General features: G+C 70.5%; 101 protein-coding genes and 1 pseudogene (1 of these 102 running past the window's edge). 51 read left to right on the forward strand and 51 right to left on the reverse strand.

Annotated elements, in window-relative coordinates; genetic code table 11:
* Positions 1-135: 135 nt before the first annotated feature.
* Positions 136-360, forward strand: a complete 225-nt coding sequence (locus MKK52_RS19145) for a hypothetical protein (protein WP_243956482.1) — start codon at positions 136-138, stop codon at positions 358-360.
* A gap of 648 nt (positions 361-1,008) precedes the next feature.
* Here the strand turns inward: MKK52_RS19145 and MKK52_RS19150 are convergent.
* Positions 1,009-1,698: an MBL fold metallo-hydrolase gene (locus MKK52_RS19150; protein ID WP_243956484.1), complete on the reverse strand. Its 690-nt coding sequence runs from the start codon at positions 1,696-1,698 to the stop codon at positions 1,009-1,011.
* A 112-nt stretch (positions 1,699-1,810) separates the two neighbouring features.
* On the opposite strand from MKK52_RS19150, the gene MKK52_RS19155 reads away from it, so the two are divergent.
* The 11 genes from MKK52_RS19155 to MKK52_RS19205 all read left to right on the forward strand — a co-directional run bounded on the left by MKK52_RS19155 (position 1,811) and on the right by MKK52_RS19205 (position 17,925).
* On the forward strand, positions 1,811-2,458 hold the full coding sequence (locus tag MKK52_RS19155; RefSeq protein ID WP_243956486.1) for a TetR/AcrR family transcriptional regulator: 648 nt from the start codon (positions 1,811-1,813) through the stop codon (positions 2,456-2,458).
* Positions 2,459-3,061: 603 nt separating this feature from the next.
* On the forward strand, positions 3,062-3,424 hold the full coding sequence (locus MKK52_RS19160; protein ID WP_243956488.1) for a hypothetical protein: 363 nt from the start codon (positions 3,062-3,064) through the stop codon (positions 3,422-3,424).
* 50 nt (positions 3,425-3,474) lie between these two features.
* Positions 3,475-4,641, forward strand: coding sequence for a serine protease (locus MKK52_RS19165; RefSeq protein ID WP_243956490.1), 1,167 nt, complete (start codon positions 3,475-3,477; stop codon positions 4,639-4,641).
* A gap of 226 nt (positions 4,642-4,867) precedes the next feature.
* The gene (locus MKK52_RS19170; protein WP_243956492.1) at positions 4,868-5,527 is read left to right on the forward strand and encodes a tetratricopeptide repeat protein; all 660 of its coding nucleotides are present in this window, start codon (positions 4,868-4,870) and stop codon (positions 5,525-5,527) included.
* A 33-nt stretch (positions 5,528-5,560) separates the two neighbouring features.
* Complete coding sequence (locus tag MKK52_RS19175) at positions 5,561-7,276, forward strand: trypsin-like peptidase domain-containing protein (RefSeq protein ID WP_243956494.1); 1,716 nt, start codon at positions 5,561-5,563, stop codon at positions 7,274-7,276.
* Between the two features lie 11 nt (positions 7,277-7,287).
* Positions 7,288-8,649 carry a hypothetical protein gene (locus MKK52_RS19180; RefSeq protein WP_243956496.1) on the forward strand — a complete coding sequence of 454 codons (1,362 nt, stop codon included), beginning with the start codon at positions 7,288-7,290 and terminating at the stop codon, positions 8,647-8,649.
* Positions 8,650-8,705: 56 nt separating this feature from the next.
* A complete protein-coding gene (locus MKK52_RS19185) occupies positions 8,706-11,825 on the forward strand; it encodes a virulence factor SrfB (RefSeq protein WP_243956499.1) in 3,120 nt (1,039 codons plus the stop codon).
* 8 nt (positions 11,826-11,833) lie between these two features.
* Entirely contained in the window at positions 11,834-14,440 is a 2,607-nt protein-coding gene (locus MKK52_RS19190; RefSeq protein WP_243956501.1) for a virulence factor SrfC family protein, read from the forward strand.
* 29 nt (positions 14,441-14,469) lie between these two features.
* Positions 14,470-15,471, forward strand: a complete 1,002-nt coding sequence (locus MKK52_RS19195) for a hypothetical protein (RefSeq protein ID WP_243956503.1) — start codon at positions 14,470-14,472, stop codon at positions 15,469-15,471.
* Positions 15,468-17,297: a hypothetical protein gene (locus MKK52_RS19200; protein WP_243956505.1), complete on the forward strand. Its 1,830-nt coding sequence runs from the start codon at positions 15,468-15,470 to the stop codon at positions 17,295-17,297. The genes MKK52_RS19195 and MKK52_RS19200 overlap by 4 nt, the downstream gene beginning before the upstream one ends.
* A gap of 43 nt (positions 17,298-17,340) precedes the next feature.
* Positions 17,341-17,925 (forward strand): tetratricopeptide repeat protein, encoded by a 585-nt coding sequence (locus MKK52_RS19205; protein WP_243956507.1) that lies wholly within the window; start codon positions 17,341-17,343, stop codon positions 17,923-17,925.
* Between the two features lie 58 nt (positions 17,926-17,983).
* On the opposite strand, the gene MKK52_RS19210 is transcribed toward MKK52_RS19205, so the two are convergent.
* Positions 17,984-18,598 carry an NIPSNAP family protein gene (locus MKK52_RS19210; RefSeq protein WP_243956509.1) on the reverse strand — a complete coding sequence of 205 codons (615 nt, stop codon included), beginning with the start codon at positions 18,596-18,598 and terminating at the stop codon, positions 17,984-17,986.
* A 148-nt stretch (positions 18,599-18,746) separates the two neighbouring features.
* Between MKK52_RS19210 and MKK52_RS19215 the strand changes: the two genes are divergently transcribed.
* Positions 18,747-19,634, forward strand: coding sequence for an alpha/beta fold hydrolase (locus MKK52_RS19215; protein WP_243956711.1), 888 nt, complete (start codon positions 18,747-18,749; stop codon positions 19,632-19,634).
* A 53-nt stretch (positions 19,635-19,687) separates the two neighbouring features.
* On the opposite strand, the gene MKK52_RS19220 is transcribed toward MKK52_RS19215, so the two are convergent.
* Positions 19,688-20,434: a dienelactone hydrolase family protein gene (locus MKK52_RS19220; protein ID WP_243956511.1), complete on the reverse strand. Its 747-nt coding sequence runs from the start codon at positions 20,432-20,434 to the stop codon at positions 19,688-19,690.
* 213 nt (positions 20,435-20,647) lie between these two features.
* On the opposite strand from MKK52_RS19220, the gene MKK52_RS19225 reads away from it, so the two are divergent.
* Positions 20,648-20,830 (forward strand): DUF3606 domain-containing protein, encoded by a 183-nt coding sequence (locus tag MKK52_RS19225; protein ID WP_003600567.1) that lies wholly within the window; start codon positions 20,648-20,650, stop codon positions 20,828-20,830.
* A gap of 131 nt (positions 20,831-20,961) precedes the next feature.
* Here MKK52_RS19225 and MKK52_RS19230 read toward each other — a convergent pair whose 3' ends face one another.
* From MKK52_RS19230 to MKK52_RS19270, 9 genes are read right to left on the reverse strand one after another with little or no spacing between them, the layout of a single operon-like run.
* Positions 20,962-22,581 (reverse strand): gamma-glutamyltransferase family protein, encoded by a 1,620-nt coding sequence (locus MKK52_RS19230; protein ID WP_243956513.1) that lies wholly within the window; start codon positions 22,579-22,581, stop codon positions 20,962-20,964.
* On the reverse strand, positions 22,578-24,095 hold the full coding sequence (locus MKK52_RS19235) for a class I adenylate-forming enzyme family protein (protein WP_243956514.1): 1,518 nt from the start codon (positions 24,093-24,095) through the stop codon (positions 22,578-22,580). Before MKK52_RS19235 ends, MKK52_RS19230 begins: the two co-directional genes overlap by 4 nt.
* Entirely contained in the window at positions 24,092-24,892 is an 801-nt protein-coding gene (locus tag MKK52_RS19240; protein ID WP_243956515.1) for a VOC family protein, read from the reverse strand. The genes MKK52_RS19235 and MKK52_RS19240 overlap by 4 nt, the downstream gene beginning before the upstream one ends.
* Complete coding sequence (locus MKK52_RS19245) at positions 24,889-25,308, reverse strand: PaaI family thioesterase (protein ID WP_243956516.1); 420 nt, start codon at positions 25,306-25,308, stop codon at positions 24,889-24,891. The genes MKK52_RS19240 and MKK52_RS19245 overlap by 4 nt, the downstream gene beginning before the upstream one ends.
* A 33-nt stretch (positions 25,309-25,341) precedes the next feature.
* Positions 25,342-26,358 carry an SDR family NAD(P)-dependent oxidoreductase gene (locus tag MKK52_RS19250; RefSeq protein ID WP_243956517.1) on the reverse strand — a complete coding sequence of 339 codons (1,017 nt, stop codon included), beginning with the start codon at positions 26,356-26,358 and terminating at the stop codon, positions 25,342-25,344.
* Positions 26,359-26,389: 31 nt separating this feature from the next.
* The gene (locus MKK52_RS19255) at positions 26,390-27,370 is read right to left on the reverse strand and encodes an ABC transporter substrate-binding protein (RefSeq protein ID WP_243956518.1); all 981 of its coding nucleotides are present in this window, start codon (positions 27,368-27,370) and stop codon (positions 26,390-26,392) included.
* A 55-nt stretch (positions 27,371-27,425) separates the two neighbouring features.
* Positions 27,426-28,241: an ABC transporter permease gene (locus MKK52_RS19260; protein ID WP_243956520.1), complete on the reverse strand. Its 816-nt coding sequence runs from the start codon at positions 28,239-28,241 to the stop codon at positions 27,426-27,428.
* Positions 28,235-29,002 carry an ABC transporter ATP-binding protein gene (locus MKK52_RS19265; protein WP_243956522.1) on the reverse strand — a complete coding sequence of 256 codons (768 nt, stop codon included), beginning with the start codon at positions 29,000-29,002 and terminating at the stop codon, positions 28,235-28,237. The genes MKK52_RS19260 and MKK52_RS19265 overlap by 7 nt, the downstream gene beginning before the upstream one ends.
* Entirely contained in the window at positions 28,999-29,760 is a 762-nt protein-coding gene (locus tag MKK52_RS19270) for a GntR family transcriptional regulator (protein ID WP_243956524.1), read from the reverse strand. Before MKK52_RS19270 ends, MKK52_RS19265 begins: the two co-directional genes overlap by 4 nt.
* Positions 29,761-30,114: 354 nt before the next feature.
* Between MKK52_RS19270 and MKK52_RS19275 the strand changes: the two genes are divergently transcribed.
* Positions 30,115-30,576 (forward strand): Lrp/AsnC family transcriptional regulator, encoded by a 462-nt coding sequence (locus tag MKK52_RS19275; protein WP_243956526.1) that lies wholly within the window; start codon positions 30,115-30,117, stop codon positions 30,574-30,576.
* Between the two features lie 8 nt (positions 30,577-30,584).
* Here MKK52_RS19275 and MKK52_RS19280 read toward each other — a convergent pair whose 3' ends face one another.
* Both MKK52_RS19280 and MKK52_RS19285 read right to left on the reverse strand, forming a co-directional pair.
* Complete coding sequence (locus tag MKK52_RS19280) at positions 30,585-31,103, reverse strand: cysteine dioxygenase (RefSeq protein WP_243956528.1); 519 nt, start codon at positions 31,101-31,103, stop codon at positions 30,585-30,587.
* Between the two features lie 182 nt (positions 31,104-31,285).
* Positions 31,286-31,564, reverse strand: coding sequence for a hypothetical protein (locus MKK52_RS19285; RefSeq protein WP_243956530.1), 279 nt, complete (start codon positions 31,562-31,564; stop codon positions 31,286-31,288).
* 247 nt (positions 31,565-31,811) lie between these two features.
* On the opposite strand from MKK52_RS19285, the gene MKK52_RS19290 reads away from it, so the two are divergent.
* The gene (locus tag MKK52_RS19290; RefSeq protein WP_243956531.1) at positions 31,812-33,113 is read left to right on the forward strand and encodes an APC family permease; all 1,302 of its coding nucleotides are present in this window, start codon (positions 31,812-31,814) and stop codon (positions 33,111-33,113) included.
* 4 nt (positions 33,114-33,117) lie between these two features.
* Here MKK52_RS19290 and MKK52_RS19295 read toward each other — a convergent pair whose 3' ends face one another.
* The 5 genes from MKK52_RS19295 to MKK52_RS19315 form a co-directional block, all read right to left on the reverse strand.
* On the reverse strand, positions 33,118-33,816 hold the full coding sequence (locus MKK52_RS19295) for a class I SAM-dependent DNA methyltransferase (RefSeq protein ID WP_243956533.1): 699 nt from the start codon (positions 33,814-33,816) through the stop codon (positions 33,118-33,120).
* A 92-nt stretch (positions 33,817-33,908) separates the two neighbouring features.
* A complete protein-coding gene (msrA, locus tag MKK52_RS19300; protein ID WP_243956713.1) occupies positions 33,909-34,427 on the reverse strand; it encodes a peptide-methionine (S)-S-oxide reductase MsrA in 519 nt (172 codons plus the stop codon).
* A gap of 50 nt (positions 34,428-34,477) precedes the next feature.
* Positions 34,478-36,217: a hybrid sensor histidine kinase/response regulator gene (locus tag MKK52_RS19305; RefSeq protein ID WP_243956715.1), complete on the reverse strand. Its 1,740-nt coding sequence runs from the start codon at positions 36,215-36,217 to the stop codon at positions 34,478-34,480.
* Positions 36,199-36,660 carry a response regulator gene (locus MKK52_RS19310; protein WP_243956535.1) on the reverse strand — a complete coding sequence of 154 codons (462 nt, stop codon included), beginning with the start codon at positions 36,658-36,660 and terminating at the stop codon, positions 36,199-36,201. Before MKK52_RS19310 ends, MKK52_RS19305 begins: the two co-directional genes overlap by 19 nt.
* 1 nt (position 36,661) lies before the next feature.
* Entirely contained in the window at positions 36,662-38,917 is a 2,256-nt protein-coding gene (locus MKK52_RS19315; RefSeq protein ID WP_243956537.1) for an ATP-binding protein, read from the reverse strand.
* A gap of 230 nt (positions 38,918-39,147) precedes the next feature.
* On the opposite strand from MKK52_RS19315, the gene MKK52_RS19320 reads away from it, so the two are divergent.
* Positions 39,148-40,407, forward strand: coding sequence for a flavin monoamine oxidase family protein (locus MKK52_RS19320; protein WP_243956717.1), 1,260 nt, complete (start codon positions 39,148-39,150; stop codon positions 40,405-40,407).
* Here MKK52_RS19320 and MKK52_RS19325 read toward each other — a convergent pair.
* Both MKK52_RS19325 and MKK52_RS19330 read right to left on the reverse strand, forming a co-directional pair.
* Positions 40,391-43,111 carry a PAS domain-containing sensor histidine kinase gene (locus MKK52_RS19325; protein WP_243956539.1) on the reverse strand — a complete coding sequence of 907 codons (2,721 nt, stop codon included), beginning with the start codon at positions 43,109-43,111 and terminating at the stop codon, positions 40,391-40,393. The genes MKK52_RS19320 and MKK52_RS19325 overlap by 17 nt on opposite strands.
* Positions 43,112-43,242: 131 nt before the next feature.
* Positions 43,243-45,684, reverse strand: a complete 2,442-nt coding sequence (locus MKK52_RS19330; RefSeq protein WP_279597933.1) for a PAS domain S-box protein — start codon at positions 45,682-45,684, stop codon at positions 43,243-43,245.
* Between the two features lie 179 nt (positions 45,685-45,863).
* Between MKK52_RS19330 and MKK52_RS19340 the strand changes: the two genes are divergently transcribed.
* Positions 45,864-46,130 (forward strand): hypothetical protein, encoded by a 267-nt coding sequence (locus tag MKK52_RS19340; RefSeq protein ID WP_243956541.1) that lies wholly within the window; start codon positions 45,864-45,866, stop codon positions 46,128-46,130.
* A gap of 364 nt (positions 46,131-46,494) precedes the next feature.
* On the forward strand, positions 46,495-46,722 hold the full coding sequence (locus MKK52_RS19345) for a hypothetical protein (RefSeq protein ID WP_243956543.1): 228 nt from the start codon (positions 46,495-46,497) through the stop codon (positions 46,720-46,722).
* 18 nt (positions 46,723-46,740) lie between these two features.
* Here MKK52_RS19345 and MKK52_RS19350 read toward each other — a convergent pair whose 3' ends face one another.
* Positions 46,741-47,211 (reverse strand): PAS domain-containing protein, encoded by a 471-nt coding sequence (locus MKK52_RS19350; RefSeq protein WP_243956545.1) that lies wholly within the window; start codon positions 47,209-47,211, stop codon positions 46,741-46,743.
* Between the two features lie 223 nt (positions 47,212-47,434).
* On the opposite strand from MKK52_RS19350, the gene MKK52_RS19355 reads away from it, so the two are divergent.
* Positions 47,435-48,916: a PAS domain-containing methyl-accepting chemotaxis protein gene (locus tag MKK52_RS19355; protein WP_243956546.1), complete on the forward strand. Its 1,482-nt coding sequence runs from the start codon at positions 47,435-47,437 to the stop codon at positions 48,914-48,916.
* Between the two features lie 11 nt (positions 48,917-48,927).
* Positions 48,928-49,251, forward strand: coding sequence for a hypothetical protein (locus MKK52_RS19360; protein ID WP_243956547.1), 324 nt, complete (start codon positions 48,928-48,930; stop codon positions 49,249-49,251).
* 27 nt (positions 49,252-49,278) lie between these two features.
* Here MKK52_RS19360 and MKK52_RS19365 read toward each other — a convergent pair whose 3' ends face one another.
* Positions 49,279-49,722: a PACE efflux transporter gene (locus MKK52_RS19365; protein WP_243956548.1), complete on the reverse strand. Its 444-nt coding sequence runs from the start codon at positions 49,720-49,722 to the stop codon at positions 49,279-49,281.
* Positions 49,723-49,811: 89 nt separating this feature from the next.
* Here MKK52_RS19365 and MKK52_RS19370 point away from each other — a divergent pair, with 89 nt between their 5' ends.
* From MKK52_RS19370 to MKK52_RS19390, 5 genes are all read left to right on the forward strand, one after another.
* The gene (locus tag MKK52_RS19370) at positions 49,812-50,720 is read left to right on the forward strand and encodes a LysR family transcriptional regulator (protein ID WP_243956549.1); all 909 of its coding nucleotides are present in this window, start codon (positions 49,812-49,814) and stop codon (positions 50,718-50,720) included.
* Positions 50,721-50,814: 94 nt separating this feature from the next.
* Complete coding sequence (locus MKK52_RS19375) at positions 50,815-51,819, forward strand: 2-keto-3-deoxygluconate permease (protein ID WP_279597934.1); 1,005 nt, start codon at positions 50,815-50,817, stop codon at positions 51,817-51,819.
* A gap of 1 nt (position 51,820) precedes the next feature.
* A complete protein-coding gene (locus MKK52_RS19380) occupies positions 51,821-53,065 on the forward strand; it encodes a four-carbon acid sugar kinase family protein (RefSeq protein WP_243956551.1) in 1,245 nt (414 codons plus the stop codon).
* Positions 53,062-54,063 (forward strand): 4-hydroxythreonine-4-phosphate dehydrogenase PdxA, encoded by a 1,002-nt coding sequence (gene pdxA, locus MKK52_RS19385; RefSeq protein WP_243956553.1) that lies wholly within the window; start codon positions 53,062-53,064, stop codon positions 54,061-54,063. The genes MKK52_RS19380 and pdxA overlap by 4 nt, the downstream gene beginning before the upstream one ends.
* 60 nt (positions 54,064-54,123) lie before the next feature.
* A complete protein-coding gene (locus MKK52_RS19390) occupies positions 54,124-54,882 on the forward strand; it encodes a DeoR/GlpR family DNA-binding transcription regulator (protein WP_243956555.1) in 759 nt (252 codons plus the stop codon).
* 7 nt (positions 54,883-54,889) lie between these two features.
* Here MKK52_RS19390 and aqpZ read toward each other — a convergent pair whose 3' ends face one another.
* Positions 54,890-55,627: an aquaporin Z gene (aqpZ, locus tag MKK52_RS19395; protein ID WP_243956558.1), complete on the reverse strand. Its 738-nt coding sequence runs from the start codon at positions 55,625-55,627 to the stop codon at positions 54,890-54,892.
* A gap of 261 nt (positions 55,628-55,888) precedes the next feature.
* Between aqpZ and MKK52_RS19400 the strand changes: the two genes are divergently transcribed.
* Positions 55,889-57,220, forward strand: a complete 1,332-nt coding sequence (locus MKK52_RS19400; RefSeq protein WP_243956560.1) for a glycosyltransferase — start codon at positions 55,889-55,891, stop codon at positions 57,218-57,220.
* Between the two features lie 69 nt (positions 57,221-57,289).
* A complete protein-coding gene (locus tag MKK52_RS19405; RefSeq protein ID WP_243956562.1) occupies positions 57,290-58,486 on the forward strand; it encodes an FAD-dependent monooxygenase in 1,197 nt (398 codons plus the stop codon).
* 40 nt (positions 58,487-58,526) lie between these two features.
* Here the strand turns inward: MKK52_RS19405 and MKK52_RS19410 are convergent, their stop codons facing one another.
* The 3 genes from MKK52_RS19410 to MKK52_RS19420 are packed head-to-tail and all read right to left on the reverse strand — an operon-like array spanning position 58,527 to position 62,725.
* Entirely contained in the window at positions 58,527-59,501 is a 975-nt protein-coding gene (locus MKK52_RS19410) for an NAD(P)H-binding protein (RefSeq protein WP_243956564.1), read from the reverse strand.
* A gap of 7 nt (positions 59,502-59,508) precedes the next feature.
* Positions 59,509-60,636: a metallophosphoesterase gene (locus MKK52_RS19415; protein WP_243956566.1), complete on the reverse strand. Its 1,128-nt coding sequence runs from the start codon at positions 60,634-60,636 to the stop codon at positions 59,509-59,511.
* Between the two features lie 52 nt (positions 60,637-60,688).
* On the reverse strand, positions 60,689-62,725 hold the full coding sequence (locus MKK52_RS19420; RefSeq protein ID WP_243956568.1) for a YgiQ family radical SAM protein: 2,037 nt from the start codon (positions 62,723-62,725) through the stop codon (positions 60,689-60,691).
* A gap of 344 nt (positions 62,726-63,069) precedes the next feature.
* On the opposite strand from MKK52_RS19420, the gene MKK52_RS19425 reads away from it, so the two are divergent.
* A complete protein-coding gene (locus MKK52_RS19425; protein ID WP_243956570.1) occupies positions 63,070-64,125 on the forward strand; it encodes a sensor domain-containing diguanylate cyclase in 1,056 nt (351 codons plus the stop codon).
* A 14-nt stretch (positions 64,126-64,139) separates the two neighbouring features.
* Here the strand turns inward: MKK52_RS19425 and MKK52_RS19430 are convergent, their stop codons facing one another.
* Positions 64,140-64,751, reverse strand: a complete 612-nt coding sequence (locus MKK52_RS19430) for a phosphatase PAP2 family protein (protein WP_243956572.1) — start codon at positions 64,749-64,751, stop codon at positions 64,140-64,142.
* 102 nt (positions 64,752-64,853) lie between these two features.
* Here MKK52_RS19430 and MKK52_RS19435 point away from each other — a divergent pair, with 102 nt between their 5' ends.
* From MKK52_RS19435 to MKK52_RS19455, 5 genes are all read left to right on the forward strand, one after another.
* Entirely contained in the window at positions 64,854-65,618 is a 765-nt protein-coding gene (locus tag MKK52_RS19435) for a histidine phosphatase family protein (RefSeq protein WP_243956574.1), read from the forward strand.
* Entirely contained in the window at positions 65,615-66,499 is an 885-nt protein-coding gene (locus MKK52_RS19440; RefSeq protein WP_243956576.1) for an NAD(P)H-hydrate dehydratase, read from the forward strand. Before MKK52_RS19435 ends, MKK52_RS19440 begins: the two co-directional genes overlap by 4 nt.
* Positions 66,500-66,629: 130 nt before the next feature.
* Entirely contained in the window at positions 66,630-67,502 is an 873-nt protein-coding gene (locus MKK52_RS19445; RefSeq protein WP_243956578.1) for a type 1 glutamine amidotransferase, read from the forward strand.
* Positions 67,503-67,553: 51 nt separating this feature from the next.
* Positions 67,554-67,763 carry a hypothetical protein gene (locus tag MKK52_RS19450; protein WP_243956580.1) on the forward strand — a complete coding sequence of 70 codons (210 nt, stop codon included), beginning with the start codon at positions 67,554-67,556 and terminating at the stop codon, positions 67,761-67,763.
* A gap of 40 nt (positions 67,764-67,803) precedes the next feature.
* Entirely contained in the window at positions 67,804-69,660 is a 1,857-nt protein-coding gene (locus tag MKK52_RS19455) for an ABC transporter ATP-binding protein (RefSeq protein ID WP_409564702.1), read from the forward strand.
* Positions 69,661-69,740: 80 nt separating this feature from the next.
* Here MKK52_RS19455 and soxA read toward each other — a convergent pair whose 3' ends face one another.
* Genes soxA through MKK52_RS19495 form a run of 8 tightly spaced genes read right to left on the reverse strand, consistent with a single transcriptional unit; the run spans position 69,741 to position 76,013 of the window.
* On the reverse strand, positions 69,741-70,532 hold the full coding sequence (gene soxA, locus MKK52_RS19460; protein WP_243956584.1) for a sulfur oxidation c-type cytochrome SoxA: 792 nt from the start codon (positions 70,530-70,532) through the stop codon (positions 69,741-69,743).
* Between the two features lie 8 nt (positions 70,533-70,540).
* Positions 70,541-70,861 carry a thiosulfate oxidation carrier complex protein SoxZ gene (locus MKK52_RS19465; RefSeq protein WP_243956586.1) on the reverse strand — a complete coding sequence of 107 codons (321 nt, stop codon included), beginning with the start codon at positions 70,859-70,861 and terminating at the stop codon, positions 70,541-70,543.
* A 6-nt stretch (positions 70,862-70,867) separates the two neighbouring features.
* Positions 70,868-71,347 carry a SoxY-related AACIE arm protein gene (locus MKK52_RS19470; protein WP_409564700.1) on the reverse strand — a complete coding sequence of 160 codons (480 nt, stop codon included), beginning with the start codon at positions 71,345-71,347 and terminating at the stop codon, positions 70,868-70,870.
* Positions 71,344-71,811, reverse strand: a complete 468-nt coding sequence (gene soxX, locus MKK52_RS19475; protein WP_409564701.1) for a sulfur oxidation c-type cytochrome SoxX — start codon at positions 71,809-71,811, stop codon at positions 71,344-71,346. The genes MKK52_RS19470 and soxX overlap by 4 nt, the downstream gene beginning before the upstream one ends.
* On the reverse strand, positions 71,808-73,076 hold the full coding sequence (locus MKK52_RS19480; protein WP_243956588.1) for an NAD(P)/FAD-dependent oxidoreductase: 1,269 nt from the start codon (positions 73,074-73,076) through the stop codon (positions 71,808-71,810). Before MKK52_RS19480 ends, soxX begins: the two co-directional genes overlap by 4 nt.
* Positions 73,073-73,360 (reverse strand): c-type cytochrome, encoded by a 288-nt coding sequence (locus MKK52_RS19485; protein WP_243956590.1) that lies wholly within the window; start codon positions 73,358-73,360, stop codon positions 73,073-73,075. The genes MKK52_RS19480 and MKK52_RS19485 overlap by 4 nt, the downstream gene beginning before the upstream one ends.
* Entirely contained in the window at positions 73,357-75,540 is a 2,184-nt protein-coding gene (locus tag MKK52_RS19490) for a xanthine dehydrogenase family protein molybdopterin-binding subunit (protein WP_243956592.1), read from the reverse strand. Before MKK52_RS19490 ends, MKK52_RS19485 begins: the two co-directional genes overlap by 4 nt.
* A gap of 11 nt (positions 75,541-75,551) precedes the next feature.
* Positions 75,552-76,013, reverse strand: coding sequence for a (2Fe-2S)-binding protein (locus MKK52_RS19495; protein WP_243956595.1), 462 nt, complete (start codon positions 76,011-76,013; stop codon positions 75,552-75,554).
* Between the two features lie 509 nt (positions 76,014-76,522).
* Here MKK52_RS19495 and MKK52_RS19500 point away from each other — a divergent pair.
* The 5 genes from MKK52_RS19500 (at position 76,523) to MKK52_RS19520 (ending at position 81,644) form a co-directional block, all read left to right on the forward strand.
* Complete coding sequence (locus tag MKK52_RS19500) at positions 76,523-77,323, forward strand: MetQ/NlpA family ABC transporter substrate-binding protein (RefSeq protein WP_243956597.1); 801 nt, start codon at positions 76,523-76,525, stop codon at positions 77,321-77,323.
* 2 nt (positions 77,324-77,325) lie between these two features.
* The gene (locus MKK52_RS19505) at positions 77,326-78,459 is read left to right on the forward strand and encodes a methionine ABC transporter ATP-binding protein (protein ID WP_243956600.1); all 1,134 of its coding nucleotides are present in this window, start codon (positions 77,326-77,328) and stop codon (positions 78,457-78,459) included.
* A complete protein-coding gene (locus MKK52_RS19510; RefSeq protein ID WP_243956602.1) occupies positions 78,440-79,093 on the forward strand; it encodes a methionine ABC transporter permease in 654 nt (217 codons plus the stop codon). Before MKK52_RS19505 ends, MKK52_RS19510 begins: the two co-directional genes overlap by 20 nt.
* The gene (locus MKK52_RS19515; RefSeq protein WP_243956604.1) at positions 79,090-80,430 is read left to right on the forward strand and encodes an LLM class flavin-dependent oxidoreductase; all 1,341 of its coding nucleotides are present in this window, start codon (positions 79,090-79,092) and stop codon (positions 80,428-80,430) included. Before MKK52_RS19510 ends, MKK52_RS19515 begins: the two co-directional genes overlap by 4 nt.
* 143 nt (positions 80,431-80,573) lie before the next feature.
* On the forward strand, positions 80,574-81,644 hold the full coding sequence (locus tag MKK52_RS19520) for a hypothetical protein (protein WP_243956607.1): 1,071 nt from the start codon (positions 80,574-80,576) through the stop codon (positions 81,642-81,644).
* Positions 81,645-81,661: 17 nt separating this feature from the next.
* On the opposite strand, the pseudogene MKK52_RS19525 reads toward MKK52_RS19520, so the two are convergent.
* A pseudogene (locus tag MKK52_RS19525) lies at positions 81,662-82,648 on the reverse strand (L,D-transpeptidase family protein); the annotation flags it as partial.
* 126 nt (positions 82,649-82,774) lie between these two features.
* Between MKK52_RS19525 and MKK52_RS19530 the strand changes: the two are divergent.
* The 9 genes from MKK52_RS19530 to MKK52_RS19570 all read left to right on the forward strand — a co-directional run bounded on the left by MKK52_RS19530 (position 82,775) and on the right by MKK52_RS19570 (position 91,760).
* Positions 82,775-85,081: a Tex family protein gene (locus MKK52_RS19530; protein WP_243956610.1), complete on the forward strand. Its 2,307-nt coding sequence runs from the start codon at positions 82,775-82,777 to the stop codon at positions 85,079-85,081.
* A gap of 95 nt (positions 85,082-85,176) precedes the next feature.
* The gene (locus MKK52_RS19535) at positions 85,177-86,295 is read left to right on the forward strand and encodes a fumarylacetoacetate hydrolase family protein (RefSeq protein WP_243956615.1); all 1,119 of its coding nucleotides are present in this window, start codon (positions 85,177-85,179) and stop codon (positions 86,293-86,295) included.
* Between the two features lie 65 nt (positions 86,296-86,360).
* Positions 86,361-86,810: a MarR family winged helix-turn-helix transcriptional regulator gene (locus MKK52_RS19540; protein ID WP_243956616.1), complete on the forward strand. Its 450-nt coding sequence runs from the start codon at positions 86,361-86,363 to the stop codon at positions 86,808-86,810.
* Entirely contained in the window at positions 86,807-88,840 is a 2,034-nt protein-coding gene (locus MKK52_RS19545; protein ID WP_243956617.1) for an FUSC family protein, read from the forward strand. Before MKK52_RS19540 ends, MKK52_RS19545 begins: the two co-directional genes overlap by 4 nt.
* The gene (locus tag MKK52_RS19550) at positions 88,837-89,046 is read left to right on the forward strand and encodes a DUF1656 domain-containing protein (protein WP_243956618.1); all 210 of its coding nucleotides are present in this window, start codon (positions 88,837-88,839) and stop codon (positions 89,044-89,046) included. The genes MKK52_RS19545 and MKK52_RS19550 overlap by 4 nt, the downstream gene beginning before the upstream one ends.
* Before the next feature lie 15 nt (positions 89,047-89,061).
* Positions 89,062-89,991 carry an HlyD family secretion protein gene (locus MKK52_RS19555; protein WP_243956619.1) on the forward strand — a complete coding sequence of 310 codons (930 nt, stop codon included), beginning with the start codon at positions 89,062-89,064 and terminating at the stop codon, positions 89,989-89,991.
* 68 nt (positions 89,992-90,059) lie between these two features.
* Complete coding sequence (locus MKK52_RS19560) at positions 90,060-90,752, forward strand: HWE histidine kinase domain-containing protein (RefSeq protein WP_243956620.1); 693 nt, start codon at positions 90,060-90,062, stop codon at positions 90,750-90,752.
* A 67-nt stretch (positions 90,753-90,819) separates the two neighbouring features.
* On the forward strand, positions 90,820-91,302 hold the full coding sequence (locus tag MKK52_RS19565) for a hypothetical protein (RefSeq protein WP_243956622.1): 483 nt from the start codon (positions 90,820-90,822) through the stop codon (positions 91,300-91,302).
* A gap of 65 nt (positions 91,303-91,367) precedes the next feature.
* The gene (locus MKK52_RS19570; RefSeq protein WP_243956623.1) at positions 91,368-91,760 is read left to right on the forward strand and encodes a hypothetical protein; all 393 of its coding nucleotides are present in this window, start codon (positions 91,368-91,370) and stop codon (positions 91,758-91,760) included.
* A 3-nt stretch (positions 91,761-91,763) separates the two neighbouring features.
* Here the strand turns inward: MKK52_RS19570 and MKK52_RS19575 are convergent, their stop codons facing one another.
* From MKK52_RS19575 to MKK52_RS19615, 9 genes are all read right to left on the reverse strand, one after another.
* Positions 91,764-93,011 (reverse strand): ABC transporter substrate-binding protein, encoded by a 1,248-nt coding sequence (locus MKK52_RS19575; protein ID WP_243956624.1) that lies wholly within the window; start codon positions 93,009-93,011, stop codon positions 91,764-91,766.
* A 227-nt stretch (positions 93,012-93,238) separates the two neighbouring features.
* The gene (locus tag MKK52_RS19580) at positions 93,239-95,020 is read right to left on the reverse strand and encodes a class I adenylate-forming enzyme family protein (protein ID WP_243956626.1); all 1,782 of its coding nucleotides are present in this window, start codon (positions 95,018-95,020) and stop codon (positions 93,239-93,241) included.
* Positions 95,017-95,787 carry an SDR family NAD(P)-dependent oxidoreductase gene (locus tag MKK52_RS19585; protein ID WP_243956628.1) on the reverse strand — a complete coding sequence of 257 codons (771 nt, stop codon included), beginning with the start codon at positions 95,785-95,787 and terminating at the stop codon, positions 95,017-95,019. The genes MKK52_RS19580 and MKK52_RS19585 overlap by 4 nt, the downstream gene beginning before the upstream one ends.
* 10 nt (positions 95,788-95,797) lie before the next feature.
* A complete protein-coding gene (locus tag MKK52_RS19590; protein ID WP_243956630.1) occupies positions 95,798-96,856 on the reverse strand; it encodes a phosphotransferase family protein in 1,059 nt (352 codons plus the stop codon).
* On the reverse strand, positions 96,853-98,082 hold the full coding sequence (locus tag MKK52_RS19595) for an acyl-CoA dehydrogenase family protein (RefSeq protein ID WP_243956632.1): 1,230 nt from the start codon (positions 98,080-98,082) through the stop codon (positions 96,853-96,855). The genes MKK52_RS19590 and MKK52_RS19595 overlap by 4 nt, the downstream gene beginning before the upstream one ends.
* Positions 98,083-98,120: 38 nt before the next feature.
* Entirely contained in the window at positions 98,121-99,623 is a 1,503-nt protein-coding gene (locus MKK52_RS19600; protein WP_243956635.1) for an ATP-binding cassette domain-containing protein, read from the reverse strand.
* Entirely contained in the window at positions 99,620-100,540 is a 921-nt protein-coding gene (locus MKK52_RS19605) for a branched-chain amino acid ABC transporter permease (protein WP_243956637.1), read from the reverse strand. Before MKK52_RS19605 ends, MKK52_RS19600 begins: the two co-directional genes overlap by 4 nt.
* Entirely contained in the window at positions 100,540-101,415 is an 876-nt protein-coding gene (locus MKK52_RS19610) for a branched-chain amino acid ABC transporter permease (RefSeq protein WP_243956639.1), read from the reverse strand. The genes MKK52_RS19605 and MKK52_RS19610 overlap by 1 nt, the downstream gene beginning before the upstream one ends.
* A gap of 13 nt (positions 101,416-101,428) precedes the next feature.
* Complete coding sequence (locus MKK52_RS19615; protein ID WP_243956641.1) at positions 101,429-102,661, reverse strand: ABC transporter substrate-binding protein; 1,233 nt, start codon at positions 102,659-102,661, stop codon at positions 101,429-101,431.
* Between the two features lie 235 nt (positions 102,662-102,896).
* Between MKK52_RS19615 and MKK52_RS19620 the strand changes: the two genes are divergently transcribed.
* The 3 genes from MKK52_RS19620 (at position 102,897) to MKK52_RS19630 (ending at position 106,389) form a co-directional block, all read left to right on the forward strand.
* The gene (locus tag MKK52_RS19620) at positions 102,897-104,570 is read left to right on the forward strand and encodes a thiamine pyrophosphate-binding protein (protein ID WP_243956643.1); all 1,674 of its coding nucleotides are present in this window, start codon (positions 102,897-102,899) and stop codon (positions 104,568-104,570) included.
* An 83-nt stretch (positions 104,571-104,653) separates the two neighbouring features.
* Positions 104,654-104,842 (forward strand): hypothetical protein, encoded by a 189-nt coding sequence (locus MKK52_RS19625; protein WP_243956644.1) that lies wholly within the window; start codon positions 104,654-104,656, stop codon positions 104,840-104,842.
* Positions 104,843-104,901: 59 nt separating this feature from the next.
* The gene (locus tag MKK52_RS19630; RefSeq protein WP_243956646.1) at positions 104,902-106,389 is read left to right on the forward strand and encodes a carbohydrate porin; all 1,488 of its coding nucleotides are present in this window, start codon (positions 104,902-104,904) and stop codon (positions 106,387-106,389) included.
* Between the two features lie 10 nt (positions 106,390-106,399).
* Here the strand turns inward: MKK52_RS19630 and MKK52_RS19635 are convergent, their stop codons facing one another.
* The 5 genes from MKK52_RS19635 to MKK52_RS19655 form a co-directional block, all read right to left on the reverse strand.
* Positions 106,400-106,984, reverse strand: coding sequence for a PilZ domain-containing protein (locus MKK52_RS19635; RefSeq protein ID WP_243956648.1), 585 nt, complete (start codon positions 106,982-106,984; stop codon positions 106,400-106,402).
* A gap of 15 nt (positions 106,985-106,999) precedes the next feature.
* A complete protein-coding gene (locus MKK52_RS19640) occupies positions 107,000-109,684 on the reverse strand; it encodes an EAL domain-containing protein (protein WP_243956650.1) in 2,685 nt (894 codons plus the stop codon).
* Positions 109,681-110,295, reverse strand: a complete 615-nt coding sequence (locus tag MKK52_RS19645; RefSeq protein ID WP_243956652.1) for a PilZ domain-containing protein — start codon at positions 110,293-110,295, stop codon at positions 109,681-109,683. Before MKK52_RS19645 ends, MKK52_RS19640 begins: the two co-directional genes overlap by 4 nt.
* Positions 110,296-110,568: 273 nt before the next feature.
* Entirely contained in the window at positions 110,569-111,315 is a 747-nt protein-coding gene (locus MKK52_RS19650; RefSeq protein WP_243956653.1) for an SDR family NAD(P)-dependent oxidoreductase, read from the reverse strand.
* Between the two features lie 3 nt (positions 111,316-111,318).
* Positions 111,319-112,022, reverse strand: partial view of a fumarylacetoacetate hydrolase family protein gene (locus MKK52_RS19655; RefSeq protein WP_243956654.1) — the 3' portion only. It continues 157 nt past the right edge of the window; 704 of the gene's 861 nt are visible here — the last part of the coding sequence; its start codon lies beyond the right edge, outside the window — the gene reads right to left on this strand; it ends in the stop codon at positions 111,319-111,321.

A 112,022-nucleotide genomic window follows, 5' to 3' on the forward strand; every position in this document is an offset into this window, starting at 1 on the left:
GGTGGCGAAAAGGGGCTAGCATTTATGGGTACACAGGTAGGGCGGGCTTGCAGGTTAGGGGAAGGGCAGGCTGTGGCGTTGAATAGCCTCACGTTCGCAGCGTAGCGATCAATGAACGCGAACGTTCCCGAGCCCGTGGACGTCTTCACCGGCCTGCACTCGAAAATGTCGGCATTGGAGATCGTGCTGGGCTTCCTGATCGGCCGCTTGTCTGAGGAGATCCCTGAAATGCGGGAGGACGTGAAGCGCGACGTCGCCGTGATCCTCGGCGACCTCCCTATCGATGGTCCGAGCGAAGAACTGATTGCCGCCGAGGTAAAGCGAGCCGCGGACGTGCTGACCAGCGTCTCAATCGGGTGAATACCGCTCAAGATCTATCGGTGAATGGGCAAGCACAAACCTATGAGCACGAGACCAAAAATCACCAAGCATCCTGCGGCGGTCTCGATAGCAGCCCGTCGCTTATTCTCCCCCGTCACAAGGCTCGCGAGGGTGACGCCCAGCAGAAGACAGGCCGCGCTCAGAATGACCATCGCGGGCGCTCTAGCTTCGGATAAGGCCCCTTGTAGGCAAGGCGGTCTTCGAAGCACCCACGCCCGCTCTGATGATGTCGGGGAATTCATAGAGCGAGCGTGAGGGTCGGAAGAAGAGTCCGACGCAAGCAAGCTATTGCTCTGAGGCGACTCAATCTTCGCTTTATGTTGATAATTTTAGGAAAACCGCATGAGTATTTTGCCAAGTCGGACACAAGAAAGTGATCACAACTTTCATTCGGTAGGCCCCTGACATTCACACCCATTCCCATGAAGCCACTGTGCGATCATGGGTTAAAACGTGGGTAGCACTGTGAGCTGTGGAGCTAAGTATGCAATCAGAAAAGATAATTTCTGAAGGATTGGCGGACCCCCTCTCCGCCAGATACCCGTTCCGCCGATCATCGGAGCGGCCGGAAAGCGGGCATAGGCCCGCTCCCCATCCCCATGGCCTACGGTGATCTGTGCACGCCTGTCAGCGTCGCGCGACGAAGCGACGAAGCTTGCCGGGGCCATCCTTCGTGATGGCCTTGCCGTGCCCGAACGCGACGGCCTGGAAGTCGAGCGCCGCGAGCTTGCGTTGGCTGGCCCGCCCTTCCGCCTCGTTCTCGAACGCGATCGGGTCGCTCACACCCAGGATGTTGATGAACGTATCGCCGCCGAGCAGAAGCCGGCCGTCTTGCCACATCAGCGCGACCTGTCCGGCGCAATGACCGGGAACGTGTGTCACGTGCAAGCCACCCAAGATCGGCAGCGTCTCACCGTCAGCGATGTGCTGGTCGATCGGGAACGGCTGCATGCGCTCGTTCTGGTCCCAAACAAGCTTGTACATCAGGGCGTGCACGAGGCCGGGCGCAGGGGCCATCGGTCGGAACGGGCCGCCGCTTTCCGCCAGGGGAGCGTCGGCAGCGTGCATGTAGGTTCGTGCCCCCGTCGCGCGGACGATGGCGGCCGCGCTCCCGATGTGGTCGGGATGCCCATGCGTGAAGACGAGGTGCTTCAGGTCCGAGGGACGCCGACCGAGCTTGCCGATCGCGTCGAAGACGATCTGCTCCTTGCCGGGGAAGCCCGCGTCGATCAGGGCCAGTTCCTCGCCCTGACGGAGCAGGATGGCGTTGCCGTTGCCCAGCGCCAACAGCCAGGCATCCTCGACGATCTGCTGCATATCATCACCTCTGGGTCGTCGTGGCGGGCGGGATGCGCTTCCGCCCGGACCGTGTTACCATTGGCAACATACGCCGAATGTTACCACCGTCAACACTCCACACGAGGTTCTCGTGAACACAGTCGCGTCAGCAGCCCCGTACCACCACGGCGATCTGCGCCGTGCCCTTCTCGACAGCGCCACGGCGATCCTGGCGGAGACGGGGCGGTGGGACTTCTCGCTGCGCGAGGTCGCCCGCCGCGCCGGGGTGAGCCACGCGGCGTCCTACCGGCATTTCACGGATAAGGAGGCGCTGATCGCCGCGGTGGCCCTCACGGGTTGCGAGACGCTGCATACCTGCATGACCGCGGCGATCGATGGGGCCAAGGGGGCGGTCGGGACGCTGCGTGCCATCGGGCAAGCCTACATCGGGTTTGGCGTGGCGAACCCGGCCCTCTACCGGCTGATGTTCGGTCAAGCGCTGCCCAGCATCGAAGGCCTTCCGCCGGCGGTCTTGGCTGTCCTGACCGAGGCACGTGCGGTGTTGCGGGGCGTGATCCTGGCCGGCGCGCGCGCGGGCGCATTCGCGATCGACCCGGAGGATGAGCAGGAGGTCTCGGTGGCGGTCGTCACCGCATGGTCGCTCGTTCACGGGTTCACGCTCCTGACGATCGACCGCGTGGTGGACCGCGAGGTTCGCCCACAGGTGATCGACGCCTTGGCGGCCCGCGTGGCCGACCGCCTGATCATCGGCCTGCTGCCGATACAAGGTCGTCGATAGGATCAAGGCCGGTTCGCCTCTCGGCGGCGACCATCGCTTCGTCGAAGGTTGGGTTTATGGCCTCGCCGATGTCTGGCCCGACCCGATCAAGGGTCGGCGCCGCATCGCCAACTCTGGCTGCTTTCCCGCCGCGACGCTGATCTGGAGCCGGTCGCGGTGGCGACAGCAAGTTCGGTTGCGCCGAGAGCAACGCGAACCTCGTGCCCTCCGGTCTACATCGGCACGTCCACAGGCCCGAGATGGCAAGGCAATCGAACGGCTAAGCGGCGCTAACGCCGCCGGAGCTCTATCGAGACTTGGTGGTCGCTACAACGATTTCTCCTCAATGAAGTGGATTTGATTATCGATACTTCGTTTGTGGTCTGCTCGAACGGTTATATCTAATTCTATAATAAATATCTTACTTGTTAATAATCGTAAACATCTGAGCCAAGATACTCTCGGACAAGTCCGGTGAAGCTATCAACCATATCGGACGACAATCGCTCACATCATTTGAAATATGTAATAATCGGCATTCTTGCCCCTTCCCTGGTTAGTTGACGCAGCTTAGCATTAGTTCGGTGTCGGGGCCGTTTGCTTCCGGCCAGGAGGGGTCCAGTGATGTTCGGCCGGTTCACAACGTCCGCCTGCGCCGTGGGGGCAATCGCACTTGTCACCCTGATGCCTTCGCCGTCCCGTGCACAAAGCGCCGGCGCGATGCTCGGCGGACTCGCCGGGGGCGTTTTGGGCGGCATGATCGCCGGCTCCATGGCGGCCCAAGCGGCTCGGCACCGTCCCGTCGTCGTCTACGCAAGGCCGCGCCGTGAGGTCCGCCGGGTGCCGAGACGGGCTGTGGTGAGAGCGGAGCGTCGGCCCATGCAGCCGGCGGCTGGCCCGACGGGCGCTCAAATCGTCAACGCCTCGGCCGATCCCTTCGCGAACGCGCGCGGCAACGCCACGACAACGGTCAACCGGACGCGCTGACCGTTCTCCCATTCGACGCAAGCTGAGCGCCTCGCATGTCCCGATCGAAGATGGTCCTCGTCGTGTCGGGCTGCATCGGCCTGACAGGCCAGCCAGTCCTGGCATCCCCCGCGCCGCCACAGCTGACCGTGGACAGGACGTTCGGCAAAGTCGCGGGGTGGTCGATCGGGTACAGCGAAAGCCTGGGCGGCTGTCTCGCGGCGGCAAGCTACGGGGATGGGACGACGCTGTGGTTCGGCTTCAACGGCAACCGCAGCTCGTCTTACCTCGCCTTCACGAACGCCAAGTGGCAATCCCTCGAGTCCGGCGGGCAATACGATCTCCGCATGATCGCCGGTCGCCAGAAGTGGCACGGGACCTTCACGGGGTTCGAGCGCGGCGATGCGCACGGACTGTATCAGTCTGGGTTGAAAGAGCGCTTCGTGGCGGATCTGTCCGAAGCCGGCACCATCAAGGTCATCTTTCAGGGCAGGCAGATCGCCGAACTGTCCCTGGTGGGATCCACCGAGGCCTTCGAAGCCGTCATCGGCTGCCAGAAGGATGTGACGGCGGCGGCTGCGAAATCGGAGCCGAACCTCGACAAGCCCCGGAAGCTCGATCCCGGCGTGACCAGCACAGGGACCGGATTCTACGTCTCCGAGCGCGGTCATCTGCTCACGAACAACCATGTGGTGGATGCGTGCACGGAAATCTCCGTGCGGCAGCCCGGCCATACGGCGATGCGCGCGCGGCTGGTGGCCCGTGATGCCGCCAACGATCTCGCCGTGCTTACGACCGATTTTCCGCAGAAGGCGGTGCCGCCCCTCTCGATCCGCGCCCGGCTCGGCGAGAGCGTCTTCATCTACGGTTATCCGCAAAGCAGCGTCCTGGCCTCGACCGGAAACTTCACGATCGGCAGCGTCACGGCGACGGCCGGCTCGGGCGACGACACCCGCAAGATCCAGATCTCGGCACCGGTTCAGCAGGGCAACAGCGGTGGTCCTGCCCTCGATCAGTTCGGGAATGTAATCGGCATCGTGCAATCCAAGCAGGTCGCCTTCGCGTCAGGGGATGTGCCGCAAAACGTGAATTTCGCCATCAAGTCGACGATCGCGCTCAACTTTCTGGAGGCAAACGGGATCGAGGCCCCCATCAACGTGCGGATGGTCGATCCCATGGATGGCGCGGCCATCGCCGAAAAAGCCCGCGAGTTCACGGTTCAGGTCGCCTGCCACTAAATCTCAGGTTATCGCCTGTGAAAGGTTTGTGACTTTGGCGAGCCGTTGTCACGCGCATCGTTGTTCCGGTAAAATGCATCAACTTCGCCGGTGTGGCGACACGGCCACTTGCGAACACAATCGAGACGAACGGCGTCGCATACACGTCGAGGCTGTGGGAAGCCAACCTAAGGATGCAAATGCATTAACGGTGGCGGCTTATCACGGATGAAACAAGGCATTTGAAGTGTCGGCCGTGCTGTTGCGAAGATCAGAAAGTGCAATTCTCACTTCCTTTAAGCCGATTGCCGCTCGTGTCGTATTGATGCTGTTTGTGCTTGTCGGCGACTGCTTTGCATCGGACCACAGCGTGAGCGCCGAAGCCGTACAAGCCTGCGATGGCCTCGCCAGTGCCCCCTGGGATCCGGATGCGCCGGACCGGTCGCGGACAGTCGAGTTCCGCGATTTGCGCGCCGGACCGGCCGCCACGGCATGCCAAGCCGCAATTGCCCAGGCACCGCACCTCCGGCGTCTCTACTTTCAGCTTGGGCGTGCCTACGATCGTCAGGGGGCAAACCAGGACGCCTACCAAGCCTATCGTCGGGCGTCCGACCTCGGCAGCGGCGCGGCCAAGGTCAATATCGGCATCCTGTTCCGCCAGGGACGCCGGTTCGAGAAGAACGATACGAAAGCCCGGTCGTGGTTCCGCGAGGCGGCCGAGGCGGGCATTCCGGAGGGGATGTTCTGTTACGCGACCGCCTTCGACAACGCGATCGGCGGGGCTTCGGACATCGCGGCGGCCAAGCTCTGGTACGGCAAGGCGGCCGAGCGGGGGACGACCAAGGCCCGTGACGCGCTGGTGCGCCTCGAACTGAATGGCGTCGGCACGGGGGCTCGCTGTGATTAGCGTTCGGCTCCGGGCCAGGAACGAGGTTCGGCCATGACGGGTTCGATGCGCTTCGTCGCCAGCCGGACGCTCGCGGGCCTCGATCCTATCCGGATCGACGACAGGATTCTCCTCGAAGACTACGAGCGCCTGCGCCGGCTGGTGCTGACGCGTTGCGGTGCCTCGGTCGCGGATCTGTTCGCCGAGCCCGTCATCTCCCGCAGCAACGGTGCGGCGCCGGCGCGGGTGGATTGGTACACTCATCTCGATGGCCCGATCCGACCGTTGGCCGAGCTCGATCCCGCCGTCGCGGAACCGGCCGCGCAGAGACTCCGCTCCGCCCTCGCGACCCTGGCGCCGCTCCTGCGGGATCGGGAGGCGGGAGCCTTCGCGGCGGCCTGCCTCAACCTCGCTTCGCCGCTGGCCGTGCTCGCGGTTGGAGACGCGCCCCTGCTCGTGGATTGGGGGTTGCTCCCGCAGGGGCTCGCTGCCGATGATCGCGGCCGGGGGCGTCACTTCGCATCGACGCTCGGTGCCTTCGCCCCGGCCGCCATGCCGTCGCCACCGACGAGCCGGGACGATTGGGCGGCGCATGTCGAGCCGCTTCCCGCAGCCGATCCAATCGTGTCGCGCCGGCTTCGCCGCGCGCCGGCGTGGCCCCGGCGTCAGGTCGTCACCGCGCCCGTCGTCGCGACCGCCGTGGCGGGACTTCTGCTTGCGCTGTCCTTCGTGCCAGGGGTCCTGGTTTTCCCGGTGCTGCCGCAGGGTGTGTCGGCCGAGGCCAGGACGTTGCAAACCGCCTGGCTCGATGGCCTCCGCCGACGGCGGGATGCGCTCGTCGCGTCGGAACGCTTCGATTGCCCGCGCCTGCGAACCGAGCTTCCGACGCTCGTCCCGCAAAGCCCGGCGAGCGTGCGCCTGCCCACCGATCCGGCCGCGCCGCCGCAGGCGAGGACGGGCCTGGAGGCTCCGGCGGCGCAGGCAGGCCCGGGGGCGCAACCCGCCGATGGTCTCACCGACCGTCTCGAACGTGGCACGGTCCTCATTCTGGCCGGCAACGCGACCGGCTCCGGGTTCTTCGTGGCGGACGATCTCGTCGTGACCAACCGCCACGTCGTCGAGGGGGCTCCATCGCTCCTGATCGCCGGACGGCACGCGGGCCTCGTCCCGGCGACGCTGGTGCGGGTCGGCGACGAGGGAACGCTGACGGATTTCGCGCTGCTTCGCCTGCCCTCGCAGTCGGGCGGACGCGCTCTGTCCGTCGCGCCACCCGGAAGGCCGCTGACCCCGGTGGTGGCCTCGGGCTTCCCAGGGCTGCATCTCGGCACGGACCCGATCTTCGCACGACTTCGCGAAGGCGATGCCGGCGCCAGCCGCGATCTCGTTCCGGTGCTCCAGTCCGGGGTAGTGAACCATCTGCAGCGATACGAAGCCGAGGCCGTCACCCTCGTTCTCCATTCGGCCGAGATCGCCCCCGGCAACAGCGGCGGGCCTCTGGTCGATTATTGCGGCCGCGTGGTCGGCGTGAACACGTTCGGCCGCACCGATGAGCAGATGCCCGTGACGGCGCGATACGCTCTCGGATCGGACGGGCTCCTGGCCTTCCTAACGAAGGCCGGCATCGCCATCACGCCCGATGCACGGGCCTGCGACCTCCAGGCGTCGCCGCGCGTGGCCGCCGCCGCGCCGGCCGAGCCTGCTGCGCCGACAGGGCAAGCCGCGCCGCGTACACCCGCCCGGCCGCCCGCCGTGCCGCCGTCTGCTCGCTGAGGGGTTGCACGATGTCCGCGACCACGAAGCTCACCGAGACGCCGCGCCAGGGGCTTACACCCGTCAACCCGAAGCTCGGCCAGCAATACGAGCAACTGACCGATCTGCTCGCGCGCCGACTCAGCCCGGCCCATGCGGGGCTCTTTGCGGAACCGGTGCCGATCGCCGTGGCCGGGACCGGGCGGCCGGGCTTCGCGTGGTTCTCGGCCTTCGAGGGCGATGTCCGTCGGGTGACGGAGCTCGATCCGCAAGCCGCCGGCACCTTGCGGGCCGGCGCGGCGAAGCTGGAAGCCGAGATCGCCGCGTTCGCCGACGGCCTGGAGCGGGAGGGCGATGCATCTCGCGATCTTTCGCGGCTTCTGCGCGATGCGCTCATCGTTCCCGATGCCGATCATCTGTGGTCCGTCGACGGACATCCGGTCTTCGTGGCCTGGGGCTATCGACTGGCCGGATCGGAGGGGCCCGTCGTGGCGCGCGGGGCCGCCATCACGGCCAGTGCGGCATCGGCCAGCGCCGGAGGGCCGTCGGCGGAGCCGGCCTCCGGTCCGACGGCGACCATGGCGGCCACCCCTGTTCGGGTCGAGCCGAGACCGCTCAACGCACGGCGGCGCTGGCTCGGTCCCGTCCTGTGGCTGGTGTTCGTCCTGCTGACGGGTGTCCTCGCGGACCGGCTGCTGCGCGCGTGCGCCCTGGGCGATGAAACCTGGCCGTCCTGGATCCGGGCGGTCCTGCCACAACACTGCCCCGTCCCGTCTGTCGAACTCGACCCGGACGGCGGCGCGATCCTCGCCGCGATCCGCACGACCGACGAGGCGGTGCGGGGCGCCGAACTCGCGGTGACACGCCGGGCGCTGACCTGCGACGCGGCCTGCCCGGTCCCGCCGCGGCGGGCGGCCGTCGAGCCACCTCGGGTGATCCCGCCCGATCTCGAACGGCGGCTGACCGGGATCGAACGCGGCCAGGGTCTTGAACTGACCCTGGCCTGGGAAGGCGCGGCCGATCTCGATCTCTACGTCGTGTGCCCCGACCGCTCGCGCATCACCTTCGACCACCGCGCTTCGTGCGGCGGACGCCTCGTGGCCGACCAGAACGAGAATGGCGGGACCGGCGCCAGCCGTCCCGTCGAGCATGTGATCTGGGACAGCGCCCCCGCGCCGGAAGGGCGCTACGGGGTCCAGGTCGGACTGTTTCGGCGCCACGGCGAGACGCGGGCGGACGTACCCTTTCAGGTGATCCTGTCGCGGCACGGCGAAATCGTGGCGCAACGGGACGCCAAGATCGGCGCGGAGCGGACGATGCAAACCGTCATGACCTTCGATCTGCCGATGCCGGACGCGGCACAGGCGCCCGCCGGGGCCTCCGCCGTGCCCTGATCGCCTGCGCCGCCGCCGCTCCTCCCGCACACGTCACACGAGATACGCCCCGAGCGATGTACGTCGAACCCGTCACCTTCGGCCCCACGATCCGGCTCGTGCCTCACAGCGGCGTGCAGTTCGTGGAATATGCCTTCCACATCGATACGGTCGGGCGCCTGTCCCGCCGCTTCATCGAACGCGAGGTCGTGGGGGCGACCCAGGCGGACGGGCGGCGGACCTATCGCCTGCTCCCCGCCTGGAACGAAGAGGACCCCGGTGCGGACCCGGTGGAGAGCGCGAAGGGCGAGGATCGTGAGTATGCGGTCGGCGAGAGGGGGGCGCTCGAAGTCTTTCTCGAGAAGTGGACGCCGGTCCCGATGCTGCGGGTCAAGTCCGGGATCGACGGTGGCGAGGAACTCGACCTCGGGCCGACCAACTGGGCGCGGGTCCGCATCGTCGAGGTCGCCGACAGGGCGCCCGACAGCCCGATCAGCCACCGGGTGATCTTCGCCTTCGACACCGAGCTGCTGGAGCGGCGCAACAACCGACCCTATACGGCCCCCAGCCTGGAAGACGCGGCCAACGAGCACGAATTCCGCTTCGCCTTCCGCTTCCGCGACATCGGCTGGTTTCTCGGCGCCGCCGGGGAGGATGAGGAGACGAAGCGCCTCGCCGGCTTCCAGGAATGGGTGCCGTCCTGGCTCCTGGAGCAGTTCCGCGAGTTCAAGGCCGCGCAGCGCCCCGATCGCCCCCTGCGCGAGACGGACTTTCCGAACGCGCTGGAGCATTACGCCCGCTATCTGGTCTTCCTCGAATACCTGCAGATGGCCGTCCGGCCCCGGACCCTGAGGCTCACAGATACGGTGACGGCCCAGCCGGCGATCCGGCCCGTCACCGTCGACCTCATCCTCGACATCGGCAACAGCCGCACCTGCGGGATCCTAATCGAGTCCCATCCCAACGAGGACCGGGTCGATCTCAACAATTCCTTCGTGCTGCAATTGCGCGATCTGTCGGAGCCGGAGCAGATCTACACGGAGCCGTTCGAAAGCCACGTCGAACTCTCGCACGCCAAGTTTGGGCGGGACCACCTGTCCCGTCTGTCGGCGCGCCCGCGCGCGTTCTTCTGGCCGAGCCCCGTCCGTGTCGGGCCCGAGGCCAGCCGGTTCCGCGAACTCGCTCAAGGGACGGAGGCGATCGGCGGCCTGTCGAGCCCCAAGCGCTACCTCTGCGATGTGCGCCCCGTGAACCAGGAGTGGCGCTTCCCCGACCGCGACTACAGTGCCGACGGGACGAGCCCGCTCATCGACCGCACGATCCGGCAATACGTGAACAGCCGCGGCGACGTCATCGCGCAGCTCGACGCCGACAAGAAGCGCTACGGGATCCGGGTGGGGGCCGACGACCGGATCGGTGCCTCACGCCTGACCTTCTCGCGGTCGTCCTTCTTCACCTTCATGGTGGCGGAGATCGTCTGCCACGCCCTCTCGACCATCAACAACGCCGGGGTCCGGGAGCGGCGGCGCACCAAGGACGCCCCGCGGAAGCTGCGGCGCATCATCCTGACGCTCCCGCCCGCGATGCCGGTGCAGGAACAGCGCCTGCTCCGCTCCCGCGCGGAGGGAGCGGTGAAGCTGATCTGGCAATTGATGGGGTGGGCCGACAACCCGCCTCCCGGATTGACCCAGCCGGAGGTCCACGTCGCGTGGGATGAGGCGAGCTGCGTGCAGTTCGTCTACCTCTACGGCGAGATCACCCAGAAGCTCGGCGGCGCGGTGGAGGGGTTCCTGCGCCTCGTCGGCCGCCCGAGGCCCTTCGCCGAGCCGGATGCCCCGCCTGCGCCCACGGCGCAGCCCGAACCTTCGGTGCGCATCGCCAGCATCGATGTCGGCGGCGGCACGACCGACCTGATGATCACGACCTACTATGCGGAGGGGAATCGGGCGATCAAACCCGTCCAGAACTTCCGCGAGGGGTTCCGGATCGCCGGCGACGACATCCTTAAGCGGGTGATCGAACGCCTCGTCCTGCCCACTCTCGAAGGTGCCCTCCGGGCCGCCGGGCATCCCGACCCGCACGCGCTCCTGCTCGAACGCTTCGGCGGCGACCGGGCCAACATGGCGGAGCAGGAAAAGCACCTGCGCCGCCAGTTCGTATCCCGCGTGCTGGAGCCGATCGGCCTGCGGATCCTCGGCGACGTCGAAGCCGGGGCCGAGATCGTCGCGCGACCCTTCGAGGAGTTCTTCCCCGAGCGCGGCGGCCGGATCGTTCGCCGGGCCCTGCCGCAGCAACGCCTGCTCGATTTCCTGGAAGTGCCCGCCAGGGCCGGCGGCGCGGCCGGCTTCTCCCTGACCGATTGTCTCTTCGAAAGCCGCGCCGACGTGGTCGCGGACTGCGTGGTGTCGACCCTCGATCTCGTCCTCGACAATTTGTGCGAGGCCGTTCACGCCCTCGACGTCGATGTCGTGTTGCTGTCAGGCCGGCCGTCGCGGCTCCAGGCGTTCGTCGATCTCCTCGTCGACAAGCTCTCCGTCTCGCCCGACCGCATCGTGCCGCTGCACGAGTATCAGGCCGGGACGTGGTACCCGTTCCGCGAGCGGGACAACCGCCGCATCGGCGATCCCAAGACGACGACGGCGGTGGGCGGCATGCTGTGCGCCCTGGCCGAGGGCCAGCTTACCAACTTCACCCTGTTCACGCATCGCCTCGCCCTGCGCTCCACCGCCCGCTACATCGGCGAACTGGAGCTCAGCGGCCAATTGCGCGACGCGGGCCTCTGCTTCCGCGACATCGATCTCGATGCCCCCGTGCCGGGGCGGAAGGGGCCCGCCAAAGGGCCGGAGATGGATGCCAAGCTGCGCTATTACGCGCCGATGCGCCTGGGCTACCGGCAATTGCCGGTCGAGCGCTGGATCGCGACGCCCCTCTATCGGCTGAGGCTGCGTGCCGGAGAAGAGGCGGCACGCATGAAGCTCCCGCTCGAGATCACGCTCGAACGCTGCGGCGACGGTCGCCCCGATGATGAAGGGGCCGACGCCCTCCTGCGCTCGGAATCGATGAAGGAAGAATTCAAGATCTGCGACGCCTATGACGCGGACGGTCTCGATGTTGCGCGCAAAATCGAGCTGGTGCTCGATACTTTAAGCTCGGAGCACGGATACTGGTTGGATACCGGTATCCTCGCCCTGGATTGAGAATGCCCATGTCAATCGATCATCTGGCACAGGATTGCAGGGCGACGGGCCGCCTCGCCGAGGAGGCCGAACGCTGGCTCGGCGACGAGGCGAACGCCGCCACCGTCGGGCGCGAGCGCGCGGACCTCGTCCGGTATGTCCGCAAGGCCGCCCACCGGGCCGAACGCCTCGCCCGCGCGGCGGGACGGCCGATGTGCGCCGGCGTGTTCGGGCCGAGCCAAGCGGGCAAATCCTATCTGGTCGAGGTTCTGGCGCGCCCGGAGGACGGGGCCCTGCGCGCGCGCTTCCCTGGCCACGACCCGGTGGATTTCCTGGCCGAGATCAACCCGATCGGCGAGAAGGAGGCGACGGGGTTGGTGACGCGCTTCACCGCCGCGACCGCCGGAGGGACCCCGCCCGGCGCGCCGGTACGCCTGCGCGTCCTGAGCGAGATCGATCTCGTGAAGATCCTCGCCAACACCTTCCTACATGACGGCGACGCCGCCAAGGAGACATTGCCCGAGCCGGAGGCGATCACCGCCCTCGTCACGGCATTGAAGGCGCAAGCCCGCCCCGGCGCGTCGCGGATCGGCGACGTCGAGATCGACGACCTCCAGGACTATGTGCGTGAGCAGGCGCGCGGCACACGCCCCCTCGAGGTGTTCGCCCGCTATTGGGACGAGGCGCGCAGCCTCGCTGGCGGTCTCGATCTCGAACGACGCGCGCAGCTGTTCGCGCCGCTCTGGGGCGGCCATGCCGCCTTCGGCGTCCTCTACCGCCAACTCGCCGACGCGCTCGAGCGATTGGGGCATCCCGAGGAGATCTTCGCGCCGCTGAGCGCGCTCGTGCCCCGCGAGGGCAGCATCCTCGACGTGGCGACCCTGTCGGGCCTCGGCGCCTCCGCCGCGGGGGACACACTCACCGTCCACGGGGCGAACGGAGCGATCGTCACCCTGCCGCGCGCGGCCGTCGCCGCGATCACCGCCGAGCTGCGCATCGAGATCGCGGACGAGCCCCGCGCCTTCCTGAAGGAGGCGGACCTCCTCGATTTTCCCGGTGCCCGCAGCCGCCAGAAGGTCGACCTGTCCCACTTCCTGACCGCCCACCCCGATGCCCTCAAGGAGACCTTCCTGCGCGGCAAGGTGGCCTACCTGTTCGACCGCTACGTGGCCGAGCAGGAATTGACGGCGATGATGCTGTGCGTCCGCCCCTCGAACCAGGAGGTCGTGACGCTGCCGGACCTCGTGGACCGCTGGATCGCCCTGACGCACGGGGCCACACCGGAGGCCCGCGCCTCCCTCCCGAACCTGCTTTTCCTCGTCCTGACGTGGTTCGACAGCCACTTCGTCGACAAGGCGGGGGATGCGGGCCAGGACGCCGGTCTCCGCTTCCGCAACCGGCTCGAGGCGTCGCTGCTGGGCTTCTTCGGAAAGGCTCATACGTGGCCGCGGCAATGGACGCCGGGCACGCCGTTCCGCAACACGTACTGGTTCCGCAACCCGAACTACCCGGCCGAGTCGGTGATCCGCTACGACGGCCGCCGCGAGGTCGCGTTCCTGCCCGAGAAGCAGGATCGGATCGCCGAACTGAAGGCCGGCTTCGCCGCGCTGCCGGAGGCGACCGCCCACTTCGCCGAGCCGGACCGCGCTTTCGATGAGGCGCTGCGTCTCAACGACGGCGGCGTCAGCTACCTCGTCGAGAACCTGTCGCGGGTCTGCCGGCCCGCCCTGAAGGCGCAGCAGATCGCCGCCCGCCTCGATGCGCTTCGGGCGGAAATGCGCGAGCGTCTGGCCCGCTTCCATGTCGCCCTCGACATCGAGACCCGGCTCGCGGAACGGCGGGAATCCGCCGGATTGGTCTTCGATGCGCTCGATGCGGTCGTCGCGGCGGGGCAGCTCGGCTCCCTGTTGCGGTCCCTCACCGTCGATGTCGGGGCCCTCACCGTGTCCTTGCATGGTGCCGAGAGCGCTACCCCGGCGAACGCGGCTCCGGCGGCCGCACCGCGGATCGCCCGCCCCGGCGCGATTTCTCGCCCCGGCGGCATGCCGGGAGCCCGAAGCGAAGCGCCGGCGGCCAGCACCGACCGGGAGCACGCCCTGGCACGGGCGGCCGTCGCGGCCTGGATCGGCTTCCTGCGGCGCACGATCGAGGACGAAGGCTTCGCCCGTCGCTTCGGCGTTCCGCTGACGGTCATGGAGGTCGTCGTCGGCGAGCTGATCGCCCTCGCCCGGAGGGCCGACATTGAAGGGGCGATCGCGGCCGACCTGCGCGCCCTGGCGACCATCGAGCGGGCCGAACAATCGACGGTCAAGCTTGCCCTGATCGCGGCGACCCGTCTCAACCGGCTGGCCGGGAGCCTGGGCTTCACCCTCGTCCCCCCGGCCGGCGAACGGCCGTCCATCCAGGATGAGGCGGGAGACAGGCTCGCCTTCGCTCCCCGTGGGATCGCCTTCGACGCCCGCAGCATCACGCAGGCACCCGCCCCCTTCGCGCACACCTACGCGACGGACTGGTTCCACGGCTTCTACCGGGTGGTGGAAGACAACGCGAAAAGCGCCTCCGGCGTCACGATCGACCTCGCGCAGAACGCACGGATCGGCGCGATCCTCGCCGGTCTCCAAGCACGGGCCGCCTGAACCGGCCGGTCCCAACGGAAACGTCTGACATGACCATCCGCATCACCGAGGATGAGGGCGAGAGCGGCGGCTACGCGTTCATCGACCTCGGGCGTCCGCTCCGCTCCCCGCTGCTGTCCTTCCGCCGTCAGGACACCGAGCCGCGCCATCTCGGCGCCGAAGGCTGGCAGCCGGAGGTGGCGTGGCTGGCGCCGCTGGCCGTGACGGAGCGGGACGGTGGGGCGGTGGCCCGCTTCGGCCCCGCCGTCATCGACCGCATCGAAGAACTGGTTCCGATCGAGATCGTCGCACAGGACGGCACCTCCTTCGGAGTCGTGTCGTGGCCCTACATCTCTCCCGCCCCTGCCGGCCCCGGTATTCTCGCCGGCCTGCCGAACACGCCCGCGACCCCGCCCCACATCGATGTGAAGGGCGCGGGCGATGCTGCCACCGCGAGGGAAGATACGGGTCCGTCGGAGGACGTCGCGGCCCCGGACGTGCCACTGGCCGAACCGACGCCTCCGCAGGGCAAGCGCCGAGGTCTGCCCTTCCTCGCGCTTCTCCTGCTCGCGTGTCTCGCGATTGGGACCGGCGCGCTCATCCTCTACCGCGATGCGCTCTGGGTCATGGTGGCCCGGAACGACGCCCCGGCCCCCGCGCCGCCTCCGCCCACGACGACGGAACCTCCGCGCCTGACGGCCGCCGAGCTCCACCAGCGCTTCTCGCGGCTTGTCCAGGAGCGGGCGACGCCCGGCGCTTTCATCGCGCTCGGCGAGACGGCCCTGTCATCCCGGCAGGGAGGCGCCGCCTTCCGCGCCTTCGAAGAGGCGGATCCCGTCACCAATGCCGATGCGGCATGGCAGCTCGCCCGCTTCTACGACCCTGGAAACGACGAGGCGACCTATCGCGAGGCGGCTCGGCCCGACCTCGTCCGTGCCGCCTACTACTACGCCCTCTGGCGCAACCGCTCATCCCGCCACACCGACGCGCTCCGTGGCCTGTGCGACGCCAACGCCGCCAACGACCGCCTGCGGGCGATCTGCCGTTCATGACGAACCCCGTGCCCGCTCCCATGTCCGCCAGATCACTCGTCGCACCGTCGCCCTCATTGGCCGTGATGGGGCGCGCCCGCCGCGTTTTCGCGGCTGCAGCCCTCGTCTTTCTGGGGGCCGTGGAGGGGCAGGCCGCCTCGCCGGGCCTGGCGGTTCAATCTGCCACCGCCCGCAGCAGTGCCGCGACGGGGCCGCGCATCGCCCTGCTCGTCGTTCCACAGCCGGCCTCCGCCGGAGGCCGCGCGGCCACGGCCCATGCCGACGAGGAGGCCTATCGCAAGCGACTGAGAGACATCGGCTTCGACGTCTGGACCTTCGGTCCTGCGGACCGTCCGCAACTGGAGCGCGGTCTGCGCGAAGCGGCCGGACGCTTGCCGGAGGAGGCGCAGGTGGCCGTCTTCGTCCTCGGTCCGACCGTCGGCGGCGTGGACGACATCCATCTGATTCCGCAGGACGCTCCATCCGATATCGGTCAGCGGCCGACCATGCTCGACAGCGAGGGCGTCCGGCTCAGCGACGTGATGCGTCGCATCGCCCAGCGCAGGCCGCGCGATCTCGTGGCAGTCATCGATGAGTGTCAGGCGGCTTCCGGCGCTCGCTGTGATTTCGATGCCGCGGCGGGCAACTCGGGCGCGAGCCTGATCGGCAGTGAACGGGCCCCCCGGCGCACGGCCTCCCCCGCGCCGCTCGCCGGGCGCGCCTCGCTGCGCGATCCGATGCTCACGGCGATGGCGCAGGAGGGCGAAACCTTCCTGCAGTCTTACGAGACCTTGAAGCGGGGTCTCGCCGGCAGTGACTTGGAGCCCCGTGCGAGTGGCGCGCTGACGACATCGTTCGCTTTCATCCCGCAAGGTTTCTTCGGCGGGCTGCGCAGCGACTGCAACAAGATCGATCCCAATGCGGAGCCGGTCTCCCTCCGCGGCGTGAACCTCGAACCAGCGATCAAGGCCTGTGAGGCGGGAACCGCGACCTATCCCTTCGCAAGGCCGTTTCAGGACAGGCTCCAGGCCGGGCGAGAGCAGCGGGCCTACCAGCGGGCGGTTGCGTCTTGCGACGATCCGACCAGCACCGCGAGCTACACCACGGCCTACCCGGCGGGGCGGTTCCGATCCCTCGTGGAAACGTTCGCCCTCGAATGCGGCCGCAACCGGGACCGCCAGGACGAGGCGCGGCGACAGCAGGAGGACGAGGCCCGTCGACGGCAGGAGGACGCCCGGCGGCGGCAGGAGGAGATGGATCGGCAATGGGCGGAAGCCCGCCGCCAGCGGGAGGCGGACGAGCAGCGCCAAGCCGATGAGGCGCGGCGTCAACGGGAGTTGCAGCAGCGCACGACGGTCGGCAGCGCCTCCGGCTGGACCCTGACCTACTCGACCGATCTTCTCGACATCTCCCGGCTTGCCAACGATCAGTACGATCCGCAGAAGCAGACCTACACGACCATCTGGCATTCGCGGCAGCATGGCGAGCAAGTCGTCATGTATGTTCAGGTCAGCCCCAACGAACGCTGCGGCAGCGCGCAGCAATTCATCGCCGAGCAGATCCGTCCAAGGCGAAATCAGATCTCCCGCGCGCAGGAAGTGACGTCTTCGCCCGTCCGCACCGGCTACGTGCTCGAAGGCCGGGGGACGGCCGTCTCGCAGGGCACCTTCGATGACCGAAGCTTCTACGATTTCGCGACGATCCGGCGCGACGACCGGAGCACGATCGTCAACGTCGGTGGCCGCTTCCCGGCGGAATTCAGTGATATGTACCGAGCTGAGCTTCTTCGGATGATGAACTCGATGCAGCTGCCGGGCCGGGACATCTTCAACAACCGCTGCGGCTAAAAATCCAGGACTGCAACGAGGGGCCGGGAGAATGGGGCTTGAGATGCGCGCGATCGTCCTGGTGCTCGCCGTCGCTCTTGGCGGCTCTCTGCCAGCGGCCCTGATCCTAGACACGAACGCGCGCGCGGATGCGGCCCAAGATTGCCGAACCGGAAGCCCCGAACTTCGCTTCGGGGGATGCAGCCGCCTGTTGCAGGAGGCCCGAACGCCCCGGCAGCGGGCCATCGCGCTCGACGGCCGTTGCTGGGCCAATAACGAGCGGAGTGCGTTTGCCGAAGCGTTGATGGACTGCAATTCCGCTATCGCGGCCGATGCGCAATACCCATATAGCTTTCACAATCGTGGCATTGCCTATGCTGGCCTGAACAATCCTTCCGCGGCTCTCAACGATTTCAACAGGGCCATCGCGATGCGCCCGAATTTCTCTAACACTCTGCTCAATCGGGCCAAGGTTTATCTGTCTCTCGGAAATACAGCCGCAGCTATCCGCGATTACGAGGATGTTTTGCGCCTGAAGCCGGACAACGAAGAGGCGCGATCGGCGCTCGCCACGCTCCGTGGGGCAACACCGCCACAGATGGGGCCTAGCGCTGCCAACTCGCTGTGTGGGGCTCCCGGCTGCAATTGACGGCAGTCTGATGCGAGCCAACGTTCAGGGTCGCCTGACGGGAGAGCTGGAAGGCCGTTCAGGCCAAGGGCGAAGGTCCCTGTGGGAGCGCAATCGTCGAGGTCGCTTCGGCAATCTGCTCCGGACCGCCCTTCGGCGGCCAGACACCGGCTCCATAGGCGCGCGAGCGTAACTCGGCCCGTTCCTTCAAGCTCGTAAAGGCCCACACGTGTGTGATTCGCGGCGCTCCATCGAGGGCATACATGTTGGCGACGAGATGCTCGGTATACTCGCGGGCGGGTGCGATAGCGGCTTCCCAGCCTGCGAGCGTTGGCGGAAGCCCACCGGGCTTCAGGTGGTAGGTCCGGAACTCGTACACCCCGCCCCGGTCCCCGGTCCGGATCGGCGGCAGGAAGGGAAACGGCGCGTAGCTGTCCATGTCCAGCGCCGTCACCACGCTTCCTGCATTGAAGGGATTATCGCTCAAGAGCGCACGGCGACGCTCGGCCGTCATATCCTCTGGTGCCTCGAACCCACGCAGGACGATCAGGCGTCCGAGCGTTCCGATCTCCGTCCGCCAGCAGCCAAACAGTTCACCCTTGGCCTCCGCGTCGTTCACCCAGTCATAAACACCCTCGGCTGCTCGACCGACCGCAAGCAGCGGGCACGAAATGGTCGCGAGTTCGTAGAGCATTTGGACCTCGGCGTCGTGCCTTCGAAGCGAGAGAGCATTGCTCGTTTCCCTGGGCCCGGTCCATCCATTGCCGCGCCCACGTGATTCGCGCACGCGGCGCGTTACCGCAGCGCTCATCCATGGCGCGCCCGACTTGATGGAGACCACCATGCTCGGACCGGATCCGTTCCTGTCAGGCTTCGAACTGCACGACGTCGAGACTGGCGCCGTCCGCATCCGCGCCTCGGTCGGCGGTTCGGGTCCGCCGCTGCTGTTGCTTCACGGCCATCCGCAGACCCACGCGACCTGGCAGGCGGTCGCGCCGCGCCTCGCCACGAACTTTCGCGTCGTGGCGATGGACCTGCGCGGCTACGGCGACTCCGATAAGCCCGAGGGCGGAGCGCGCCACGCCAACTACTCCAAGCGCGCCATGGCTGCCGATGCGGTCGCGGTGATGGCCCGGCTGGGCTATGAGCGCTTCGCTCTTGTCGGCCACGACCGCGGCGGGCGCGTTGGCCACCGCCTCGCCCTTGATCACCCGCAGGCGGTGACACGGCTCGCGCTGTTCGATATCGCGCCGACCGCCACGATGTATGCACGGACCGACAAGGATTTCGCCACCCGCTATTTCTGGTGGTTCTTCCTGATCCAGCCCGCTCCGCTGCCGGAGCGCCTCATCGCAGCCGACCCCGAGTTCTTTCTTCGGACGCATGTGGACGGGCAGTCGAAGACCCCGGGCTCGCCGAGCTCCGCACTGTTCGCGGAGTATCTGCGCGTCTACCGCGATCCGGCAACTCGCCACGCGATCTGCGAGGATTACCGGGCGGCGGCAACGATCGACCTGGAGCACGACGCGGCCGATGCCGAGACGCGCATCGCCGTGCCGGTGCTGGCGCTCTGGGGCGCAAAGGGCACGGTCGGGCAGACCTACGATGTCCTGGAGACATGGCGCGAGAAGGCCGCCGACGTTTCGGGGCGAGCGCTCGATTGCGGCCACACGCTGCAAGAAGAGCGCCCAGACGACGTCCTGGCCGAACTGACCCAGTTCCTTCGCTGAGGATGCTCCTGAGATAAGGGGGTACCTCTGCGGACGTGGGATCAGCGCCCACGTCATCGCTCTCCGACGTGCAGGGTCCGGCCGAAGAGCGCAAGCATTGCGCCCCAACCCTGTTCGGCCGCAGCAGGGTCGTAGACAGGGAAGTCCGGCATCATCCAGCCATGCGCGGCCGGATACGTCCGCGTTGTGAACCGCACGCCAGCCTCCGTCAGAGCCTTCTCCAGCCGCTCGGCCATTGCAGGCGGGTAGCTGCCATCGTTCTCCGCCGCGCCGATGTAAACTTCCGCCTTGAGTTTGGCAGCGAACAGGTGGGGGCTCGTCGGCGCATCGGTCGCAAGATTGCCCCCGTGAAAGCTTGCAGCCGCGGCGAACCGCTCGGAATAGGTTCCCGCTGTGGCCAAGGCCATGCCGCCGCCCATGCAGAAGCCCACCACCCCGATCTTGCGGCCTTCGACGTCGTCGCGCGTGTCGAGGTAAGCCAGCATGGCCTCTGCGTCTTCAGCGGCCTTTAGAGGGCTCGTTGTGGCCATCAGTGGCCCGAGGACTGCGCGGAAGTCACCCGCGAACACTTCCTTCGGTACGAATGGCCCGTAGGGTCCGTAGCGGTAGAAGAGATCCGGGAGCAGGACGATGTAGCCAGCGTCAGCGAGCTGCTGAGACATGTCGAGCATCGCCGGCCTGATGCCACCTGCGTCCATGTAGAAGATCACCGCAGGCCATGGTCCGCCGCTCGCAGGGGTCACAACGTGTGAAGGGCAGTCGCCGTCGCGTGTCCGGATCGTGACTTGCTCGATCGGCATGGGATGCTCCTCAGCCGGACATTCGCAGTGTCCGCTTCGAACCGTTTACGACCAGCAGCGGACCAACCGCATCGCTGTCGCGATCCCCACCGGGGCACTCGCGCGGGAGTACGTGGTTGCGCGGAATGCCCGGCTGTACCGGACGACGATGGACAATGCGGCCTTGTGCGTGCGAGCGCTGAACTGCGTGTCAGCTACTCAATAGGACCCTCCATGGCCGGTCTCAAGGACAAGCGCGGCTTCATCGATAAGGACCGACTCGACCTGTCGGAACGCAAGGCTGTCGAGTTCTGGATGAAGCGGTGGGGCGTCACCCAGGACCAGCTTACGGCGGCCCATCGGAAGGTTGGCCGGATGACCAAGGATATCGCCGCCGAGTTGGGCAAGAAGCGTTAGCGGCTTGCTTGCCGCTGCGGGATCGCTCGGGCGGCGGTGATATCGAGGGCGAAGCCGTCGCGAACGCCCCGCAGGCCGATCCTGGCATCGCTGTCACGCGGCGCATGGCGGACGGTCGAGGCGGCGTCCGCTCAGCACACCACCGCCTGTCCATCCCGCCGGGGGTCGCTGGCCGCGACGTAGCCGTCCTCGGACGGATCCCCCATCCGCCAGATGAACTGCCCGGCCCCGAAATCCTGGTAGCTGTCGTTGATCACCTCGAGGTGGTGGCCCCGCTCCACGAGGGATTGGACCGTGGCCGCCGGCATCGTGGATTCGGTGTTCACGCTCAGCCCGTCGGCGACCCGCCAGCGCGGGGCGTCGCAGGCGGCCTGCGGGTTCTGGCCGTGGTCGATCATGCGCACCAGGGTCTGGACATGGCCCTGCGGCTGCATGTTGCCGCCCATCACCCCGAAGCTCATCACCGGGGCGCCTCCCTGCGTCAGGAAGCCGGGGATGATGGTGTGGAACGGCCGCTTGCCGGGGGCCACCACGTTCGGGCTCTCCGGGTCGAGGCTGAACCCGTGGCCGCGGTTCTGCATCGAGACGCCCCATTCGGGCACGACGACCCCGGAGCCGAAGCCCATGTAGTTCGACTGGATGAAGCTCACCATCATGCCCGAGGCATCGGCGGTGGTGAGGTAGATCGTGCCCCCGCGGACGGGGTTGCCCGCGCCGAAATCCTGCGCCTTCGTCCGGTCGATCAGCTTGGCGCGGGTGGCGAGATAGGTGGGGTCCAGCATCGCCTCCGGGCTGACGCCCATGCCGCTCGGGTCGGCGACGTAGCGGTAGGTGTCGGCGAAGGCGAGTTTCATCGCCTCGATCTGGATGTGCTGCGCGTCGGGCCCGTCGACGGGCAGGGACGCGAGGTCGAAATTCTCCAGGATGCCGAGGGCAATCTGCGCGGCGATGCCCTGTCCGTTCGGCGGGATCTCGTGCAGCGTGTAGCCCCGGTAATCCTTGGCCAGGGGCTCCACCCATTCCGGCGTGAAGGCGGCGAGGTCGGCCACCGTCATCGCGCCCCCATGCGCCGCCGCGTGCCGGGCGATGGCCTGCGCAATCTCGCCCTCGTAGAAGGCCCGGCCCTTGGTCTCGGCGATGGCGCGCAGGGTCCGGGCGGCATGGGGGATCGTCACCCGTTCCCCGACCTCCGGGGCCCGGCCACGGGGCAGGAAGGTCTCGGCGAAGCCCGGCTGGCCCGCGAGCGACGGGAGGGCGGCGGCCGCCGCCCATTTCTGCTGCACGACGATGGGCGCGAGGTAGCCGCGCTCGGCGATCTCGATCGCGGGCTCCATCAGGTCGGCGAAGGGCAGGCGGCCGAACCGCTCGGAGAGCGCCGCCCAGGCCGCGACCGCGCCGGGCACGGTCACCGAATCCCAACCGCGCATCGGGGGCGTGCGCGCCCCGCCGTGCTTGCGTGCGAAGTATGCGGGGGTCCAGGCCGCCGGGGCGGGCCCGGAGGCGTTGAGGCCGTGCAGGCGCTTGCCGTCCCACAGGATGCAGAAGGCGTCCGAGCCGAGGCCGTTGCTGCAGGGCTCGGTGAGCGTCTTGGCGGCGGCGGTGGCGATGGCCGCATCCACGGCGTTGCCCCCCTTCCAGATCATCCGCAGCCCCGCCTGGGCGGCGAGGGGGTGGGACGTCGCCACCACGTTGCGGCCGAAGATCGGCATGCGCACCGTGGGGTAGGCTTGGTTCCAGTTGAAAGCTGTCATGGTTGCGTCCTCATGGCGTCTTCGGCGCGCAGGCGCAGGGTGGCGCGGTCGATCTTGTTGGTCGAGGCGAGGGGCAGCGCCTCCACGAACCACACCCGGCGCGGGTGCTGGTAGGCCGGGGCGTGGGCGAGGGCGTGCGCCTTGATGCCCGCCTCGTCGAGGGTGGCGCCGGGCCGGCGGACGACGAAGGCGACGGGCTTGGTGCCCTTGATCGCATCCTCCACCGGGACGACGCAGGATTGCAGCACGTCCGCGTGGCGTTCGAGGACGAGTTCGACCTCGCCGGGGAAGATGTTCTCGCCGCCGGAGACGAACATGTCGTCGGTGCGGCCCAGGAAATAATGGAAGCCCTCGGCGTCCCGGCGGAATACGTCCCCCGTGTCGTAGAAACCGTCCGGGGTGATCGGAACGGGCACGTCCGGCCGGTTGTGGTAGCCGAGCATGATCGCGGGGCTGCGCATCTGGAGCACGCCGGCTCCGGGGGCATCGGGTCCGACGAGCCGGATCGCCACGTCGGGGCGGGGGGCGCCGACGGAGGCGACGGGCGTCGGCAGCCCGTCCGGATGGTCGCCGAACACGATCGGCCCGCCCTCGGTCGTGCCGTAGGCGTTGAGGATGCGGGCGTTCGGCAGCAGCGCGCGGATCTGGTGGGCCAGGGTGTCGCTGACTGGCGCCGAGCCCATCCGCACCGTCCGCACGCCGGTGAGGTCGCTGGAGGCCAGGAGGTCCTTCTCCCGCAGCATCATGGCGATCATCGGCGGCACGGCGGTGAGCCACGTGCACCGGTGGCGGTCGATGGCCGCGATGTAGCTGCGCGCCTCGAATTGCGGCAGCAGCACCATCGTGGCGCCGGCCGCGCAGACGAGCAGCGCCAGAGCCAGCGCGTTCATGTGGTAGAGCGGCGCCGCGACGAGCAGGCGTTCGCCGCGCAGGTCCGTCTCCGCCGCGCGGGTCCGCGCCACCCAGAGGTGGCTGGCATGACTGAGGCGCACGCCCTTCGGCCGGCCGGTGGAGCCGGACGTGTACAGGAACAGGGCCGCCTCGTCGGGCTCGGGCGTGATCGGCACGAACGGGCCGGGATCGAGCCACGCGGAGAAGCCCTCCGGCCCCTCGCCGTCGAACGCGGCGAGGCCGACACCGGGTGCCAGCGGCGGCAGGGCCGCCCGGCGCGGGCCGTCGCAGAGCACCAGCCGCGCGCCGCAATCGGCCAGCACGGCGGCGACGGTTGCGGGCGGGAACTTATGGTTCACCGGCACGGGCACCACCCCGGCCCGCATCGCGCCGAGGAGCGCCGCGAGGGTGTCCGGCCGGTTGGCGGAGAGGATCGCGATCCGCTCGCCCCGTGCGATCCCCCCGCGCAGGAGGCCCCGGGCGAAGGCGTCGGCGCGGGCGTCGAGGCCGGCGCGGGTCATCGTCTCGGGCTCCCCCGCCGGGGAGAACCCGACGAGCAGCGGCCTGTCCGGGGGGCCGGAGCGGTCCACGAGGTCGCCGAGATTCGTCGCCGCGCCGGTCATGAGGCGGCCTCGCACCGGAGGTGGAGGCCGAAGGCCGGCAGCGTCAGCGCGCCCGTCCTCTTCCCGCGCCGGGTCCATTCGGCCCCGGGGAGGGCGCGGGCGCGGGCTTCGATCCCGTCGAGGTCCGCGAAGCGCAGGGTCAGGGCGGCGAAGCGCCCGTGGGGGCCCGGCACCACCGTGACGGAGGCGTCCCCGAGGCGGATGCGCCACCCGCCCTCGCCGGGCTCGGCCGTCGCGCCGCAGGCGGCGGCGTAGAGGCGGGCCTCCGCCTCCGGGGTCGGGCTCTCGACGGTTACGCCGTCGAGCGCCGTGAAACCGTTCGGGTGGGCGAACCATTCGGGGCGCCAGACGAGGTCCGGCGTCAGATGCTGGCAATGGTAGACGCGGCCCGCCGGGAACAGGCCCGCCGGCAGGCGCACGGTGCGGAACCGCGCCTCGGCCTCGCCACCGTCCAGGGCGACGGGGCGGGAGAAGGCCACGGGCGATCCGACCTCGAACCCCGCCCCGGCGAGGCGGTCATGGGTCGTGTCCGCGTCGGCGCTCGCCACCACGAGGCCGTTCAGGCCGAACGGGCTGTCCTTCAGCTCCTGCCGCTGCGGCCCGGTCTCGGGCAGGCCGACCAGTTCGAGATAGGCCCCCGGCACCATCATCAGGTGGTTGATCGAGCCGAGGGAATGGTGCCCGCGCGGCGTGAGCCGGAAGCCGAGGGCGGCGAACAGGTCCGCCGCCTCGTCCATCCGCCGCAGCACGTTGACCACGACGTGGTCGAGGCTGCCCGGTGCCGCGGCGCCGGTCATTTGGCCGGCGCGGTCATGTAGACGCCCCGGCCGCTCGCCAGCAGCCGGCCCTCGCCGTCGAGGATCTGCGCCTCGGCCACCGAGATCTGGCCGCCGAACTTCACCACCTTGCCCCGGCAGGTCAGGTCGCCCTGCATCGCGGCGCGGTGGTAATCGACTCGCAGGTCCACGGTCGGGACGCCCCGGCCGGTGCGGGAGACCAGCGCCCAGTCGGCGGTGAGGTCGACGAGCGTCGCCAGGATGCCGCCGTGGACGTAGCCGCGCTCGGCGTTGACGACCCATTCCGGCCGCCACGTCGCCTTCAGTTCGATCTCGCCCTCGCCGACGCTGACGACGGAGAGGCCGAGCCATTGGTGGAACGGGCCGCGCAGCAGCAGCGCCTCGACCTGTTCCTTGCTGAGGGGGGTATCGGACATCGTATCGGGGACCCTTTGTGGCCGGGAGCGGGATCAGGGGGTGACGACGATCTTGCCCATCACCTCGCGGTCGCGGATCATCCGCAGGCCCTCGGCGGCCTGTTCGAGGGGCAGGACCTTGTCGATGGTCGGCTTCAGGGTGCCGGCCTGGATCATGTCCATCAGCGCCGACAGGTTGTCGTCGTAGAAGCTGTTCGAGCCGATCACCTTCAGCTCGAAGCTCCAGATGTAGCGGAGGTCTTCCTTCGGATCGTGCCCGGCGGTGGCGCCGCAGACGAGGAGCGTGCCGCCCCGCTTCAGGCACTTCAGCGAGGGCACCCAGGTGTCGCCGCCGGTGAAGTTGATCACCACGTCGACGCCGCCCTCGTAGGTCCGGCGCTGGGGCTTGCCGTACTGCTGGATCGCCCATTTCGAGAAGTCGGTCTCGCGGTAGTTCACCACGTGGTCGGCGCCGAGTTCCTTCAGCCGGGCCATCTTGTCCTCGCTGCCGGCGCAGGCGATCACCTCCGCGCCGAGCTGCTTGGCGAGCATCACGCAACCGGTGCCGACGCCGCCGCTGGCGCCGAGGATCAACACCGTGTCGCCGGCCTTCACCGTGTTGTGGGTGATCAGCATGCGGTGGGCCGTGCCGTAGGCCACCGGCAGGGAGGCGGCGTCCGCGTAGCTGACGTCCGGCGGCATCGCGATCAGCTGGCCGGTCGAGACGCGGCAATACTCGGCCATGCCGCCGTCGAGCATTTCGCCCATCAGGCCCTTGGCCTTGTTGAGCGGGTTGACCAACACCCGGTCGCCGACCGTCCAGTCCGAGACGCCCTCGCCGAGTTCGACGATCTGCCCGGCCATGTCGAGGCCGATCACCACCGGCATCGGCACCTTGATGCCGGGCATGCCCTTCACGGTGAACACGTCGTGATAGTTGAACGAGGAGGCGCCGACGCGGATCAGCACCTCCCCCGGACCCGGCACGGGCTTCGGATAGTCGCTCGTGACCTTGAGCGCATCGATGTCGCCGTGCGCGTCGAGGACGAGGGCCTTCATCGTCTCAGTCATCGTGGGGTGTCCTTTTCCGGTGTGGGGCGGGCTACGGGATCGTCTTCGACCGCGCGTAGGGGCGGGGATCGAGGGCCGTGTCCGGCAGGGTGCCCTGGACGGCGCCGACCGCCTTGAAGACCTCGAACTCCCGCTTCAGCGAGGCGATGTCCGCCGGCTCCAGGCTCACGGTGTAGATGCTGTCCCAGAGGGCGGCGTAGGCGGTGGCGTCGGGCCCGCTCAGGTTGGCGGAGGCCTGGAGGATCCTGGCGACCGCCGGCTTGTCGGCTTGGCCGAAGGCGTAGGCCTTGCGCATCGCGGCCACGACCTTGGCCGGCGCGTCCGGGTTCTGCGCCATCCAGGCGTTGCGCATCAGCCCGACCCCGAGGATGGGCGGCGCGTCCTGCTTGGTGAGGGTCTTCCATTCCTGGCGGAACGAGCCGATCCGGCGCAGCTTCGCCTCGGGCAGCAGGGCGATCGTCACCGTGCGCAGGGCGGCGGCGTCGATGTCCTTCTGGACGAGGAATTGCGCGAGGCGCGGGTCGTTGCCGGGGACGCCCTGGTAGTCGCCCGGCGTGAATTTGTAGTTGGTTTCGAGAATCGCGGAGGTGATCGCCGCCGTGGCGCTCCCGGAGGGCGAGGTGCCGATCTTCTTGCCCTTCAGGTCCGCCATCGTCTTGATCGGCGAATCCTCGGGCACCACGAAGTCGAGGTCGGCGACCTGCGTCGCCAGCACGATGCTCAGGGGCAGGCCGTCGGCGGTGACGCTGAGCGAGGTTCCCGCGCTGGCGGCGATGGCGAAGTCGATGGCGCCGGCGGCCATGGCCTTGGTCGGCGCGTTCACATCCGGGAACTTCACGTATTCGGGCGTCAGGCCCTCCTTCTCCATGAATTTCCCGGCTTCCAGCACGGCGCCGAAGCCGAGGCTGATCCCCGAACTCCAGTAGCCGATGCGAACGCTCTCGGCCTGCGCGGGGCCGGATACGTTGAGGGCACAGAGCGCGGCGGCGGCAAGGACACCGATCCGTTTCAAGGGAGTCTCCGTAAGCTTGGGTTGCGAACCGGCGTTTCCCCGTGCGACGGCGCCATCACGGCTGCGTCGCCTTCTTCCAGACGAACAGCCGCTGTTCCGCGGGCTTGAGGACGAGGGTTTCGAGCCCGATCATCAGGGCGACGAGGGTCAGGGTCCACGCGAAGACCTGATCGGTCTGGACGAGGTCCGCCGCCTGCCGCAGGCGGTAGCCGATGCCGCTGCTGGCCCCCAGCGATTCGGCCACGAGGACCACCCGCGCCCCGAACCCGATGGCCAGCCGCGCGCCCGCGAAGAACGAGGGCAGGATCGTCGGCAGGTAGATCTTGGTCAGCACCTTGCGGCGCGGCATCCGGAAGGTCCGGGCGAGTTCGAGGTGTTCGGCGCTGACGGTGCGCGTGCCCTGCCAGACATTGGTGAGGATCAGTGGCATCGCCGTCATGAACACCACGAAGATCGTGGTCCAGTTCGACAGGCCGAACCAGATCAGCGCGAAGATCGCCCAGATCGCGGAGGAGACGGTGTTCGTCACCGTCAGGACCGGCTCGAAGAAGCTGCCGAGGCGGCGGCTCGCGCCGAGCAGCAGGCCGAGGGGCAGGCCGACCAACGCCGCGAAGGCGAAGCCCGCGCCGATGCGCCCGAGGGTGATGCCGAGATCCCCGGCGAAGCTCGGCGAGGCGACGAGGTGCAGCCACGTGGTCCAGACCCGTGCCGGGCTCGGCAGCACGAAGGAGGGCGCGCGCAGGGAGGCGACCTGCCATACGGCCAGCGCCAGGCCGATGAGGGCGAGCCGCTGCAGGACGATCCCCGTGCGGCGGCCGGCGCCCGAGGGGCGCGTCCGCGGGACGAGGCGGGGAGGGGTCCGCACTAGCATGTGGCCCTCGCGCCCGAGAGGCCGATCCGCAGGCGGCGGACCTCCTCGGCCACCTCCGGGGAGAGGGGATCGCGGGGATAGGGCAGGGCGATGTCGCGGACCTCGCCGATCCGGCCGGGGCGCGGCTGCAGGACGATCACGCGGCTCGCCAGCACCACGGCCTCCTCCACGTCGTGCGTGACGAAGACCAGGGTCATGGCCCGCAGGGCGGCGATGCGCAGCAATTCGCCGTGCATCTGCGCGCGGATCTCCGGGTCGAGCTTCGAGAAGGGCTCGTCGAGGAGGAGGATCCGGGGTTCGGTGACGAGGCTGCGCGCCAGGGCCACGCGGCTGCGCATGCCGCCCGACAGCTCGTGGGGGTAGGCATCCCGAAACCCGTCGAGGCCGACGAGGCGCAGGGTCTCGTCGACCCGCCGCCGCCGCTCCTCCCGCCCCATGCCGCCGGCTTCGAGCCCGAAGGCGACGTTCTGCGCCGCCGTCCGCCAGGGGAGCAGCCTGTCCTCCTGGAACATGTAGGTCATGGCCCGCCAGTCGCGGAAGGCGTGCGAGGGGATCCCGTCGAGCAGGACCGCGCCCTCGTCGGGCTCGATCAACCCGGCGATCATGTTGAGCAGGGTGCTCTTGCCGCAGCCGGAGGCGCCGAGGAGGGCGACGATGGCGTGCTGTGGGATCGCGATGTCGATGGCGTCGAGCACGTGGAGCGGCGCGCCCTCGCGCCGGTCGAACCACTTGCTGACGTGGTCGAGCTGGACGGCGTTCATCGCTCGCCTCCCTCGGCCTGGGACGCGCTCCGGGGCGGGATGACCGCCGTGTCGCGCAGGCTCGCGATGACCTTCTCCATGGTCATCTCGCGGAAGGTCTCCACATGGCGGCGGGCCACGAGCGCGGCGCTCTCGGCGTCGCCCGCCGTGAGGTGCTCGATCATCGCCGTGTGGTCGTTCTCGATGTTCGGCCGCACGCCCTGCACGCCGAAGCCCAGGGCGACGAGGCGCGTCATTTCGTCGAGGAGGCCGGACAGCGTCCGGTACAGGCGCCCGTTCCCCGCCGCCGCCGCGATCGCCATGTGGAAGCTGCGGTTGGCTTCGAGGAAGAAGTCGATCTGGTTGCCGACATCCACCGTGATCCGGCGGCGGCAGGCCTGTTCCAGCCGTTCCAATTGCGCCCGGTTCACCCGGCCGGCGGCGCCCCGCGCGGCGAGGGGTTCGAGCTCCATCCTGAGGGCGAAGACCTCATCGACGTCCTTCACGGTGACGGGGCTGACCCGGTAGCCGTGCCGGGGCATCGAGCTGACGAACCCTTCCTGCGCGAGCCGCTGGAGGGCGATGCGGCAGCTCGCCTTCCCGATCTCGAACCGCTCCATCACCTCGGCCTCGGTGAAGCGGGTGCCGGGGAGCAGGCGGCAGGAGACGATCTCCCGCCGCATCAGGTCGTAGGCCTGGTTGGCCTTGCGCGTCGCGTCCGGGACGGAGAGCACGCCGGCCGGCCGGCCGCCCCGTCTGGTTTCCTCGTCGCTCGTCATGGCACCTCGCCATCGCGCTTGAGTTTCCCACAGCGTGCTGTGAGCGGCTCACCAATTGCAGATCGCGTGCCAACACCGGCCCGGGAGGCCGTTTTCACGATGGAACGCAGGCCAAGGGACGGATGCCCGACCGGAGTAACCAGAGACGGTCAGCCTCACGGCTTGATCATCTCAGCCCATTTGGTGAGCATCCCATGGCTCATTTATGCGCAAGAGCCACGATGTCTGTAAATAGAATCAGAATTCCAATTCGCGGAGATCGTGAGGACGATACGTCTTCATCATGCCGGCGCCGCAGAACAACCTCGCTGCGGCGGCGGATCGAACGGGCGATGCTGGGCGGAGCACGGGACAATGGATGAGATCGACCGGAAGATTCTCGACGTGCTTCAGGTCGATGCGACGCTGCCGGTGGCGACGATCGCCGAGCGGGTCGGCTTGAGCGCGGCCCCGTGCTGGCGGCGCATCCGCCGGCTGGAGGAGAGCGGCGTCATCACCCGCCGGGTGGCGCTCGTGGACCGCCGCAAGGTCAACGTGCCGATCACGGTCTTCGTCGCGGTGAAGGCGCCCCGGCATACGGCCGAATGGTCGGCGGCGTTCCGCAGGACGGTGGACGACTTTCCGGAGATCGTCGGCGCGTGGCGCCTCACCGGGGAGATCGACTATCTCCTGCGCATCGTCGTGCCGGATATCGAGACCTACGACACCGTGTACCAGCGCCTGACCGCGCGGCTCGAATTCTCGAACCTCTCCGCCTCCATCGCGATGGAGGAGATGAAGTACACGACGGCCGTGCCGACGATCTACATGGCGTGAGGGGCGGCTCAGCCGGCGACGATGCGGTATTCGCGCTCGATCGAGGAGGCGCGGATTTCGGGATCGAAGCCGTAGACGTGGATCGAGATCGCCTCGTCCGGCCCGGCATTGACCATCTGGTGCAGGTTCGGTCCGCTCGGCATCATGCAGGCGACGGAACCGGGCTCACGGAGGGCCTCGCCGGTGGCGACGGCGTCGGTCTCGTTGAGGGCGCGGAACCAGACCTCCCGCAGGGCACCGCTCCAGACGCCGAAGCAGCAGGAGCAGTGGTGGTCATGCACCGAGGTCCTTGAACCGGGGCTCCAGGTGATCGCCCAGACGCTGATCCCGTTCTCGCCGAGCAACAGGGTGCGCGCGTAGCCGCCGGGCTTCCGCTGAAGGGTGATCCCGGCGAGGAGGTCGTCCCGCGCCATCAGGTCTTCCAGAGTCCTGCGCGCGAGACGGAGATAGTCGGAGGAGGAAGTGCCGGCGCCCCTGGCCAGGGCGGTCAGGCAAGCCTTGCGCGGGTCGGCAACCGGGGTGAGCATGGCGATCTCCTGTGTGCTGCGAAAAGTCTATTCGCGCAGCCGCACAAATCGCTCTCAATTTCCGATGGCATGACGGGCAAAGACGGCGGTGCCGTTTCACGAAACCACGGCTTCGTGAAATCTCATTTCGCCGAGCCCGTCGTGCCGGCCCGCGAGGATGACGCTCGGGCGTCGGGCTTTGATCAGATGTTCTCGCGGGCCGCCTGTTCGGAGCAGGCCTTCGCCACCTCGGAGATCGGCAGGCTCCCGTGGCCGGTCGTCCTCGACGTGTCGTCGAGGCAGGAGCGCACGCGCTCCCGGGCCGCATCCCCGCCGCTCGCCGCGTCCAGCTTGCCCAGAAGGGCCTCCTTGTCCGCAGCGGAGGCCGCCGCCCAATCCTGCATCGAATCCCCCCCGCTCAGCGCGAGGGCGGGCGTCGCCATCAGGGCGAGGGTGAACAGGCCGGTGGAAAGAATGCGCATGGCGTGAGCCTCGGACGACGAAGGATCGGCGCCGGCTGGCCGAGAACGGAAGCCGGCCAGCAAACAGGCCTGCGGAGGGAACTAGGTCCGCAGGCGCCTTCGCAGATTGCCGGAGGCTTGGGGCAAAAACGCACAGCGCCTCGCCGCCCTCCCATGCTGGGGGCCAATCGGCCATTCGTCGCACGGAGGGCCGTCGGTCGAACCCGGCCCGCGATCACCGGTTGCCGCGTGAGGAGAGGGGACCGCGATGGCGTGTCAGCCCGAGGGCGTGAAGACGCCGGCGGCCACGGCCCTCGTGGTCGCCGACATGATCGGCGTCGGAGTGTTCACCAGCCTCGGGTTCCAGGTGACGGATGTCCCGTCCGGATTCGGGCTGCTGTTGCTGTGGGGCGTCGGCGGGCTCGTCGCGCTCTGCGGGGCGTTCAGCTACGCCGAGTTGGCGACGATGTTTCCCCGCTCCAGCGGCGAGTACAATTTTCTCACCCGCGCCTACGGCCCGGCCCTCGGTTTCATGGCGGGCTGGCTCTCGGCCACCGTCGGCTTCGCGACCCCCGTGGCGCTGGCCGCGATGGCGTTCGGCCAATACGCGAAGGCCTTCCACCCGGCTGCCCTGCCGCTCCCCCTCGGGCTGGCGGTCATCTGGGCCGTCACCGCCATCCGCCTGACGGGCGGGCGCTTCGGGGAGGCGTTCCAGACCGGCGCGACGCTGCTGAAGCTGCTGCTCATCGTGGCCTTCATCGGCGCCGGCTTCGCTGCGGACGGCGGGGCGCCGGTCAGCTTCTCGCCGCGCGCGTTCGATCCGGCGCAGGTCTTCACCGCCGGCTTCGCCGTTAGCCTCGTCTTCGTGATGTACGCCTATTCGGGCTGGAACGCCGCGACCTACATCGCGGGCGATCTGGCCGACCCGTCCTATACGCTGCCGAGGGCCCTGTTCCTCGGGACGGTCCTCGTGATCGGGCTCTACGTCGCGCTGAATGCGGTGTTCCTCCGCACCACCCCGCTGCCCGAACTCGCCGGGCAGATCGACGTCGCGATGATCAGCGGGCGGCATGTCTTCGGCGCCGAGGGCGGCCGGGTCGTCGGCGCGGTGATCTGCGTCGGCCTGATCCCGACGATCGGCGCGATGATGTGGATCGGCCCCAGCGTGACGGTCACGATGGGCGAGGATGTGCGGCTGTTGCGCGCCTTCGCCCGCCGCACCCGCCACGGCGTGCCCGCGCGCGCGGTCCTCCTCCAATGCGGCGTGGCGAGCCTCCTGCTGCTGACGCAGAGCTACGCGGCGGTTCTGGAGTTCATCCAGTTCGGCCTCATCCTGTGTTCGTTCCTCGCGGTGCTCGGCCTGATCAAGCTGCGGATCACGCGGCCCGACCTGCCACGGCCCTATCGCGCCTGGGGCTATCCCGTCACGCCGCTGGTCTTCCTCGGCGTGACCGCGTTCATGCTGGCCTACCTCGTCACCGCGCGGCCGATCCAATCGCTCGGTGGCCTCGCCGTGATGCTCCTCGGCCTGGCGCTGTACGGCGTCTCCCGCCGCGCCGGGCGGCGGTGATCGATCAGGCGGGCTTCGTCACCCGCAGCACGTCGAGGCGGTACTCGGCGGTTCGCGATTGCGTCAGGACCCGCGCGAAGCCGCGTGCGCCCGCGATGAAGCCCTCCGCCGCGTCGTCGCCGGACAGCGGGTAATGGGTGATGCCGAGCCAATGGACCAGCACGATGTCCGCCTCGGGCAGGACTGCGCCCTCGACCCGTGCGACCAGCCGGGCGAGGTCGGGGCGGTCGAGATAGTAGGCCACCTCCGAGATCACGATGAGGTCGAAGCGCCCGTCCGGCCATGTGCCCGGGACGGTGGCGAGGCTGAAATGCGCGTTCGGGCAATCGGCACAGCGCGCCCGCGCCTCCGCCAGCACCGAGGGCACCACGTCGAGCCCGATCAGCGCATCGCAGCGCGGGCAGAGCTCGTGGGTGAACACGCCGATGGAGCAGCCGACATCCAGGGCGGACGTGTAGTGGGGGCGCGGCAGGGCCTTGAGCGTGGCCGCGTATTTGGCGCGCTCGTACGGGCTCGTGGCGAACTTCCACGGGTCCGACTCGGTGGCGTACATGCCCTTGAAGTAATCGGGATCGAGGGTGGTCGGCCGCCGACCGGTCGGCGCCTCGCCTGCGGCGCCGCGTATCCCCAGCAGGGTGCCGGTGGCGGCCACGCTTCCGGACTGAAGCAGGAAGCGCCGTGAGACGGGTCCGCGGTCACGCACGAGACACCCCCACGATACACCCAATGGCGCCAGTCACCGTCCGAGGGGAACCCCAGGTGAGGGGGGCGGTTCCTGCCGCCCCCCTCGACGCCTCACGAAGCCTGCGCGGCGGGGGCGCGGGCGGGCAGGACCCAGTTCGGCCGGACGAAATGGCAGGTGTATCCGTCGGGCCGGCGCTCCAGGTAATCCTGGTGCTCCGGCTCGGCCTCCCAGAACGGCCCGACCGGCGCCAGCTCGGTCACGACCTTCCCCGGCCAGAGGCCGGAGGCGTCGACGTCGGCGATGGTCTCCTCGGCGACGCGGCGCTGCCCGTCGTCGGTGAAGTAGATCGCCGAGCGGTAGCTCAGGCCCCGGTCGTTGCCCTGGCGGTTCGGCGTCGTGGGGTCGTGGATCTGAAAGAAGAATTCCAGCATGCGCCGGAAGCTCGTCCGGGCCGGATCGTAGACGATCTCGATGGCCTCCGCGTGGGTGCCGTGGTTGCGGTAGGTCGCGTTCGGCACGTCGCCGCCCGTATACCCGACGCGGGTCGAGACCACGCCCGGCTGGCGCCGGATCAGGTCCTGCATGCCCCAGAAGCACCCACCGGCCAGCACGGCCCTCTCGGTCTGCATGGTCATGTCCTCTCCTCGCTCTGCACGTTCCCTTTATATGGGGTCGCCGCTCAGGCTTTTCCCCGGTCGGAGACGAGGCGGAGCCCGGCCACCGGCCGCGCCTCCAGCGCCGTGGCGACCTTGCGTTCGAGCTCGCCCTGCCGGAACGGCTTGAGGACGACCGCGTCGGAGCCGCTTGCGCCGGCCAGCGTCAGGGCCGTCGTGTCCGCGAACCCGGTGACGAACAGCACCGGCATCCCCGGCCAGCGCTTGCGGATCTCGATGGCGACCTCGGCCCCGTTCATGCCCGGCATGGCGAAGTCGAGCACCACGAGGTCGACGCACGGGTCGGCCTCCAGGGCGGCCAGGGCCTGGAGGCCTGAGGCCGCCTCGCGCACCGCGTACCCGACCTCGGTGAGGCGCGTCACGGTGACCTCCCGGACCTCCGCGTCGTCGTCCACAACGAGGAGGGTCGGGCGGCTTCCCGGCGGGTGAGCCAGGGCGCAATCGACGGCCTTCGCCTTCTCGGTGGCGGCCGAGCCCCCGCCTTCGACCCGGGGCAGGTAGACCTTGATCGACGTGCCCTCGCCGAGCACCGTGTCGATGCGGATGCCGCCGCCCGATTGCTTCACGAACCCGAAGACCTGCGCGAGCCCGAGGCCCGAGCCCTTGCCGACCTCCTTGGTGGTGAAGAACGGCTCGAACACCCGCGCGAGCACTTCCGGCCGCATGCCGGTGCCGGTGTCGCTCACCGCCACCATCACGTACTCCCCGGGCTGGGGCTGCTCGGGACGGCTCGGCGCGCCGGTGACGGTCACGTTGGCGGTCTCGATGGTGAGGCGGCCGCCCACCGCCATCGCATCGCGGGCGTTGATGGCGAGGTTGAGGATGACGAGTTCGATCTGCGTCGCGTCGACCAGCGCCGGCCAGAGGTCGGCCTGCAGCGTCGTCTCGATCTGGACCGCGCCGCCGATCGAGCTCTGCAGCAGGTCGCGCATCGAGGCGACGGTGTCGTTCAGGCCGACCGGGGTCGGCTCCAGCCGCTGGCGCCGGGAGAAGGCGAGAAGCTGCGCCGTGAGCCTCGCGCCCCGGTCCGCCGCCCCCTTCATCATCGCGAGCCGGCGCTTCGACCGGTCGTCGGAGACCGCGCGCTCCAGGAACTCGATGTTCCCGGCGATCACCGTGAGCAGGTTGTTGAAGTCGTGCGCGACGCCGGAGGTCAACTGCCCGACGGCCTCCAGGCGCTGGTTGAGGCGCAGCGCCTCCTCGGCCCGCTCCCGTTCGCCGATCTGGCGCTGAAGCTCGGCGTTCGTCTCGGCCAGTTCGCGGGTGCGCGCGACGATGCGCGCCTCCAGGGTCTCGTTCAGCGCCTGCAGGGCCTCCTCGGCCGCCCGCTTGTCGGCCCTGGCCCGCGCCTCGGCGAGCGCCCGGACAATGGTGCGGGACAACCGGTCGAGGCGCTGCTTGCCCACGTAGTCGGTGGCGCCGTTCTTCAGCGCCTCGACGGCCACGTCCTCGCCGAGGGTGCCGGAGCAGAAGATGAACGGGATGTCGGGGCATTGCTCGCGGGCGATGCCGAGCGCGCTGACGCCGTCGAAGGTCGGCAGGACGTAATCCGCCAGGATGATGTCGTGGCGCCCCGGCCAGGCCGTGGCCGCGAACTCCTCGCGCGTCATCACCCGCTCGATCACGAACGGGTGGCCGAGGTTGTCCAGTTCCGCCTCGATGAGTTCCGCGTCGAGGTCGCTGTCTTCCAGGTGGAGGATACGCAGCGGACCGGCGGAAGGTCCGATTACGCGTTCGATGGCCAGCCTCCCCGGTGCGGCGGCGGCTCGTTCAGGAGCGCCCAGAACACCCCGATATCCTTGATCGCAGCGAAGAACTCATCGAACCCGACCGGCTTCACCACGAAGGCGTTCACCCCGAGGTCGTACGAGCGGACCACGTCGGTCTCCTCCCGCGAGGAGGTGAGCATCACCACCGGGATGCCGCGCGTGGCCGGGTCGCCCTTGATCTTGGCGAGCACTTCCAGCCCGTCGACCTTGGGCAGCTTCAGGTCGAGCAGCACGACCGCCGGATCCTGCGCCTGCCGTCCCTCGTGGGTGCCGCGCCGGTAGATGAAGTCGAGCGCCTCCGCCCCGTCGCGGCAGATGATGATCTCGTTGGCGAGGTTGCTCGATTCCAGCGCGGCGAGCGTCAACTCGATGTCGTTCGGGTTGTCCTCGACGAGGAGGAACGGCTTCAGTCCGGCCATGTCAGTGCGCCTCCTCCCGAAGCGGTAGCGTGAAGTAGAAGGTCGCGCCCCGACCCAGATGGCCCTCGGCCCAGGTCCGGCCACCGTGCCGCTCGACGATGCGGCGCACGTTGGCGAGCCCGATGCCGGTGCCCTCGAACTCCTCGACCCGGTGCAGGCGCTGGAACACCCCGAACAGCTTGTCGACATAGGCCATGTCGAAGCCCGCGCCGTTGTCGCGCACGAAGAACACCGCCTCGCCGTCCCTCGGCGGAAGCCGCCCCACCGCGATGACCGCCTCGGGCTTGCCGCGCGTGTACTTCACCGCGTTCGAAAGCAGGTTCTCGATCACGAGGCGCAGCATCACCGGGTCGGCATAGGCCCGGCCGAGGGGTTCGATCTCCCACCGCACGGCCCGGTCCGCCGGAACGTCGCGCAGGACCTTCCGCTGCACCTCCTCGACCAGGGCGTTCATGTCGCCCGTGACCTTCTTCAGGGCGTTGCGGCCCATCTGCGAGAACGACAGCAGGTTATCGACGAGGGTGCCGGCCGAGAAGGCCGCCTCAATGATCGTGTCGACGTAGTGCCGGCCCTTCTCCGAGAGGTTGGCGCCCTCCCGCGTCTTGAGCAGGTTCGAGTAGCCGACGATGTGCCGGAACGGCGCGCGCAGGTCGTGGCTCACCGAGTAGGAGAACGCCTCCAGCTCCTTGTTCGAGCGCTGAAGCTCCTCGCTCATCGCCGCGAGTTCCTCCGCCCGGCGCAGCACGATGCCGAGCACCGAGGCGCGCAGGTCCTTGGCGGCCTCGACCTCCGGGATCGACCACGGCAGTGAGCGCCCCTGCACCGTCTCCTTCCAGATCTCGAAGGACTTGCGCGGATGCAGGCGGTCCGGCCCGCCGGCCGGATCCGGCACGGCGGGCTTGACCGGGTTGCCGCCCCACTTGACCGTGCGCACCACCTCCGGCCTGAACCAGAGGATGTAGCTCGCGTATTTCTTGGAGACCGAGATCGCCAGCAGCCCGCTCGCGTGGTCGGCATAGGACGCCGCGCCGGGGATGGCCTCGGACAGGGACTCGGACACGAAGACGTCGTCGGTGTCGCCGCGGGCCGACAGCCAGTCGTACATCGCGCGCACGTCGCGCTCCTCCGGCGTCGCGCCCATCAGCCGGCACCGGTCGGCGGTGACGACGGCCGCGCCGGAGGCGTTCACCAGGGCCAGGACGTCGTCGGGATGCTTGAGCAGGCCGTCGACGAAGCTGTCCTCCTCCGCCATGAACCCGAGGAGACGGGCCTGCACCTGCCCGAGCGCCAGCCGCTGCTCGGCCTGGGCGCCGCGCTCGCGGGCCGAGAGCTGCAGGGCGAAGATCTGGGCGAGCACGTCGCAGGCGTTGCGGGCGTGCAGCGGCACGCGCTTCGGCGCGGCGTTGTGGCAGGAGATCAGGCCCCAGAGCGCGCCGTCGATCAGGATCGACACCGACATGGACGCCATCGTGCCCATGTTGCGCATGTACTCGACATGAACCGGCGAGACGGAGCGCAGGACGGACTGGCTGAGGTCGAGGGGCTTCCCCGAGGGCGTCGCCGCCGGCTGGATCGGCACGGGGGCGTAGCCCGCGTCCGGGATGATGCGCATGCGGTTGCGGCGGTAGAGTTCGCGCGCCTGGGCCGGGATGTCGGAGGCGGGGAACCGGAGATCGAGGTAGCTCGGCAGCGCGCCATTGCCGTCCTCGGCCAGCACCGTGCCGTGCCAGTCCCGGTCGAACCGGTAGACCAGCGCCCGGTCGAGGCCGGTGACGGCGCGGATGTCCTGCGCGACGAGGTGGCAGAGTTCCGCGATGTCGTGGGCGGCGTGCAGGCGCTCGACGAAGGAGCGCAGGCGCGGGGTGAGCACGTCGAGGCCGAGATCCGCCGCGGCGGCATCGACCTCCTCCAGTTCGAGCACAACGAGGCCATCGACGCGGTGCGCCGCGACCTCGTAGGTCAGGCGGGCGGCATCGGAGGTGAGCGTCACGGTGCGGAGGTAGGACGCGCCCGTCTGCGCGCCGGGCTCGTCCAGATGGCGGCGGACGATGGCGGCGAGGTGCGGGAAGACCGCGTCCAGGGACGTGCCGACGGCCGCCTCGGCTGGGGCGTTGGCGCTGGCCTGCACGACGGTCAGGGACGGCGGTTCGAGGACGAGCAGGAATCCGTGCGGCTGGACGCTGCCGACGATGTGGATGGGCTCACGGTCGCAGGCGGTGAGGTCGATCCTCGGTTCGGCGTCGTGCGATGGCTTCAAACCGACATTCCCATCTCGGATGGGCGCCCAGGGGGCCACGCCATTTAACGGGCATTAACATCGGGCCGCCGGCCTGACCACGGCCGAACCGGGCCGGCCGGGCGACGACACCTAGGCCCAAAGGTCACAGGTCCGTCCGGGCCGGCGCAGCCCAGGCGTGCGGGGCCGGCATGTGTCCCCGCTCCCGGCGCGGGGGTTATGATGGCGGTCTTCGATCTCACATGGGCCCCATGCACACCGTGTTCGACGTCATCATCGTAGGGGGAGGGGCCGCCGGCATCGGCGCGGCGCGGCGGCTGGCGGAGCAGGGCGTGTCGGCCGTGCTGCTCGAGGCGTCGTCGCGCCTCGGGGGCCGCGCCCATACGCAGGATCTCGGCGGGTATCCCCTCGATCTCGGCTGCGAATGGCTCCATTCGGGCGACCGCAACGCCTGGGTCGGCATCGCCGAGGCGGCGGGCTTCCCGGTGGACCGGGGCGATCCGCCCTGGGCCAAGGCCCATCCCAGCATCGCGCAGGACCGGGACGACCAGGAGGCGGCCCAGCGGGCGTACGGCGTGTGGGAGGACCGGCTCCGCGCCGTCGCGGCGGGCGGCGACCGGGCCGCCGACGCCCTGGAGCCCGGCGGCCGGTACAACGCCTATGTGCGGTCCATCGCCGGCTTCATGAGCGGCGTCGGACCCGAGACGATCTCCGCCACCGACTACCTCGCCTACGACGACGCCTCGACGGGCCGGAACTGGCACCTGCCCCTCGGCTACGGGACGCTGGTCGCCGCCAGCCTGCCGACCGCCACGGCCCTGCGCCTCGCCACCCCCGTCGCGGGGATCGACCTCACGGCGGACGGGGTCGCCGTCACCACGCGGGCCGGCACCCTCCACGCCGGGGCCGCCATCCTGACGGTCTCGACCGCGATCCTGGCCGGCGACGCGATCCGTCTGCCCGCTGGGATCGACCCCTGGCGCGAGGCCGCCGCCGCCCTGCCACTCGGCCACAACGAGAAGGTGTTCCTCGAAATCGGGCGCGACTCGGCGTTCGCGCCGGATTCGCACGCCTACGGCGACGTCCACGATGCGAGGTCCGCCGCCTATTCCATCCGGCCCAACGGATGGCCGGTGATCGAGGCGTTCCTCGGGGGCGAGGGCGCCCGCATGGTGGCGGAGGAGGGCCCGGCCGCCGGCTTCGCGTTCGTCACGGACCAGCTCGCCGCCCTGTTCGGCCACGACGTGGCCTCGGCGATCCGGCCGCTGGCGGCGACCGCGTGGAGCCGGATGGGCACCATCGGCGGGGCGTATAGCTGCGCCCTGCCGGGCCGCTCCGGCGCGCGGGCGCAGCTCGCCCGGCCCTTCGAGGAGAGGCTGTTCTTCGCGGGCGAGGCGACGCACCCGCACGACTTCACCACCGCCCACGGGGCCCACGACAGCGGGCAGAGGGCCGCCGACGAGGCCATGGCGGCGCTCCGGCCGCGCCGCGCGCTCACGGCTCGGCGATGAGGTCCTTGATGCGGGTGGCGAGGGTTTCCAGCACGAACGGCTTGGTCAGGACCTGCATGCCCGGCCGCAGGTAGCCGTTTCCGAGCACGGCGTTCTCGGCGTAGCCGGTGATGAACAGCACCTTCAGGTCCGGCCGCCGCTCGCGGCCGGCATCGGCCATCTGCCGCCCGTTCATCCCGCCCGGCAGGCCGACATCGGTGACGAGCAGGTCGATGCGCACGTCCGATTGCAGCACCTTCAGGCCGGCGACGCTGTCGGCGGCCTCGATGGCGGTGTAGCCGAGGTCTTCCAGCACCTCCGTGACCAGCATACGCACGGAGGGCTCGTCGTCCACGATCAGCACCGTCTCGCCCTGGCCCGCCAGCTCCACCTCGGCGAGCCGGCGCGCGACCTCGGCCTCGTCGGCCTCGCCGTAATGGCGGGGCAGGTAGAGGCACACCATCGTGCCCTCGCCGACCTCGGAGTAGATCCGCACCTGCCCGCCCGACTGGCGGGCGAAGCCGTAGACCATGGACAGGCCGAGGCCCGTGCCCTCGCCGGTGGGCTTGGTGGTGAAGAACGGCTCGAACACCTTGTCGATCAGGTCCGGCGTCATGCCGGTGCCGGTGTCGCTCACGCAGACGCTGAGATACTGCCCCGGCGGCAGGTCGTGCTGCCGGCCGCCGACCTCGTCGATCCACCGGTTGGCGGTCTCGATGGTGATGCGCCCGCCCTCCGGCATCGCGTCGCGGGCGTTGATGCACAGGTTGAGCAGGGCGTTCTCCAACTGCCCCGGATCGATCAGCGCCGGCCACAGCCCGGCGAGGCCGACGACCTCCAGGTGGACGGAGGGGCCGACCGTGCGCCGGATCAGCTCCTCCATGTCGGTGACGAGGCGGTTTACGTTGGTGGGCTTGGGGTCGAGGGTCTGGCGCCGGGAGAAGGCGAGGAGCCGGTGGGTCAGCGCGGCAGCGCGCTTGGCCGCGCCTTGGGCGACCGCCATATAGCGGTCGAGGTCGCCCATCCGGCCCTGGCTCATCCGGGTCTGCATCAGCTCCAGCGAGCCGGAGATGCCGGCGAGCAGGTTGTTGAAGTCGTGGGCGAGGCCGCCGGTCAGTTGCCCCACCGCCTCCATCTTCTGCGATTGCCGCAGGGCCTCCTCGGTCCTGGCAAGGGCCTCGGCCTGCCGCTTGATCGCGGTCACGTCGCGCACGGAGGCATAGATCAGCCCGTCGCGGGGCACGGCGTTCCAGGACAGCCACACATGGCCGCCGTCCTTGTGGAGGTAGCGGTTCTCGAAGGTGAGCTGGGCCTCCCCGCGCGCCAGCCCGCCCGCCGCCGCCACGGTCGCCGCGATGTCGTCGGGATGCACGAAGTCGAGGAACGGCCGCGCCTTCATCTCGGTGTCGGTCCACCCGAGGGTCCGGGGCCAGGCCGGGTTGAGGCTGACGAAGTAGCCCTCGAAGTTGGCGACGCAGAGCAGGTCGGACGACGCCTGCCAGATCTGGTCGCGCTCGGCCGTCCGGGCGGCGACCTGACGGGCGAGGTCGGCCTCGGTCTGCGCGCGGACGGTCACGTCCTGCACGAAGACGTGGAAGCCGTCGACGCGACCGTCGGTGTCCCGGCGCGGCAGGTAGCGGATCTCTGCGATGCGGGGGCGCCCGTCGCGGTGGGGCCAGTCCATCTCGAAGGTGACGGGATCGCCGCCGAGCGCCCGGTCGATGAACGGCCGGCGCGCCGCGTAGCCATCCGGTCCGAGCAGGTCGCGCACGTCCTGGCCGACGATCTCCCGGGCGGGGACGAAGAACCAGTCGTCATAGGCCTCGTTGGCGAAGCGGTAGACGTGGTCCGCGCCGATGAAGGCGATGAGCACCGGCAGGGCGTCCGCGATCAGGCGGAGTTCCCGTTCCCCCGCCTCGGCGCGCCGCTCGACCTCGCGGCGCTCGGTGATGTCCGAGAAGAAGATCGCGACCCGGTGCGCGGACGGCTCGCCGATGCGCAGGGCCCGCACGTCGAACCAGCGGCCGAACACGTCGGCGAAATGCTCGAAATGCGCGGGCTCGCCGGTCAGGGCGACGTGCCCGTAGGTGTCGAACCAATGTTGCTCGAGATCGGGCGCGAAGTCGCTCACCCATTGTCCGGCGACATCGGCGCCGGTCTGCCGCACGAAGGCGGGGTTGGCCTCGACGATGCGGTAATCGACGGCCCGGTCGCCCTCGAACTTCAACGCGATGATGCAGAACCCGACCTCGATGCTCTCGAACAGGGTGCGGTAGCGCGCCTCGCTCTCCCGCAGCGCGGCCTCGGCGCGGGTGCGTTCGGTGACGTCGTGGCCCTCCACGAAGATGCCCTCGACCCGGCCGTCCGCCCCCGCGACCGGCTGGTAGACGAAGTCGAGGTAGCGCTCCGTGACCGGCCCCCCCGGCGCGCGCTGGAGATCGAGCCTCGCCCCCATCGCCTGGTGGGGCCGTCCGGTGCGGAACACCTCGTCGAGCAGGGCGACGTAGCCCTGGGCGGCGGCCTCCGGCAGCGCCTCCGCGACGGTGCGCCCGACCACGTCGCGGTCGTCGACGGCGCGTTGGTAGGCGGCGTTCGTCAGGGTGAAGCGGTGCTCGGGGCCGCTCAGGAGGGCGATGAAGCTGGGGGCCTGCTCGAACATCTGCGCGAGGGAGGTCGAATGCCCCCGCAGGCGCCGAACCTCGGCTTCCAGGTCCGCGCGGGACATCGTTCCCGGGTCGAGTGGGGGTGTGTGCATGATGGCTCGAAAGGAGCGGGCTTCCTCAGCGCGCCCGGCGGGCGACGCACGTCAACGCGCGCGATCCCCGGCGGATGCGCCTTGGCCGGGGCTTTACACCGTCAGCCGAAGGTCAGCGCCAACCGCTCCCGCAGGGCCTTGCGCAGGGCCCGGCTGAGGTCGGCGACGGAGTAGGGCTTGCCCAGCAGCGGAAAGCCGTCCGTGCCCTCGGAGGCCAGGACGTGGCTGTAGCCGGAGGTGAGCACCACGGGCAGGTAGGGCCAGCGCCGCCGGATCTCCCGGGCGAGGTCGACCCCGTTCATGCCGGGCATCACCACGTCGGAGAAGACCACCTCGAACCGCTGGCCGGACGCCTCGATCTCGGCCAGGGCGGCCTGCGCGTCCTTCACCCAGACGGCCTGGTAGCCGAGTTCCCCGAGGGCCTGGGTGGCGAAGGCGCCGACCTCCACGTTGTCCTCGACGACGAGGACCGGCGTGCCGTGCCCCTCGGCGAGCGGCCCCGGATCGTCCCGCGCGGGCTCCCGCGCCCCGGCGTCGGCGGAATGGGGAAGGAACAGGGTGAAGGTGGTCCCGACGCCGACCGCGCTGTCGACCGCGACGTCGCCGCCCGATTGCTTGGCGAAGCCGAACACTTGGCTGAGGCCGAGCCCGGTGCCGTGCCCCACGCCCTTCGTCGTGAAGAACGGCTCGAAGATGCGCTCCAGCAGGTCCGCCTCGATGCCCGCGCCGGTATCCGAGACCGACACGGCCACGAAGTCGCCCGGCACGGCCGGATGCGAGCGCAGGGGCGGGATGCGGTCCGCGCGCCGGACCGCGATGCGCAGGCGCCCCTCGCCCTGCATCGCGTCGCGGGCGTTCACGACGAGGTTCACGAGCGCCGTGTCGAACTGGCTCGGGTCGGCGTCCACGTGGCAGGGCAGCGCGCGCCCCGCCTCGTCCGTCCCGGCATTCGTATCGGTCTCGACGTGGATGCGGGCGCCGGTGAGCGTGCCGACCATGTCGGCGATGGCCGCCACCGACTGGGCGGCGTCGAACACGGCGGGGCGCAGCGCCTGCCGGCGCGCGAAGGCGAGCAACTGGCTGGTGAGCCGGGCCGCGCGGTCCACCGTGTCGGAGATGGCGTCGATGTAGCGGGCGCGCCGCTCCTCGCTTAGGCTCGGCCGCTTCAGGAGGTCGGTCGAGGACTTGATGACGGTCAGCAGGTTGTTGAAATCGTGCGCCACACCCCCCGTGAGCTGCCCGACCGCCTCCATCTTCTGCGACTGGCGCAGCTGCTCCTCCAGGGCCCGGCGCTCGGTCACGTCCCGGCCGGTGGCGTAGTAGCGGTCCCCCTGCAGGATGGCGTTCCACGAGATCCAGCGGTGCGCGCCGTCGGCGGTCCTGAGGCGGATGTCGATGTTGGAGACGTTCCGGCCGGTGCGCACCATCTCAAAGCCCTGGGCGGCGGCGTCCTGCTCGTCCGGGTGCATCACGGCGTCGATGCCGGTGCCGACGAGGCTGCCCGCCGGCCAGCCGAGCAGGTCCGTCCAGGCCGGGTTCACGGCGCGGATGGTCCCGTCGAGGCTGCAGACGACGAGGAGGTCGCGGCTCGTGCGCCAGACCAGGTCGCGCTCCACGAGCCGGTCGCGGTCCTGCGCCTCGCGGCGCCGCTCGTTTTCCAGCCGGACGGTGGCGTCCTCGAACAGCACCGCCACGCGGTTCTGCGCTTGGCTTCCGATTCGCACGGCGTGGATGTCGAACACGCGCCCCCGCTGCGAGGCCGCGCCCCGGAACCGCGCGTCGCGGCCGGTGCAGGCGACCTGCCCCAGCGTGTCGAACCAGTGCTGCTCGTGCTCCGGTTCGAGCTCGCGCATCCAGCGGCCTTCCGCGTTTGCCAGCCCCGACTGGCGCTCGAAGGCGGCGTTGACCTCGACGAAGCGGTAATCCTCGGCCCGTCCCCGCGCGTCGAATCGCATCTCGACGATGCAGAAGCCGGCCTCGCCGTCCTCCAGCAGGCTGCGGAAGGAGGCGCCCCGCCGCACGGCCATGCCCTCCATCTCCCGGAAGCGCGTCAGGTCGAGCTGGCTTCCGAAGAAGTACAGCAATTCGCCGTGCGGGCCGAAGACGGGGCTGACGTAGAGCTCGTTGACGAAGGGGCTGCCGTCCCGCCGGTAGTTCAGCAGCTCGACGACCACGTCCCGCCGCGCCGCGACGGCGTCGCGGATGCGGGCGACGTGGGCCGGATCGGTGCCGGGCCCCTGCAGGAAGCGGCAATTGCGGCCGATCAGCTCCTCGGCCGCGTAGCCGGAGAGTTCCAGGAAGGCGCGGTTGGCGAAGACGATGGGATTGTCCGGCAGGTTCGGATCGGTGACGATCATCGCCATCCGGGTCTTGTCCGAGGCGGTGAACAGCAGGTCGGACCGGAGGGTCCCGACCCCGGCCTCGCCGGCGGTCGAGGGGGCATCCGGCTCCCGCCCGGCGCGAAGGCGTCCGACCTCCGCCACCAGTTCGCTCTCGCGCTGGCGCAGCCGCTCGACCTCTTGTCGAAGATCTCCGTCGGTCATGCGCCTCTCTACCCGCTGCGGCGGCCGGGACCAACGCCCTCCGGCACTCGGTGGTCGATGTCGGCTGCGGCCATGCGTCCGGCACCGGGCTGCGCGGCGCCCGGCTCGGGGCCGCCATGGCCGTGTTCGCTTTGTTGCAGGGCGTGACTTAAGAGTGGACGGACAAGGTGGAGATAGTCATGGCCAAAGACAACAAGAGCACATTTCCCGGTGCGATTCGGGATCACAAGGAGGCTGTGCAATCTGAAGCCGCCAAAGTGAACACGAAGATCGAGGATGCCTTTCAGAAGCTCGCGACGAAGATGAGCGAGCGCGCCGAGAAGGCCAAGACGAAGATGGACGGCGCGCGCAAGCCGGAGAAGCGAGCGGTCCTGCTCCGGCGCTTCGAGCTGTACTCGGACGCCGCAACCCATCTCAAGGAGCGCCTCCCGCCGCGCGAGGCTTAGCCGCCGGCCCACCCGCGGGCGGCCGCCTTGTGCGCGGTCGCTTCGACGCCCTGCGGGCGCCACGCCGTATTGAACCCTGAAATGCGCCGCGCCGGGGCCGCCCCGCCGACTTCGCGGCCTCCGGGATCGTTCCGAAGCCCCATAAGATCCTCAACCGCCAGCGACAATTCAATTTACGTCGAGGCACGCAGCGATTAAGTCTTCTCAGAGATTTACAACGTTAAGTCGTCAACAAAAATAAACAATGACCGCGGATCGAAAGTAATCTACGTTGACCCACATGGGGGCAACAGTGAATACAACGATCTCATGGTGTCGTGCCATCCGACCCAATTTCGCGGGCTACCTCGAACATCATTTCGATATGATGGGGCCGCAGGTCGTCTTGATTCATGCGTGGCTCGTCGATGACAACAAGGACCACAGCGAGTGGCGGCTGAGCCCTCGGGGAACCGAGCATTTCGAGATCTGGGCGGAGTTCAGGGACGCCGGGGCGGTCAACCGGGTGGAGGGTCACATCGCCCGCCTGAAGGCGGCCTGGGGCGCGCCCGAACATCTCGTGCAGTGGCAGCAGCGCGACCGGATCTTCTAGCCGCGCGGCCCCCTGCGATCACGCGAAGAGGGGCCGCTCCAGGAACGTCAGCCCGGCGGGAAGCGGGGACTCGACCGGCCGGTAGCGGCCAGCGCCTCCCTCCGTCGGCCGACCGCGCCGCCGGACGACCTCCCGCTCGAAGGCGATGAAGGCGTCCGTGTGCCCGTCGAGGCCGATGATCGGCCGGATATCCAGCTCGCAGAGGTAGGGCTCGCCGGTCTGCCGGTAGTTCTGCAGGCGCCCGAGGAAGCGGCCGTCCGCCCGCAGCGCCCGCTGGACCAGCCTCGCCCCTTCCCGGCTGGTGCCGGCGCCCTGCAGCATCCGGGGCGTCTTGCCCAGGACATCCTCCGCCCCGTAGCCGCTCATCCGCGAGAAGGCCGCGTTCGCGTAGACGATCCGCGGGCCCGGGAGGCTGAGCGCGGCATCGGTGACGAGAACGCCCACGTCCAGCGAATCGGCGAGGTGGCTGACGAGATCGACGAGGTGCATGGCTCCACTCCCAGAGAACCTCAACGATATTCAGGAATTCTTAATCCGCGCTTAAGGGGAAAGAGCCGAAATCGATCACCTTTTTTCCTACAACTTCTGGGAAATTCAGATCTTGTTAGAAGATCGACGGCAAGATCTGCCCAAGCTGAGCCCCTGATGAAGGCGCCTGTCGCGCCGGCGGCTCCACCTTGTGGCGAAGATGATCCGGGTTCGGGGGCGTACGATGACGTGGGGTTGGAAGGTCCGTTCGGCGGGAAATACAAGCGAGATCGCTGCGCTCGCGGCCCTGCGCACCAACGTGATGATCGCCGATGCGGCGATGAACATCACTTATATGAATCCGGCCCTGACGCACTTCATGCAGGAGGCCGAGGCCGACCTGAAAGCCGAACTCCCGCGCTTCGATGCGGCCAAGCTCATCGGCAGCAACATCGACATCTTCCACAAGGACCCCTCGCACCAGCGCCGGATGCTCGCGGCCCTCGACACGCCGCACCAGGCGACCATCCGGGTCGGCAAGCGGGTGTTCGATCTGCTGGTGACGCCGCTGTCCGAGGGCGGGAAGCGCATCGGCTTCGTCGTGGAATGGGCCGACGCGCAGGAGCGGCTGCTCAACCTCGACTACTCGGCGCAGATCGCCGCGATCAGCCGCTCGCAGGCGGTCATCGAGTTCCAGCCCGACGGGACGATCGTCACCGCCAACCGGAACTTCCTCGAGCTGATGGGCTACCGCCTCGACGAGGTTGAGGGGAAGCACCACGGCATCTTCGTGGAGCCGGAGGTCCGGGCGGCCCGCGAGTACACCGAGTTCTGGGACCGGCTGCGCCGGGGCGAGTATCAGGCAGCGCAGTTCAAGCGGCTCGCCCGCGACGGCCGGCCCGTCTGGATCGAGGGGTCCTACAACCCGATCCTCGACCGCCACGGCAAGGTGGCCAAGATCGTGAAGTTCGCCAGCGACGTCACTGACGACGTGAAGCGCCTGACCGAACTGAAGGTGCTCATCGACGAGAACTTCGCCGAGGTCGATCGGGCGGTCCACCTGTCCAACAACGAGTCCGAGGAGGCGCGGGTCGCGGCCGGGAAGACCTCCGACAACGTCCAGTCCGTGGCGGCGGCGGCCGAGGAACTGGCCCGCTCCGTCGATGAGATCGCCGCCAGCATGAGCAAGGCGCGCACGAGCAGCGACGAGGCGCAATCGCAGACCCAGGCCGCCGGCGAGCTGACGCAGAAGCTGAGCGCGACCGCCACCGCCATGAGCGGCATCGTCGGGCTGATCCAGAACATCGCCAGCCAGATCAACCTGCTGGCGCTGAACGCGACGATCGAATCCGCGCGGGCCGGCGAGGCGGGCCGGGGCTTCGCGGTCGTGGCGCAGGAGGTGAAGAACCTCGCCAACCAGGCCTCGCGCGCCACCGACCAGATCGCGGGGGAGATCGGCAACGTCCAGGCCGTCTCGACCCAGGTGGTCGGGTCGCTGGAGACCATCCTGGCCTCGGTCGAGACGATGCGGGACTACGTGGTGAGCACGGCGGCGGCGGTCGAGCAGCAGAGCGTGGTCACCCGGGACATGTCGGCCAACATGCAGGACGCGGCCGGCGCGGTGGGGGCGATCGCTCAGAACATCGGCGCGATCTCGGCCGCGGTCGGCAGCGTGTCCCAGGCGGTGGAGACGACCAAGGGCGCGGCGCGCGTCCTGGCGCGCTGAGGAGGGGAATCATGGCCCGCATCCACCGACTTCCGGTCGTACTCCAGGGCGAGGCCAGCCGCCGCCTGACCGACGGCCTCGCCGCCGTGATCCGGGCGGGCGAAGACCCCGGTCCGCGCCGGCATCAGATCGCGGTGCTGCACCGGTCGATCCACGATTCCCTGCGGGATCTACCGGCCGCGCTCGCCGAGGTGGCGGAGACGCTTCCCGCCGACCACCCGTGCCGGCGGAGTGCCGAGGACGCGGTGATCCGCTTCATGGCCGAGGTCGAGGCGCTGGTCGCGATTATCGAGGCGACCGGTTCGCGTCCCTCCCGCGCCGCCGCTGGCCAATAGCGCGCGAACAGGAGGCGAAGGCCGCCCTCAGCGGGACGGCTTGGCCGCGACGTCGCCCCAGCTCGCGAGGGGGAAGGCGTGGTCGTAGGCCAGATTGAAGAAGAAGGCGTAGGCCACGTAGAAGGCCGCGATCGCGAGGTCCATGAAGAAGGCCTCGACCAAGCCGATGCCGAGATACCACGCGATCGGCGGCAGCAGGATCATGAGCAGCCCCGCCTCGAACAGGACGGCGTGCGCCACCCGCAGGACGACGCTCTTGCGCGTGTGCCCGGCGAAGCGCTGCATCGCCCGGTCGAAGCCGAGATTGTAGACGTAGTTCCACGTCGTCGCGACCAGCGCGCTCCCGACGCCGATCACGCCCATGTCGGCGGCGTGCAGGCCGAACACCACGGTCCCGAGGGGAACGATGAGCAGGAGGCCGATCACCTCGAACAGGATGGCGTGACGGATACGGTCTCGTGTGCTGCGCATGATCTCCTCTGCGGACGCCGAATGGGTTGCCCGGTGTCTATCTGTGATAAGCCGATCCACAAGTTAGGACGTATCTGAGAATCAGATAGATGGCCGTGTCGCTGGATCAGCTTCAAGCCTTCGTGGCGGCGGCGGAGGCCGGCTCCTTTTCCGGTGCGGCGCGGGTTCTGCGGAAGGCGCAATCGGCCGTCAGCACGCAGGTCGCCAACCTTGAGACCGATCTCGGGCTGGCCCTGTTCAACCGGACGGGCCGCAATCCGATCCTCACCCCGGCGGGCGAACGGCTGCTGCTCGAAGCGCGCGTCGTCCTCGACCGGCGGGAGCACCTGATCGGCGTCGCGAGCAGCCTGGAGCAGGGCGTCGAGAACCGGCTGGTGGTCGCCATCGACGAACTCTACCCGGAGCACGCCCTTGGCGCGCTGTTCGCCGACTTCGCCCGGCGCTTTCCCTTCGTGGAACTGGAACTGCTCTTCCCCCTCATGGAGGACGTCAGCCGCATGGTCCGGTCCGGGGCGGCCGACCTGGGGGTGATGTGGCGCCAGGAGGCGCTTCCCACGGAACTCGGCTTCCAGACCATCGGCTGGGTGCCGCTCAAGCTCGTCTGCGGCCGTGATCACCCCCTCGCGAAGGAGCGGGTGGAGTGGGAGGAACTGAAGCGGCACCGCCAGATCCTCGTGGCCGCACGGGGCGACGGCGCGGAGAAGCGCCGCCTGCGGGTCGCCGCCGAAGTCTGGTGGGTGGAGAGCCACTGGGTCATCCTGGAGATGGTCAAGCACGGGATCGGCTGGGCCTTCGTCACCGACCACGTCATCGCCGCGTCCCTCACGGCGCCGTATCTCGTGACGCCCGACCTCCATTTCGATCAGGGCGATTGGCCCATCGCCCTCGAACTCGTCTGGCACAAGCAGCGGCCCTGCGGCCCGGCCGCTGCGTGGCTCCGTGCCCGCTTCGCGGCGGAGCGGATCGGTGCGAATGCGCAGATTGCGCAACTGCGTTGACGGAATGCGCGTTCTGCGCAAAGTTGTCCGCGAGCACCGGCCTGCGCCAGGGCCATCAACGAAAGTGCTCGCCACAGACAGGGAGGACGCGGCGATGCAGTTGCCGATCAAACGGACCATTGACCGCGTTCCGGGGGGCATGATGGTCGTGCCGCTGCTGGCGGGCGCGCTGATCGCGACCTTTTTTCCCGGCACCCCGAAGTTCTTCGGCTCCTTTACCGGGGCTCTGTTCTCGGGCGCCCTGACGATCCTCGCGGTCTTCTACGTGTGCATGGGGGCGAGCATCGATTTCCGCGCCACACCGTACATCGTGAAGAAGGGCGGCACGCTGCTGATCGTGAAGATCGGCATCGCGCTCATCCTCGGATTGGTCTTCGGACGCGTCCTCGGGGAGGCCCCGGTCGCGGCGGGCATGTTCGCCGGATTGTCGACCCTGGCCGTCGTCGCCAGCATGAACGACACGAACGGCGGCCTCTACATGGCGCTGATGGGCCAGTACGGCCGCCCCCGCGATGTCGGCGCCTACACGGTCATGTCGCTGGAAAGCGGCCCGTTCCTCACCATGGTGACGCTGGGCGTCGCCGGCCTCTCGGCCTTTCCCTGGCAGACCCTGGTCGGGGCCATCCTGCCCCTCGTCGTCGGGATGATCATCGGGAACCTCGACCGCGAGATGCGCGCCTTCCTGAGCAAGGCGATCCCGGTCATGATTCCGTTCTTTGCTTTCGCCCTGGGCGCCGGCCTCGATCTCACCAAGGTCTGGCAGGCGGGCCTCTTGGGGCTCGCGATGGGGGTCGCGGTGGTGGTGCTGACGGGCATTCCCCTGTTCCTGGCCGACCGCCTCACCGGGGGCACCGGCGTCGCGGGTGTCGCCGCCGCCTCGACGGCCGGAAACGCCGCCGCCGTCCCGGCCATCGTCGCCGCCGCGAACCCGGCCTATGCCGATGCCGCCGGCCCCGCGACGATCCTGGTGGCGGCCTGCGTCGTTGTCACGGCCATCCTCGTCCCGATCGTCACGGCCTGGACGGCGAAGGTCGTCGGCCCCGGCGAGGCCGAGGCGGAGGACGTCGTGGCCGAGCCCGCCCCGGTGGGCCGCGCCTGAGATGGACGCGCGCTGGCTCATCCTCGCCGACGACCTGACCGGAGCCGCCGACTGCGCCATCGCGTTCCGTCGGCGGGGGCGCGCCGCCGCCGTCATCTGGGGTGAGACGGCCTGGGACGAGGAGGTCCCGGTCCTGTCCTACGATGCGGACAGCCGGGGCCTTGCCGAGGCGGCCGCCGCGCAGCGCCACGCGGCGCTGCTGCAGCGGTTTCACACGGCCGGGCGCCGCCTGTTCAAGAAGATCGACTCGACCCTGCGGGGGCACCCCGCCGCCGAGATCGCGGCAACGCTGGCCCCGCTGCGGGCCGTCCACGGCCACGCCTTCGGCATCCTGGCGCCGGCATTTCCCGGCACCGGCCGCACGACGGTCGATGGCCGGGTGCGGGTGGGCGGTCGTCCGCTGGAGGACACGGAGGTCTGGCGGCGCGACCACCGCTACGAGACCGCCGAACTCGGCGCGATGCTGGCGACGGCCGGGCTCGCATCGCGGGTGCTCCCCCTGGAAACCGTGCGCGGCGCCGGGCTGGCCGGGGCGCTGGCGGAGGCCGCCTCCGTTCCCGACCGGATCGCCGTCTGCGACGCCGAGACCGACGACGACCTGAGCCGGATCGCCGAGGCGGGCTTGGCGATGGACGCCGCGCCCTTCTTCATCGGCAGCGCCGGGCTGGCCCATGCCCTCGCCGCCTCCGCGCCGCCGCAGGGGCTGGACCCGGTGCGCATCGGGCCGGACGGGCGGGGGGCACTGTTCGTGGTCGGCTCCATGGCCGACATCTCGCGGGCCGGCGCAAGGCGCCTCGTGGCCGAGGGCGCCGTCCTGCACCTGCCCGTCACGCCGCACACCCTGCTGGCGGATGCGGACGGGCGGGCGGGCCTCGCGGCCCAGGTCGCGGAGCGGCTGGCGGCGGGGGGCGACGTCCTGGTGGAGATCGTGCTCGCGGGCGAGCCCGACATGAGCCTCGGCCTGCGGCTGGCGCATGCCCTGGCCGACGCGCTGGCCTCCGTCGCCGGGGAGATCGGCGCGCTCGCCGCCACGGGGGGCGAGACCGCCGCCGCCCTCCTGACGCGCCTCGAGATCCGGGGCATTCACCTCGCGGACGAGATCGAGCCCGGCGTGTCCCTCGGGCTCACGCTGGGACGGTTCTCGATCCCCATCGCGACCAAGGCGGGCGCGTTCGGCGATGCCGACAGCCTCGTCCGCATCCGTGACCGCCTGCGCAAGGCGCGAACCGAAGGAAGTCTCACATGACCCGTCCGACCATCGCGATCACCATGGGCGATCCCGCCGGCATCGGGCCGGAGATCATCATGAAGGCCCTGGCCCATCCCGAGGTGAACGACCTCTGCCGGCCCCTGGTGATCGGCGATGCCGGGCGCCTCAGGCAGGCGGGCCGCATCGTCGGGTCCGGCCTGATGATCGAGGTCCGCGCCGAGGCGGGGGAGGCGGACTTCGGCACGGGCGCCGTCCAATGCGTGGACCTGCACTGCGTCCCCGAGGATCTGCCGTTCGGGCGCGTCTCGCCCGTGGCCGGCGAGACGGCGTACCGCTGCATCGCCAAGGCGGTGGAGATCGTGCAGGCGGGGCAGGCACAGGGCATCTGCACGGCGCCCCTGTCGAAGGAGGCGCTGCACGCCGCCGGCCACAAGTTCCCCGGCCATACCGAGATGCTGGCGCACCTCACCGGCACGCCGGAGGTCTCGATGATGCTGGTCTCGCCCAAGCTGCGGGTGATCCACGTCACGACGCATATCGGGCTGATCGATGCGATCGCGCGGATCGAGCCGGGCCTCGTCGAGCGGGTCATCGGGCGCGGCCACGCCGTCCTCGTGAAGGCCGGGATCGTCGACCCGATCATCGGCGTCTGCGCCATCAACCCCCATGCCGGCGAGAACGGCCTGTTCGGCCATGGCGAGGAGGCGGAGAAGATCACCCCGGCGGTGGAGGCCTGCCGCGCGAAGGGGTGGGACGTCCGGGGGCCGCTGCCGGCCGACACCCTGTTCTTCCTCGCGGGGCGGGGCGATTACGACATGGTCGTCGCCATGTACCACGATCAGGGCCACGGCCCGATCAAGGTGCTCGGCCTCGAAGCCGGGGTGAACATCACCGTCGGCCTGCCGGTGATCCGTACCTCGGTCGATCACGGCACCGCCTTCGACATCGCCGGCACCGGGGTGGCGGACGAGCGCAGCCTCATCGAGGCGCTGCGGCAGGCGGTGGGGCTGGCGCCGAAATCGCTGGCGGCCTGACGCCTCCCCTTGCATACAGCGCCGGCCCCCCTGATCGGGGCGGAGGGAGATGGCACGGGCATGCGGGGGACGGAACGCCGTGCGCGGCTGCTGGCGGCGCTCGAACTCGGGGAGATCGACGTGGACGATCTCGCCCGGCGGTTCGGCGTCTCGGCCTCGACCGTCCGGCGCGACCTCCAGCACCTGTCGGACACCAAGGCCGTGCGGCGGACCTATGGCGGCGCCATCCTGGCCGGAGGGCCGCCCGAGACCACCCTGGACCAACGGCTCGCGATCGACGGCCCGGAGAAGCAGGCCATCGCGCGGGCCGCCCTCGCCCTGATCGCGGACGGCGAAACCCTCATCCTGGATGCCGGCTCGACCGTGACGGCCTTCGGCCGCCTGCTGGTGGACCGCCGGCTGCGCATCGTCACGAACAACCTCGCGCTGCTTCCCTATCTGGCCCGCGCGCCGGACATCGACCTGATCGTCCTCGGCGGCGGGCTGCGGGCGACGAGCATGAGCACCGTCGGGCCCCTGGCCGTGGAGGCGATGCGACGGCTGACGGCGAACCGCCTCGTGACGAGCGCGGACGGCGTCGTCGCCGGGCGGGGCCTGTGCGAGGCGAGCCTCGATCAGGTCGCGCTCAAATCCGCGATGATGGCGCAGGCGGAGGACACGATCGTCCTCGCCACCGCCGGCAAGCTCGGCCGCGCGGAGCAGATGGCCTGGGCCCCTCTGCCCCGCCGCTGGACCCTGGTGACGGATGCCCGCGCCGCGCGGGACCAGCGGCAGGCCCTGGCCGAGGCCGGCGCGCAGGTCGTGGTAGCCGAGGCCTGAGCGGCGGCTACGCGATCCGCCGCTCGACGACGACGGTGTCGACGATCTTGCCGTCGTCGTAGAGCCACTTCGCCAGGGTGCCGGCGATCATGGCGCCCGCGATGGGGGCAAGCCAGAACAGCCAGAGCTGCCCCACGTACTCGCCGCCGGCGAACAGGGCGACGCCGGTCGAGCGGGCCGGATTCACCGAGGTGTTCGTCACCGGGATCGAGACGAGGTGGATCAGCACCAGCGCGAAGCCGATGGGGATGCCGGCGAAGCCGCTGGCGGCGCCCTTCGAGGTCGAACCGATGATGATCAGCAGGAAGAAGAACGTCGTCAGCACCTCGATGGCGAGGCAGGCGCCGAGCCCGTATTGGCCGGGGCTGAGGTCGCCGTAGCCGTTCGACGCGAAGCCCTTCGGCACCCAGCCCGCCTTGCCCGAGGCGATCAGGTAGAGGGCGCCCGCCGCGACGACGGCGCCGACGAGTTGCGCGACGATGTAGGGCCCGACGTGCTTGTTGGCGCAGCGCCCCGAGGCCCAGAGACCGAGGGTGACGGCGGGGTTGAAATGCCCGCCCGAGATGTGGCCGACCGCGTAGGCCATGCTGAGGACCGTCAGGCCGAAGGCCAGGGCGACGCCGACGAAGCCGATTCCGAGTTCGGGGAAGGCCGCTGACAGGACGGCGGCCCCGCAGCCGCCGAAGGTGAGCCAGAAGGTGCCGAAGAATTCGGCCGCCGTGCGTCGTTTCATGTCATGGTCCATGATGGTCCTCCCTCGGGGAAATCTCTTGAATTAGGTCATTGTAAGCTTTCGAAATGGGTCCCTGTGGCGCGATCCGGCTCGGATCTAGCGAAGCGGACAGAATCGGTAGCTTCGTTCGGCGACGATAGCTTAGGCTTCCGCGCGTTCGACGGCGAGCCGTTCCCAAGAACAGTTGATCGGCCGCCCCGCGATAAATTTTGGAACTGCCTTGTGCGCAACCGGTTCTTGCGTGCTGCCGACCGGCCGAGGCGAACCGAGCGCATGAATCAGCACCACCGGACGACGGCCCATGTCGTGCTCTCGAACTTCGGCAGTCTCGGCGATGTCATCCCCTTCCTGGATCTCGGCAGGGCGTTGCGCGCGCGCGGCCACGCCGTCACCTTCGCCACGACGTCCAACTTCCGCGAGCGGGTCGAGGAGAGCGGCCTCGCCTTCCGCGCCATCGGCTCGACGCGGCGCATGGAAGCGCTGCACGCCGACCCCGCGCTCTGGCACCCGAAACGCGGCATGAAGCTGATGTTCGACCTCGCGGTCGAACTCGCCGAGCCCAGCCGGCGCATCGTCGAGGAGGCCCGGTGCCGGTCCCTGGCGGAGGGCGCGCCCTTCGTGGCGGTCGGCGGAATGCTGAGCTTCGGCTTGCGCCTCGCGCGGGACCTTCAGGACTTTCCGCTGATGACGGTCTTCCTGTCGCCCTTCCTCATGCGCAGCCGCCATTGGCCGCCGGTCCTGCCCGGCCTGCCCCTGCCGGCCTGGATGCCCGGCGCGGCGATCCATCGTCTCCAGCGCCTCGCGGAGCGGTACGTCGTCGATCCCGAGCGCCTTCCGGCCCTCAACGCCCTGCGCGCCGAACTCGGCCTGGGTCCGATCCGTAACCTCTCGGATTGGCTGCCCTCGCCCGACCGGCTGTGCCTGATGGTGCCGCCCTGGTTCGCGCCCCCCCAGCCCGACTGGCTGCCCCAGACCCGGCAGACGGGGTTTCCCCGCGTCGAGACCGTGGGCTTCACGGGCGAACTGAGCGCGGATCTCGCCGCCTTCCTGCGGGCGGGGGCGAAGCCGGTCGTCGTGACCAACGGATCGACGATGCGGCACGGACGCGACTTCTTCCGCACGGCCTCGCGGGTCTGCGCCGAAGCCGGCCGCCGGGCGGTGCTCGTCATGGGGGATGCGGAGCCCGCCGCCGGCCCTCTGCCGCCGGACCAGTTCGCCATCGGCCGCGCCCCGTTCGATATCCTGCTCCCCCAGGCGGCGGCGCTCATCCACCATGGCGGGATCGGCACGTGCTTCGAGGCGCTGGAGGCCGGGATCCCGCAGATGGTCGTCCCGAACGCCTTCGATCAACCGGACAACGCCACGCGGGTCGCGCGGCTCGGTCTCGGCGTCCACCTCTCCCGAAAGGCGTTCGCCCGGCACGGCGCCGCCGCGCTGTCGCGGATGATGAGCGATCCGACGATCCTTCAGACCTGCGTGGAGGCACGGCGGCGGTGCGCGCGGGAGAACGGGATCGCCGACGCCTGCGCCCTGGTCGAGGCGATGGCCCATGGCGACGGATCGCCGGCCGGGGCGTACCGGCGGCTCGCCGCCCCGATCGCGTAGGGCGGGCGCTCTACCCTCCGGCAACCTGTCCGGCGATGCGGGGTTGCACCGGCCGGAGGTGTCTCTCGCATGGCTCGTCGCATCCTGATCACCGGTGCCAGCATCGCCGGCAACGTCGCCGCCTGGTGGCTCGGCCGCAGCGGCTGTGACGTCACGGTCGTGGAGCGCGCGCCCGCGTTCCGGGACGGCGGGCAGAACGTCGATGTCCGCGGCGTCGGGCGCGAGGTGCTGCGCCAGATGGGCCTGGAACGCGCCGCCCTCGATGCCGGCACCGGCGAGGAAGGCACGGCCTGGATCGACGGGGAGGGGCGGATCGCCGCCCGGTTCGATCTGGCGGGCTTCGAGAGCGGCGGCCCGACCGCCGAGATGGAGATCCTGCGCGGCGACCTGGCCCGCCTCCTCTACGAACCGGCCCGGGAGAGGGCCCGCTACCGCTTCGGCGAGAGCGTGGTGCGCGTCGTGGAGGAGCGGGACGACGTGGCCGTGACCTTCGCGGGCGGGGGGACGGAGCGCTACGACGCGGTGATCGTCGCCGAGGGCGTCGGCTCATCGACCCGCGAGCTCGTCTTTCCCGGCGAGAACGACCCGCGCTGGATGGACCTGACCATCGCGTACTTCACCATCCCCCGCACCCCCGACGACACCCGGATGTGGCGCTGGTTCAACGCGACGGGCGGGCGCGGCATCTCCTTGCGGCCCGATCGGCACGGGACGACGCGGGCGATGCTGACGCTGCGCCAGCGCCCCGGCGCGGAGCAGAATTGGGACATCGCCCGGCAGAAGGCCCTGCTGCGGGAGCGCTTCGCCGATGCCGGATGGCAGGCCGACCGCGTCCTGGCGGGGCTGGCGCAGGCGGACGATTTCTACTTCGACGTCCTGCGGCAAGTGCGGATGAAGCGCTGGTCGTCCGGACGCGTGGTGCTGACGGGCGACGCGGCGTGGTGCGCCACGCCGCTCGCGGGCATCGGCACGACGCTGGCCATCGCCGGGGCCTACGTGCTGGTGGGAGAGTTGCTGCGCCACGACGACGTCGCCGCCGCCTTCTCGGCCTATGACCGGGCGATGCGCCCGTTCGTGGAGAAGGGCCAGGGTGTCCCGAAGATCGCCCCGAAGCTGATGAATCCGCTCACACCCCTCGGCATTCGCCTGCTGCACGGGGTGTTGAATGTCGCGAGCCGACCGGCGGTTCGGCGCCTGGGCGCCGCCTTGTCCTTCGGCGGCAGCGGCGAGCCGGACCTGTCGCGCTACGCCGAACGGCCGCTTTGAGGTCGCATCGCGGCGGCGCGCGGGGGCAGCCCCTTTCCCGTCAGAACACGGCGTGGTCCCCACGCTCGGCGGCGGCCTCGCCCCGGATCACGCGGGCGTAATAGTCGAACAGCGTCTCCGACCCGGTCGAGGGGGTAGCCTGCGCGTCGTAGCGCCCGGTCGCGGGGTCCAGGACGAGCATGGATTCGGTCGCGTAGTAGCGGCCGATCTTCGCGAGCTCCGCCTTGGCCGCCAGGGACGGCACCCATCGCCCGAGGGTCGACAGGACGGCGACGATGCCGTCGAGGAGCGCCACCGGAACGTGCCGGAAGCGCGGTTCGCGCCCGAGCAGGGCGAAGAGCCGCTCACCCTGCGCCCGTGGCGTGATCGCCTCGCCGGGGCCGCCGATCGGCAGCACGCGGTTGCGCCGCCCCTCGGCGTCGAGGCAATCCGCGAGGTAGCGGCCGAGGTCGTCGTCGCTGATCGGCTTGCAGGCCGTCAGGGTCCCGTCGCCGAAGACGAGGAACGGCTTGCCGCGTCTCACCCGCTCGATCTGCCCCGAGAGGGATTTGAAGAACGCCGTCGGCCGGACGATCGTGTAGTCGAGCCCCGACGCGATCAGCTCCGCCTCGAAGGCGAGCTTGGCGTGTTGGAAGGCGAGGAGGGGCTTCTGGACGCAGATCGCCGACAGGAGCACGACATGGGTCACGCCGGCCGCCCGGCTGGCGTGGAGGGCGTTCACCTGCGCCCGGTGATCGATCGCCCAGGCGTCGTCGGGAAGGCCGGTGCGCGACGCGAGGCAGGACACCAGCACGTCGAAGGTCTCGCCGCGCAGGCCGTCGCGCGCCACCGAGACCGGATCGGTGAGGTCTACGATCCGCGTGACGGTGCCGGTCTCGGCGGGGCGCCTGATGAGGCAGGTGACGTCATGGCCGCGCGCGGCGAGCGCCCGCACGGTCGCCCGGCCGATCGTGCCCGTCGCCCCCAGGACGAGGACGCGGCGGGGCCTCGCACCGTCCGGCCGATCCGGGGTCATGGACGCCTCATTGCAACGCTCCGCCCGCCCGCAGGGTGATCCGCGTCAGCTCGGAGGGGCGGCCGAGGCGCAGGGCAAAGCCCGGCCACAGGGCGGTCCCGTTGCTGACGTAGAGCACCATGCCCCCGACCCGGTACGCCCCGGAGACGAACCCGGCATTCCCCCGCGCCACCAGGCGGTCGAGGCCCCGGATCATGCCGCCATGGGTGTGCCCCGACAATTGCAGCCGCACTCCCTGCGCGGCCGCCTTGGCGGCGTTGCCGGGCTGGTGATCGAGCAGCACGACCGGCGCCTTGGCCGGGGCGCCCGCCAGCGCGGCGGCGAGGTCGGGTCCCGGATGGCCCGTGGCGGGGGCCGAACGGTCGGTCACGCCCGCCAGCACGAGCGCCCCGCCCTCGCGCCGGAGAACCGTATGGGCGTTGGCCAGCATGCGGATCCCCATCCCGCCGAGGTGGCGCATCCAGGCCTCGTAATCGAAGAAATATTCGTGGTTGCCGGGCACGGCCCAGACCCCGTCCGGGGCCGTCAGGGCGCGCAGCGGCGCGACGTCGTCCCGCCGGGAGGCGAGGGCGCCGTCGATGAAGTCGCCCGTCACCACGATCAGGTCGGTGCGGAGGGCGTTGGCGCGGGTGACGACGGCCTCGGCCCAGGGCGCCGGGAACAGCCGGCTGAGGTGCAGGTCGGAGAGGTGGAGGAGCGTGTAGCCGTCGAAGGCGGGGGGCAGGTCGGGGATCGCCACCGTCACGTCCTTCAGCGGCGGCACGCGCACGGCCTGGGCCACGGCCAATGCCGCCAGGACCAGGGCCGCGATCACCGCCGCGTACCGCCAGGCCAGGGGGACGGCCCATCCGCCGCCGGGCACGACCCAGCCCACCAGCGCCACCGCATCGAGGGCGAGGAGCATCGGCGCCGCCAGCGCCAGGGCGCCGAACGCCTCGTTGAACAGGATCACCACCGGGCGGGGGAATTCCGGCGCGAAGACCGATCCCGAGGAGAGGCGGCTCCACAGGTGGTACTGGGACGCCGCGATCAGCAGGACGGTCGCGGCGAGCTTGACCGCGAGGGGCCAGGGGCTCGGCCACACGACCCGCGCGGCGACGTAGAGGGCGGGCAGGCTGGGGATCAATCGGATCATAGGCCGCTACATGGCGAGCGGCCCATGCAAAGCAAAGCTTGCCGCCCGGCCGTCACTTCCTCAGCGGCACGCCCTTGGTGGTGAAGACCGGGCGACCCGCGTGGCGGCCTCGGCCCCCGGGCTTGCCCATGCCCGCGCCCGCGCCGGCCCCCGGCGGCTGCGAGAAGGGCACCAACTGGTCCGGCCTCGGGCCGATGAGGTCGGCCCGGCCCATCTCGCGCAGCGCCTCGCGCAGGAGCGGCCAGTTCTCGGGGTCGTGGTAGCGCAGGAACGCCTTGTGCAGCCGCCGCTGGCGCATCCCCTTGATCGCCTCCACCGGCTCGCTGCCGCCCCGCCGCACGCCGCGCAGCGGGTTGATCTCGGTGTGATACATGGCCGTGGCGGTCGCCATGGGAGAGGGCAGGAAGGTCTGCACCTGGTCGGCGCGGTAATCGTTCTTCTTCAGCCAGAGCGCGAGGTGCATCATGTCCTCGTCGGTCGTGCCGGGATGCGCCGCGATGAAGTACGGAATCAGGTAGTACTTCTTGCCCGCCTCCTTCGCGGCGGCGTCGAACATCGCCTTGAACCGGTCGTAGGTGCCGATCCCCGGCTTCATCATCTTGTCGAGGGGGCCGCGCTCGGTGTGTTCGGGCGCGATCTTCAGGCGCCCGCCGACATGGTGGGTCACGAGTTCCTTGACGTATTCCGGGCTCCGGACCGCGAGGTCGTAGCGCACGCCGGAGGCGACCATCACCTTCTTGACGCCCTTCACTTCGCGGACCTTCCGGTAGAGCCGGATCAGGTCGTCGTGCGAGGTGTTGAGGTTCGGGCAGATGTCCGGGAACACGCAGGAGGGGAGGCGGCAGGCGGACTCGATCTTCGGGTCCTTGCAGGCCATCCGGTACATGTTCGCGGTCGGCCCGCCGACATCCGAGATGACGCCCGTGAAGCCGGGGGTCTTGTCGCGGATCCGCTCGATCTCGCGCAGGATCGAGCCCTCCGAGCGGTTCTGGATCACCCGGCCCTCGTGCTCGGTGATCGAGCAGAAGGTGCAGCCGCCGAAGCAGCCGCGCATGATCGTCACCGAAAACTTGATCATGTCCCAGGCGGGGATCTTCGCATCGCCGTAGGACGGATGGGGGGCGCGGGCGTAGGGCAGGTCGTAGACCGAATCCATCTCCTCGCTGCTCAGCGGGATCGGCGGCGGGTTCAGCCACAGGTCGCGGTCGCCGTGGCGCTGGACGAGCGGGCGCGCGTTGCCGGGGTTGGCCTCCCGGTGCAGCACCCGCGAGGCGCGGGCATAGGCTTCCTTGTCGTCCTTCACCTGCTCGTAGGCGGGGAGCCGGATCACGGTCTCGCCGGGCTTGCGGGAGGCGGCCTCGTCCGCGGAGTCGAGGTCGTCGGCGGGCAGCTCGGTGTAGTGGGCGGGCACCCGGCGGAACAGGGCGACGCCCCGCACGGAGTCGAGCTCGTGCGGCGCCTCGCCGGCCGCGAGGCGGTTCGCCACCTCGATCACGGCGCGCTCGGCATTGCCGTACAGGAGCAGGTCGGCCTTCGCGTCCGCCAGGATCGAGCGGCGCACCTTGTCGGACCAGTAATCGTAATGGGCGATCCGGCGCAGCGACGCCTCGATGCCGCCGAGCACGATCGGCACGTCCTTGTAGGCCTCGCGGCAGCGCTGCGTGTAGACGATGGTGCAGCGGTCGGGCCGCCGGCCGCCCTCGCCGCCGGCCGTGTAGGCGTCGTCGTGGCGTAGGCGGCGGTCGGCGGTGTAGCGGTTCACCATCGAATCGAGGTTGCCGCCGGTCACGCCGAAGAACAGCCGCGGCTTGCCCAGCGCCTTGAACGGCTCCGCCGACTGCCAATCGGGCTGCGCGATGATGCCGACCCGGAACCCCTGCGATTCGAGCAGCCGGCCGATGATGGCCATGCCGAAGCTCGGATGGTCCACGTAGGCGTCGCCCGTCACCAGAACGATGTCGCAGGCATCCCAGCCGAGGGCGGCCATCTCGGCGCGGCTCATCGGCAGGAACGGCGCCGCCTTTCCGGCACGCGGCGGCGTGCAGGCGAGGGGCGCCACGGGCCGTTCGGGAGAAATCTGGAGTTCCATGGACACTGCATAATGCGCCCGGCTCAAGACCTCAACGAATGGCAGATACGCGGCGCCGGCTCCTTTACTGACGGCGCGACACCGGGACTCCCGTTCGCAGGGCGGGCGATAAGCTTGAGCGGAGCCGCCTAAATGGGAAGGTGATGCCACCACCGCCACAAGTGTCGAGGAAGCTTGGCGGTAGTATGCGCGGAAACCGCATTTGCGAGCTGTGCAGCGAATTTCAATTTACCTTGCACGTTTAATTCCCCGTAAGTCTTCGAACCTACGGTGACCCTTCCCGAAACTGCGCCGTTACCGAGTGGCGCGTCACGAAGCGGAAGTCAGGGCTCCCGATGGTACCGGTGCATCCTCGCGAAGCCGCCCGGCTCGAAGCCCTGCTCGATCTCGACATCCTGGACACGGCGCCCGAGGACCACTTCACCGCGATCTGCGAGACGGCCCGAGACCTCTTCCGGGCGCCCATCGCCCTCGTGTCCCTCGTCACCGAGACCGACCAGTGGTTCAAGGGCCGCTGCGGCATCGGCCTGCCGGGCACGGAACGCGGCGAATCCTTCTGCACCCACACCGTCGTGTCGGACGAGGTTCTCGTCGTCGAGGATGCGGCGCAGGACCCGCGCTTCCGCGACAGCCTCCTCGTGGTGGGGGCGGAACGGGTCCGGTTCTATGCGGGCGCCCCGCTGGAGGTCGCCCCCGGCCTTCAGGTCGGCAGCCTGTGCGTGATGGACCGTGTCCCGCGCACCTTCACGGCCCGGCAGCGCGGGCAGTTGCAGAACCTCGCCCGGATCGTCACCGCGCAATTGCGGCTGCACAAGACGGAGCGCCTGCTGCGCGAGCGCGAGGCGCGGCTCGCCCACCTGGCGCGGCACGATCCGTTGACCGGCCTGCCGAACCGCCTGCAATTCCGCGAATGCCTGCAGGGCGAGATCGCGCGGGCGCAGCGGGGCCATGACGGCTTCGCCCTGCTTTGCCTCGACCTCGACCGGTTCAAGGCGATCAACGACAGCTTCGGCCACCATGTCGGCGACCGCCTGCTCCAATCCGTCGCCGACCGCCTGCGCGCGGCGGTGCGGGACGAGGACGTGGTGGCGCGGCTCGGCGGCGACGAGTTCGTCGTGATCCAGCCGGGGGCGGACCGGGCGAGGGCCATCACCCTGGCGCAACGGCTGATCGCCGCGCTCTCCTCACCCTTCGACCTCGACGGCCATGAACGGCAGATCGGCGTGAGCATCGGTATCGCCCTCGCCGCCGCCGGGCCGGTTCACGGCGAGGCGCTTCATACGCGGGCCGACAAGGCGCTCTACGCGGCCAAGGCCTCCGGCCGTTGCACCTTCCAGTTCGCGCAGACCGTCGAGGACGGCGCGCGCGAGCCCGTCCTGCGCCGGAGGGGCGCGGCCTGAGCGGCTGATCGCGCTCAGCGCGGGGGCCGGCGGCGCTCGTGCGTCACCCGGTCGACGGCGTATTCCGCCGCGACGCCGATGGCCGCCCCCGCCAGCACGTCGGCGGGGAAATGGGCGCCGCGCAGGACCTGCGCCGCGACGATCCCGGCGGCGACGGCATAGGCGGGCCCCGCGACCTCGGGATAGGCGCGGACGGCCGCGCAGGCGACGGCGGCGCTCAGGGCGGAATGGCCCGATGGGAAGGATTGCCACGGCCCGACATTCGTCCCCGGCCATCCCCGTGCGTAGTAGCCCTCGTCCAGGACGACGTTGGGGCGGGTCCGGTGCACCGTCCGCTTCAGGCTCGTCTTCACGAGGCTGGCCAGGATGCCGGCCTCCAGCATGTGCCGCCCCGCCGCCGCGAGCCGGCGGTCCCGCGCCGCGAGGCCCAGGGCCAGGGTGCCGGCGGACAGCGCCAGCAGCGATTTCCAGCTTCCGATCTCGCTCGCGCTCCCGAGCCTGCGCACCACGGGATGATCCTTGCCGCGCGCCAGCCGGAGGCCGGCGGCGACGTCCGCTGCCTCGAACCGGTTGGCGGGGTCGGCGGGGCTGATGTGGGGGGGACGGTCGGGGGTTCGCGCAAGCATGGCCATGAACGCGCAAGGCCGGCATTCGTTCGGTGCGCGCTCGCCGCCCGCGAACCCGAGGGCCCGAAGGGCGTTGCCGAACGCAATCGAAGGGCGAAGTTCATGCACCAGCGCTGGCCGAGCCGGCTGTGGATCGTGCGGCACGGTGAGAGCGCCGGCAATGTCGCGGCGGAGGCCGCCCACGGCGCGAGCCTCGCCCGGATCGACATCGCCGAGCGCGACGTCGATGTGCCCCTCAGCGCGCGCGGTACGCATCAGGCCGACAGCGTGGGGCGCTGGTTCGCGGACCAGCCCAAGGGAGCCCGTCCTGAGATCGTGCTGGCTTCGCCCTACCTCCGGGCGCGGCAGACCGCCGACCGCATCCGCGCGGCAGGCGGCCTGTCGCCGGGGGCGCCCGCGTCGCACATCGACGAGCGGCTGCGCGAGCGGGAACTCGGCATCCTCGACCGGCTGACCCGCACCGGCGTCGAGCAATTGCATCCCGAGCAGGCCGCCATGCGCCGCCGCCTCGGCAAGTTCTATCATCGGCCGCCATCCGGCGAGAGCTGGTGCGACGTGATCCTGCGCCTGCGGAGCGCGCTCGACACCGTGTCCCTGCATTACCCCGAGCGGCGGGTGCTGATCGTCGCGCATCAGGTCGTGGTCCTGTGCCTGCGCTACCTGATCGAGGACATGACCGAGGCGCAGATCCTGGGCATCGACGCCGAGGGCGACGTCGCGAACTGCTCGGTGACCGAATACGCCCTCCGCCCGTCGGGGGACGGCGCCGGCCACCTCGCCCTGGACCGCTACAACTTCGTCGCGCCGATCACCGAAGGCGGCGCGACGGTGACCTCCGAGCCTGACGCGAACGTGGCGGCCCGATGACCCCCAGCATCCTCACCCCCTCCCTGCTCCGGGAGCACCCGCTCCCGGTCCCCCGGGAGGGCAGCAAGGACGCGCGCGGCAGCGTCCTGGTCATCGGCGGCTCGGCCTCGGTTCCGGGGGCGGCCCTGCTGGCCGGCGTCGCGGCCCTGCGCGTGGGCGCCGGGAAGCTCAAGATCGCCACCGTCGCGAGCGCGGCCGCCGGCATGGGGCTGATGGTGCCCGAGGCGATGGTCGTGGGCCTGCCCGAAGACTCCGACGGCGGCGTGGACGCCCCGCGCGCCGCCGACGACCTGCTGCGCATGGCGGGGGGCTGCCAAGCCGTCCTGATCGGGCCCGGCATGATGGGCGACGACGCCTCCGCCTCGCTCACGGCCGGGCTGCTCCGCGCGGAGGGGTCTCCCGCCTTCATCCTCGACGCCACCGCCCTGTGCGGCCTCGCCGTCCATGCGGAGGCGGTGAGGGCGGTCGGCCAGCGGGCGGTGATCACGCCCCATGCCGGTGAGATGGCGCAACTCCTCGACCGCAGCCGGGATGCGGTCGAGGCGGACCCCCTCGACGCGGCGCGGGCGGCCGCCGACCTGCTCGGGACGGTGGTGGTGATGAAGGGCGCCGCGACGACGATCGTGGACCCGCAGGGCGGCCATTGGCTCTACGATGGCGGCGGCGTCGGGCTGGCGACCTCGGGCTCCGGCGACGTGCTCGCCGGCCTCGTCGTCGGGCTCCTCGCCCGTGGCCTCGAACCCCTCTCCGCCGCCCTGTGGGGGGTGTTCCTGCACGGCGAAGCCGGCCGTCATCTGGCCGGCTCGATCGGTCCCATCGGCTTCCTGGCGCGGGAGATCTCCGGCGTGGTGCCGGGCCTGCTGCGCGAGACGATGGGCTAGGCCTCCTCCCGCCTGCCAGCATGCCGCACGCATACGCACTGCCCTTCGGGGGTTGGTGCTAGGCATTGCACCCTCGCGCTCCGTCCTGCTCGCCGAGCCCGCCCGAGGACCCCCATCGCAAAGGCAGAATGTGGCCCCCGACCGTCAGACCCCGCGCCTGCTCGTCGCCGAGAGCGAAACCCCGGAGGCGCGGGACGAGCGCCGCGCCAGCGTGGGCCGCTCCTCCGGCGAGACCTATCTCGACGTCCTGAGCCGGCTCGCGCCCGGCGCCGTCTGCGACCGGGTCTTCCCCTCCGACGCGGATGCCGCGCTCCCGGCGGGCACCTCGCCCGCCGATTACGACGCGGTGCTGTTCAGCGGATCGCCCCTGCACCTCTACGACGAGACGCCCGAGACCCGGCGCGCCATCGCCTTCATGCGGGCCGTTTTCGACGCCGGCACGCCCTCGTTCGGCTCCTGCGCCGGCCTGCAGGTCGCCACCGTGGCGGCGGGCGGCAGCGTCCGCCCGAACGTCCGCCGGCCGGAGGCGGCCTTCGCGCGGCGGATCACCCCGACCGAGGCGGGCCGCGCGCATCCGCTCCTGGCCGGACGGCCCGCCGCCTTCGACGCGCCGTCGATCCACACCGACGAGGTCGAGGCCCTGCCGCCCGGCGCCGTGCTGCTGGCTGAGAACGGCCTCACGACGGTCCAGGCCGCCGAGATCCGTTTCGGACGGGGGACGTTCTGGGGCGTGCAGTACCACCCCGAGATCGGCCTGGACGAGGTGGCCGGCGCCCTGCGGCGGCAGGCGGACGGCCTCGTGGAGGCGGGGCTCGCCCGCGACCGCGCCGACATCGAGGGCTATGCCGGGCAGATCGACGCGCTCCACCGCGAGCCGGAGCGGCCCGACCTCGCGTGGCGTCTCGGCCTCGACGAGCAGGTGACGGACGAGCGGCGGCGGCTGACGGAGCTGCGCAACTTCCTCGAAAGCCTTCGTCGGGTCGCGATCAGGAACCTGCACTGAGGCCGCAGGCTTGCCCCCCGTGCCGACCTCTCGTCGGCCAGGAGGAGTGTCATGTCGAGCGACACCGAAACGCACCGTCAGTTGCTGAACGCCCTGAAGGTTGCCCAGGACAAGCGTGACGGATCCTTCGAGAAGGCCGTCACGGCGGCCTTCGAGCATGTGTTCGAGCATCTGACGCGGCTGAACGACCACGTCTCCCCCGGCGGTCCCGATGGGGGCGAGCCGCATCTGAAGCCGGGCGAGCCGGCCACCCTGCGGTAAGGTCGGGCACGCACGATCTAGCGGCGCGAGATCCGATTTGCTGTCGTCAGCCACCAAACGGCTCCGCCGCGCCACCGCGACACGGATCGGCCCCCTGCGGCACCTGCCGGCCCTATTCCGGCTCGCCTGGTCCACGAGCCGCGCCCTGACGCTTCTCAGCGTCGGGTTGCGGCTCGCCCGCGCGGCGGTGCCGGCACTGATGCTGTACGTCGCCAAGCTCGTGGTCGACACGGTCGTTGCCGGGCGGGCCGACCCCGCCGGGGCGGCGGGTGCCGGAGCGTGGTTCACCGCGCCGCTCCAGCGGCACGTCGAACTGCTGATCGGGATCGAATTCGCCCTGGCCCTCGCCTCCGACCTGCTCGGGCGGGCGACGACCCTCGTGGACGGCGTGCTGGCCGAGAGGACCGGCAACGCCATCACCCTGCGGCTGATGGCCCATGCCGCCACCCTCGATCTCGCGCAGTTCGAGGACCCCGCGGTGCAGGACGGGCTGGAGCGCGCCCGGCGTCAGGTCGCGTGGCGCGCGAACCCGATGGGCCAGCTCCTCGGCCAGCTTCAGGACGGCCTGACCGCCCTGTCCCTGGCCGTGGCCGTCGTGGCGTTCCTGCCCTGGCTCGTCGTCCTGCTCGTCCTCGCCCTGATCCCGGCCTTCCTGAACGAGCTTCACTTCAACCGGCAGGGCTATCGCCTCGCCTACCGGCGCTCGCCGGAGCGGCGGGAGGGCGACTACATGCGCCAGCTCGGGGCCGGGGCGGAGACCGCCAAGGAGATCAAGCTGTTCGGCCTGAGCGGCTACCTCTCCGCGCGCTTCGGCATCCTCGCCGACCGCGCCCTGCAAGAGAACACCCGCCTCGCCCTGCGCCGGGCCGTGGCGGGCGGGCTCTTCGCCAGCCTCGGCACGCTCGCCTACTACCTCGCCTACCTCGTGATCGCCCTGCGCACGGCCACTGGCACGCTCACGCTCGGCGACCTTACCTTCCTCACGGGCGCCTTCCTGCGGCTGCGCGGCCTCGTCGAGGGGCTGCTGCTCGGTCTCTCCCAGCTCTCGGGGCAGGCGCAGTATCTGGACGACCTGTTCACGTTCCTCGCCCTCGCGCCCCGTGTCCGCGCGCCCGCCGAGCCGGCCCCGTTCCCCACGCCGATCCGCGACGGCTTCGTGTTCGAGGCGGTGGGCTATCGCTATCCGGGTGCGGAGCGCTGGGCGGTGCGCGACCTCTCCCTAACGATCCGGGCCGGCGAAGTCGTGGCGCTGGTGGGCGAGAACGGCAGCGGCAAGACCACGATCGTCAAGCTCCTGGCGCGTCTCTACGACCCGACCGAGGGGCGCATCCTGCTCGACGGGCGGGACCTGCGCGACTACGACCCGGACGTCCTGCGCACGCGCATCGGCGTGATCTTCCAGGATTTCGTCCGCTTCGATCTCACGGCGGGGGAGAACATCGCCGTCGGGCGCATCGAGGCGCAGGACGACGCGCCCCGCATCGAGGACGCGGCGGGCCGCGCCCTGGCCGACACCGTGGTGGAGCGGCTGCCGGCGGGCTACGGCCAGCGGCTGGGGCGGCGCTTCGAGGACGGGGTCGATCTTTCCGGGGGCGAGTGGCAGAAGCTCGCCATCGCCCGCGCCTACATGCGCGAGGCCGAGGTGCTGATCCTCGACGAGCCGACCGCCGCCCTGGACGCCCGCGCGGAGGCCGAGGTGTTCGCCCGCCTCCGCGCCCTCGCCCTAGGGCGCACCGCGCTCCTGATCTCGCATCGCTTCTCCAGCGTCCGCCGCGCGGATCGGATCGTCGTGCTCGGGGACGGCCGGGTGCGGGAGGCGGGCACGCACGAGGAGCTGGTCCGCAACGGTGGGCGCTACGCCGAACTGTTCGAGCTGCAGGCCGCCGCCTACCGCTAGGCGGCTCTATCGCCGCAGGCTCGGCCGTCGCGATTCGTGCAAGGCCTGCGCCGCCGAGTGCAGGAAGATCGCGGCCTGACTCAGGGCCGCACCGCCGGCGTCTCCACCGGCAGCGGCGCGGCCCGCGTCGCGAGGTAGAGTTCGAGGGCGACGAAGTCCGGCGCGCCGTAGGCGAAGGGCTCCGCCCGCATGCCGGTGAGGCAGTTGCGCAGGCGCCTCTGCAGGGAGCCGAGCCCCTGCCATTCGAGGCGGTAGAGCGGGTAGCCGGTCGGCTGGCCCTGGGGGATCACCGCCGCGCCGAGGCGGCGGCCCCACAGGTCGTCGTGGCAGATCGCGCAGGACAGGCCGAGCTGCCCCTGGCGGGCCTCAAACAGCGCGCGGCCCCGATTCCGAGCGGGTGTCAAACGGTCATCGTCCGGCGGGGCGATGGGCAGGCCGCGCGACTGCGTGGCGACGAAGGCCGTCAGCGCCAGCAGGTCGGGGCTCTCGTAGGGGAGGGGCTCGATGCCCTGGTGCTCCCGGCGGCAGGCATTCACCCGGTCCTGCAGGTCGATGGGCCGTTCCATCCGCGCGTCCCAGGCCGGGTAGCGCGCCGCCACGCCGCGCAGGCTCGACGCGGCCTCGCCGTGGCACCCGGAACAGGCCGGCCGGCCGGAGGGGGGACGCGCCGTCCAGAGTTCGGCCCCGTCCGCGACGGCGAGCAGGCCGGGATTGGACTCGTCGTCCCGCTGCATGGCCTGGATCGCGGGGCTCATCTGGTCGAAGCCAGAGCGCCGGTCGGCCGGGGCGATGGGCTCCGCCCCCGCCAGGGTGCCGGAGAGCAGGATGGCCAGGAGGGCGGCCGGCGGCGACGTCCCGGAGCGGCGCGGCATGGCCGGGCTCAGGCCACGGTGATCGACGCCGTCTCGGTCTGATCGAACCCCCCGTCGCCGCGCCACGTGAAGCTGAAGCGGCCGCTCCTCGTCGCGACCCAGGTGAAGGTCAAGAACGGGTTGGCCGCCGAGGCGGGGAAGAGTTCGGCCCGGAAGATCTCCTCGTCCTCGAAGCGGCAGACGAACTCCGTCACGATGTTGCGCGGCAGGATGCGGCCGTCCGCGCCAGGGCGGAACCCCGTCTCCATCGGGTGCGCCATCAGCGTCTTGATCGCGATCACGTCGCCGGCCTTGGCGGTCTTGGGCAGGTTGATCAGGGCGCGGGCCATGCGGGTTCAGCCCTCCAGGCAGGCGGCGAGGGTCACGATGGCGTCCGCGCTCGCCGACCAGTAGGTGCCGTCGCTCATCTCGGCGATGGCGGTGATGCGCTGCGTGTCGGCGAGGCGGATCCGGGTCGAGACCTGCGCCCGGCCGGCGCCCGGCCGCAGATGCACCGTCATCACGTTCGGCTGCGGGTTCTTCTCGTTGAACACGCCGATGCGGCGCACATGGTCCTCGGCGGTCATCGGGCTCTCGACGCTCACGGCGAGCGGCACCGTGTTGCCGTTCTCCACCAGCGGCGGCAGGTCCAGCGTCACCCGCCCCGGCCGGATCGGGTTGTCGCCCAAAAAGCGCCTGATGGCGGCTTCGGTGGTCTCGGTGCGCGGCAGCGTCGCCGCAATGGCGGGGCGCAGGGCCACCGCCAGGGTGGCCCCGGCCGCCCCGGCGAGCACCCGGCGCCGGTCCATCGCGCTCCGTCCGCTCCGCGTGCTCATCGGCTCTCCTCGCGCAGGGTCGCCAGGAAGGCGACGATATCCTCGATCTCGCCCGCGCCGAGGATCGGGCGCCCCTGCCACGCCTTCCCCACGCGGGTGAGCCCCGCGAGGCTGTAATAGGATGGCATGATCGTGTCGGGGTTCAACGCCCGCCCGTCCACCAGCCGCAGGCGCAGCTGCGCCGGGCTGCGGCGCGCGCCGACCCCCGCGAGGTCGGGAGCGAGGTTGCCCTGGAAGCGCTCCTCCGGGAAGGGCCCGGCATGGCAGAGCAGGCAGAGCCCCCGGGTCCGGTCGGCGACGATGGCCCGCCCCCGGACGGGATCGCCCGGCGCGCCGGTCAGGGATGCGGGGATCGCGTCGCCGACGACGGTGTAGGGCACCATGCCGTCCCCGGCCCGCGTCGGCGCGGCAGCGAGCCCCAGCAGCGCCGCGAGGAGGCGCGCGGCCCGCTCGCGCCGCCTCACCCGAACACGTCCCGGGTGATCGTCTGGTACCAGCTCTCGCCATAGGCCGCCTCCCGCGCCTGGACGTCCTCCGGCGCGTCGAGGGGGCTGATGCCGCCGGCGCCCGGCACGTCGGCGAGGAGGCCGTCGGCCGGGTGGAAGACACCCGCGATGGAGATGCCGTGGCCCGGGGCGACGAGGCTCCAGCAGGTGTTGATGAGCTTCGGGCTCTCGGGCTCCCGCCCGGCCAGCAGGTCGATCACCGCCTGGGCGCAGACCTTGCCCTGCGAGTTGGCGGAGAAGGCGGATTTCGGCATCGCCCCGGCGATGGCGGCGTCGCCGATCACGTGGATGCCCGGCACGAGGCGCGATTCGAAGGTCACGGGGTCGATCGGGCACCAGCCGCTGCGGTCGGCGCAGCCGGCCTGCGCCGCGATGCGCCCGGCCCGCTGGGGCGGGATGATGCAGGCCACATCCGCCTTGTACTCGGCGAAGTCGGTGCGCACGACCATCCCCGCCGGATCGACCTCCGTCACCGCGCCGCCCGCGGCGAGGGGCACGTACTCGATCACGTCCGGGTAGAGCCTGGCCCAGGCCGCCTCGAACAGCTTCTGCTTCGAGAACGTGTCCTTGGCGTCGAGCAGGACGAGCTTCGCCCGGGGCTTCCGCGTCTTGAGGAAGTGGGCGATCAGGCTCGCGCGCTCGTAGGGGCCGGGCGGGCAGCGATAGGGGTTGGCGGGCGCCGAGAGCACCACCGTGCCGCCCTCCGGCATGGCGTCGAGCTGGCGGGCGAGGCGCAAAGTCTGCTCCCCGGCCTTCCAGGCATGGGGCATCGCCTCGGCGGCCTTCGCGTCGTAGCCGGGGATGGCGTCGAAGCGCAGGTCGATGCCCGGGGAGAGGATCAGGCGGTCGTAGGGCAGCGCCGTCCCGTCGCCGAGGCTCACCCGGCGGGCGGTGGCATCGATTCCGGTGGCGGTGGCGCGGACGAATCGCAGACCGGCCCGGCCGAGGGCGTCGTAGCCGAAGGTCTGGGCGTCGATCCCGCGCAGGCCCACGACGACCGCGTTGCTGCCGGTGCAGGCGATGTAGCGTTCGGACGCCTCGACCAGGGTGACGTCGACGCCCCCGGCGGCGAGGCCGCGCGCCGCCGTGGCGCCGCCGAACCCGGCGCCGATCACCACGACGCGCGGAGGCGTGCCGCCGAGCGCCGGGCGCGCCAGCACGCTCGCGGCGGCGGCGCCGATCACCGCGCGGCGCGTCGGCTCCGGGGAGGCCGCGCGCCTCATCGGGGCGCCTGCGCCGCGAACCAGGCGGCGATGGCCTGGGATTCCTGCGCGTCGAACCCCTTGGCGATGCGGTTCATGATCGTCGCCGGGCGGGTGCCCCCGCGGAAGGCGTCGAGCGCGCCGACGATCTCGGCTTCCGGCCGCCCCGCCAGCACGCCCATCGCCGAACCCTCGGCATGGCAGCCGGTGCAGGACGAGGCGCCCGGCGGCGGGCGCATCTCGGCGCCGCCCGCGCCCGTGGTGAGGGCGGCTAGGAGCGCGAGCCCCGGCAGCGGCGTCCTCATGCCCGGCGCAGGTCCGTGTCCCTCAGGGGAAGGTGGCGCACCCGCTTGCCCGTGGCCGCGAAGACGGCGTTCAGCACGGCCGGCGCCGCCACGGCGATGGTCGGCTCGCCGACGCCGCCCCAGAACCCGCCGGAGGGCATCAGGATCGCCTCGACCGCCGGCATCGCGTCCATCTTCATGACGGGATAGCTGTCGAAGTTCGTCTGCTCGATCCGCCCGTCCTTCACGGTGCAGGCACCGTAGAGGGCCGCCGACAGGCCGTAGACGAAGGAGCCCGCCACCTGCGCATCGATCTGCTGCGGGTTGACCGCATGGCCGGGATCGGTGGCCGCCACGATGCGGTGGATCTTCACCTCGCCCTGGTCGGAGACCGAGACCTCGGCCGCGCCCGCCACGTAGCTGCCGAACCCCATCGTCTGGCAAATGCCGCGGAAGACGCCCTCCGGCGGCTTGCTGTCCCAGCCGATCCGCTCGGCCACCGCCTGCAGCACGGCCCGGTGCTTCGGGTGCTTGTCCATCAATTTCAGACGGAAGGCGAGGGGATCCTGGCCGGTGGCATGGGCCAGCTCGTCCATGAAGCATTCGAGGTAGATGGCGTTCGGGTTCAGGTTCACGCCCCGCCAGAAACCCGGCAGGATGTGCGGGTTGCGCATGGCGTGGTCGATCAGGAGGTTCGGGATCGTGTAGCCGATCGCCGCCTCCGGCCCGCCGGGGTTGAGCCCCTGGAAGGTGACGGGATCGCGGCCCTCCACCATGCGCTGGGGGGCGATGGCGGCGAGGATCGACTGGCCGGAGATGCGCATGTGCAGCCCGGTCAGGGTGCCGTCCGCGTCGAGGGCGGCGCGCATCCGGCACTGCGTGACCGGGTGGTACCGGCCATGCGTCATGTCCTCCTCGCGGGTCCAGATCAGCTTGACCGGCGTGCCCGGCATCTCCTTGGCGATCAGCACGGCCTGACGCACCCAATCGTGCGTGGCGCCGCGCCGGCCGAAGCCGCCGCCGAGATGGATCTTGTAGACCTCGCAGGACGTGGCCGGCAGGCCGGCGGCGTCGGCGGTGGCAGCCAGCGCCGCCTCGCCGTTCTGCGTCGGCGTCCAGACCTCGCAGCGCTCCGGTGTCCACAGCGCGGTGGCGTTCATCGGCTCCATCGTGGCGTGGTTCTGGAACGGCACGCCGTAGACGGCCTCCACCACCTTGGCGGCGCCCTTCAGCGCGCCTGCCACGTCGCCGGCCTTGTTGCCGACGAAGGCCTGATCGGCGTCGAGCCCTTCGCGGAGGGTCGCCGCGATGGTCTCGCTGGACACCGCCGCGTTCGGCCCCTCGTCCCAGACGATCGCCAGGGCGTCGAGGGCGGTCTTGGCCCGCCAGAACGTGTCGGCCACCACGGCGACGGCGCTGTCGCCGACCGGGATCACCCGCTTCACGCCGGGCATGGCCGACACCGCTGCCGCATCGAAGCTCTTCACGGTGCCGCCGGTGACGGGGCAATCGCGGATCGCGGCGTTGAGGAGGCCGGGGAGCTTCAGGTCGAGGCCGTAGACCTGGCTGCCGTCGAGCTTGGGCAGGGTGTCGAGCCGCTTCAGCGGCTTGCCGGCGATGGTCCAGTCCTTCGGGTCCTTGAGCGCCACGTCCTGGGGCGGGGCGATCTTCGCCGCCTCGGCGCTGACCGCGCCGAAGGTGGTGCTGCGGCCGGACGGGCCGTGGGTGATCACCCCGCGCTCCACCCGGCACTCGGCCTCGGGCACGCCCCAGCCCTTCGCGGCGGCGGCGACGAGCATCATCCGGGCGGCGGCACCGCCCTTGCGGACGTATTCATGGGAATCGCGCACGCCCCGGCTGCCGCCGGTGGAGTAATCGCCCCAGACGCGCTTGCGGGCGAGGTTCTGGCCCGGGCTCGGATATTCGGTGGTGACGCGGGCCCAATCGCAGCCGAGTTCCTCCGCGACGAGTTGGGCGAGGCCGGTGAGGGTGCCCTGGCCCATCTCCGAGCGGGCGATGCGGATCACCACGGTCTCGTCGGGCTTCACCACGACCCAGGCGTTCACCTCCGGGGCCTGGGGCGCCCCGTCGAGGGTCGCGGCCGTGGCCTTGAACGGAATGTGGAAGCCGAGGGTGAACAGGCCGGCACCGGCCAGCATCGCGCGGCGGGAGGGGCGGGGGGCCTTCTGATCGACGCTCATGCGGAAACCCCTCAACCGGACTGGCCGCGCTCTGCGGCGAGCTTGATGCCCGCCAACACGCGGTTGTAGGTGCCGCAGCGGCAGATGTTGGTGATCTCCTGGCGGATCTGCTCCTCGCTCGGGTGCGGCGTCTGCGCCAGCAGGGCCGCCGAGGCCATGATCATGCCGGGCTGGCAGAAGCCGCATTGCGGCACGTCGAGCTCGGCCCAGGCCTGCTGCACCGGATGGGCGGCGCCCGGCGCCAGCCCCTCGATCGTCACGATCTTCTGCCCCGGCTCCACTGCCGAGAGCGGCATCGAGCAGGAGCGCACCGCCGCCCCGTCGATATGCACAGTGCAGGCGCCGCACTGGGCGATGCCGCAGCCATACTTGGTGCCGGTCAACCCGATCTGCTCGCGGATCACCCAGAGGAGCGGCGTGTCGGGCTCGGCATCGACCTCGCGGACGACGCCGTTGACGGTCAAACGCGCCATCGGATTCTCTCTCTGGAACAGGCGTAATGTATACCGTATCCTCAGAGCAGCCTTCGCCTCAAGGGGCAAGGGCGCAAGTAACGGCATGGACACCTTGCCGGACGGGCACCGTTCCAGGACCGACCGTACTGGCCATGGAAGGCGCCCGCTGTCTGTCGATGCTTAGTGGAACACGCCGAAGAACCACAGAAGCAGGATGATCGGCAGCGGTATCCCCAACAACCAAAGCAATCCACCGCGCAGCATATTGGCCTCCTCGTTGTCGTTTCATCCCCCCGTGAGCTGATGCTCTGCTTGCGGGAACGCACGACGCGCCGAAAACGATGCGCGGTTTTCTCACCTCGTCCCACATCGCGTTTCATGCGCCTCGACCTGTCGCGACAGGCTCCTCTTTTTCCGGGCCCGCAGAGATCATTCGTCCTCGCGGGCGAAGATCTTTGGAATGTCGGGCGGCGGCCCGGCGATCTACACACTCGCCGACGACAACAGCCTGCCAGAGCTTCCCACCGATGCGCCTTCCGAGAATGTTCGCCGCCGCCCTCCTCACCCTCGGCGCGACGTTGGCCCAGGCCGAGACCCTGAAGGTCGGCACCGTGCCGGGCGCCTACAGCGACGCCGTCAACGCCTTGATCCCGGAGGCCAAGGCGCAGGGCATCGACGTCAAGGTCGTGGAATTCAGCGACTGGACCACGCCCAACGTCGCGTTGGATGCCGGCGACATCGACCTGAACTTCTTCCAGCACCGGCCCTTCATGGAGAACGCCTCCAAGCAGAAGGGCTATGCGTTCGACATCGTCGGCCTCGGCATCCTGCAGAATGTCGGCCTGTATTCCCTGAAGCATAAGAGCTTCGACCAGATCCCCGTCGGCGGGACGGTCGCCATCGCCAACGATCCGGTGAACCAGGGGCGCGGCCTGCTGCTCCTGCAGAAGGCCGGGCTCATCAAACTCAAGGACGGCGTCGGCTTCCTCGGCACGGTCGACGACATCACCGAGAATCCGAAGAAGCTGAGATTCACCGAGGTCGAGGGGCCGCAGCTCGTGCGGATCACCGGCGATGTCGACCTCGCGCAGGGCTACCCGCACTTCATCATCGCCGCCGGGACCTTCGACCCGACGAGCGCGCTCCTCTATTCCGGCATCGAGGACAAGCTCTTCACGGTGAGCTTCGTCACCAAAGCCGCGCGCAAGGACGATCCGGTCGTCAGGAAATTCGTGGCGCTGTTCCAGAACTCGGAGGCCGTGAAGCAGCAGATCCACAAGTCCTTCGCCGGCAGCGACAAGCTGTACGTACTGGCGTGGCAGAAGTGACGATGGACGGCTTGGCTTTCGTCGGCCTCCACGACGCGGAGGCCTGGGCGGGCGGCGCCGCCGCCTCGCGCCCCGTCTCGGCCGCCCCGGCGCCCGCCGCGCCCCGGACGGGCGGAACCGTGCGGTTCGAGGGCGTCTCCAAGACCTACCGATCCGCCGGGGGCGAGGTCCGCGCTTTAGAGGACATCTCCCTCGCCATCCCGGCGGGCGCGATCGTCGGCATCATCGGCCGCTCGGGGGCGGGGAAGTCGAGCCTGCTGCGCACGGTGAACCGGCTGGAGGAGCCGACCTCCGGCCGGGTGCTGATCGACGGCGAGCCCATCGCCGGGCTCGGCACGGAGGGGCTCGTGGCCCTGCGCCGCCGCATCGGCATGATCTTCCAGCACTTCAACCTGCTCTCGGCCAAGACCGTCCGGCAGAACGTGGCGCTGCCCCTGCGGGTCGCCGGGGTGGACCGGGCCGAGACCGCCCGGCGGGTGGAGGAGGCGCTGCGCCTCGTCGGGCTGGAGGGGAAGGCCGATTCCTACCCGTCGCGCCTGTCGGGCGGGCAGAAGCAGCGGGTCGGCATCGCCCGCGCCCTGGTCAGCGACCCGGAGATCCTGCTCTGCGACGAGGCGACCTCGGCGCTGGACCCCGAGACCACCCTGTCGATCCTCGGCCTGCTGCGGGACATCAACCGGCGGCTCGGGCTCACCATCATCCTCATCACCCATGAGATGAGCGTGATCCGCGAGATCTGCTCCGAGGTCGTGGTGTTGGAAGCCGGGCGGGTCGCCGAGACCGGGCCGGTCTGGCGGGTCTTCGGCGCGCCCGAGCACCCGGCCACGCGGGCGCTGCTCGCGCCGCTCACCCACGCCCTGCCGGAGGATCTGGCGGGGCGGGTCTCGCCGCATCCCGTGCCCGGTGCGCGGGCGCTGCTGCGGATCGCCTTCGCCGGGCGGGAGGCGCCGGACCTGTCGGCCCTCGCCGCGGCGGCGGGCGGGTCGGTGCGGCTGCTCCAGGCGGAGATCGAGCGCATCCAGGGCCACGCGGTCGGGCGGATGCTCGTCGCCGCCGAATGGCCGGAAGCGGAGGCCCAGCTGCGGGCCATCGGGCTGAACGTCGAGGGGATCGGCTATGTCGCCGCAGATGATTGACCGCCTCTCGCAGGCGGCGTTCGACACGCTGTTCATGGTCGGCGTGTCGGCCTCGGTCGCGGTGGCGGTGGGCATCCCCCTGGCGCTGTTCCTCGTCACCTCCGGGGCGGGCGGCATCTTTCCGGCGCCGCGCGCGAACCGCGTGGTCGGCATCGTGGTGAACGGCTTCCGAGCCGTGCCCTTCATCGTGCTGCTCGTGGCGCTCATCCCCTTCACCCGGCTCGTGGTCGGCACCACCATCGGCGTCTGGGCGGCCATCGTGCCGCTGGCGGTGAGCGCCACGCCGTTCTTCGCGCGGATCGCGGAGGTGTCCTTGCGGGAGGTCGATCCGGGGCTGATCGAGGCGGCGCAATCCATCGGCTGCCGCCGCCGCCACATCCTGCTCCACGTGCTGCTGCCAGAAGCCCTGCCGGGGATCGTCGGCGGCCTCACCATCACCCTCGTCTCGATGATCGGCGCCTCGGCGGTGGCCGGGGCGGTGGGGGCCGGGGGGCTCGGCGACGTCGCGATCCGCTACGGCTACCAGCGCTTCGACACCACCGTGATGACGGTGGTGATCGCGATCCTGATCGCCCTGGTCTGCCTCGTGCAGTTCGCGGGCGACAGCGCGGTGCGGAGGCTGCGCGCGCGATGAAGCCCCCCGCCAAGCAGATCCGGCTCAACGCGTTCAACATGAACTGCGTCGGCCACATCAACCACGGTCTGTGGACCCATCCGCGCGACCGCTCGCCCGAGTACAACACCCTCGCCTACTGGACCGATCAGGCGAAGCTCCTGGAGCGCGGCTTGTTCGACGGGCTGTTCCTCGCCGACATCATCGGCGTCTACGACATCTACGGGGGCGGCATCGACGTCACCGCGCGGGAGGCGGTGCAGCTTCCCGTCAACGACCCGACCCTCATCGTCCCGGCCATGGCGGCGGTGACGGAGCATCTCGGCTTCGGCGTCACCGTGAACGTCTTCGCCGAGGCGCCCTACACCTTCGCCCGGCGGATCTCGACCCTCGACCACCTGACCAACGGGCGGATCGGCTGGAACGTCGTCACCGGCTATCTCGACAGCGCCCATCGCGGCCGGGGCGAGGTGCTGCCGCCCCATGACCGCCGCTACGACTACGCGGACGAATACCTGGACGTGCTCGGCAAGCTCTGGGAAGAGAGCTGGGACGATGCCGCCGTGCGCCGGGACCGGGAGGCGCGGGTGTTCAGCGATCCGGCGCGGATCCGCAAGATCGCCCATCGCGGGGAGTTCCTGTCGGTGGAGGGCACCCATCTCTGCGAGCCCTCGCCCCAGCGCACGCCCGTCCTCTACCAGGCGGGGGCCTCCGGCCGGGGCCGGGCCTTCGCCGGGCGCCACGCGGAATGCGTGTTCATCTCCGCCCGCGACAAGGCGACGGCCCGCGACTCCGTCCGCGCCATCCGCGCCGAGGCCGCCGCCGCCGGGCGCGACCCGCAGGACGTGAAGGTCTTCCTCGGCCTCGCCGCCATTCCCGGCCGCACCCGCGCCGAGGCGGAGGACAAGCGCGACGAGTATCGCCGCTACGCCAGTTCAGAGGCGGGGCTCGCGCATTTCTCCGCCTCCACCGGCATCGACTTCGCCCGCTACGGCCTCGACGAGCCGATCCCCTACGCGCCGGGCAACGCGATCCAGTCGGCCACCGCCGCCGCCGCCCAGCGCGGCCTGACCAAGCGCGATCTCCTCGGCGAACTCGGGCTCGGCGGGCGCTACGCGGTGCTGACCGGCGATGCCGTGTCCATCGCCGACGAACTGCAATCCTGGGTCGAGGAAGGCGAGGTCGACGGGTTCAATCTGAGTCGCATCGTCGTGCCGGAAAGCTTTTCGGACTTCATCGACATCGTGATCCCCGAATTGCAGGATCGCGGCCTCTACAAGACCGCCTACGCGCCGGGCACGCTCCGCAACAAGCTTTTCGGCGCGGGCGACCGCCGCCGCAGGGTCGCCCAGGGTTGAGTGCCGGGGCGCACGCCCGGCGTCCCGGCGGGCTTTGCGTGGGCAAAATTCCCACTTATACCGGAGGGCAAGCTTGAGGGCTCGGGCGGCGTGTTGTCGTGTCCGAGCCGAGTGGGAAATATGCCCACACAGGAGTTGGCCCGATGCGCCGCGCGATTGTCACCCTCGGCCTGCCGCGAACCGGCGCGACCTCGTTCCAGGAGGTGCTGACGCGACTGAGGCCGAACCTCGGCGAGGTCGGGCTGTGCGCCCCGAAGCTCGCGCCGCCCGTCCTGCACGCCTCGGCCGACGTGAGCCAGCACCGTCTCGCCCGCCTCGCCACGATCCTGGCCGAGACCGACGCCGACACGGTGATCGTCGCCTGCGAGGATTTTTCCGTGCAGCGGCCCGATCCCGGCGGCCCCGCGCGCGTCGCCGCGCTGTTTGGCCGGTTCGGCTTCGCCATGGAGGTGGCCCTGGTGGCGACGCCGCAGGCCGAGCGGCTGGCCTGCGCCTATGCCCAGCGGACGCAGATCCTCGCGGAGGCGCGGACCTTCCGGGGCTTCGTCCGGCGCGAGGGCTTCTCGGATCGCTACGATCCCCTTGCCCTGCTCGACCCCTGGCGCCGCGCCGCCGGGGAGCGGATCCGAATCGTGCCCGTCCGCGACCGGCGCTCGCCCGCGCCGCTGCTGGTGCGCCTCGTCGCGGAACTGGGGCTGACGGAACGGCTCGACCCGCTGCTGGCGCCCGGCGACCTGCTGGAGCGGGTCAACCGCAGGTCCGGCCCCTTCGCCGTGGAGGCGTCCCGCCGCCTGCACGCGCTGGGGCTGCATCGGCGCGCCGCCGGGCAGAGGCGGCGGCTCGGGCATCTCCTCGACAACCTCGCCTGGGCGCGGGGCCTCGATGCCGAGACGTTCCGGGGCGAGGCGCGCGAGGCAGTCGCCGCCGTCGAGGCCTATCACGGGGAGGCGAACGAACGCCTCGCCGCCCTCGCCTGGGGGCGCAACTGGGATGCGGTCGTGGCCCGCGGCCCCGGCCTCCCGCCGAACGAGCTGGCGGGCCGGACCCTGCCGCCGGAGAGCGAGGCGGAGGTCGAGGGACTGGTCGCGGATGTGATGGCCCATGCGGGCCATCGGGCGCCGCCCCGGTGGCTGCGGCGGGTCGATGCCATCGTCGAGGACGGGATCGAGCGTCTCACCGACCTGATCGGGCGGCCGACCTGGCGGGTGCGCTAGCGCCGCGCCGCCACGGGTCCGCCGGCCGTCGCGGCGATCTCCTGCGGGCCGCCGACGAGGGCGTCGGGACGGCTGACCGTGCCGAGGTCGCGCTGGCTGTATTCCTTGGCGCTGTAGGGCAGGGCGGCCTCCTCGGCGGGGGGCGCGAAGTTCGTGCTGAAGACCGGGTTCTGCCCGCCGTCCTTGTAGACGAGGCGCTTGGCCGCCACGCCTGCGGCGAGTTCCGCCACGCGGCGCTCGTCGGCCGCCTGCTTGGCGGCCACGGCCGGGTCGATGACGGGGGCGCAGGGGTTGGTCGCGATCTCCGGGCCGCCGAAGCTGTAGCGCAGGCCGCAGACGCCGACCTGCGGCTCCTGGCCCGTCACCTCGAAGATGTCCGAACCCTCCTTCAGGTTCTTCCAGAACGGCATGTTCGGGTCGTTGCGGAAGGTGGCGAGGTTCTGCGCGTTCATGCGGAACGGGAGGGCCTGGAACTGGAAGCTCCGCTGCCCGCCCGCGAAGGCCTCCCGGGCCAGGGCGTAGATCTCGGAGATGGTCTGGTCGGTCATGGCGAAGCAGCCCATGGACGAGCAGGTGCCGTGGACCATCAGGTAGCTGCCCGTGCGGCCGTTGGCGCGGTCGAACTCGTTCGGGAAGCCGGTGTCGAAGGAGAGGTAGTAGGACGAGTTCGGGTTCATCTGCCCCGGCGTGATCGTGTAGAACCCCTCGACCGTCTGGCGGTCGCCCTCCTTCACCTTCGGGCCGAGCTGGCCGGACCAGCGGCAGACCGGATAGGTCTTCAGCAGCGCGTAGCGGCCGTCCGGCCCGCGCTTCCACACCTCCATCTCCGATTCCTTCTTGTAGGCGCGGATCAGGATCGGGTCGGCCGGGCTCATGCCGGCCTTGGCCATCAGCGAGAGCGTCCGGGGCGGGATCGGGTCGAGGTGGCGGGTGGAGGTCTCGTGGCAGCCGGCGAGCCCGGTCAGGCCGATCAGGAGAGCTGCCGTGGCGCGGATGCGGATCATGCCACCTCCTATGTCCCAAGAGATTGGCCAGACCGGGGCAGCCGACGAACCCCGTGTCCCTGGTCCGAACCGCCGCCAGGCGCTACAGCGCCCGCCTCACGGTGGTGCGGAAGGCGAGGGGGCGAGATGACGTCGGTGAACCAGCTGATCGCCGGGGAACTCGGCGTGCGGGAGGCCCAGGTCGAGGCCGCCGTCGCCCTCCTCGACGGGGGCGCGACCGTCCCCTTCATCGCCCGCTACCGCAAGGAGGCGACGGGCTCGCTGGACGATTCGCAGCTGCGCCTGCTGGAGGAACGCCTCGGCTACCTGCGCGAGCTGCGCGATCGGCGGGCGAGCGTGCTGGAGAGCATCCGCGCCCAGGGCAAGCTCACGCCGCAGCTCGCCGCCGCCATCGCCGCCGCCGACACCAAGGCGCGGCTCGAGGACATCTACCTCCCCTACAAGACCAAGCGGCGGACCAAGGCGCAGATCGCCCGCGAGGCCGGTCTCGGCCCGCTGGCCGAGGCCCTGCTCGCCGACCCGACGCCGAGCCCGGCGGGCCTCGCCGCCCGCTACGTCGCCCCGGACAAGGGCGTGCCCGGCGCCGAGGCGGCGCTGGAGGGGGCGCGGCACATCCTCGTGGAGCGCTTCGCGGAGGATGCCGACCTCGTCGGGCGCCTGCGCGAGGATTTCTGGCGCGCCGGGCAGGCGGTCTCCCGCGTCCGCAAGGGCAAGGAGGCGGCGGGCGCCAAGTTCGCGGATTACTTCGATTGGAGCGAGCGGCTGGAGCGCATGCCCTCGCACCGGATCCTCGCCCTGTTCCGGGGCGAGAAGGAGGAGATCCTCGATCTCGACCTCGCCGCCGAGGGCGAGGACATGCCCGCCGGCACCCCCGGCCCGTTCGAGCGGGCGATCTGCCACCGCCACGGCGTCGCCGCCCACGGCCGCCCCGGCGATGCGTGGCTGCTGGAGACGGTGCGCGGGGCGTGGCGCACCAAGATCCGCACCGGCATCAAGACCGACCTGCGCACCCGCCTGTTCGAGAAGGCCGAGGCCGAGGCGATGAAGGTCTTCGCGGGCAACCTGAAGGACCTGCTGCTGGCCGCCCCGGCGGGGGGGCGCGCGACGATCGGGCTCGATCCCGGCTACCGCAACGGCGTGAAGGTCGCGGTGGTGGACGCCACCGGCAAGGTCGTGGCCGTGGAGACCACCTATCCGCACGAGCCGCAGCGCCGCTGGCGCGAGACGGTCGAAACCCTCGGCCGGCTCTGCCGCACCCACAAGGTGGACCTCGTCGCCATCGGCAACGGCACCGCCTCGCGGGAGACCGACAAGCTCGCCGCCGAGGTGCTGGCCGCCAACCCCGACCTCAGGATGACCAAGGTCATGGTCTCGGAGGCCGGCGCCTCGGTCTACTCGGCCTCCGAGATCGCGAGCCGGGAACTGCCCGATCTCGACGTGTCCCATCGCGGCGCGGTGTCCATCGCCCGGCGGCTGCAGGATCCGCTGGCCGAACTCGTGAAGATCGACCCGAAATCCATCGGCGTCGGCCAGTACCAGCACGACGTGACCGAGGCGAAGCTCTCGCGCTCCCTCTCGGCGGTGGTCGAGGATGCGGTGAACGCGGTGGGCGTCGACGTGAACACCGCCTCGCCCGCCCTGCTGGCGCAGGTCTCGGGGCTCGGCGCGTCGCTCGCCGCCAACATCGTGGCCTATCGCGACGGGAACGGCCCGTTCCGCAGCCGCGTGGCGCTGAAGAAGGTGCCGGGCCTCGGGCCGAAGACCTTCGAACTCTCGGCGGGCTTCCTGCGCATCCAGGGCGGTGAGAACCCGCTGGACCGGTCCGGCGTCCACCCGGAGGCCTATCCGGTGGTGCGGCGCATCCTGGAGGCCACGAAGAGCGACATCCGCGCCCTGATCGCCGACGGCGCCAAGCTCAAGGCCCTCTCGCCCGCCGCCTTCGCGGACGAGCGCTTCGGCGTGCCGACCGTGCGCGACATCATCGCCGAGCTGGAAAAGCCCGGCCGCGACCCGCGCCCCGCCTTCAAGACGGCGACCTTCCAGGAGGGCGTCGAGACCCTCGGCGACCTGAAGCCCGGCATGCAGCTCGAAGGCGTGGTGACGAACGTCGCCGCCTTCGGGGCCTTCGTGGATATCGGCGTCCATCAGGACGGGCTCGTCCACATCTCGGCCATGGCGCGGCGGCGGATCTCCGCCCCCTCCGAGGTGGTGAAGGCCGGGGACGTGGTGCGCGTCCTCGTCCTGTCGGTGGACGTGCCGCGCAAGCGAATCGCCCTTTCGATGCGCCTCGACGATCCGATCGACCGCGCGGCCCCCAATGCCGGGTCCCGGCCTCCGGCCGCACGGCCGGCGCCCGCGCCCGCCCCCGCCGGCCAGCCCGACGGCGCCCTGGCCGCCGCCCTCCGGCGGGCGACGACCCGGCCCGGCCGCTAGCGCCTGCTTGACAGGCCCGCCCGCGCGGGCCCTCCCTTGGGGTCATCACGAGAGCGGTGACCCATCGGCGCCGCCGAACCAGGGACGCGACGCGCATGGCATTCTCGGCGGCGGAGGCATTGCCGGCGGATTGGCGCGAGGGCCTGTTCCTCGGCCGGGCGCACCTGCCCGAGGGGCCGTCCCCGATCCTGATCGAGGGCGGGCGCGTCTACGACATGGCCGCCGTCGCGCCGACCGTGTCGGCGCTGGTCGAGGCCCGGCATTTCACCGGGGCGGGCGGGCGCCCCCTCGACGGGCCGGACGGCCTCGCCCTGCTCAGCCCCATCGACCTGCAATGCGTGAAGGCCTCCGGCGTCACCTTCGCGGTCTCGGCCCTGGAGCGGGTCATCGAGGAGCGCGCGGACGGCGACCCGGCCGCCGCCGCCGCCATCCGCACCCGCCTCGAAGTGCAGATCGGGGGAAGCCTGCGCGCCGTCGTGCCCGGCACGGAGGACGCCGCCGCCCTCAAGCGCGCCCTGATGGCGGACGGCCTGTGGTCGCAGTATCTCGAAGTCGCCATCGGGCCGGATGCGGAGATCTTCACCAAGTCCCCCGTCCTCTCGACCCTGGGCTGGGGCGCCGAGATCGGCATCCGCTCGGATTCGACGTGGAACAACCCCGAGCCGGAGATCGTGCTGCTCGTCGCCCCGGACGGCACGTCGGTCGGGGCGAGCCTCGGCAACGACGTCAACCTGCGCGATTTCGAGGGCCGCTCGGCCCTGCTCCTCGGCAAGGCCAAGGACAACAACGCCTCCTGCTCCCTCGGCCCGCTGGTGCGGCTGTTCGATGACCGCTTCACCATGGACGACGTGCGCCACGCCGAACTCGAACTGGTGGTGGAGGGCGAGGACGGCTACCGCCTCACGGGCGCCAGCGCGATGAGCCAGATCAGCCGCGATCCCCTCGATCTCGTCCGCCAATCCCTCAGCGAGCACCAGTACCCGGACGGGTTTGTGCTGTTCCTGGGCACCCTGTTCGCCCCGATCCAGGACCGCGACGAGCCCGGCCGGGGCTTCACGCACAAGGTCGGGGACCGGGTGACGATCGCGAGCCCGCGTCTCGGTAAGCTCGTGAACCGCGTGACCACCTCGAAGGACGCCGCCCCCTGGACCGAGGGTATCGGCGCCCTGATGCGCAACCTCGCCGGCCGGGGGCTGCTCTCCCGCGCGACATAGCTTGCAGACTTACAGCTAGCTTGCTAACTATTGGCTCACGAAGCGTCGGCGAAGGAGCCGGTCCGATGAGCCATGACGTCGCCCGGCTGCGGCGCGCCTACACCCACACGCTCCTGCTGGCCGGGCGGCAATATCGCCGCGCGGCCAACGTCGTCACGGAGCGTTACGGCCTCTCGGACGCGACCGGCCTGCCCCTGCTCCTGATCGGCCGCCACGGGGGCGAGCCCCGGCAGAACGCCCTCGCCGACGCGGTGGGAATCGAGGGCGCGTCCCTGGTGCGCCTCCTCGACCAGCTCTGCGCGGCCGGTCTGGTGCTCCGCAAGGAAGACCCGACCGACCGCCGCGCCAAGGTGCTCAGCCTGACGGCGGAGGGCCGGGCGGTCGTCGCGCGGATGGAGGCCGATCTAGAAGACCTCCGCGCGGCGATCTTCGGGGAGGTCGAGAGCTCCGACATCGAGGCCAGCCTGCGGGTCTTCGCGGCCCTGCAGCGCTACACGGGGGAGGCGACCCCGTGACCCTTCCCGGCTGGCGCGACTGGGCCTTCGCCCTCAAGACCTTCGCCGCCGCGATCCTGGCGCTGTACCTCGCCATGTGGATCGACCTGCCGCGCCCCCATTGGGCGCTCGGCACCGTCTACATCACGAGCCAGATGCTCGCCGGGGCGACGCGCGCGAAGGCGCTCTACCGGGTGCTCGGCACCCTGCTCGGGGCCGTGGTGAGCGTGATCCTCGTGCCGAACCTCGCGAATTCGCCGGAATGGCTGACCCTCGCCATCGCGATCTGGGTCGCCCTGTGCCTGTACCTCTCCCTGCTCGACCGCACGCCGCGCGGCTACCTCTTGATGCTCGGCGGCTACACGGCCGCGCTGATCGGCTTTCCGGCCGTCGCCGAGCCCGGCACGATGTTCGACACGGGGGTCGCCCGCGCGGAGGAGATCCTGCTCGGGATCCTCTGCGCCAGCCTCGTGAACACCGTGGTGCTGCCGCGCTCCGTCGCCCCGCTGATCGCCGAGCGCCTGGACCAGTGGCTCGGGCAGGCCCGCGCCTGGACGGCGGGGATCGTCCGGGGCGAGGGGGACGACCCCGCCGCGCGCCTGCGCCTCGCCTCCGGCGCCATCGCCCTCGACGCCCTGGCGACGCCGCTCCGCTACGACGGGACAGGCACGGAGGCGGCCTCCGCCTCCATGGCGACCCTGCGCCAGCACATGCTGATGGTCCTGCCCATCGTCTCGGCCCTCGGCGACCGGGCGGACGCCCTGACGCGGGAGGGCGCGCTGCCGGCGCGGGCGAGGGCGCTCCTCGCGTCCCTCTCCACCTGGATCGCCTCCGGCAGCGCCGACCCGGCCGAGGCCGGCCGGCTGCGGCGGGAGGCGGACGCGGTGGATCCATCCCTGCGCGCGGGCTCGCCATGGAGCGACCTCGTCCTCGCGAGCCTCGTGGCGCGGATGCGCGACTTCATCGACCTGCGCCAGGACATCCAGGCCCTGCGGCGGCACGTCGTGGAGGGCGTGCCCGTGAAGGGGGCGCCCGCCTTCCGCTACACGGCGCAGGCCCGCCGCATCCGCCACCGCGACCACGGCGTCGCCCTGCTCTCGGCGGTGACGGTTTTCCTCGTGATCCTGCTCACCTGCGCCCTCTGGATCGCCACCGGCTGGCCGGACGGCGCGGGCGCGCCGATGATGGCCTCGGTCGGCTGCTGCTTCTTCGCCGCGCAGGACGATCCCGCGCCGTCGATCCTCACCTTCGCCCATTCGGCGATCCTCGGCGCCGTGGTCTCCGGCGTCTACCTGTTCGGGGTGCTGCCCCAGGCCACGAGCTTCGAGATGCTGGCGCTGGCCCTCGCCCCGGCCCTCATCCTGTGCGGCCTCTGCATGACACAGCCCCGGACCGCGTCGCTCGCCATGGGCGCCGCCGTGAACGGCTCGGCCCTCATCGCCCTGCAGAGCAGCTACACCGGGGATTTCGCGGCCTTCGCCAATTCCGCCATCGCCGTCGTCGGTGGGATGTGGGTGGCCGTGGTGGTCACGCGCCTCGTGCGCTCCTTCGGTGCCGGCTGGGCGGCGCGGCGCCTGCGGGCGATCAACCGGGCGAGCCTCGCCCGCGCCGCCGGGCGCCACGGGGCTGAGAGCGGGCTCGCCCTCGCGGCGATCATGCTCGACCGGGTCGGGCTGCTCGCCCCCCGCCTCGCCGCCCTGCCGCCGGAGGAGGCCGCCGGGACCGCCGACCTGATCGGCGAGGTGCGCGTCGGGATCAACGTGGTCGAGCTGCGCCGGGGCCGGCGGGACCTCGCGCCGGAGGCGCGGCATGCGGTCGAAGATCTGCTCGCGGCGATGGCCCGCGACTTCGCGGGCGAGGCGGCGCGCCCGCCGGCCGACCTGCTGGCCATCCTCGACCACGCCCTCGCCGCCACCGCCACCGCCCCGGAGCATCCCGGCCACCGGGCGGCGCTGCTCGGCCTCGTCGGCCTCCGGCGCGGCCTGTTCCCCGAGGCCGCCCCCTATCGCCCGCGCCGCCCGGCGCCCCTCCCCACGGCACTCGCGGCATGACCGGCGAACTCGACCTCTACGGCGTCTACGTCCCGAGCCTCGCGGCCTGGATGCTGATCGCCTTCCTCCTCAGCGCGGTCCTGCGCCGGGTGCTCGCCCGCTGCGGCCTCTACCGCCTCGTCTGGCACCGGCCGCTCTTCGACCTCGCCCTCTTCGTCCTCCTGCTCGGCTGCGTCGTGCGCCTCGCGCAGCCCCTCGCCTCCTGAGCCCCGGCCCCTGTCATGACACGGTTCCTCGCCCTCGCCCTCCGGCTCGCCGTCACCCTCGGAGCGGTCGCCGCCGCCCTCGTCGTCGCCCTCTCCCTCTGGGACTATTACATGGACGCCCCCTGGACCCGGGACGGGCGGGTGCGCGCCGACGTGGTCGAGATCGCCCCCGACGTCTCGGGCCTCGTCACGCAGGTGCTGGTCGAGGACAATCAGGAGGTGACGCGCGGCGACGTGCTGTTCCGGATCGACCCCGAGCGCTTCACCCTGGCCCTGCGGCAGGCTGAGGCGATGGTGGAGGGCAAGCGGGCGAGCGCCGAGCAGGCCGCCGCCGATGACCGGCGCTACAGCCGCCTGAGCGACGCCGCCGTCTCGCAGCAGAAGGTCGAGCTGGCGCGGGCCACCGCCCTCGCCGCCAAGGCCGCCTACGATCAGGCCGTGGCCGACCGGGACGTCGCCAAGCTCAACCTCGCCCGCTCCGAGGTGCGGGCCTCGGTCAACGGGCGCATCACCAACATGGAGCTGCGGCCGGGCCACTACGTGAACACCGGCAAGGGCGTGATGGCCCTGGTGGACCGCGACACGCTGCGGGTCGAGGGCTATTTCGAGGAGACGAAGCTGCCGCGCATCCATGTCGGCGACCGCGCCCGCATCCGCCTGATGGGCGAGAGCACGCTGCTCACCGGCCATGTCGAGAGCATCGCGGGGGGCATCGAGGACCGGGAGCGCAGCGCCGGGGCGAGCCTTCTGGCCAACGTGAATCCGACCTTCGCCTGGGTCCGCCTCGCCCAGCGCATCCCCGTGCGGATCCGCCTCGATGGGGAAGCCGACCGCCGGATGCTGGTCTCCGGCCGGACCGCAACGGTGGCGGTGGAGGGGCCTTCCCTGGATCTCCTCGACGGCTGGCGGCAGGCGCGTGCCGCCGCCGACCGTTTGGTGCGCTGACGGCGAGGATCGCTTCGCGGAACCGGCCGGTTGACGCAGCGGGATGCCCCGGTACACGCGAGGCTCGGATGGACCCCGACACGTCGATCGCCGCCCTGCTCGCGCGCAACGCGGAACTCGAGGCCGACAACGCGCGCCTGCGCCGCCTCTTCGACCGGCGGGACACCCCCGCCGACCTGCGCCAGCGCCTGCGCTCGACCCTCGGCCTGCTGCGCGAGGTGATCCAGCGCTCCGCCGAGGCGCGGGAGGAGGCCGCGGAATACGCCGCGCACCTGCGCGACCGGCTCGATTCCATCGTGCGGATGCATGTCGCCATCGACCATACCGGCGACGTCGACCTGCACGCGGTCATCGCCGAGGAATTGCTGACCTACACGGTGCAGGAGGGCGACCGCCTGCACCTGAGCGGGCCCACGATCCGCCTGCGGGCGCGGGCGGCGCAGGTCCTGGGGCTGGCGATCCACGAACTCGCCGTGAACGCGGTGGAGCACGGCGCGGCGATGCAGGCGGGGCGGATCGCCGTGTCCTGGCACGTGGAGCCGGGCGATCCCGATCCGCTCTTCACCCTCGCCTGGACGGAGACCGGGCTCGGAGGGCTCGCCACCCCGGCCCGGCGCGGCTTCGGCGCGGAGGTGCTGAGCCAGATGGTCGGCCACGACCTCGCCGGGCGGACGAATCTCGCCTTCGCGCCGGACGGGCTGCACTGGACCCTCCGCTGCCCGTTCCCGCCCCGCATGGGCTATCTCGCCAGGGGCGACTGAGCCCCGCCTTGCCGAACTATCCGCTCGGATATAACGCTGGCCGGATCGCCGCCGCGAGGATCGCCCGATGAAGCTCGTCACCGCCGCCGCCCTCGCCGGGCTCCTCGCCACGGGCGCGGCCCATGCCGCCGGGACCGGCTGCGGCGGCTTCGCATGGTCCCTCGACGCCGAGCGGGCGCTGCTCGCCGCGCCGGAGGCCGGGGACACGACCGCGCCGCCCACGTTCCGCCGGCTCGCGATGACGCCGCTGGCGCAGGCGGCCCTGCCCATGCCGCCGGAGCGGGCGCTGCGCGAGCCCGGCAGCGCGCTCGCGGGCGTCACGCGGGTGAGCGTGCCCGAGGCGGGCCTCTATCGGGTGACGCTGCCGGCGGAGGGCTGGATCGACGTCATCCAGGGCGGGGCCTATCGCCGCCCCGAGGCCTTCACCGGGGCGAAGGACTGTCCCGGCCTGCGCAAGAGCGTGCGCGTCCGCCTCGACGCGGGCGAGGCGGTCATCCAGATCACCGGGACGACGCCCGTGCCCGGCCTCGCCTTCACCCGCGAGCCGTGACGGGCGGTTGCCAAGAGCCGGCGGCGCTGCCACTTGCGGGGTGAGTCAGGTGCGCGGGAACGGGAATGGTCACGATGCTTGCCGACCTCGTCGCCCGCGCCGCCACCACGGCCCGCCGCCATGCCCAGCGCTTTCCGGGCGTGATGGCCAAGGACAGGCTGCCCTGGGCGGTGATCGAGGCCTACGATGCCGACGTGCGCGGCCATCTGGAGCGCGACCCGCGCATCGAGGACGAGCGCGACCGGGTGCTCATCGCCGCCGTCAAGCTCGCGGAGACGCCGCCCGACGAGGAAGACGAGATCGACACCGCCCGCGCCGGCCTCGTGGACGCGATCGACTATCTGGAACAGGCGGTGCTGCGCTTCGGCCTCGCCAACCGGCAGGCGGTGAAGCTCGGTCTCGGCGAGGCGGGCCGCCGGGTCGGGGATGTCGCCCCGGCGGCCGGCGCCCCGCATTAGCGCTCAGCGCGCGGCGGCCTTCACGGCGGCGGGCAGGATCACCTGGCCGCTGGCGATCTTCGAGGGCCAGATGGCGACCTGCTTGCCGCCCTGCCACTGCGCCAGGAGGCCGGTGACGTAGCCCTCGCCGTACTTGATCGAGTGGGTGAAGGGATCGTCCTTGCCCTGGAACTGGGTGCGGCCGGCGACGCCGGTCCAATCGGTCTTCTCCAGGGCGTCCACGAGCTTGTCGGCCTCGCTCGATCCGGCCCGCTTGATCGCGTCGGCGATGTAATAGACCTGATCGTAGGCCATGTAGCCCGCGTAGGACGGGGCGCCGTTGAAGCGCTTCTTGAACGCCTCGCCGAAGGGCACGGTCTTGTCGGTCATGGCCGCGCCGGGCACCGCGAGGCTCTGGAAGATCACCCCGTCCGTGCCGCCGTTGGTGTCGTTCCAGAAGGTCGAGGCCGTGGCCTGCGAGTTCATGCCGGTCATGGCGAGCGGCACCTGCTGGTTCTTCCACTGCACCGTCGGCTGCACCCCGACATGCGAAATGCCGGTGACGATGAGATCCGGCTTGGCCGCCTCGATCTTGTTGTAGATCGGCGTGAAGTCGCCGGTATCGGGCGAGAAGCGGATGTGCTCCACCACCTTCAGCCCGATCTTCGGCAGGCATTCCTCGTAGCCGACGTCGAGGGGCCGGGTCCACGCGGCGTCCTCGCTCATGATCGCCGCCGTCTTCGCCTTGAGCAGGTCGGTGAGCACCGCCTTGCTGCCGTCGCAGATCGATTGCGCCAGCGCGGCCGAGGTCAGGTAGCCGTGGAACGTGTACTTGTTGCGGGCATAGTCCTTGTGGACCGCGAGGCTGATCTCGTTCGAGGCGGCGCCGGGCGTGATCATCGGCGTCTTCAGCCGCGCCGCCCAGGGCATCAGCGCCAGCACGACTTCCGAGATATAGCTCGCGATGACGACCTGAACCTTGTCCTCGCTCACCGCCCGCTGGAAGGCGCGCACCGCGTCGGCGGCGGAGGACTTGTCGTCGTAGGTCACGACCTGGATCATCCGGCCATCGACGCCGCCCTTGGCGTTGATCTCGTCGGCGGCGAGCTGCGCCGCCTGCGGGATCGAGGCGCCGACCACCGCCTGCGCCTCCGCGATGACGCCGATCTTGATCGGGTCCGCCGCCTGTGCCGGGCCTGGGACAGCGAGGGCGGCGATCACGGCGAGGGCGGTACTGTTCAGGAAAAATCGGCGGCCGGCGGCGTTGGACATGTCGCTTCCTCCTGACGCCGCGCCGATTCTCTTGAACTTCGGCTGCGGTCGTCTTGGCGAATTCTGTATCCATTGCCCGCACGGCGCAATGCATCAGGATTGGAAACGGGCCGGATCGTCATTGTTGAAGGCCCTCGGCATGACCCACCACACACGTCATTGCGAGCGTAAGCGAAGCAATCCAGGGCAGCGGGCCGTTTCCGAGCGTGGCGCATCCCTGGATTGCTTCACTGCGTTCGCAATGACGGCGCTGTTTGTGGTGACGATGGCGGTGACGGCGCGGCATCCTCGAACACCTGCCGCAGCGCCGACCTGAGGATCTTGCCGGCCGGGTTGCGCGGCAGCATCCCGTCCCAGATCCGCACGCGGACGGGCACCTTGTAGGCGGCGAGCCGCCCGGCGGCGAAGGCGCGGATCGCCTCGGGCGTAGCGTCGGAGCCCGCCGCGAGGGTCACGACGGCGCCGGGCTCCTCGCCGAGGGTCGGGTGCGGCACCGGCAGGACGACGGCGTCGATCACGTCGGGATGGGCGAACAGGACGTCCTCCACCTCGATGCAATGGATGTTCTCGCCGCCCCGGATCAGCATGTCCTTCATCCGGTCGACGATGGTGACGAAGCCCTCCGCGTCGGCGAAGGCGAGGTCGCCGGTATGGAGCCAGCCCTCGCGAAAAGTCTCGGCGGTGGCCTCGGGGTCGTCCCAGTAGCCGCGCACGATGCCCGGCCCCCGCACGCAGAGTTCCCCGACCTCCCCCGGCGGCAGGTCGCGGCCGAGCAGGTCGCGGATGCGGATCTCGCAGACCGGCAGGGGCGGGCCGCAGGATCCGGGATGGGCGATGTAATCCTCGCCCTGGTGGTGGGTGAAGGTGGCCGAGGTCTCGGTCATGCCCCAGCCCGTCGCCGGCACGACCTGCGGGAAGGCGTCTCCGAGACTGCGCACGAGGTCGGCGGCGGCGGGGGCGCCGCCGTAGGACACGCTCTCCAGGCTCGGCAGCGGGCGCCCGGCGGCGCGGGCGGCCTCCGCCAATTGCCACGCGATGGTCGGCACGCCGCCCGCTGTGGTGCAGCCTTCCGCCTCCACGAGGTCGAGGGCGTCCTGTGGGTCCCAGCGGTGCATCATCACCAGCCGGTGCCCGCCGAACAGGGCGCTGCCGAGGGAGGCGTGGCAGGCGGTGACGTGGAACAGCGGGATCGCCAGCAGGGCGGCCCGCTGGGGGGCGTTCGGATCGGGCTTGGGCGGCTCCAGGCCCTTGCGCAGGGCCGTGCGCGCCGCCGAATAGGGATAGGCCATCACCGTCGAGGCGGCGGCCCGGTGGGTGCCGATGGCGCCCTTCGGCTTACCCGTCGTGCCGGAGGTGTAGAACAGGGTGGCGTCGTCCTCGGGGTCGAGGGCGAGGCCCGGCAGGGGGCGCTCGGGCAGGGACGCCCACGCCCCCGTGGGGCCGATGATCTCGGCGAGCGCTGGGGAGGCGCCCGGCTCGGCGCGGGTGGCGATGACCGCCGCGAGCGCTGGGCATTCGGTGAGGTGGGGGGCGAGCCGGGCGAGGCGGTCGCCGTCGGCGATCAGCACCCGCGCGCCGGAATGGGCGAGCGCGTAGGCGAGTTCCGGCCCGGTCCACCATGCGTTGAGCGGCGTCGCGACGGCGCCCGCGAGCAGCGCCCCGTAGGCGCAGACCGGCCATTCCGGCAGGTTGCGCATGGCGATAGCGACCCGGTCGCCCTTCGTGACGCCGAGGCCGATCAGGTGATGGGCCAGGGCGATCGCCGCCTTGGCGAAGCCCGTGAAGCTCGTCCGCTCGTCGCGGTAGACGAGGAATGTCCGGTCCCCGTGACCCTGCGCGCGAAGGAACAGGTCGCGCAGCGTCCCCGGCGCGTTCACCCAGATCCGAGTCGGCACGCCCCGGATGGTCCGGGTCTCGACGGCGTAGGGCGAGCCCGGCGCGGTCAGCCGAGCCTCGGCCTCCGCGAAGGCCATCGCCGGCCAGCCGGGGGGAAGGGCCGGGCCGGTCATCGGGCGATGGTCACGCCGCCATCGGCGACGAGGGCCTGTCCGGTCACGAACCGTCCCGCCGGGGAGGCGAGGAACACGGCGGCGCCGGCGATGTCGTCCGGCTCGCCGATCCGGCGCAGCGGCGCGGAGCCCTCGGTCTGGGCCAGCATGGCGGGGTCCTCCCAGAGGGCGCGGGCGAAATCGGTGCGGACGAGGCCCGGGCAGAGGCAGTTCACCCGCACATTGTGGGGGCCGTACTCGACCGCGTAGTTCCGCGCGAGCTGCAGGTCGGCCGCCTTCGAGACGTTGTAGGCGCCGATCACCGGAGAGCCCTTCAGGGCGCCGATGGACGACACGATCACGATGGCCCCGTCCCGCCGGGCCACCATCCCCGGTGCGCAGAGCTGGATCAGCCAGTGGTTCGACAGCACGTTGTTGTCGAGGATCTTGCGGAACTGCTCGTCGGAGATGCCGGCCAGCGGCCCGTAATACGGGTTGCTCGCCGCGTTGCAGACCAGGATATCCACCGGGCCGAGGCTCGCCTCGGTCCCGGCGACGAGGGCCTGCAACTCCTCCTTCACGGAAATGCTCGCCGGGATCGCCACCGCCCGGCCGGGGCCGTGGGCTTCCTCGATCTCGCGGACCACCGCCTCGCAGGCCTCGCGCCTGCGGGAGGAGATCACCACCCGCGCGCCCTGCTCGGCCATGCGCAGGGCGATGGCCCGGCCGATGCCCTTCGAGGAGCCGGTGATGAGGGCGACCTTGCCGGTCAGGTCGAACAGCGACATCGATCCTCCCTCACGCCCCCGCCCGCTCGGCGAAGGCCCACGCGGCGGCGGCGAGCGTCGGCACCCGCGCGGCCATGGCGGCGGCGTGTTCGCTCGCGGCGTTGCCGGCCCTGGCGCGGGCCGCCACGCCCTGCAGGATGCCCACCAGCCGGAACAGGTTGTAGGCGAAGTACCAGTCGAGGGCGGGCATGTCGGCCCGGCCCGCCGCCCGGCAATAGATCGCCACCGCCTCGTCCCGGTCGGGGATGCCCAGCGCCTTCAGGTCGAGGCTGCCCAGCGGGCTGCGGCCGTCGGCGGGGAGTTCCCACTGCATCAGCAGGTAGCTGAAGTCGGCGAGCGGGTCGCCGAGCGTCGAGAGTTCCCAGTCGAGGACGGCGGCCACCGTGCCGTCCGGGCGATAGACGAGGTTGTCGAGGCGGTAGTCGCCGTGGACGATGGACGTGCCCGCCTGCTCCGGCACGGTGCGGGGCAGCCAGTCGATCAGCCGCTCGACATCCGTGAGCCGCCCGTCCTCGGCGGCGCGGTACTGCTTCGTCCAGCGGTCCACCTGCCGGGCGAAGTAGTTGCCGGCCTTGCCGTAATCCGAGAGCCCGGCCGAATCCGGGTCGATGGCGTGAAGCCGCGCAAGCGTCCCGATCATCGCCGCGTAATGCCGGTGGCGGCTGTGCGGATCGAGGCCGGGCAGCGCCCCGTCCCAGTGGACCGCGCCCTCCACCGCCTCCATCACGTAGAAGGCCGCGCCGATGAGGCCCGCGTCCTCGCACAGGGCGAAGGGGCGCGGCACGGGGAAATCCTCGGCGTAGAGGGCGCCGATCACCCGGAACTCGCGCTCCACCGCGTGGGCCGAGGGCAGCAGCGTCCCGAAGGGTTTCCGACGCAGCACGTAGGCCGCGCCCGGCGTCTCCAGCCGGTAGGTCGGGTTCGATTGGCCGCCCCGGAACTGCATCACGCTCAGCGGGCCGGAAAAGCCCTTCACATGCTCGGCCATCCAGCCGGCGAGGCAGGCCTCGTCGATCCGGTGGCGGGGCTCGACCGGCTTCACCCCCGTGAAGTCGAGGGCCGCGCTCACGCCCCCGCCCTCGCATTGGTGTGGCGGGCGAATTCGAGCCTTGCGATGGAGCGGTTGTGGACCTCGTCCGGCCCGTCCGCGAGGCGCAGCGTGCGGATATGGGCGTAGGCGTGGGCGAGGCCGAAATCCTCGCTGACGCCCGCCGCGCCGTGGGCCTGGATCGCGTCGTCGATGACCTTCAGCGCCATGCGCGGGGCGGCCACCTTGATCATCGCGATTTCGAGCTTGGCGCCCTTGTTGCCGACCTTGTCCATCATGTCCGCCGCCTTGAGGCAGAGGAGCCGGGTCATCTCGATCTCGGTGCGGGCCTCGGCCACCCGCTGCTCCCAGACCGACTGGTCGCTGATCCGCTTGCCGAAGGCGACCCGCGACACGAGCCGCCGGGCCATGGCCTCCAGCGCCGCCTCGGCGACGCCGATGGTGCGCATGCAATGGTGGATGCGCCCCGGCCCGAGGCGCCCCTGCGCCACCTCGAAGCCGCGCCCCTCGCCGAGGATGAGGTTGTCGGCGCTCACTCGCACGCCTTCCAGAACCACCTCGCCGTGGCCCTTGGGCGCGTCCTCGTAGCCGAAGACCGGCAGCAGGCGCGCCACCCGCAGGCCGGGCGTGTCGAGGGGCACGAGGATCTGCGATTGCTGCGCGTGGCGCGGGGCCTCCGGGTCGGTCTTGCCCATCAGGATCGCGATCCGGCAGCGGGGATCGCCGACGCCGGTCGACCACCATTTGCGGCCGTCGATGACGTACTCGTCGCCCTCCCGGCGGATCGACGTGGCGATGTTGGTGGCGTCGGAGGAGGCCACATCCGGTTCGGTCATCAGGAAGGCCGAGCGGATCTCGCCGGCCATCAGCGGCTTCAGCCAGCGCGCCTTCTGGGCATCGGTGCCGTAGCGGTGCAGCACCTCCATGTTGCCGGTGTCGGGCGCGGCGCAGTTGAACACCTCGGAGGCGATGCCGACCCGGCCCATCGCCTCGGCGCACAGCGCGTAATCGAGGTTCGTGAGCCCGGCGCCATGATACTCCGGCGTGTCGTGTTCCGGGGACGGCGGCAGGAACAGGTTCCACAGCCCCTCGCCCTGCGCCTTGTCCTTCAGCCGCTCCATCGTGGGGGAGGGGCCTGTCGCCCGCTCCGCCGCCACGGCGACCTGGGCCGGCTCGATCTCGCGGGCGATGAAGGCCTGCACGCGGTCGAGCCAGTGGCGCTGGGTGGGCGAGAGGCTAAAATCCAAGCGAATGCTCCTGGTCCGTGATCGGGTGCGCCGGGCGCCTACAAGTAGGCCGCCCCCATCTCCGTGGCGAACCGGTCCGGCGGGCCTTCCCAGACGATGTTCGCCTGTTCCAGCACGTAGACCCGGTCGGCATGGGGCAGGGCGAAGGTCACGTTCTGCTCGCCGAGGAGCACCGTGATCGGCGTGGTCTGCCGCAGCCGTTCGAGCGCCTTCGACAGTTGCTCCAGGATCACCGGCGCGAGGCCGAGCGTCGGCTCGTCGAGGATGAGGAGGCGCGGGCGCATCATCAGGGCGCGGGCGATGGTCAGCATCTGCTGCTCGCCGCCCGACAGCGTGCGCGCGCTCTGCCCCTCGCGCGCCTTCAGGATCGGGAACAGCTCGTAGAGCTTGTCCCGCTCCTTGGCGGCCTCGGCCTTCGACAGGTGATGGCCGCCGAGGTCGAGGTTTTCGAGCACGCTGAGGTCGCCGAACAGCTCGCGGGTCTCGGGCACCTGCACGATGCCGGCCCGCGCGATGGCGGCGGGGGTCATGCGGGCGAGGTCCTGGCCGCCGAAGCGGATCGTGCCCGCATGGGGCACGAGGTTGGAGACCGCGTTGAACAGGGTGGTCTTGCCCGCGCCGTTGAGCCCGACCACCGAGACGAACTCGCCCTCGTGGACGTGGATCGACACGCCGCGCAGGGCCTGCGCCTTGCCGTAGAGCACGTCCACGCCCTCGACCGTGAGGAGCGATTCCCTCTTGAAGGCCGCCTCGGGCCGGGCCGCCGTCTCGATGCTGCCGCCGAGATAGACCCGCCGCACGGTCGGGTCGGCCATCACGGATTCGGCGCTGCCCTCCGCGATGCGCTCGCCGAGGTAGAGGGCGAAGACCCGGTCCACGAGGGCGGCGACGCTCTTCACGTTGTGGTCCACGAGGAGCACCGCCTTGCCCTCGTCCCGGAACCCACGGATCAGCGCCGAGAAGGTCGCGACCTCCGGGCCGGTGAGCCCGGCGAAGGGCTCGTCCACCAGCACGACCTTGGGATCGCGGGCGATGGCCTTGGCGAGTTCGAGCCGCCGCAGGTCGGCGAAGGCCAGCGTCCCCGGCCGCCGGTCGATGACGGCGCCGAGGCCGACCCGCTCGGCGATGGCCCGCGCCCTGTCCGTGACGGATGAGTCGGGGGCCAGCCGCAGGAGGCTGTCGGGCAGCAGGGCGAGAACGATGTTCTCCAGCACCGTCTGGCGCATCAGCGGCCTCGCGTGCTGGAAGACGAGGCCGATCCCGGCGCGGGCGACCTTGTGGGCGGGCCAGCCGGCGATCTCGGTGCCGTCGAGGCGGATCGAGCCGGCGCTGGGCTTTTCCAGCCCCATCACCAGCTTCATCACCGTGGACTTGCCCGAGCCGTTCGGGCCAATCAGCCCCAGGATCTCGCCGGGCCGGAGGTCGAGATCGACATTCTTGGCCGCGACGAGGCCGCCGTAGCGCTTCGTCAGGCCGTGCACGGTCAGGCAGGGCTCGGCCCTGACGGTCGCGGCGGCGGGCGGTTTCACGGCCACCGTCATGACGCCCTCCGGAACGAGGCGAGGCCCAGGAGCCCGGTGGGCACGAACAGGATCACCGCGAGCGCCGCCGCCGAGACGACGAAGGTTGAGAGCGAGCCCAGCGGGCGCAGCAACTCGCCCGCCGCGATCAGGAACACCGCGCCGACCGCCCCGCCGACGATGGTGCGCCGCCCGCCGAGCACGGCGGCGATGATGATCTGCACGCCCACCGCCGTGTCGATCAGCGTGCCGACCGAGGCGGTGCCCATGTAGAAGACGATGAGCCCGCCCGCGAGGCCGGAGAAGGCCGCGCTGACGGCGAAGGCCGCGATCTTGTGCTTGGCGACGTTGAAGCCGAGCGCCCCGGCCACCACCGGATCCTGCCCCGCCGCCTGCAGGATCAGCCCGGCGGGCGAGCGGGCGATGGCGGTGAGGATCAGGCCGGAGACGGTCATGAAGCCGAGCGCGATCCAGTAGTTCGTGTCGGCGTCGATGGAGATGACGTCGGGCACGGTGAGGCCGATCTCGCCCCCCGTCAGGTCGGAGAAGACGACGATCAGGTTCTGCAGCAGCAGCACGGCCACCAGCGTCACGAGGCCGAAATACGGCCCGCTGAGCTTCAAGGCCGGCACCGCCAGGGCGAGGCCGCCGATGACGGCGAGCGCCGTGCCTGCGAGCAGGCAGAGGGGGATGTCGAGCCCGTAGCGGTTGTTGAGGATGCCGGCCCCGTAGGCGCCGAGGCCGATCAGGAAGGTCGGCCCGAAGTTCACCTCACCCGCGAAGCCGAAGAGCAGGTCCCAGGCCATGGAGAACACGGCGAAGTAATAGGCGATGGTGAGCAGGCCGAGGATGTAGCCGGAGACGCCGAGCGGCAGCAAAGCCGCCGCGACGAGGATCGGCAGGGCGATCAGGATGAAGCGGGCCGGGATCAGGCTCATCAGCGCCTCCCCAGGAAGCCCTGCGGGCGCAGGTACATGACGGCCACCAGGAGCAGGAGCGCCGGGATCACCCGGTAGGCGGGCGAGACGAGGTAGGCGGTGGCGGTTTCGAGGTAGCCCACCACGTAGGCCGCGATCAGCGAGCCGGTGACGCTGCCGAGCCCGCCCAGCACCACGATGGAGAAGGCGCTCGCGGTGAGCGGCCCGACCGAATAGGACGACACGCCGAGGAACATCCCGAGCAGCACCCCGGCGATCCCCGCGAGCAGCCCGTAGATCGCCCAGACCGCGATGTAGATGCGGCCCATGTCGTGGCCGAGCAGCGTCACCCCGCGCGGGTTCATTGAGGCGGCGAGCAGCACCTTGCCCGCCCGCGCCTTGTTCACGAAGGCCCAGAGCAAGGCGATCACCACCCAGCAGACGAGGGCCGTGAACCACTCGTTGCGCGGGGTGCGCACGCCCGCGAACTCCACCACGCCCTCGATCAGCGGCAGCACGGTCTTGGGGTTGTCGGTGTAGAAATAGGCGACGAGCTGCTGGATCATGATCCCCCAGAGCAGCGTGCCCGTGAGGATGAAGATCTCCTTCTCGGCGCGGGGGATCGCCTTGCTGCGCTCGATGGGCGCGACCACCGCGAAATAGGTGACGAGCGCCCCCAGCAGGCCGCAGACCACGCCGATGGCGGCGCCGGCATAGGAGCCGAAGCCGTATTGCGCGGACGCCGCCCAGGCGGCCACCGCCGCAGTGACCATGAGCGCCCCATGGGAGAGGTTCAGCACCCCCGAGACGCCGAAGATGAGGGTGAAGCCCATCGCGCCGAGCGCATAGAGCGCCGAGATCGCGAAGCCGTCGACGAGGATCTGGAGGCCGATCATCGGTGCGGCCCCGCTACTGGACCGCCGGCTTGACGGCGGGCGGCAGGACGATCTTACCCGTGGCGACGTTCGCCGGCCAGATCGCCACCTGCTTGCCCGATTGCCACTGTCCGAGGACGCTGGTCATCAGGCCCGGCCCGTACTGGATCGAGTGGGTGAAGGTCTCGTCCTTGCCGTAGAAGGTGATGCGGCCGACCGTGCCGGTGTAGTCGGTCTTCTCCAGGGCCTCGATCAGCTTGTCGGCCTCCGTGGAGCCCGCCCACTTGACCGCTTCCGCCGTGTAGTAGGTCGCGTCGTAGGCCATGTAGCCCGCGTAGGAGGGCGCCCCGCCGAATCGCTTGGTGAAGGTCTGCGTGAAGGGGATCGTCTTCTCCGTCAGCGCCACGTCGGGCAGGGCCACGCTGTCGAACAGCACGCCCTGCGTGCCGCCGTTGGTGTTGGCCCAGAAGGTCGAGGAGGTGGCCTGCCCGCTGATGCCCGTCATGGCGATGGGCACCTGCTGGTTCTGCCATTGCACCGTCGGCTGCACGCCGACGTGGGCGATGCCGGTGACGATGAGATCGGGCTTGGCCGCCTCGATCTTGTTGTAGATCGGGGTGAAGTCGCCGGTATCCGGCGAGAAGCGGACGTGTTCGACCACCTTCAGCCCGGCCTTCGGCAGGCATTCCTCATAAGCGGCGTCCAGCGGCCGGGTCCAGGCCGCGTCCTCGCTCATGATCGCCGCCGATTTCGCCTTCAGGAGCCCGACCAGGGTCTCCTTGGCGGAATCGCACACGGCCTGCGCCAGGGCGTGCGAGGTCAGGTAGCCGTGGAAGGTGTACTTGTTGCGCGCATAGTCCTTGTGGACGTTGACGCTGATCTCGTTCGAGGCCGCGCCCGGCGTGATCAGGGGGGTCTTCAGCCGCGCCGCCCAGGGCATCAGCGCCAGCACGACTTCCGAGATGTAGCTCGCGATGACGAGCTGCACCTTGTCCTCGCTCACCGCCCGCTGGAAGGCGCGCACCGCGTCGGCCGCCGAGCTTTTGTCGTCATAAGTGACGACCTGGATCATCCGGCCGTCGACGCCGCCCTTGGCGTTGATCTCGTCGGCGGCGAGCTGCACCGCCTGCGGGATCGAGGCGCCCGCCACCGATTGCGCCTCGGCGATGACGCCGATCTTGATCGGGTCCGCCGCCTGCGCGGACGCGTTGAGAACGAGCGTCGCCGTCACCGCAGCGCATAGAATCCGCCCGACCTTGTCGAACATGGCGTTTCCTCTCGACTATGTCGTCATTCTTTATTTTGTCTCGTTGTGTGAAACCCTCCGTTGCCGGATGCAAGAGCCTGGCAGCGATTTCACTGACGTTTCCCGATCTCCCGTTCCGGGCGTTGTTTCTCTTCGCAACTGCGAGACAATACCGCTCTTGCGAAGTCACAACGCCCGCATTGCTTTGCCGCACGGGCGGTGGCAGCGAGGGGTCGAGACAGGTTGAGAGGGATCCATGACGGCCCATCGTCCCCGCACCGGCGCCCGCATCCTCGTGGACCAGCTCGTCGCCCAGGGGGTCGAGCGGCTGACCTGCGTGCCGGGTGAGAGCTACCTCGCGGTGCTCGACGCCCTGCACGATGCCGCCGTGGACGTGATGGTCTGCCGGCAGGAGGGGGGCGCGGCGATCATGGCCGAGGCCGCCGGCAAGCTCACCGGGCGGCCGGGCATCTGCTTCGTCACGCGCGGGCCCGGCGCCACCAACGCGGCGTCGGGCGTGCACATCGCCCGTCAGGATTCGACGCCGATGATCCTGTTCGTCGGCCAGATCGCCCGGTCGATGCGCGGGCGCGAGGCGTTCCAGGAGGTCGATTACCGCCGCACCTTCGGCGACCTCGCCAAATGGGCGGTGGAGATCGACGAGGCCGCGCGCATCCCGGAGATCGTCGCCCGCGCCTTCCGGGTGGCGATGCAGGGTCGGCCCGGCCCCGTCGTCATCGCCCTGCCGGAGGATATGCTGGACGAGGTGGCCGAGGTCGGCGACGCCCCCCGCGTCGAGCCCGCCGAACCGGCGCCGTCCCCCGCCGACATGGAACGGCTCGCCGCCCTCCTGGCCCAGGCCCGCGCGCCGCTGGTGCTGGTCGGCGGCTCCCGCTGGACGGCCGCCGATAGCGCGACGCTCGCCGCCTGCGCGGAGCGGTTCGACCTGCCGGTCGCCAACTCCTTCCGCCGCGCCGGCCTGTTCCCGGCGGATCACCCGAACTACGCGGGCGAACTCGGCATTGGCCCGAACCCCGCACTTCTGGAGCGCATCCGGCGATCCGACCTGCTGCTGATGGTCGGCGGGCGGCTCTCGGAGATGCCCGCGCAGGGCTACACATTGCTCGGCATCCCCGAGCCCGGCGTGCCCCTCGTCCATGTCCATCCCGATGCGGAGGAGTTGGGGCGGGTCTACCAGCCGGCTCTCTCCATCCAGTCGGCCCCCGGCCCGTTCTGCGCGGCGCTCACCGGCCTCGCCGCGCCGGAGCATGGCGGCGGGCGGGCGGCGCAGGCCCATGCCGCCTATCGCGCGTGGTCCGAGACGCCCGCGCCCCAGCCCGGCGCGTTCCAGTACGGCGAGGCGATCCTGTGGCTGCGCGGGCGCCTGCCGCCCGAGGCAATCCTGTGCAACGGCGCGGGCAACTTCGCGACCTGGGTCCACCGCTACCACCGCTTCCGCGCCTTCGGGACGCAACTCGCCCCGACCTCCGGCTCGATGGGCTACGGCCTGCCAGCCGCCGTGATGGCCAAGCGCATGAACCCGGAGCGGATCGTCGTAGCCTTCGCGGGCGACGGCGACGTGATGATGTGCGTGCAGGAATTCGCCACCGCCGTGCAATACGGCGCGGCCATCGTCGTCGTGGTGCTCGACAACGGCATGTACGGCACGATCCGCATGCATCAGGAGCGCGAATATCCCGGCCGGGTCTCGGCGACTAGCCTGAGGAACCCCGATTTCCGCGCCCTGGCGACGGCCTTCGGCGGCCATGGCGAGCGGGTCGAGCGCACCGAGGATTTCGCCCCCGCCTTCGAGCGCGCCCTCGCCTCCGGCCTGCCCGCGATGCTCCACTGCCTCGTGGACCCGCAGGCCCTCACCCCGACCCGGACCCTCGACGCCATCCGCGACGAGGCCCTGTCGCGCGGGCGCTGATGCAATCGCAGATACGCTCAGAAAAGAGAGGATTAACTTTCGGTCGATTAACTCAGGCCGCCAGGCTGCCGGGAGGGAGTGTCGTGCAAGCCGAAAAGCCCGCTCCGAAACCGTCCGCCCGCAGCCTGACGCTGCCGGAGATGCTGCTCCTCGTGCTGGCGGTCTCGGTCTGCATCTATCCGGCCTTCGCCCCGTTCGGTTCGTCGCGGCCCGCGCGGATCACGCTGGGGGCCGCCACCATGGCCGCGCCCCCTGTGGTGCCGGCGCGATAGGCGGGGGGCCCGTGGCGCGCTAACGCTCTGTCTTCACGGAACGGGGCGAGGGTGTCGTCATGCCCATCCGGCGCGGCGCGCGCGGATCCGGTCGGGTCTCCCTCGTCGGCGGCGTCCTCGGGCTCTGCCTCCTCGGCGCCGGCACGCCCCGGGCGGAACAGAGCCGCCCCGTCTACGAGGGGGCCGGCGGCGACCCGCGCATCTCCGTCTCGCAGCCCGAGACGACGAGCCAGGCCTCCGGCGGCTACAGCCGCTCCATCGAGCCCTCCCTCGGTCCGTTCGGGGACCCGTTCGGCCTGCGCCCGATCCTGAAGGAGCAGGGCATCGAGTACAGCGTGACCTACATCGCGGACGTGCTCGGCAACCCGGTCGGGGGTGTCCGCCGGGGCGCGGCGGTGGAGGACAGGCTGAACCTGCGGCTCAACCTCGATCTGGAGCGGCTGGCGGGCTGGGAGGGGGCCACCATCCACGCCAATGCCTACTTCATCTACGGCACCGGCCTGTCGCGCTACTTTGTCGGCAACCTGCTGCCGGTCAGCGTGATCGAGGCGCTGCCGTCGAGCCGGCTCTACGTGCTGTGGCTCGACCAGCAATTGTTCGACAACACCCTCGGCCTGCGCATCGGCCAGCAGGCCGCCGACACCGAGTTCTTCGTCAGCCAGACCGCGACGCTGTTCGTGAACTCGACCTTCGGCTGGCCCGCCATCACCGGCCTCGACCTGCCGAGCGGCGGCCCCGCCTATCCCCTCGCGACCCCGGCGATCCGGGCGAAATACGTGCCGGGCAACGGCTTCTCCCTGCAAGTTGGCCTCTATGACGGCGATCCCGCCGGGGCCAGCCGCCCCGGCGACGACCCGGAGGCCCAGCGCCTCAACCGCACCGGCACCAATTTCCGCCTGGGCGACCCCGCCCTGGTCGTGGCGGAGGCGACCTACGCCTACAACACCGAGGCCGGATCGCGGGAGCTGCCGGGGGACATCACCCTCGGCGGCTGGCAGCATTTCGGCCGGTTCGATTCCCTGCGCACGGACATCACCGGGCTGTCGCTCGCCGATCCCAACGCCACCGGCATCGGCCGCCAACTGCGCGGCAATGCGGGGATCTACGTCGTCTACGACCAGACCCTCTACCGGGAAGCCGGCAAGGACGACGAGGGGCTCGGCTTCTTTGTGCGCGCCGCCTACTCGCCCACCCGGTCGAGCCTCGTGAGCGCGTATCTGGACGCCGGCCTCGCCTACAAGGGCCTGATCCCCGGCCGCGACGACGACACCGTCGGCCTCAGCGTCGCCTATGCCCGCCTGGGCGACGACGCCCGCCGCGCCGACACGGACATGATCCGCTTCACCGGGCAGGCGATGCCCCGCCGCCGCGCGGAGAGCATCGTGGAGGCGACCTATCAGGCGGTGGTGGTCCCCGGCTTCACCCTCCAGCCGGACGCGCAGCTCGTGCTCCATCCCGGCGGCGGCATCGCCAACCCGCGTGATCCCAATGCCGGCCGGGTGAAGAACGCCGTGGTGCTCGGGATGCGCGCGACGGTGCAATACTGACCGCCCCTCCTCACAGCACGAGCCCGGGGTGGAAGGTCCCGTCGCAGAAGGGCAGGCGGAACTGCACGGCGACGGCGTCGCGCTGGAGCCGCACCACGGTGGCGTAGCGCTTGCCCAGCGTCACGCCCGCGCCGACGCGCAGGGGCACGGGGGCGGCGAGGGTGACGAGGGCGCCGGATTTCGACAGGTTGTCGATCCGGCCCTCCGCCGCCGATCCGTCGGGGAGCCGCACCGTCACCTGCCTGTGCTGGGGGACGATGCGCGGGTTGGCGCGCTGCTCCACCGGGCGCCCGCGCTGCTCCGCCTGCCACAGGAGCCGCGCCGCCACCCGCGCCGCCCGCACCCGGGTCAGGCGCAGGTGCAGCACGAACCCGTCCTTGCGCCCGCCGCCGATCCGGCCGGGGAGGGCGCCGACGGCGTCGAGGTAGCAGATCGCGTCCTGCCCCGCCCGGCCCGCCGCCGCCGTGGCGACGAGCGCTTCGTCCGGCGCGAGGAACAGCGCCCGGCAGGTCTCCTCGGCTTGCCCCGCGATGGACACGCGCCCGTCGATGGCGGTGTCGGCGGCGAGGGGGCTGTCGAACGGCGCGTGTGCCATCGGCGGGTCGTCTCGTCAGGCCGCACGGGCGGCGCGGTTGGCCACGAAGGCGCGGGCCTCCGCCGCCGGAAGGGGCTTGCTGAAGAGGAAGCCCTGGACCTCGTTGCAGCCCTCGCGCCGCACCGCCTCCAACTGCTCCACGGTCTCGACCCCCTCGGCGACGATGCTCATGCCGAGGCTCTGGCCGATGCCGACGACGGCCCGGATGATCGCGGCGGCGTCGGGCTCGGTGATGTCGCGGATGAAGGCCCGGTCGATCTTCAGCTTGTCGAAGGGGAAGCGGCGCAAGTAGCTCAGGCTGGAATAGCCGGTGCCGAAATCGTCCAGCGCGATGCGCACCCCGAGCGCGCGCAGCCGGTGCAGGCAGGCGATCGCCCCGTCCGCGTCCTGCATCAGCACGCCTTCGGTCACTTCGAGCTTCAGCCGCCCGGCCGGCAGGCCCGTGGTCGCGAGGGCGGTCAGCACCGCCTGTTCCAGGCCGCAGCGGAACTGCACCGGCGAGACGTTGACGCCGATCCACAGATCCTCGTCCCAGGTCAGGGCCTCGCGGCAGGCCTCCACGAGGGCCCAGGCGCCGAGCTGGGCGATCATCCCGGTCTCCTCGGCGACGGGGATGAAGTCGACGGGGGAGATCATGCCGCGCGTCGGGTGCTGCCAGCGCATCAGCGCCTCGAAGCTCACCACCGCGCCGGAGTCCACGTCGATGACCGGCTGGTAGACGAGGAAGAAGTCGCCCCGCCGGATCGCGTCCTTCATGTCGAGGGCGAGCAGGCCGCGTGTCGAGTTGCGGGTGAGCACGGTGGCCTCGAACAGGCAGTAGGTGTTCCGCCCGGACGCCTTCGCCTGGTACATCGCCATGTCGGCCTGCCGGAACACCTCCTCGGCCGTGGCCTCGCTCCCCGAGACGAGGGCGACGCCGATGCTCACCGCGATGTCGATCGTGCCGCCGTGATGCGGGATCGGCGCGCCGATCGCCGCGATGATCCGCTCGCAGGCCGCGTGGATCGCCCCGTCGTCCGGGACCTCGTCCAGGATCACCGCGAACTCGTCGCCGCCGAGCCGGGCCACGATGTCCTGCGGGCCCATCACAGCGCAGATGCGCTCCGCCACCGTGCAGAGCAGCCGGTCGCCCTCCGCGTGGCCGAACGTGTCGTTGACGGCCTTGAACCGGTCGAGGTCGCAGGCGAGCACCGCGTAGCGCGCGGAGCCGCGGCGGCTGCGCTCCAGCACCTCCCTCAGGCGGTCGTGGAACAGGGCGCGGTTGGCGAGGCCGGTCAGGGTATCGTGATGGGCCAGATGGATCACGTGCAGCTCGGCCTCCTTGCGGCGCGAGATGTCCATGAGCGTCCCGACGATCCGCAGGGCGTGCCCGGCCGCGTCGCGCTCCACCACGCGGGCGCGCAGGAGCACCCAGAGGTAGCGTCCATCCGCGCAGCGGCGGCGGTACTCGGCCTCGATGGCGAGGCTCGTGCCGGCCAGATGCGCCTGCATCAGGGCGGTCAGTTCCTCGCGGTCGTCGGGGTGGACCGCCTCCGCGTAGAAGGCGCCGGGCCGGGTCGGCGCGTCGGCGGGATAGCCGAGCTTGGCCGACCAGCGGGGCGAGAGCCACACCGCATCGGTGGCGCGGTCCCAGTCGAACAGCCCGTCGTCGCCGCTGTCGAGGGCGAGGGCGAGGCGCTCCTCGCTGGTGCGCAGGCGGCCCTGCGTCTCGGCGACCGCCCGCTGGAAGGCAAGCCGCTGGCGGACCAGGGGCACGAGGAGCAGGATCGCGACGAGGACGATCAGCGCACAGATCGCCGCGAGCCATTGGATGGAGTGGATGAGGGGGGCGCGGAACGCCGCCTCGGTCATGCCGACGCTGACCATCCAGCCGGCCTCGGGCAGGCGTTCGTAGGACATGCGCACCGGCAGGCCGCGCGGGTTCTTGCCGATCCAGACGCCCTTCGCGCCGACGCGCTCCGCGAAGCCCGCGATCGTCTGGCCGTAGACCAGCGGGTCGCCCTCGGTGCGGGCGATGACCCGCCCCTGGCGGTCCGCGAGGCTCGCAAGCTGCTGGGGGCCGAGGCCGCTACGCCGCAGGACCTCGGCGAAGACCGGGGCGTCCACCTCCGCCTCCAGGACGAAGCGCACCGCGTCCCCGCGCATCACCGGCACGGACAGCACGACGTAGCCGCCGCTGCCCCGCCGGATCAGGTCCGAGAACGAGGCCTCGCTGCGCCCGGCCTTCAGGCCCAGGCCGGTGCCGCCGTCCGGCGGCGCGCCGGTCCGAAACAGCACGTGCCCCGCGCCGTCGCGGAGGGCGACCTCGATCCGCTCCGGGGCGAAGAGCCGGTGGATCTGGTCGCGCAGGCGGGCGAAGTCGTTCGTGTCGAGGGCGGGGGAGGTGCCGAGCGCCTTGAGCAGCGCGAGGTGACTCGCGAGATACTGATCGACCTCGTCCGCCGCCCGCGCGACCTGCGCGGCGACGGACCCGGTGAGGCGGTCCTGCTCGGACGTGACCCAGGCGCGGCCGAGGAGGCCGCAGAGCAGGACGGAGGGCACGATGAACGCGGCGAACAGGCCGAGCGTGAACCGCACCGAATGGCGGCGCGTGCTCGCCGGATCGGTGGCGGGGACGGGCGTCACCGCCGCCGTGAGTCTCCGGCGCAGGATGTGGGTTCGCGACAGGAGACCCCTGCCGTTACGATCGGCCGTGCTCATAATTTGACACGCTCGTCGAAGTTCTCGGAGGTGAAGGGCGTGAGGAACTGGACGGCGATGCCGTCATCGAGCAGCCGCACCACCGTGGCGAAGCGCTCGCCGACGCGGACGCGGGCCCCGACGAAGGGGCCGTCCCGGGTGCTGAGGCGGATTGCCGCGCCCGACATCGAGATGTTGAGAACCGTGCCGGTCAGGACGATCTGCTCGCCGAGCCGCACCTCGACATCCTTGTGCAGGGGGACGATCCGGGGCGCGCGGCGCAGCTCCGTCGTCTCGTTGCGGGTCTTCGCCCACCATTCGAGCTGCGCCGTGATCCGGTCCCGGCGCGTCGGTTTGATCTGGAATGCGACGACGAACCCGGTCGACGTCGTGGCGATGGCCCGTCCCGGCAGAATTCCGACCTGATCGAAATAGCAAACGACGACTTGGCCCGTGCTGATCGTCGAGGCGACAGTCAGTTCGGCGGATTGAATGCTGACGTTGCGGGCGATGCAGGAATATTCATCGCCGTTCGACAGCAGGACCCGGCCGGTCAGGACGTCCTCGGCCTGGGTCGAGCGTGCAATCTCAAGTTTTCGACGTTCGAGTGTCGCTGCTTCCAGTTTTGGCATCGCGTCGGTTCAAGTCGTTTCGGGGAGTGAGGCCCCCTTGATTGCCTGACACCGCAGAGACAGCCGCATCTGATCCGAGGAACAATTCGGCCCTCTCTGCTTCCGCGATACTATGGCAGTGCTCGTTAAAAAAGACCTATAGCTCCAATCTAGCCGGAGTAATGGAAGTTTTTATACAATCTCTTGGAAGTAGGGCCGTACCAGTAGGTGGGCTGATGACTTCGGTTTTTGAATGCCGAATGCAAAGGGCCCCCGGCGAGGGGGCCCCCGCCCTCAATAGGTCGCGCGGCCGCCCGAGACGTCGAACACCGCCCCCGTGGAGAACGAGGCTTCCTCGCTCGCGAGCCAGCAAATCAGCGCGCAGACTTCGTCGATCCCGCCGAACCGGCCGAGCGGGATCTTCGAGAGCATGAAGTCGATGTGCTCCTGCGTCATTTGGTCGAAGATCGCCGTGCGCACCGCCGCCGGAGTGACGCAGTTCACGCGGATCTCGGTCTTGGCGAGTTCCTTGCCGAGCGACTTGGTCAGCCCGATCACCGCTGCCTTCGAGGCCGAATAGGCGGAAGCGTTGGGGTTGCCCTCCTTGCCGGCGATGGAGGCGACGTTGACGATCCGCCCGTAGCCGTTCCGCTCCAGGGCGGGCACGGCCGCCTGGTTGCAGTAGAACAGGCCATTCAGGTTCACGTCGATGACCCGGCGCCACGCCTCCGCCGGGTAATCCTTCACGGTGGTGTTCGGCCCGGTGATGCCGGCGCTGCAGACCAGCACGTCGAGGCCGCCCAGCGCCGCGAGGCTCCCCGCCATCGCCCGCGCCACCGCGTCGGGATCGGCGATGTCGAGGGCCTGCACGTCGGCGGCCCCGGTCGCCTCCTTCGCCTTGGCCAGGGCCTCGGCGTTGAGGTCCCACAGGCTCACCTGCGCCCCCTCCGCGCCCAGGCGCGTGGCGACCGCGAGGCCGATGCCGGAGGCGCCCCCGGTGACGATGGCCCGGCGGCCCTGGAAGCGGTTCGCGAAGGCCATGGTTCAGCCCTCCCGCCGCTGCCAGGCCAGCACGTCCTGGCGCTGCTGCCCCAGCTTCTCGATGCCGAGGGTCATCACGTCGCCGGGCTTCAGGTAGACCGGGTTCGGCTTGATGCCCATGCCGACGCCGGGGGGCGTGCCGGTGGTGATCACGTCGCCCGGCATCAGCGTCATGAAGCGGCTGACGTAGCTGACGATGTGCGCGCAGGTGAAGATCATCGTCCGGGTGTTCCCGGTCTGCATCCGCTGGCCGTTGAGGTCGAGCCAGAGGTCCAGCGCCTGCGGGTCGCCGACCTCGTCGGCGGTGACGAGCCAGGGGCCGACCGGCCCGAACGTGTCGCAGCCCTTGCCCTTGTCCCAGGTGCCGCCGCGCTCGATCTGGTATTCGCGCTCGCTCACGTCGTTGACGAGGCAATAGCCGGCAACATGATCCAGCGCCTCCGCCTCGGAGACGTACGCAGCGCGCCGGCCGATGACGATGCCGAGTTCGACCTCCCAATCGCCCTTCACCGCATCCTTGGGCAGCATCACCGGATCGTTCGGCCCGTTGAGGGACGAGATCGCCTTGGTGAAGATCACCGGCTCGGAGGGGATCGGCAGGTTCGATTCGGCGGCGTGGTCGGCATAGTTCAGGCCGATGGCGATGAACTTGCCGATGCCCGCCACCGGCACGCCGAGGCGCGGCTCGCCCGCGACCACGGGAAGGC

The sequence above is a fragment of the Methylobacterium sp. J-067 genome (assembly GCF_022829465.1).
Taxonomy (GTDB): Bacteria; Pseudomonadota; Alphaproteobacteria; order Rhizobiales; family Beijerinckiaceae; genus Methylobacterium; species Methylobacterium litchii.

Excerpts from the sequence above, each read along its gene's own strand:
- MKK52_RS19205 (WP_243956507.1), top strand. The coding sequence starts at position 17,341 with ATGCGCGCGATCGTCCTGGTGCTCGCCGTCGCTCTTGGCGGCTCTCTG.
- pdxA (WP_243956553.1), top strand. The coding sequence starts at position 53,062 with ATGACCCGTCCGACCATCGCGATCACCATGGGCGATCCCGCCGGCATC.
- MKK52_RS19160 (WP_243956488.1), top strand. The coding sequence starts at position 3,062 with ATGTTCGGCCGGTTCACAACGTCCGCCTGCGCCGTGGGGGCAATCGCA.
- MKK52_RS19240 (WP_243956515.1), bottom strand. The coding sequence starts at position 24,892 with ATGACCGGCGCCGCGGCACCGGGCAGCCTCGACCACGTCGTGGTCAAC.
- MKK52_RS19470 (WP_409564700.1), bottom strand. The coding sequence starts at position 71,347 with ATGAGCACGCGGAGCGGACGGAGCGCGATGGACCGGCGCCGGGTGCTC.
- MKK52_RS19310 (WP_243956535.1), bottom strand. The coding sequence starts at position 36,660 with ATGGCCGGACTGAAGCCGTTCCTCCTCGTCGAGGACAACCCGAACGAC.
- MKK52_RS19390 (WP_243956555.1), top strand. The coding sequence starts at position 54,124 with ATGCGGGGGACGGAACGCCGTGCGCGGCTGCTGGCGGCGCTCGAACTC.
- MKK52_RS19605 (WP_243956637.1), bottom strand. The coding sequence starts at position 100,540 with ATGAGCCTGATCCCGGCCCGCTTCATCCTGATCGCCCTGCCGATCCTC.
- MKK52_RS19410 (WP_243956564.1), bottom strand. The coding sequence starts at position 59,501 with ATGACCCCGGATCGGCCGGACGGTGCGAGGCCCCGCCGCGTCCTCGTC.
- MKK52_RS19610 (WP_243956639.1), bottom strand. The coding sequence starts at position 101,415 with ATGATCGGCCTCCAGATCCTCGTCGACGGCTTCGCGATCTCGGCGCTC.
- MKK52_RS19630 (WP_243956646.1), top strand. The coding sequence starts at position 104,902 with ATGCCCATCCGGCGCGGCGCGCGCGGATCCGGTCGGGTCTCCCTCGTC.
- MKK52_RS19535 (WP_243956615.1), top strand. The coding sequence starts at position 85,177 with ATGGCATTCTCGGCGGCGGAGGCATTGCCGGCGGATTGGCGCGAGGGC.
- MKK52_RS19480 (WP_243956588.1), bottom strand. The coding sequence starts at position 73,076 with ATGAGGCGCGCGGCCTCCCCGGAGCCGACGCGCCGCGCGGTGATCGGC.
- MKK52_RS19280 (WP_243956528.1), bottom strand. The coding sequence starts at position 31,103 with ATGCTCACCCCGGTTGCCGACCCGCGCAAGGCTTGCCTGACCGCCCTG.
- MKK52_RS19435 (WP_243956574.1), top strand. The coding sequence starts at position 64,854 with ATGCACCAGCGCTGGCCGAGCCGGCTGTGGATCGTGCGGCACGGTGAG.
- MKK52_RS19150 (WP_243956484.1), bottom strand. The coding sequence starts at position 1,698 with ATGCAGCAGATCGTCGAGGATGCCTGGCTGTTGGCGCTGGGCAACGGC.
- MKK52_RS19430 (WP_243956572.1), bottom strand. The coding sequence starts at position 64,751 with ATGCTTGCGCGAACCCCCGACCGTCCCCCCCACATCAGCCCCGCCGAC.
- MKK52_RS19275 (WP_243956526.1), top strand. The coding sequence starts at position 30,115 with ATGGATGAGATCGACCGGAAGATTCTCGACGTGCTTCAGGTCGATGCG.
- MKK52_RS19180 (WP_243956496.1), top strand. The coding sequence starts at position 7,288 with ATGTCCGCGACCACGAAGCTCACCGAGACGCCGCGCCAGGGGCTTACA.
- MKK52_RS19400 (WP_243956560.1), top strand. The coding sequence starts at position 55,889 with ATGAATCAGCACCACCGGACGACGGCCCATGTCGTGCTCTCGAACTTC.
- MKK52_RS19650 (WP_243956653.1), bottom strand. The coding sequence starts at position 111,315 with ATGGCCTTCGCGAACCGCTTCCAGGGCCGCCGGGCCATCGTCACCGGG.
- aqpZ (WP_243956558.1), bottom strand. The coding sequence starts at position 55,627 with ATGGACCATGACATGAAACGACGCACGGCGGCCGAATTCTTCGGCACC.
- MKK52_RS19505 (WP_243956600.1), top strand. The coding sequence starts at position 77,326 with ATGGACGGCTTGGCTTTCGTCGGCCTCCACGACGCGGAGGCCTGGGCG.
- MKK52_RS19320 (WP_243956717.1), top strand. The coding sequence starts at position 39,148 with ATGCACACCGTGTTCGACGTCATCATCGTAGGGGGAGGGGCCGCCGGC.
- MKK52_RS19200 (WP_243956505.1), top strand. The coding sequence starts at position 15,468 with ATGACGAACCCCGTGCCCGCTCCCATGTCCGCCAGATCACTCGTCGCA.
- MKK52_RS19420 (WP_243956568.1), bottom strand. The coding sequence starts at position 62,725 with ATGGAACTCCAGATTTCTCCCGAACGGCCCGTGGCGCCCCTCGCCTGC.
- MKK52_RS19645 (WP_243956652.1), bottom strand. The coding sequence starts at position 110,295 with ATGCCAAAACTGGAAGCAGCGACACTCGAACGTCGAAAACTTGAGATT.
- MKK52_RS19355 (WP_243956546.1), top strand. The coding sequence starts at position 47,435 with ATGACGTGGGGTTGGAAGGTCCGTTCGGCGGGAAATACAAGCGAGATC.
- MKK52_RS19585 (WP_243956628.1), bottom strand. The coding sequence starts at position 95,787 with ATGTCGCTGTTCGACCTGACCGGCAAGGTCGCCCTCATCACCGGCTCC.
- MKK52_RS19340 (WP_243956541.1), top strand. The coding sequence starts at position 45,864 with ATGGCCAAAGACAACAAGAGCACATTTCCCGGTGCGATTCGGGATCAC.
- MKK52_RS19190 (WP_243956501.1), top strand. The coding sequence starts at position 11,834 with ATGTCAATCGATCATCTGGCACAGGATTGCAGGGCGACGGGCCGCCTC.
- MKK52_RS19620 (WP_243956643.1), top strand. The coding sequence starts at position 102,897 with ATGACGGCCCATCGTCCCCGCACCGGCGCCCGCATCCTCGTGGACCAG.
- MKK52_RS19345 (WP_243956543.1), top strand. The coding sequence starts at position 46,495 with ATGATGGGGCCGCAGGTCGTCTTGATTCATGCGTGGCTCGTCGATGAC.
- MKK52_RS19515 (WP_243956604.1), top strand. The coding sequence starts at position 79,090 with ATGAAGCCCCCCGCCAAGCAGATCCGGCTCAACGCGTTCAACATGAAC.
- MKK52_RS19265 (WP_243956522.1), bottom strand. The coding sequence starts at position 29,002 with ATGAACGCCGTCCAGCTCGACCACGTCAGCAAGTGGTTCGACCGGCGC.
- MKK52_RS19380 (WP_243956551.1), top strand. The coding sequence starts at position 51,821 with ATGGACGCGCGCTGGCTCATCCTCGCCGACGACCTGACCGGAGCCGCC.
- MKK52_RS19375 (WP_279597934.1), top strand. The coding sequence starts at position 50,815 with ATGCAGTTGCCGATCAAACGGACCATTGACCGCGTTCCGGGGGGCATG.
- MKK52_RS19555 (WP_243956619.1), top strand. The coding sequence starts at position 89,062 with ATGACACGGTTCCTCGCCCTCGCCCTCCGGCTCGCCGTCACCCTCGGA.
- soxA (WP_243956584.1), bottom strand. The coding sequence starts at position 70,532 with ATGCCGCGCCGCTCCGGGACGTCGCCGCCGGCCGCCCTCCTGGCCATC.
- MKK52_RS19640 (WP_243956650.1), bottom strand. The coding sequence starts at position 109,684 with ATGAGCACGGCCGATCGTAACGGCAGGGGTCTCCTGTCGCGAACCCAC.
- MKK52_RS19210 (WP_243956509.1), bottom strand. The coding sequence starts at position 18,598 with ATGCTCTACGAACTCGCGACCATTTCGTGCCCGCTGCTTGCGGTCGGT.
- MKK52_RS19195 (WP_243956503.1), top strand. The coding sequence starts at position 14,470 with ATGACCATCCGCATCACCGAGGATGAGGGCGAGAGCGGCGGCTACGCG.
- MKK52_RS19330 (WP_279597933.1), bottom strand. The coding sequence starts at position 45,684 with ATGACCGACGGAGATCTTCGACAAGAGGTCGAGCGGCTGCGCCAGCGC.
- MKK52_RS19350 (WP_243956545.1), bottom strand. The coding sequence starts at position 47,211 with ATGCACCTCGTCGATCTCGTCAGCCACCTCGCCGATTCGCTGGACGTG.
- MKK52_RS19450 (WP_243956580.1), top strand. The coding sequence starts at position 67,554 with ATGTCGAGCGACACCGAAACGCACCGTCAGTTGCTGAACGCCCTGAAG.
- MKK52_RS19225 (WP_003600567.1), top strand. The coding sequence starts at position 20,648 with ATGGCCGGTCTCAAGGACAAGCGCGGCTTCATCGATAAGGACCGACTC.
- MKK52_RS19565 (WP_243956622.1), top strand. The coding sequence starts at position 90,820 with ATGAAGCTCGTCACCGCCGCCGCCCTCGCCGGGCTCCTCGCCACGGGC.
- MKK52_RS19510 (WP_243956602.1), top strand. The coding sequence starts at position 78,440 with ATGTCGCCGCAGATGATTGACCGCCTCTCGCAGGCGGCGTTCGACACG.
- MKK52_RS19550 (WP_243956618.1), top strand. The coding sequence starts at position 88,837 with ATGACCGGCGAACTCGACCTCTACGGCGTCTACGTCCCGAGCCTCGCG.
- MKK52_RS19365 (WP_243956548.1), bottom strand. The coding sequence starts at position 49,722 with ATGCGCAGCACACGAGACCGTATCCGTCACGCCATCCTGTTCGAGGTG.
- MKK52_RS19220 (WP_243956511.1), bottom strand. The coding sequence starts at position 20,434 with ATGCCGATCGAGCAAGTCACGATCCGGACACGCGACGGCGACTGCCCT.
- MKK52_RS19360 (WP_243956547.1), top strand. The coding sequence starts at position 48,928 with ATGGCCCGCATCCACCGACTTCCGGTCGTACTCCAGGGCGAGGCCAGC.
- MKK52_RS19465 (WP_243956586.1), bottom strand. The coding sequence starts at position 70,861 with ATGGCCCGCGCCCTGATCAACCTGCCCAAGACCGCCAAGGCCGGCGAC.
- MKK52_RS19440 (WP_243956576.1), top strand. The coding sequence starts at position 65,615 with ATGACCCCCAGCATCCTCACCCCCTCCCTGCTCCGGGAGCACCCGCTC.
- MKK52_RS19635 (WP_243956648.1), bottom strand. The coding sequence starts at position 106,984 with ATGGCACACGCGCCGTTCGACAGCCCCCTCGCCGCCGACACCGCCATC.
- msrA (WP_243956713.1), bottom strand. The coding sequence starts at position 34,427 with ATGCAGACCGAGAGGGCCGTGCTGGCCGGTGGGTGCTTCTGGGGCATG.
- MKK52_RS19415 (WP_243956566.1), bottom strand. The coding sequence starts at position 60,636 with ATGATCCGATTGATCCCCAGCCTGCCCGCCCTCTACGTCGCCGCGCGG.
- MKK52_RS19615 (WP_243956641.1), bottom strand. The coding sequence starts at position 102,661 with ATGTTCGACAAGGTCGGGCGGATTCTATGCGCTGCGGTGACGGCGACG.
- MKK52_RS19230 (WP_243956513.1), bottom strand. The coding sequence starts at position 22,581 with ATGACAGCTTTCAACTGGAACCAAGCCTACCCCACGGTGCGCATGCCG.
- MKK52_RS19185 (WP_243956499.1), top strand. The coding sequence starts at position 8,706 with ATGTACGTCGAACCCGTCACCTTCGGCCCCACGATCCGGCTCGTGCCT.
- MKK52_RS19405 (WP_243956562.1), top strand. The coding sequence starts at position 57,290 with ATGGCTCGTCGCATCCTGATCACCGGTGCCAGCATCGCCGGCAACGTC.
- MKK52_RS19370 (WP_243956549.1), top strand. The coding sequence starts at position 49,812 with ATGGCCGTGTCGCTGGATCAGCTTCAAGCCTTCGTGGCGGCGGCGGAG.
- MKK52_RS19570 (WP_243956623.1), top strand. The coding sequence starts at position 91,368 with ATGGTCACGATGCTTGCCGACCTCGTCGCCCGCGCCGCCACCACGGCC.
- MKK52_RS19485 (WP_243956590.1), bottom strand. The coding sequence starts at position 73,360 with ATGAGGACGCCGCTGCCGGGGCTCGCGCTCCTAGCCGCCCTCACCACG.
- MKK52_RS19165 (WP_243956490.1), top strand. The coding sequence starts at position 3,475 with ATGGTCCTCGTCGTGTCGGGCTGCATCGGCCTGACAGGCCAGCCAGTC.
- MKK52_RS19215 (WP_243956711.1), top strand. The coding sequence starts at position 18,747 with ATGCTCGGACCGGATCCGTTCCTGTCAGGCTTCGAACTGCACGACGTC.
- MKK52_RS19560 (WP_243956620.1), top strand. The coding sequence starts at position 90,060 with ATGGACCCCGACACGTCGATCGCCGCCCTGCTCGCGCGCAACGCGGAA.
- MKK52_RS19325 (WP_243956539.1), bottom strand. The coding sequence starts at position 43,111 with ATGTCCCGCGCGGACCTGGAAGCCGAGGTTCGGCGCCTGCGGGGGCAT.
- MKK52_RS19250 (WP_243956517.1), bottom strand. The coding sequence starts at position 26,358 with ATGACTGAGACGATGAAGGCCCTCGTCCTCGACGCGCACGGCGACATC.
- MKK52_RS19235 (WP_243956514.1), bottom strand. The coding sequence starts at position 24,095 with ATGACCGGCGCGGCGACGAATCTCGGCGACCTCGTGGACCGCTCCGGC.
- MKK52_RS19290 (WP_243956531.1), top strand. The coding sequence starts at position 31,812 with ATGGCGTGTCAGCCCGAGGGCGTGAAGACGCCGGCGGCCACGGCCCTC.
- MKK52_RS19530 (WP_243956610.1), top strand. The coding sequence starts at position 82,775 with ATGACGTCGGTGAACCAGCTGATCGCCGGGGAACTCGGCGTGCGGGAG.
- MKK52_RS19495 (WP_243956595.1), bottom strand. The coding sequence starts at position 76,013 with ATGGCGCGTTTGACCGTCAACGGCGTCGTCCGCGAGGTCGATGCCGAG.
- MKK52_RS19580 (WP_243956626.1), bottom strand. The coding sequence starts at position 95,020 with ATGACCGGCCCGGCCCTTCCCCCCGGCTGGCCGGCGATGGCCTTCGCG.
- MKK52_RS19600 (WP_243956635.1), bottom strand. The coding sequence starts at position 99,623 with ATGACGGTGGCCGTGAAACCGCCCGCCGCCGCGACCGTCAGGGCCGAG.
- MKK52_RS19270 (WP_243956524.1), bottom strand. The coding sequence starts at position 29,760 with ATGACGAGCGACGAGGAAACCAGACGGGGCGGCCGGCCGGCCGGCGTG.
- MKK52_RS19285 (WP_243956530.1), bottom strand. The coding sequence starts at position 31,564 with ATGCGCATTCTTTCCACCGGCCTGTTCACCCTCGCCCTGATGGCGACG.
- MKK52_RS19245 (WP_243956516.1), bottom strand. The coding sequence starts at position 25,308 with ATGTCCGATACCCCCCTCAGCAAGGAACAGGTCGAGGCGCTGCTGCTG.
- MKK52_RS19540 (WP_243956616.1), top strand. The coding sequence starts at position 86,361 with ATGAGCCATGACGTCGCCCGGCTGCGGCGCGCCTACACCCACACGCTC.
- MKK52_RS19575 (WP_243956624.1), bottom strand. The coding sequence starts at position 93,011 with ATGTCCAACGCCGCCGGCCGCCGATTTTTCCTGAACAGTACCGCCCTC.
- MKK52_RS19490 (WP_243956592.1), bottom strand. The coding sequence starts at position 75,540 with ATGAGCGTCGATCAGAAGGCCCCCCGCCCCTCCCGCCGCGCGATGCTG.
- MKK52_RS19175 (WP_243956494.1), top strand. The coding sequence starts at position 5,561 with ATGACGGGTTCGATGCGCTTCGTCGCCAGCCGGACGCTCGCGGGCCTC.
- MKK52_RS19500 (WP_243956597.1), top strand. The coding sequence starts at position 76,523 with ATGCGCCTTCCGAGAATGTTCGCCGCCGCCCTCCTCACCCTCGGCGCG.
- MKK52_RS19260 (WP_243956520.1), bottom strand. The coding sequence starts at position 28,241 with ATGCTAGTGCGGACCCCTCCCCGCCTCGTCCCGCGGACGCGCCCCTCG.
- MKK52_RS19520 (WP_243956607.1), top strand. The coding sequence starts at position 80,574 with ATGCGCCGCGCGATTGTCACCCTCGGCCTGCCGCGAACCGGCGCGACC.